Consider the following 115343-nt stretch of genomic DNA (forward strand, 5'->3'; position numbering starts at 1 on the left):
AACCCGCGCCCGCAGGCCCCTGCGCTAAATGAAAAGCTCCGGGCCTACGCGCGCTGACCCTATGCAACCAGAGGCAGGGGTCACTTTTGGGAGCCGATAAGGGGTCCCGTTACCAAGCCGATTGACAGTCGAAAGGCGGTTCGCCCGCAATCCATAGCGCTCGGCGACCTCATTCACCATCGCGCCAGGTCTCAAGCTTTCCGAAACGATCTGCGCCTTGACCTCGTCCGGCCAATGCCGGTGAACCTCACGTCCAGACTTCCTGGTTGTGAGAAACTCCAATGAACTCTCCATGGAGAAACTCCCTTTGCTGGTCCATGGGATGGCGATCACAGATTAGGGCCAAGAGGACAACGTGGGAGTGGAACATCGGTTACGATACTGACGGCGTTCTCGTGCACCAACGTTGATCTTCGCCCGCGATCTGCTGCGTCTGGCGATATCGCCGACAGCCACCGTCGCTCTAGTTCACGACATGCACAAGATTTGCTCGGATCGCTGGCTCGATCAGCTTACTCGGCCCTCGCGCTTTTTCACCAATGAATTCCAGGCGGTATTTCGCCCTGGATATGGCAACGTAAAGCCGGTTGTGAGAAGAGTATGACAAGAAGTTTTTGCTGCTCTCTGACGTTTGATCGCCTGCGGGTGGAACTCGGCCATGATCTAGACCGGCGACGACCACAGCCAAAAACTCCAGCCCTCCGACATAATCGGCATGCCCCAGAACCAACTGGCCGGACTTCTTTGCCGCTTCAATTGCTTTGATATCGCCGCGCTTCTTAAGCAGCAATACGGGCTTGTTCTTGTCCAAAGCATACTTCTCAAGTCGAGTAAGCAATTCCCCATCAAGAGAAACAATTAAGATGTCACTTTTCCTACAACCAAGTGACCGCTGTAATTCGTCCGCCCTCTCAAATGCACTTTCGATCAAGGCATCTTCATTGGCGGCGTTAAAGTATTGTGGCTCCTGCGAATGCTTCTCGTCAACCTCTGTGAAAGCCGACGAGAACTTCTCCATCGGATTGTCAAAGTTCGTAAAAAGCGTCGCCCCGGAGGAAACCACGGAGAACGCGACACTTGCAATCTGCGGAGAGGAACGGAAGATAGTATTCAATCGATTTTGAAGAGCGTGATCAGTGTCGGAGATTGATTGCTCAATATCTTGCGAGTTCCAGCCCTGGTCACCAACGGCTTGCGCCCTATCCACCGAATAGACAATTGGGTAGGGCCCCTCCTGCTTTGTAAAGTAATGAAAAATATGAAGCTCATTCATGTTAAACAGGTGGGTCTCATCGATGAATAGGGCGTCGAAGCCCTCTTTGGCCCGTCTACGACGCCAAATGGGCGTATCTAACTGTCCAATGGCGGTTAGCACCACGTCATCCGTATCGAACTGCCCGGACTCGCCCAAGCGGCGTTGATATTCCTTGAAGACGGTGAATACAAAGCCCTTGTCCGCATCTGAAGCTATGGGAAGACCGTATGCAAGGTAGGGAATTTTCTTGTATTTATCAAAATCCTCCGACGCGCGTCCTTTGAGAACAACGCTAATCTCGTGCTGAAGCATTTCAGCAACTTTCCAGCTGTCCTCCGAAGACAGGAATTCATTGAACCCCGAGGACAGAAAGCGCTTATGGGAGGCATAGTCGTTTTTCATCACCTTTTCAAAGGCTTCAGCGATATAAAGCAGCTGGAGCCCCTTCGACTCCATCGCGTCTCTGTCGATGAATTCCGAAGCGCTGATGTGCTGGCGAAGCTGCTCGGCGCAAAGCTCGCTCAGAGTGCAGACCTTCAAAAACCGTGATTCGATTGAATCGTTACGTTCAGCGAATTTCTGTGGATCGATAACCGATAAAAACTCCTTTACGGATTTTTTGGTCGCATCGCTATGGGAAATGAAAACCGCTCGGTATGGCTCATTGTTCTTTTCCCTCTCCCTCAGAGCGCTGACCGCTTTCAACATGAGGCACAGAGTCTTGCCGGTACCAGCCGCGCCTTCGATGCGGTGAGGCCCTACGATTTTCGCTTCAATGAAGCTTTTTTGCTGCGATGTCAGCATAGGCAGCCATTCATCGAACCCTCTAAAGATCGAAGAATTTCCATCGCTGGCATTATCAAGAAACGAAACCTGGAGTTCTTTGACGCCGACTGCGGCTGCGGAATCGTCGGTCGCCTTACGGACGGTCTCCCTAAATCGCGGCAGTGCCTCGAAGGCCTTTCTAAAGTTTGTAAGTTCGGCGGTCTCTTTTGCCGCCTCCCCCGATTCATAGCCTGCCTTATAGACTAGCAGGAAGTTGCCAGCGACGCCGCGTTTCTCCAGCCGATTAGTCATCGGCTCTCGCTCAATTACGATGCGGAAGGGTGTGGGGCGATACTGAAAAGGGAATAAGACCGACTTCGAAGTACCGGAGATCATTTTCTCCGAATGCGTCAGGCTCAGACCGTTCCAAATCTTCTTGATGAACCTCAAGAGTTTTTGAGTGGCAAAAAGCGCCTCCGACTCGTTTAAGCTGTCAAAGACCCTCGCCTGCTCGATGTCGATAACTACGAACTTGGAGTCCTTTGACACTTTCGGGCTGAATAAGGCAATTCCATCAGCGTCTGTGATCATCGAAAGTGTAGCCGATAACGTCGCCGACCGGACTTGGCCGCGCAGAATTGCGGCAAATGTCTTTCCTTGCTCAAACTCGGTAGACTGCAACGTCCTACTGGAAACAATTTCGTCGACTGCAGCATCGTCAATGATCAAAAACTTCATTTTGTAACCCCTGCACGGTTTGGAATTCGCTGGCGTAGAACGCTCACCAGCTCGGGATCAGGATCGTCTAGACCAATGCGTCCAAACATCAGGGAGAAGCTCTGCAAGAGGTGTTCGATTTCGGGCGACGGAATTTGGCTGATCGGCATGGCGAAGTCGTCGCGGGAGAAGCTGAGACAATTAGTGGTGGATAGTGCTGCGTCCTTCTCAAACCGGCTTTGCTCAAGCCCCTCTGCAATTAGCATTGCAAGATTTCGCGGGACGAATGTCGCTTCTCGAAGCAGCGCTACGTAACCGTCCCTCGCCTCGCCAGGATACACACTAGGTAGAAAATAGTACCCTCCGACCTTATGCTTGATAAGTTCATCAATCACGCCGGATTTCAGACTTTCAAATCGAGCGAAGAAACCAGCGTGGTCCATCGAAAAACCGGACGACGCAAGGTCGTAGTCGCCAATCAAATCTTCAAATTTTTCTCGCTCTTTCTTTTTTAAATCCGCGAATGTGGTTGATAGCAATTCGCGCAACGTCTGCGAAATCAACACACTCTCTGCGACTGACTGCGCCTTCAGAAAGTTCCTGATCTTACCCAAAGCCTCCTTCTCAGCGCGATCCCTGATGATGTCCAAGCCATCAACCATCAGCCAATCATCCAGGGTCACAACTGGAATATAGTTCAAAACTGGGAACTTTGCCTGATCGATATCACAACGAGCCGTTATAACGAGACCATAAACGTGTTGGTTACGGTACCGCTCGGCCCTCGCGCAGGTGAAGATGGTGCCTTGGTCGAGCTTGCCAATGCGTGCGTCAGTAAGTTTCATCGGGTTCAATAAGGAAGGATGCGAAATTTCTTACGCATGTTGTGGATCATAAGTTGAAAAAGGACTAGCGCTTTCCGCGAAATCAATCAATCACCGGCTTTACTGCACGCAGCTTGCCCTCCAGATAGCCGATGCAACTTTCCACATCGCTTGCGTTTGTCATCCACTCTGGGTAGGACCAGCAACCGCTCGCAGTCAACTTCACATGATCAGATTGGCGTCGCCTAATGGCGCATCCCGGCAGCTATTACTGTTCGCCACGACCCCCAGCCATAGCAGGCCGCCATCTCATTCACCGTCACGCCCGGCCGCAGGCACTCCGAAGCGATCCTGACCCCAATGTCATCAAGGTATGGCCGATGTCCATCTCGCTCCGACGGCCACGGTCTCCCGTTCGTCGGCCCATAAACTATTTGCCGTCGTCGGGGTTCCAAAACCGTTGCCTATAAGAGGTCGAGGCGATAGCAATTATCTGATGTTATGGGGATGTGCATGCCAATCCACTATCCATCATGACGTGAATTGCTTGATGGAGCCAACCCTTGAGAATCGATATACCTACGCCCACTTTCCCTGAAGACGACAGACCGCGAGCCCTTTACGCCCGTCTGTCCCGCATCGACTTTTTGAGCGCATCTCCATACCGACGAGCCTCCATAGAATTTGATGGTGTAGATGCCGATCAAGTCGATGATTCCAGGAACCCGGAAGGTGAGCTTTTCGACGAGAAGGAGTTCAAGTCTTTCGCGTTGACCCGTATCGTCACGACGCCGCGTCGGTTTGAAGAGGTCATGGGGGCTCCACCGGTTGTAGGATCATGGTTTCGCCTGAAGATTGAGCCGAGCGGAGATGGATTGATGACTTGGCAAGCGCAACTGGGACCTCTTGGATATTACGCCCAAACGCGCGTCGTCACCGTTGGCGGCAGCCCTCTTGTTGACCCGTTGTCGCCGCCTTCAGGCCCCTCACCCAAATCACTGGGCGCAGCCTCTGCGAAAGAACCGCTGCCGACGAGCATTGCGGAGCTTTCGAACCGCTTCACGGTAGGCAGGAAATGGAGCGATATCGAGCCAATCTTCAAGTCAATCGCTGCTCCTACGGAGATCGTAGTTCGCGACGTCGGACAAGCCAGTTTCGTGTCATTTGTCGACAAGGAGGGCCGATCCTACCTCCATTTCGATACTGGCCTTCCTGTCTCATGGAACGGATATACAGCTCCCAAGAAGCTTGACGTTGACCTTGCGAAAGACCAGATCGTGATACTGTCTCACTGGGACTGGGACCATTTGCACGCCCCCTGCACCATCAAAAGTCTCTACGATGCCAAATGGATAGTCCCCAGTCAGCGACTTGGTCCTGGCGCAGCCCGAATAGCGATTGCTATTGCGAAACGCGGAAACCTATTCGTGTGGCCAAGCGGTGCCTGCTTTACAAGTCCCGATCTGTCGATTGTTGAATGTAGCGGGAAGTCTGGAAACGCCAATAATACCGGGCTCGCGTTGAGAGTGAAATTGTCTGCAGGACGAGAGGCACTGCTGACAGGCGATGCTGACTATTCAAATCTTCCGGCCCCTGTGAGAGCACCCGTCGACTATTTGCTCGTCAGCCATCACGGAGCAGCAATGTCCTCTGGCAGCATCCCAATAGCGCGGGCCGGTAACGTAGGTTTCGCGGCGGTGTCGTTTGGAGCAGGCAATACTTATCGCCATCCAAACCCAACAACCGAAACGGCCCACTTCAAATCTGGATGGGGTGATTGGCGTCCGACGGCGCGAAGCCCTGGGATTGGGCCTCGCGGGGATCGCAAATTTGTTTAGATTTAACCCACTTGGACTGCCGCCAGATGTACAAAGCTGTCCGCTATCGCCGTTCTCAAGTTGCACGAAGGGCGGTATCCGCCGACTTCGGTTGCAACCCTTATTGTTTTCGAGCAGATTGCCGCTCGCTATACGGGGGGAACTTTTTATGAGGACTATCGCTTGTTTCGCACTCTTTATGAGTGCCGCGTTTTCAGCGCATGGCGAAGACCAATATCGATGCAAGAATTTCGTGGCCGACTTCATGTCGATCTCCTCAACTGACAAAATGAAATCGAGCAGTAATGTAAACCTCGCCCAGGCGGCCGGTTTCCTGATGGGTTCCTACTTCGCAAAGACCGGCGCTGATTTCGAAAGCGCCAACACTTCGGGTCTTGGCGAGTTTGAAAAGAAGGTGGTCGGAGAATGCTCGGCGCATCCAAACGACGGCGTGTCTGCGACCGTGTTGCGCTTGGCAGCTTCATTGAAAACCGTGGATGCTGTCGCGGCGAAACCCGCTGATGTAAAGCCTGGCGGATACGAGGCTATGTCACTCACGGACGTCAAGCTCGATGCGAAACAGATGCAAGGCAAGAAGGTGGAAGTTTCCGGCGTCCTTATCACGATGGGCGACATGGCAATGCTTGGGGACAGTGCGTTCAGCACCAATAGGCTCTTCGTCGACAACAAAAAGCTGTCGCGGAAAGAGCGGAAATACATCCTGGAAAACTGCGATGGCGGCTGCTCTATCACCGTGAGGGGCAAGATCGGCAGCGTAATGCTCAACGATGGCATCATCGCTGACGCCATTGCGACCCAATAACGGGCTGGCATCGGTTTAGATTCCTGTACACCCGGTGGTGGATCAGATGCGGCTTTCGGTCTTTGACTTCAGCAAAAAAAGAGATCGCGGTGCGATCAGCAGACATCTCTTTCCGACACACGTTACCGTCTACAGTGACGGCTACACAACTGTATCTCGTGCGGCTTGCGATCCTGCCTTCCAGACTGAGTTCAGAGACATCGCGCTTGAGCTGGAAAACACGCACTTGCGCCCTTTCTCGGTAACCTGCCGTCGCTGCCTCAAAACGGAAACTTATCGCGAGGCCGTGGCGGCCTACGAGACAAATAGGCTTCCGGCCTATGTGGTGAACCAAGTTTCTCGGATGAGGCATGAAGTCTACCGGCAGCAGGGAGTCTATGACGTTGAAGAGAATAATTCGATCCGGCAATGGCTTGGATTTGAGCCAGTCTTCCCGACGAGAACGTATCTAGACGCTCTCATGGAGGAGGAAGAACGCATACACGAGGATTATCGACAAGACAGGGAAAGATCAAAAGAGCTGGATAGGCAGCTGGCAGAAATCGGCATTGAAGGTGAAGTTCAAATTTTCCGCCGCCAAGACCTGCTGACGGGTAAGAACGAAGAGGAAATCGTCGTCGATGCGGATGACGTGCCGCTACTCCCTACCACTCCGGAGAGAAATGAGGCCTGATCGGTGCTTGGCATGATGGCGCATCTTCAGAAGCAGAACCTGCGATTCTATGTCTTTGAACGGAGATTTATCGTTGCGGAATGCGTTTAGAGTCAGAATTCATGGCGACCAGTGCGTTTACTGTGGTGAGCGTGCAGACTCTGAGGAGCATTTCCCTCCAGCGAGTTATGGAAACCTTGGGTTTCTTCTTCCGGCTTGCCGAGAATGCAACAGCTTCGCGGGAACCGCTCACCCTGTAAATTTTCTCAAACGTATCGCCTACGTGAAGGAGCAAATCAAATCGCACGCGCCTCGCTTCACATTTACGAGCGACGTGACCCTGCAGGACATCCTCGCGCGTCCTGAGAGTGTCTGGCTTACCGAAATGCGATTCGAGAAGCGTAAAGCAATTTATCGAAACCGGTTCAATTGGGATGCGATGGCTTATATCGCCACGATCCAGGCCCGCAGATACAAGTTCGTCGCCGACTTCTCGCAGGAGATCGAGGAAGATTTTGAGGAGACCGACGGCCCAGACACTTCGGTTGTTCTGCCACAGGAAGATGAAACTTCAGGCAATCTGGCGTCGCAAGCTGCGCGTCAGTCAATGACGGACGCTCACCGAGAAGAGCTTTTGCAATCGCTCCTCGAAAACTTGCCAAAGCTCCCGGCCAAGGACAAAGAAGAACATATGCTCGATGAGGATTTAGAGTTCATGGCCAGTGAGTCTTATTTCGGCAGACATCTCACGCAAAAACAATTTGAAATCCTGTTGGTCTGCGCAAGGAGGGTCGCGAATTTTATCGAGCCGGACGAAATTCGACACTTTAACGATGCGGAGCTAATCGAATTTATCAAGGATGTCCGGTGACGAGTGCGAAACGAGGGTAAACCTTCACAGGAAGTGCCGCACTCTGCTATCGCAGAAATCTAATATCGACAATGGACGCCAGATTTGAAGCTGCGGCACGCTGCTTATAAAGGGCTGCGAGACCGCCAGGACAACGCGGACGTTTTCCGGCTGGACGATATCAAAGAGTTGCCCGATTGCGATCAGCGCCAGCGATACAGGAAAGCTAAACCGGGCAGTTGCCCTTGACAGCAGCTAGCGGCTGCCCCGCTTGCAAAGCTGGTTAGGAACTGTCAGGCGGCGAGAAGAAGCAGTTCACGTCGTTTTCCGTTGGATGAAGGCAGATATGATATCGGCCATCTCCGGAGGGGATTTCGTCCCCATACGGGATGAAGAACAGGTGTGGTTGTGTCGCGAGGTGGTGGTCGCCCGCATGCAGGAAGACGGAAAAGCCGCGAGGCCCTCGACTGATGTCCTGAGAGGGAATGGCCTCACAATCTCCAAGCAAACCCTGAGCTTTGCAGCACGCCGGAGGATAGGTCCAGCCGCTCTTCGCTTCATGGGCGTCGGTTCGAACGATGGTGCAGACGGAGATCGCCCCAAGTGTGATCAGTGATATTGTTGATGTGGCGAGTGTCATTGCATACCTCCTTAGAGGCAGCCCCTCGAAAAACGCCGGGAGGTTGCGATACCTCGTTCAGTTGTTTTTGCTACAAGAGGGTCAGGTAGGTCTCTTGCGCTACAAGGGCCCTCGCATGATGTGTATGGAAGCGGGTCGAACATCGGCGCTATCGCCGACCGCGCGGATGGGACCTCCGTGCTCCGCCACGTGGCAAAATCCATCCTGCTGTGCTCATCGAGAGGCAACCCATCGGTGTGGGTAGGCGTCGAAACTCCCAGAACTCTCCGAGTAACAAGATACTCCCATAACCTACGTTTGCAAAACGAAGCTTTGAAGCCAGGTTCGATATTCAACATAGCTTGGTTTCAACCCGGTCTTCTAAGTCGGTAATTTCCCGTTGCTGCACGCCGACCGGCGAAATCACCACGGGATAATTCTGCAATACTGCTGTTAGCTGCTTGCGTCGATCTGCACAATTTGGGCAATGTGGAATCACGCGATTTGCAGATATGGCGGCTTCCACCCCCGTCGCTTGGATAGGTCCAAACTATCCGTGAAAGAACCGCAACTGGCGAAGCGGAGAGAGAAGGAAACGGCATCCAAAGCCCTTCCTTCCCCTCTGCGGTCCTTATCCCCTTGTGAGAGGATGGGGTTATCTGTGCCGCTGTTCGCCCTTCCTGGCAATAGTTGACGGTCTAAAAGGTTGTGCAAATAGTCGAAAGTTCTGACGCCAGCACAACGTGAAACCCCCTTCTTCGATCTGTCGCTTGTCGATCAACTCGAAATCGAGAATTATGATCCCAAACAGGGACAGGCGGCATGAGCGAACCAATCAGCGAACGATGGGCATTCCGATCCGGCTGGCTCGGCTTGATCCAAGAAGCCCAAGGTGAGATCGGTGCCCTCCCCGCCGCCTGGAAAGCTCGCCTTGTCGGCGGCAAGGAAAAGCTCGGATACCTGCAGCTTTCGATCAACTGGCAAGGTCACGCTCGCCGGGATCGGATCGAGGCGATAACCGAACAATTCCGTAAACGGTCCCTGACGATCTGCGAAGAATGCGGCAAGCCAGGCCGTCTCAGGATGGGGGTTTCCATCGCCGCCACCCGCTGCGACGATCACGCGGCGTTCGCTGCCCCGTTCCGCGACGACGACGGGCGCATTGTCGATCTGCCGCCCATGGGTGGGCCGATCTATGCCGACGGGTCGCAAGGAAGGTATGGACAGCAAAAAGCGTCCTCCTCGTGATTGGCGCACGCAGTGGCTTCGGCATGCCGTTTTCCGCTTGAAATAGCCTTGCACAGTTTCGTTTCGCGTTTAACAACGACGGTGTATCGATCTAATAGACCGAATCCTGAGAGTATGTTGATGCGCGACCTTATCATATATGAAGATCACGTCGTGATAGCTCCGCATTACAAAGCCAAGAGCCCCTCGATAGCGGGGGTTTCTTTGAAAGATTTGGCTAGAATTGCTTATTTAGGCACCAAGTATTGGTCTTATTTGCTTACTCGACATCAAATTTACGTTTATTCTTACTCTAATTACGATGGATATCCGCTAGAGGATTTTGTTCAATTTTTTTACGAGGCGCAAAGCGTCTCTCTGCATCGCAAAGAAGCCTCTTTGGCTGTTGTTTTCGAGGCCACAAGCGGCGACTACGATTATGTCGCTATGGCATCCCGCGATACTTCCACCGGGTATAAACGGGGCAAGAGGTCACCTCCGCAAGAGACAAGATTTAAAGCGGATAGGGCTTCGGTCGCTATTCCACCCGGGGAAACCGAATCTTGGATTCCCCGTGAAATTGTCAGACTCGCTGCTATCGTTGATAACTTAGAGGCCTCGACGCAAAGTTTGCGCAGCTGGGCCGATAGCAGTGTGGATATGCGCGTTGGCTGTTCAACGGTAGGGTGTAAAAACCAGGCCGGTGTGATCTTTCCCCCCGCCCGTCTGAAACCGTATGCGGATAAAGGGCTGTCGTTAGAGACGTTTCGAGGAAAATTGAAGTGCAGCCACTGCGGCAAGCCCTCCTCTCGTCTTGGTGTAGCATAAGGCTATGCGATCTATGTCGACGGCTCGCAAGGGCCACTACGGACAAACGAACGCCCCGCTGAAAATTTGACTGCAAGTTGTCGGGTGGATTGAAATTTCCCGTATTCGATGACACGATTTGCCCTGGCTCGCGATCCTACGGGATGACCTTACGACGTTCTTGAAGCGTGATCGCAATACCCGGCTCATAGGCGCTCCGGGGGGAGAGATGGGCGGCAGACAAACAACGAATATTCTCCTGGCGATTATCGCGGGCGTTTTGCTGTTCGGCAGTGCAGCGGTAACGGGCGCAATCAAATGGATCGCGATAATCGGCGGTGCGCTTCTCTTCCTCTACGCCGTCATAGTTTTTGCGCTGTATCTGCTCCGGGAAAGCGTGAAGGCGCTACAAGAAGCCAAGGCGCTAGGCCGTGATGCTTTCCTGGTAACGCTCATGGGGCTGACGGTCGTAGGTTTCCTTCCTATCGTCGCCGGTTACGCACTGCTGCTCTGGCTGCAAAGCGTTCCAAAGCCATTCGATGTCGTGACACATTCGTGGGTCGGAACGATTTGGCTAGGAATTTTTGTCGTCGGCTGTTCAACGTTGGCGATCTCAGCCCTCATCACGCGTCGCGATCTGATAATCCCAGCGCTGCAATATGGGTTTTCGCTTCTGATCCGGTCGCCCCTGGCTCCGGTGTTCCTGACAATGCACGGCTGGCGGAAAGCTCGCATGGCTGGCGACGGCATTATTTCAAGCACGGCTTCGGCTTTCGTCGGCCTCTTCTTCGGCCTCATGTTCTGGGCTTTCGCATTCGGGATGATTATGGGTGCCCTCGGCAAATAAAGACAAGAAGCCCCTGCCTCGTGACAGGGGCCTCTTCGATGGGCCTGCGCATTGGGGGTATCAGGTTCACCGCGACGGGCGTTAGAATCCATTCGGGCTGATCGATCAACCCCAAAATTCAGTATCAGCGCGGGAACTGGCCCAATCTCTATCTCTATTCCCGCAACCATGGCAACGGGGAGAAAACCTACAAGGTGATCGCCATCGCTATAGGCTTACACCAACTTCGGCTTGAAAATACCGCTTCATAGCGATCAGAACATCTGGCCCGCCGATGTCTTCGTAGCGGAACGGTTGATCTCGCTCGATGTTCGAAAGGTCCACTTCAATGCCGCCGAAACTGTATGACCGTCGATACCGATCCCGGCGCATATCCCATTTCGGTTCCGATATATCGTGCGCAAAGGCGCACCTTATCGAGTAGGCGAGCCCTGCAAACTGATCGATTTCAGTTTCGATCACTGGTGCTAAACGAATGCCAATCTCTTCGCGGGATCTGTTCAAGGTGATCGCTGCTGCACCAAAAGCAACTGATAAGTTGTTTGTGCAGGCCTGAATCAGATCGTCATAGCTGTGAAATATTTTGTCAGGCAGGACGTAGACCATCGATCCATCTTCGAACGACAATGGCTTGTCCAACTCTTCCAGATTGATTTTGCCCTCAAGAGCGTAGTCATACATCTTCCAAGCGAAATCCAGCATTCCAAAGGCCGTATCGATATATCGCATCGTCTATTCCCTCAAATCGCCGCCACTATCCGATTGACCTATCAGCGCGGAAGCTGGACCGTAATCCATTTATTGCCCTGCCGGTTCCCGCAACCAAGGCAACGCAAACGAGGCTGCAACGAATTGAGCATGGCGTTTCCCCATTTGCGGCGCAGCTCGTGGCGATCAATCCAGGCTTCGCGCTCGCAAGAGGGGCACATGCCGCCTAGCGCCATGAAGCTTTGCGCGTCGTCAATCGCGGTGCTGATCGGGTCGGCGACTGGCCCGATATAGGTGATTCCGTCACGCCTTGGCCGTCCGATCTCTATTCCGCGAGGATGTTTCATTGTTCCATATTTGTTCGCGCCAGGGTCACCTGTCAAGGCGACCAAGGTGAGCTATGAACTTGCTTTGAGGGCAAGATGACAGCGGAGCTTCTCGCTATGCACGCCTCGATCATGGAAGAGCTGCGAGGTGGAAACGTCCTTCGAAGTGCAAACAACCACACGGCGACTTAGTGGAATACCTGTTTTGGGCTGCCTTCGGCTGGCAGCAGGCCGCAAACTCGGTCAAAGAATGCGATTGGCTCGACGGTGAAGGGTTGATTAGACTGACGCGCGGCCAACATGAGGAACCCGCCGCATTAATTCGACCTGGCCCCGGCTACCGACAACAAATTGTTGCGAGTTGGCTTTCGGATATTGAGCATGACGCACATGCCATTCCTGTAATAGTTAAAGCCTTGGCAGCTCTGCGTGATGACACATTGATCTTGACAGGCCGCGAGCGACGAACCGGAAAACTTAGCAAATGGTTTGCCCACTATTTCCACATTCTTGCTCGTGCGGAAATCGAGCGACGGGCCGAAGTCATGCCCGACGCGTGAGATGTCGGCCGCATCGCCCTTATAGCCAGACACGGCCCCACTGAACTGGAGCGCATCAGTCGCCATACCTTTCAGAAAGCACACATTGTGAGCCTCATTGAACGTGAACGCGTGGCACCGATCATTGCCATCGCACTCCATTTTGCAATCTTCGACAGTGAATAGCTTCAGTGGCATGTCTGGTAGGTCGTAGCCGGGGAGATCAGTGTGCTCGAATATTCGCCACGAGGGTGCTTGCGGCTGAGCGGGAGGCGTGACGGTGACAGTCGTGGGGGCATAACTGGCCGCTGCATCTCCTCCGAAAGGGACAGGAGCTGAAGCTTGTGCAGGTGCATCGCCCGCCAAAAGATCAATATCTAACCCGATCTGTTTCGCGTCGGCTGCAGTCAGCCACTGCATGGAGGCTGGCGCGGCATCGGTAACATAGACAATGACGTTTGCGCTAAGGCCGAGTTGCTGAAGATACGATCCGACGAGGGCATTCCCTGCGCTGCTGACGGTTTGTTGCCCTGACGTGTCACTGAAGACGGCGTGGAAACCGACTTTGGAGGTCGGCGTAATGAACCGGTGCTTCCCCGCCAGCCAAACCAGCCCGCACGAAGAGGCGCATATCGTGTTTTCGGCTACGGCGGTCGAGAAGCCCTTGATCGAAATTGTGCGGCCGATTTCCATTCCGACCCCTGCCAATCCACCGGGGCTGTCCAAGAAGACAACTGCCTTGTTGGTCGAAATGGCGAGGTTCTTAAAACGATTGTCATCGCCCTCCTTGAACTCGCCGACCACAGAAATAATGTAGATATCATCCTTCAGCTGGTCGATCTGGACATCTGCGGCTCTGGCTTGAAACGCACAGATCAGAACCACAATAGCAGAAAGAAATACGCGCACACTCACAACCAAACCCCTTACCACCTCACCGCGAGTAAGCGACTTCTGACTAAGAAAGTCAAAGTAGAAGTTAGACGGAGGTTAACGGCCATAGTGCCGCCACAGAATTCCGCCCAATCAGGCCTAATAACAAGCGGATGGCGAAAGAATGAGATTGCTGGTTCTCCTTGCTGCGGCCCTCTTTCTGACAGCGGTGCATGCCCAAGCCCAAGTTTACGCGCCGTATGATGGATACGATGAATACGACGGCTATTACTATAAGGACCCTTACAGCCCCTATCCCCCTCCTCCCTACTACGAGCCAGAACCTGGCTATCGGGAACCTTTGCAGGAACGTCGGGAGCCATCGACACGAAGCGCGAGAGGAACCATCGTCATCGCCACGCGTGAGCACACTCTTATTTACACGACCGCACAGGGCGAGCAGTTTGCCTACCCCATCGCAGTCGGCCGCGAAGGCAAGCGATGGTACGGATTGACTCGGGTGGTGTCGAAACGAGAGCATCCCGAATGGCGGCCGACAGCCAGCATGCGCCAGAAGAACCCAAGGCTTCCGGCAGTCGTGAAACCCGGCCCCGCAAATCCGCTTGGAACCCGCGCGATCTATCTTGCCGACGGACTGCTCCGCATACACGGCACCAATGACCCCTCCTCCATCGGCACCAATGCATCAAGCGGATGCTTTCGCATGTACCGCGAGGACGTCGAGGAGCTTTATGAGATGGTTCAGCCGGGAACACGGGTGATCGTCCGGCGGTAATCGGATCGGGTGCGGTGGCAACTCTAGGGGTTCCTCGCCAGCCGAGGGTGAGGCGTTTTACAACGAGTCTTCCAGAACCGTAGCAATGATATCCGTGGCACCCGAGGCAACGATACATATTTTGCAGCAAGCTGCTGCAAAATATGGACATGGGTCGATGCGGCTATCTGCTGCGAGGAATATCAATCAGATATGGCGTGCCCATCCGGGGACAGCTGGAAGCTAGGCGGCGAGGTACAATAGCATCCAAGGGGCATTCCCGGCGACGCGCATTGGATGCAGGATCATGCGGCAGGACTTCATCGACGGCTCTGAGACCTGGTTTACCTTCAGATGCCCGAGGCCAGGTGTTGCGCCCACGCCGAGACAGTTTCAGCCAGAGCTAAGAGATTCGCATACACTTTATCCGGGCCAGCAAGCAGCCACGCCGCTCCGAGCGTGGGGACGGCCCACTTGATCGCACTATCAATGGCAGTGTCAGCCTTGCGGCCCAACCACGCTAGAATTGAGCCTGCGACAGCTTTCAGCTTTGAGGCCTGCTCTTCAAGCTTAACAGGGTCTGGCTGGGGTTGATCAACTTCGTTCCGTATTTCAATCGTCACTCGTCCAACCAAGCGAATCTCGATTGGCGAAATCGGGTCTGGCTCAACAAGCTCCGGTGGATGGTTATGGCTCCTTGGTGGTAGGTTTTCTCGATATGTTTGAAGCGAAGCTTCAAGGCTCTCAATTCTTGACAGCACCTCCTGATGATAATCTCTCGGTACTCCGCTTGAACCAGCGCCGCTCAAAACTGACTCAGCAAACCGAAAGTTCGAAAAGTTTGAGGCCGCTGAACGCGAGATCGGGCCACCAACCAAAAGTCTGCGCCCTTGCTCATCGGTAAGAAATCGGCCAGCTCCATCGGTCAAATAAGCCTCCCCTTCTGGCGTGGGGTCTGTCCGGCGAATTACTGTCCTGGTGTAGTCGTCTCCGCTACCGGGTTGGTTCCAATCCTCGTCTTCACCTGGTAAGTTCCAGTCCTCGTCCTGCGCGTAGTCCTCTCGCCTTGCTTTGGGTGCCCAATCAAAAAGCCCGTCGCGGGTGATTTCCGCTGCAGCTTCCTCAATAGAAGGCTGATCGCTAATGTCTGAAAATTCGTCGCCTATCTGCTCGCCAGCGTCATAAGGGCCACCCCAAACCCATTGGTAGCCGCCTTCCGCACTCTCGTAGGGCATTCGAACGGCTGGGTCCTCGTAGTTCTCATGAAACCATTGAACCATCGCCTGCACTTTGCGGTGCTTGGAAAGCTTGCGAAATTGTGAGGGCGTAAAGCGTTCTTCATCTATGAAGTAGGCGCGTCGGCCATCGATTGGGCGCTCGGCGGGCTCTGCGAGGTCAAAGTCATCATCTACGAAATTCGATATGTCTGGAAGCGGCTCGTTAATTGAGGACAAGCCGTCATCCTCTTCATTCGAGGATACTTTGTCTGCCGTCGCAAAACCACGACGGGCAAAGGCTGAGCCGCCGAACGCTGCTCCTAAGCCGATCCGGTTTTCAAGCCTCGACGCACGTCGCTCACGAGGACGCGCGGTCTCTTCTTCGTCGTGCTGATCAAAGGCATTTATGCTGAGTTCGCGATAATATTCCCCGGGCCTCACGCCGAGCCGATCTAACAGCTCGCGATCTGTTTCCTCGTCAAAACGGACAAAATAGCTCACGGTGAAACCGTCATTGCTATCTATGTTCTCAATTTCCCACTGGGCTTGATCCAGCAGATCGGGATCAACGTGCCACTCTGCCGCGATAGCTTTAGCCTGCCCGCCTTCATCCAATGCCACTTGCACGCCCTACGTTTCGGCAACTTCCTATTTAGAACGATGTGTCCCCATTGTCGTTTCAGTCCCGGCTCGGTTCAGACTGGCGTATCAATGTCGCCTTCTCCCGACCGATACCTACTCGGTTGCCCGCGAGCCCACCTAAAAGAGCCATGACGCCAAGAACAATCCACCATCCAGCGAACGCTGTGCCAAAGACAGCGATGCCGAGATTCGGGATAAATGCTGTGGTGAGGAAAAGCGCGACGGCTACTCCGACTGTCGTCCAGCGTCGTTGCGAGGTCCTCCACGCAAATCGCAGGAACATCCGAAACATGAAGCGCGACGCGGCGCGATAATCGAATTGCATCATAGAGTTCCCTGCTTGCATACGATTGTGCCCGTATCTGCCAATGCAAGCAAGAGTGACCCACGACATGTGTATGAGTTTGGTTTCGGGCGTACGAGGTCGCAGAGCACGGTCAGATCGGCCAGTTGGAAGCGGAGTCATTATGAGTTGGCGAAGAGGTAGGGCTCGCTTGGAACAGCGAATAGCTACCTCCGTCCCTTACGGGATAGGTGAAGGTTGGCTTCTTTCTGAAGCCTGCTCTCCCAGGTTTTCAAACCCAGCTCCTCAAAATCTGGGAGATGCCCCATGACGTTAAAGACAGCACCTTCTACCTGTCGGGATAAAAACTTGGTGCAACGGAGCGGGTCTCCCCGTTCATCACGGAAGTCAACGCCCAATACGAGAAGGGCCAGGACAGCTTCGTCATCGGTCATCTGACCTGTGGAAAACCGGTCCTCGAACTCGTTGGCGCGAGACTGCGCGCGCCACCACTCGGGCATACCTTCAATCAAGCTTTCAAAATTATCGGGATATTTGAAGTGGGTGTCTTCTTCGGTGATGCCGAAGAGCTTCGTGGAAAGGCGGTCAATGTGTTCCGCGAGCTGGGGTGAGGCTTTGCCATTCCTCGGCGGATTCAACAGAAGCTTTCCCTCAAGTTCCGCAACCCCTTCGAGTTCTCTAATTCGAAGGAGCGAGGCACCGATCTGCGCGATTGCAGCGTCTATTTCTGAAGTTCTTAGCTTCCACTCCGCATAACTGCTGGCCATTTGTGATCACTCCAAAGGACTCAGCAATGATACATTAAAAAACCGTGCATCCTGATCCACAGGCCATTCGCATCCACAGCAAAACTGCGTTTCATCACGCATTCCACAACCCAAGTGCAGTGCATCCCACTGGTCGGGATCGCGGCGCAGATGGAAAGCGCAGCTATTTCCATTTAGCTGCCCACTGACGAAGTTCGGCCTTCGCCTTTTCAGACCATGCTTTCACGTCGGGGTTCACTTCGATCTTCTGACCAGACGGCTTCCAAGCGAGATAAACCCTCCTTGAAGCAAGATCGGCGACGACCACGGCTTCTTGATTCGTGCACATATGACGGGAGCAAGATGTGCCGACAAATAGGTCGCCCTTAAATCCACCAGACCCCACGCCAAGCAGAATATCGTTCACCAGCTCTTTGTCGGCCCCTGCCAAGCGGTTGATTTCGGCTGCGACCTCCGCATAGTCCAGCAATCCGCCGGGGTGAGTCACCGAACGCTCCCTCAGTTGGTCCCAGCCTTTAGTGGCGTCCGCAACGAAGGCTTCGCCCTCAACTTCTTGGAATCCGGCGCTGGCGGTCCACTCCCTTTCTGCCCTGCTCGGTTCGGCGTCGCCGAGGTGGAAAGGATGAGCTTTCCGTTCGAAGGCGATAGTGCCAGAAAGCAAAACCCCAGCTCAAAGCCGGGGTTTCATGTCAGCGATTTATCGAGGCCGTGCCGCGCTATTGATAGTCTGAGATTACGCGGTCATCTCTTCCGAACGTTTTTCGTTTTTATGTGCGGCCTCAACAAGATAGCGGGTCGCATATGCAACATTTCGCGGAATCGGCTTTGCCTTTCGATAGTCAGCTACTTGCCTCCTAGAGATGTCCAAGGCAGCAGCCATACCCTCCAATGTCATTCCCAAGTCATCCATGGCATCGCGAAATGACTCGTTATCGAATTCTACAGATGGAAGTTTGCTGAGCCACAGAGCCGAAAAATCTATGCCGCCGGGCCATTCGATGCCAGTGCCGTACTCGTCGACACAAAGCTTCGCGAACAAATCATCGTCGTCGCGCAGTGGGATATAAACTCTTCGGCTGAGTAGTGCCGGAGCCAAGTCGACAACAGAAGTCTTTCCAGACTTCCAGGTGATGCGGACAAGTCGCTTTTCAATCCACTCAGCCTTTGCGGCGCGAGGGAGAGGGGTGCCAACCGAGATGAGGTCATCGTTCATTGAGGCGACTCCATTCATTTTCTAGCTTCTCTCTATTCCCAGTTTCCGAAGCCCATTTGATGACCATCTCAAAGTTCTTCTTCGTAATTTGACCTTGAAGGACAGTTAGATCGGCAATCAAAATCAGCGCATCATGATCTGGAGTGGATACGTGAAAATGCGGTGGATTGTGGTCGTTCGCATACACATGAATCTTCACATTCCCAAATTTAACCACCACCGGCATTAGCCACTCCGCGAATATTAATAGTGCGCATGGTGCACTATTTCAAGGTCCAAAATGTTTTCCGTGAGAGAATCTTGCTCAATTCAGGGTAGTTGTTCGCCGGTTAACAGCCCGTTGAAAAACGCTTAATTGCATCGAAAGATAGATACGGCCAAACGCTAGGACGGCTCGTCCGGTGATGAAAATTGCGCGGCGAAGTTCGAAACCATTAGGAGGGCCTCTCTTCAGAAGCCCTCGTGGAAACTCGACAATTCTTCGAACGTTCGTCTATCCGCTATACCAGCCGGATCGCCTTCGCGACGGTGAGATTGACCTGACGCAGCCGCGAGTCGCTAGTCGCCGACTGTGACAAGATGAGCTGTGCGGACGGCACCTTGTGCTCTCCCCAATCCGCCATCCTTCGAGTTGGCCGCGATGAGGTCTTTGAGATGATCAGCCGAAGATTTGAAAAAGGCTTCGATCTTATCGATCCCTGGCAACCGCACGATGACCAACCGGTGCGCCAAGTCGGATTTCCGCTGATCCCGTTCGCGTTTATCCAAACTGTCCCAGCTGGAGAGGAAGTCGCAGTCTATCTCGATAGCCGGGGGATCAAAGGACACTTCGAGATCAGAGAAACAGCTATGCGCGAAAACGTAGTTGCTCGGATGCTTCAAGAACCCGGCCCAGCGGCGGATTGCCCGATCAGCCTCGGTTTCCGAATAGTGAGAAGATTCAGATCGTTTGATCGCTGTGCAAATGTACTCCCTGAGGACATCAAGGCGCAGCAGGAGCACTTCAGCCATCTCCTGGCAGGCAATGTTCGACCGAGGAAGACTGAGGATGCGTTCGATTGAGGTGATGACATTCGCAATGTTGCAGGCTTCCGCAACGTGAGAAAAGTCGCGCTCGCCATCACCAAAACTTAGGTTCAGCAGCCCGTGCGAGTGTGGGGCCTCGTGCAACAAGCACGACAACGGGTCGCCGGTGTCGTCGGTTAGTGTTTCGCTTAAGCTGGCTTTCAGGCGTTGAAAATCGGCTTTCTCGTAGGCCATCGATATTTCCGTCTACGGGAGGAAGCGATAGTTCGTCGAATCGGCGAGAATTCTCTCAATATCCGGGTGACTTTCATAAGACATCGAGGCTCGGAGACGGCCAAGATCATCGTAGTTCACGCTAATCGAGTCCTGCCACAGCCGCTCACTAGGCGCAATAAAAGTCCGCTGCCAGATTTTCGTTGACGCGAACTCACCTCTAAAAAAACAGGTGCTGACGACGGGTGAATTCCATGACAACTTCGGAATATCCCGGATTGGGTCGAAGGATGATGCCGGGTTTTGTCTTACCATCAGGTCCAGATCGTCAGTAGCTGGAATGTAAGATAGTGAGACGCATGCATCGTTGATGAAAGCGGTTTTGTAAATCAGAAGAAGGTCCGCAGGCCCGGATAGGTCCGAATCTGTAAAAAAGATATAGGTTGTCCGCTCTGGGGCCCATAACAGCTCCTCACCGTTACCGATAATGGCTGTCGCAACCCCTCCTATCCCCTCTGCAATGGTGTGATGATGCTCCGAGGCGACTTGCGCCATGAGGAACCGGTCACAGAAGAACGCGCACTCGCCTACCGGATTTGAGCCCGGCGGCGTTACGGAGCGAGCAAACTCGACCATTCTGCGAGCGCTACCAGCCCCACTACCAATAGCGACGTCCTCTCGACCGAGGATCATTTTTAGCTTTCCGCCGCTTACGTCCCATTCGCATCGATTGTAACTTCCGTCTCCTCGTGGAAATAATCCAATTGCCTGCAGAGGGTGGTCAGCCCCCATTCTAAGTGCCTCGTCGAAAATGGGTGGGAAGTCTGCAAGAGTAAGAGGGCGACCTTCACGCTCTGGCTCAAGGACAAGCCTCTCATTCAGGAACGCTATCGTCTTGAACGCCGCGCTCCCGTCTCCAGCAAAAGCGAAGGCCGCAGCACCAAAGTTGCACATCTTAAGCGCGGATTCGGTGTAGCTGACACTGGATTGACCGGACATTGGCAGCGGCAAGCCGGTTGTCAGCGCGGCTGGATGCCTTTCCCCTTCCTCAACGTTGATTTGTGTCGAAGTTTCGAGCGTATCTGCCACCAGATAGGTGCCGAACCTGCCGTCGAAAATTAAGCCGAACGTCATAGAGCCCTCATGAAACTGCATGCACTACCGCGTTTAGATCGTCCCGACTGAGCGATCTAATTCAAGGCGACGTCGGCAGGTGCGACGTCTTTGACGATCATGAGATGAAGACGAACGGCACCGGCCCTACCCGACGCGATATCCGGCGTTCCCGTTGTGAAGCCAAGTCGGGCACCGACGCTGGTGCAGCCTTCGACGACACCGGCCATCCATGAACCGCAAAGGTCATGGTTCGCGAAATCCCCGTAGCAGCGAGTGATAAGAGCATACTCACCGTCGAAAAGCGCGTGACCAGATGCGAGGGCATCTTCGTGTGGCCCAAAGTCGCGAGCTTGATACGACACCGAGCCGCCAGCACGACGTCCTTCTTCACGTCCAGTTGCAAACCATTCTTCAGATGACTTCAAAACCCTTACCCCCTAGTCAGCTAGCGAAGAAGTAGGGCACACGATGGTCGGTCGCAATGGTTCGGTCGTCAGCGGTCTACGCAACCTCCACCTGCCGCAGCCGATCAATGAGGCTCGAAAGGACCTCGATGGCTTCATCTGCTTTCTGAGCCAAGAGCAACTGGTTGGCCTCGGCGAGTTGAGCTGCGTTGAAAACCTGTGATGCGAATTGCTCGCTAAGCTCCGCAATGGATCGTTCACGATCCTCGACGGACCGCTGCTCAATGCGCCCGTCCTTGGTCATCCGTCGCTGCAGGATTTCGTTGAGGTACGGCCGCAATGACATCGGGTGAGAGTGTCCCATAAGCTGGACAGCCATCACGAGGACTTGCTCCTCCCAGGCCTCCGAGCGGTTGACTGTGACCCCCTGCTCCGCGAGGCGGTCCAGCTGTAGCTCGATGACAGTCGTGATATACCGGGCACGCAGGCGGTGGATGTTTGCCTTCTCGATGCCCGCTGCGCGGAATAGCTGACCAGCTATTCGAGTCACGCTGTCGGTCGTGATCCCCTCGCCGGTCTCGGACAAAAATACAAACTGATCGTTGGATAGCTTCTTACCAGCAGATTTCCGGATGATGTTCAGCCGCTGTGTATCGCCGTAGATGTAGGCAACGATCTTGAGCACAAGCTCCCGGTTTATCCGCAGTCGGCCGCTGCCCTGGTTCTTTCGAATTACTTCGACCTCAAGATAAAGTTTAGCGTTCTTGCCGACGTATGGCCCAAGCTCTTTCGGCGTCGGAAAATCACTGACCTTCAGCTGTACGATCTCGCTAACGCGAGCGCCCGATTCCAGCGCCACCACCAGCATCAGCAGGTTTCGAGCGGAATTCCGGCCTTCCTTCTTTGCTTCTGCGAAAAGACGGATGACTTCGTCTGAGGTCGGGGTGTGACGAGAGCCATAGGAACTGTGCACGCCGTCATCGAGCAGGCCCGACACCCATTTGATGTACTTTTGGCCGTTCGGAAGACGAAGCTCAACTTCTTTGGCAGAGATCGGAAATATGTAGTCTTCCGGAATCCCGCTATAGTCGTGCTTTGGTTTGGTTTGAACGTGGTATCTCAACCGGCCAACAGATTCTGCCCACTTATAGAAGTCATGGACAACCGATATGCAGTAGTTGCAGCGGCCTATCGAAACCTTCTGGCCCTTTTTCAGATTCTGCCAAGCCAGCAGAAAATCGTCACTCACCTGGTCATGCGGGACATGGTGTGCTCGCTGAAAGCGCCGAAACATGCGCAGGACTTTGACGGTTTCCTCAACGCTGGAGGTCTTTATCTTCTCTTTGACGATGAGGTAGCGGGCGAAATCGGCGACCCATTCATCAATGCCGTCCGACCAAAGAAGCGTTGGTACGGTGAACGACCCCTTCTCGATTTTCAAAGACACCGGCATGATGATTGAATCTATCCGCCGACGGAATGGTACGACATTGGTGGTGTCGTCCTCGACAGTTGTGCGCGGAATGATCGTTGGTCGCTGCTCCTTTTCCCAGTTACGGAGCGCCGTTCTCAAACGCGTACTGGTGCTCAGCGTATTGACCGAACAGCCGATCCTTTCGGCAAACCACTGCCTGGAGAAGCGGTTATTAAAACTCGGAATTTCCGCAGGATTGCAGCTATTCAGAACGTCTTCCAGGCGCTGATGAAAGACCTTGCTAAGTGCGGTCGACGAGGCCATTGCTAGCTACTCCACCAACTGGAGAACGCCGCTCTTCGACGTCAACATTCGCTTCAATCGCGCATTTTCTGCCTCAAGCGCTTCATTGCGGCGTTCCAGCTCGTCGTTCCGAACCTTCTGCGTGCCTAGATCAATCTCAACTCGTTCCATCTTGTGGCTCAGTTGATGATATTTTCTGGTCGTCGCCTCCAGCATCCCTTTGAGGTTTTCCGCTTCATCCTCGGCGGCGACGCGACGCGCTTTCTGCGTGGTGTAAACGCGGACGGTCTTTTTGCCGGTGTCCTTTGCCGCTACGGCAGCCGCCTTTTCCCGCTGAACCTCATCGAAGGGGCGAAGCTTTTCGAGGAGCTTCCCTATCTGCGCGACTATCTTCCCATGATCTTTCGACTTGGTGTTCCAGTCGCGTTTCGAAACAACCGCGAAAATGCCGTATTCGGGGCACGACCAGTTATGAGCGGCACTCAGAGACTTCTTGAAGTCGACGCCCGGCGGCACGCCCGTTTCGACCCACTCCTTGTACCTGGCCACCATTGCTTCAAGACGTTCCGTTACGCTAAGCTCCGCCACCGCTTACTCCTTACAACCTAAGTCTCTACCAAGCTCACGATGCGACCGTCAGGGTCTCGCGGAATTCGCTGAGAGTGACGATGTTCGCCGCCTGCAACTCGCCGAAGATTGTCGGACCGTCATCGTCAGTGCCCAAGTTCGGCGTGAGAGCCTGAAGCTCATCGTCGAAATAGCTGACGTTTTCTGGACCGATCAGGGCCCATGGGCACCCCGGACACACGGTAGGCCCGGCCGCCGCGTAATCGGGGCCCACGCTCCCGTCCTCGAAACCAGCCTTCTTGCGGCAAGCCGCTTTAGCGCAGCCACCGGCCGTGCGCGGGCAGCAGCAAGTCACCCACGGCTTCGGTGTCACGACCACGCTGCCCTTTTCCATCTGACGGATGACTGCCTGAGCAAGGAATTCCGGGATGATCTGCACGTCGGAGAACTTCTCGCGAAGGCGTTTGACCAGCTTGTTCAATCGCTCGCCCATAGGTCCTGTGTAGGTGCTCTCACCTGACACGAGGTCCTTTACGATCTCGACGCGGAAGTTCCAGACCTCACGCGTCCATTCCCTGGCATTCTCGGGGTCCAGCTTCACATAGTCGTTAGTCATCTCAAGGTTGAAATGGCGGAGATGGTGCGACAGGCTTTCGAACTTACCTTTGTACCGCCAGATATAGAGCACGGCAAAAAAGCGCCGAAACTGCCGAGGCTGCCAGTGCCAGATCAGACTGTCGCCATTATCGTTGGCGTGCTCGACCGCACCAACGGAGCGAGCAAAATCGTTGATCTTACCCTCGGGCGCTAAATCCGCGATCTTGCCGGAGACGGGGTCAAGGTAATCGAAAATGAGCGCATTCGGATCACCGTCGCCGTCAGCATTAAATGAAGAGAGAACTTGAACCGCACGAGCAACAATGTTCGGGATTGGTATCCAGCTCCGCGTCCTCTGCGTTTTCTCGATGTAGCATTTCATCCACCAGCCATCGACCTCGTTCCCTTCGAGGCAATCGCGTTCCAACATCTTGATCTCTTCGGTGCGCCGGGCTGTGAAGGCTGCAATCAAGATGAAGCACGCTACGGCGATCTGGCTGATGCGCGGCCTCAGAGCTTCAGCATCGGGGCGGTAAACTTCTCCGTTCTCGCGTGCATCGAGGACGGCTTCGTAGGCAGCCTGAACGGCATCGCTGTTGTTCGCGACAAAACGAACCGACTGCTCCAGTAGGCTCATGACCAGCAAGGGAGGTGCTATGGGCGTCCTAGTCGTGCGAGCGCCAAGATTGTCGGCCCGCTTCGCCGGTCCTTCCGGGAAGGGTCGAAACCTGATGGTGGGAGCCTCAATATAATGTCGAAGCGCATACAGAGCATCGAATAAAGTCGTGACCCGCTGAATGTTTTGAACGGTGATCGGGTCCTCTCTGAGGTCGGCCACCGACGTCTTCAACTCGCCATTCAATCGAGCAGTCGCAACTTCGACCTCAGAGTTGATCTCAATGGCCGCCCACTTCTGCGGAAGATTGAAGGCCAGGCGGATTGCGCCGATGTTGAATTGCTTGTTCTTGGCCAACGCATGCGGAACGCCGTCCCAAGAGGAGTATGCGCCAAGTTTTTCTTTCACGATGGCTGATGCCCGCAGCAAACTGTCGGAACCCATCGCCGCTTCTTCGCACAACATGTCGATATCAAAGGACGTCAGACTGGCAAAGGAATAGAACCCACGGACAGTCATCCCGTAGCAAATCCGCAGCAAAGTCCTTGCGTACTGCGCATGCCACGCCGCATCGTCGATGCGCGTGTAATTGCCCGCTCGGAGCCAGAACACCAGCTCTTTGAACGTGGCGTAAAGATTTGCATGTTCGATCAATGATCGACCATCTGCCATCGAGACGTCGAAATTGACAGTCTCGTCCTTACCCTCGCCTGCCCCGTCCCTGAAGGTCCATTCGTGGATTTCATAGGGGGAACCAAGCCAGCTGCGGCGACGGCTCTCGTAATCGAGATTATCAATCGTCTTATAAGACGGGGCCCTCAGTGAAACTGGCATCAGAACAACCTCATGGGCGCGAAATTCGGGTTCGCAAGCATTTTGCTGGAGATTTCGGTCGCGTCAGACCAGACATCAGAAAACGACTGGCGCATCTTCATCTCGACCGCATCGCAGAAACACAGCCATGGAAGCCATACCTTCTCCCACCGGTCCGGCTGGTCGCGTATCCAGTCACCCTCCACCAGCCGTAGGGAATGTTGCCAAAGTTGAAGGATGGCGATCTCTTTCGGGATCGCGATCAAAATGAGCTGCGGGCAGCCTTTGACGCAGTCAAGCGACTGGCAAAGCTTCCCCTCGTTGCCGGGCTTGCCGTACCGGTCGGCGCACATGGTGCCCAAGCCGGTCCGCATCACCGCCTCGACGCGGCCTGCCATCTTCTCTTCGTCCACGCCGAGAAACGCGTGAACATCCTCGATCTTCTGGATGACAACAGTTTCCATCGAATACTGGAATAGCCGAATGTCGGTGTCTCGCAGGTACATGATGGGATACTTATTGACGTATCCCTCGTGTACCTGCGCCCCGTGCTGTCCCATTGCTCGCGACAGACCGGTCTTCGCGTCTGACTCAAGCGCGGCCTTCAACAGGATGGACGGCCGCAACATATTTGGGGTCAGCGGGAGGTCAGCCAGCTCCGGAACCGACTGAGTCAGGCGCTTAAACTCAGCCCGGAAGGTCCACTCCTCGATCAGCTTCAGAGTCTCGTTGTTGCCCTTGCAGAGGAACAGCTGGTTACGGTCCTCGTCGGCAATTCTGGGGTTGGCTGCGAAGGCCTCCCGCAGCCAGTTCATTGCCTTGATTGCGGCACACCGGTCAGGGAGGGTCACGAAGATGGGCTTTCCACCTGCCCTCGCCTTGTAGCCTGTGACTTTGCTGTGATTTGGTTCTTCTGAAGGATCGATGCAGTCGCGGTAGAGCGTTCGCCCGACTGATACATTACTGCCGGATTCAAGCATGTAGAGCGTGATGGCAGCGGCCACCGCCTCTTGGGTCGGCAAAAGGTAAGATTGGAGCAGTGTGCCGCCACCGTAATCTAGCGCCCGCTTCTGAAAGAATTGTCCTTCCTCGCGGCCTGCAGCCTTGTTGCTGGGGTAAATGGAACAGTACCGCTCAGCAACTACTCGGAGCAGGTTCGCAATACCTTGCTCGCGGTTATCGTCATCGTTTGGGAAGTGATCACGGAGTAGCTGACGCCGCTGATGCTCGTTGATCCGCCCTTTCCTGAGAATGTCGTGAAAGACATCGCCTGGATCACGTCCAATAGAAAGAAGCTCTCGACCGCGATCCCAAAGCGCTCGGCCTACATTCAGTAGCTTGGTCGCGGCGGTCTTGATCAGATCGAGGCGACGGGTCAAGACATGGAGGATAACCTTCGCGGGGTCCTCCGCTGCCTTGAATTCGTGATTTTCCAGCTCTGCTCTTAAGACGCGATTGAAGTCGCCCTGGTCCAGCCCGGTGATTTCGATCTGACGAACATCAGCAGCCTGCTTTAGCATCGATGTAGCAAAGTGAAGATAATCATCTACATGAGGCTTTTTCGGCTTCCCTCGCGTCGTTTCCGTCACTTCCGTCACTTCCGCCACCGACCGCAGATGGTTCGGATTGTCTTCACGGAATGCGATGAGACCCAATTCGTGCGGTGGAAAGATGCCGTCGTTGCTGAAAACCTTGATGGCGCTGTTCGTCATCGTCAGCTTCCCATTTCGGCTGGGAATGTGCTCATACCGCTCAACCAGGCTGTCACGATACGCTTGGGTGGCGAGGGTAAATTCCTTCGCTAGGCTTCGCGCCGCCACCCCGTTTGAAAGCCCCTCCAAGAGCGCCACGCACGCTACTGACTTCTCGGTCGCAATGAAGCTCAGAAGTTCGGTAGCAGCGGAAAATGCGACCTTAGCGTTGTCTTTTGTCGCCTTGCGATAATGCCGCTCGAAGCTCTCCTTAAACCGACTGGCGAACGAATGAGACCATCCTAGCTCGACGAGCATATGACACTTGAAAATGCGTCCCCCGACAGAAGCAAGAAATTGATCGCTTTTAAGCCTTTCCTTGAACTTCAATTCCTCGCTTGCGACAACCTCGACATAGGGCGGCCGCAATAGCGCATTGTGCGGCAAATCCAGTAATTTACAAAGCTCCGTCCTATCGAAGCTATGCCCGTCTTTACCGACCGGTGGCTCCTCCAACAGTTCATGAAGCTTGCTCAGTTTTTCGACAATTTCCGTGGGCTGGTAGCCCGTCTCGGCGACACGCTTGTCGAATTCCTCGATAAGTTCTGCCACGCGAGGATAACGGAGAATAACGAGCGAGTTTTTGGGCAACTCAAAATGCGAAAACAGTTGGGTGCGGCTCACCTTACCGTCACGAACGAGAAGCGCACCCTGATCCATCTGCCGCTCCAGCCACAGACGCATGGCAGGAATCTTGGCTTCTGTGGCCGACTCTTTGCCGCCGACCTCACTTTCATAGTCTTCCAATATCTGCGCGTAGATCGTCAGTGCGGTTTGGCTGAGGCCGAGCTGCCCCGTGATCAGCTTCCGATTGATCTTGCCTCCTCTACTTCGCTCCAGGCCGCCAGAAACGATCTGAGCGTTCAGGGTCTGCACGATCTTATTCGCCGTGCTCTCCTCCGGGTAATGCTGATGTTTCGAAAGGTTCGGGTATTGCGAGACTACGTCTCGGCCCGCCTGGTTTAGGGGGCCGATTTGATCAGGCTTTGCTCCGAACTTCGGTGCCTCCGGCAACGATGCGACGGGCTGAACAATTTCCAGCGCGACCTCGTAATCCGTCAGAATGGTCCTGAGAGTGGAGGACAGAAGGGTATGACTTACATTCAGTCGGCTTGCCATCTCTCGGCGATTAATCAACCGCCGATCAACTTCGGACCGTGGGATTGTGTTAGTTTCGAGACATTCGTTCAGCATCTCCACCAACCGCGCTTTGGTCGATCCCGGTTTGTAGGACTGATGAACCGCGAGCGCAGGGAAACGGTCTACGTGAGCCGCATTAAAGGCATTGAGGTCATTCTCCGGCGGGTCGTTGCCCTCATAAGACGCCAGCGGCGGTGGACAAATCGATAGCCGATGCACTTCAGCGCCACCTCCGGTCGAGCGCCCATCTTGCCCTTTGTCGAGGTTACCGAACGCGGTCTTCACAAGATCAGAAATGACATAGTCGAGAGGATCGGATACCTCGCCGGGGCCGACATCAGCCGTTTCGAATAGCGACAGCTGCCCGTCATCGACTGGCATCCTACCGTCCCCTGATTTCGAACCTTTTCTAGGCATGGGATCACCCTTCCCCGTGAATTACCTGTCCACGGGTATTGTTGAGTTGTTGATTTTTGGTATCGAAAAAGAAGCGTTTTCAGCCGCAGGGCGACGCCGTCCAGTCCCTGACGGCTCCGTCACGGATTGCTAAATTACTAGCATCTTTACTGGCTGGTTAACGCGGCAATGAATCGTAGACCGATCAGACGGCGACCGGCGCGTCAATGGCTGGATGAGGATCGTATCCAGTCACCTCGAAGTCGTCGATGGTATATCCATCGATGGATTCCGGCCGCCTCAACAGACGCAACTTTGGGAACGGACGGGGCTCGCGGCTCAGCAACGTGTGGGCCATATCAATGTGGTTCAAATACAGATGCGTGTCGCCGCCTACCCAGACCAACTCTCCAGGCGTCATGTCAACCTGCTGCGCAATCATGTGAAGAAGCGCAGCCTCCTGTGCGATGTTGAATGGAGCGCCCAATCCTAGATCGCATGACCTTTGCCCAACTAGTAGTTGTAATTTCGGCTTAGCACCCTCAGCACCCGTTCGCTCGTCCCCAAGCCCGGTCACATGAAACTGATAAGTCATATGGCAAGGTGGGAGTGCCATCTGATCCAGCTCGGCGACGTTCCAGGCGTGAAAGAGCATCCGACGGCTCGATGGCTTCGTCTTGAGCGTTTCGATAACCGTCGCAATCTGGTCGTGCTCTTTGCCATCAGCGTCCAGCCATCGACGCCACTGCTTACCGTAAATTGGCCCCAGGTTACCCCATCGCCCCGAGAAGTCGTCATCCGAGAGAATGCGAGCCTCGAACTCCTCTTGGGAAATGTCCTCGCCGGTAGCTTGACGGTACTTTGCCAGCGGCCAGTCCGTCCAAATGCGAACGTTCTCCCGCAAAAGAGACTGCAGGTCAGTCTGCCCGGTCAGGAACCAAAGCATCTCCTTCACGGCAGTCTTCCAATAAACCCGCTTTGTCGTGAAAACTGGGAAGGCTCCGTCGGACAAATCAAAGCGCATCATTGCACCGAATGATGACAACGTACCCACGCCGGTCCGGTCGATCCGACGATCACCGTGTTGAAGAACGTGCTCGATCAGATCGAGATATTGGTACTCAGGGTGACGGGCCATATCCAAATTCCTGTGGTTATGGGAACAAGTCTGACAACGGCCGAATTTGGACGCAAGAGGCCGAAACCAACAAAGGGAGGACGAGGCTTAGGCTACCGATGGTACCGGTACCGCTCCGAGATTTCCAAAAACCCTTGCCAGCCAACGGGTACAGACCAAGGGTACATGTTTGATGACGGAAAAGAAACACACGCCGAGGAAGATGTCGGCCGAGCGCTGATAGAGCTGGCAGGAGAGCTTGCCATCGGCCACGTAGAACTGGAACAGGCAATGGCAGGGCGGCAGCGCCATCTGGTCGACCTCGGCCGGATTCCAGGCAGAGACGATATGGCGGCGCGAATTCGGATTGTCGACGATGCCTTTGACGAGATTGGCGATCTGATCGATATGGCCGCCGTCCGGTGCCGGCCAGGAGCGCCACTGGGAGCCGTAGACCGGCCCGAGATCGCCGTTTTCGTCGGCCCACTCATCCCAGATCGAAACGCCGTTCTCCTTGAGATAGCCGATATTTGTCTCGCCCTTCAGGAACCATAAAAGCTCGTGGATGATCGAGCGCAGATGCAGCTTCTTTGTCGTCGTGACGGGAAAGCCTTCCTGCAGGTCGAAGCGCATCTGGTAGCCGAAGACCGAGCGCGTGCCGGTGCCGGTGCGGTCGCCCCGGTCGGAGCCCTTTTCCATCACATGGTTGAGGAGATCGAGATATTGCTTCATGGCGCGCTGATTCCGTTTGGCTTAATTTAGGCTCCCGGCAGAAGGAAACCAATCGCCGGCGGGCATTTTCCCAATGTTTCTGATGGGTCGCATAACGCTTTTATGACGTTGGCCCCTTCCTTGGGCAGCGGAAACCCCTATACCACCCATGCTGGCTTTCGGCCGGCTATGGCGATAACCGAGCGGTGTAATAAACCTATTGGACCCGGGGGCGTTATAGCAACAACCCTTGCCATTTAGTCGATGACTCTTCGCTTCAAGCTCTGCTCTGCTCCTCGCCATCAACCTTGGGAGGGAGTTTCCCTCCCTGAAACGCCCCATTCCGATACCGCAGGGCGACCGTCAGCATCGTGAACGACCTCTAACGGGCATCGGCCTGTTACGGCGCGCGCGGGACTTGCCTGCCAGGTCGCCGGACCCTCGCGAACGCGCCGACGACAACGATGCGATCGTGCATTTATCAACGAAGAAGCAGTAACCGACATCAAAATCAACGCCTCCTCCTGCTAGGCCTATGGCATTCACGCATCTCAATTCGGCACCGAATGAAGCTCATGTATCGGAGTCTTATTCAACGAATAACGGTCGATTTTGAAGTATTGAGCCATTTTTCTGAGTCAGAATAAGGTAGCCGACGAACCTTCTTGTTCGAGCGCAAGCTATTGAAAATATTGCACCTTATCCGTCGATTGCTGAAGCGCTCGCGTTCGAGAATGCGGCAGCACTCGACCGGGTTCATTTCGGTCAGTTTGATGGTGATGGCCTCCTCTGCCTATCCAAGGTCCGATTGTACCTGTTCATCAGCAAGCCGCTTTGACCAAACGCAATGCGAAGGTCGACTCCAGATGCATCATGGCGAAGAAATAATCACAGGAGGCCAGTATGAGACCGCAATTCCATCTTCCTTTGTCGACCTATCCCGACGTGAGTTCCTTCACCATCGTTGACAACGCAATCGACCTCGCCCGCCAGATTGGCGCCGACCTCTTCGCGAGCATCCCGCAGGTACGGGTCCCGCCAATCCACCAGCCATTCCCCACCATGATCGATGTCGACCTCTGGCGCGGGCAAGCGGAGGGATACAGCCGGGACAGCGGTGCTTCGCTTCGAGGACATATTGCAGACGCAGCCTCGGAGAGCGGTGTCGACATACGCATTCATGGCTTCGACGCCAAGGAGCCGTTCATCTTCGAATGCTTCACGAAAATCGCCAGGAGCAATGACCTGTCGATAGTGGAGGCTTCGGAACTCTCTCGCCAGTTCTCGGAGACGCTGCTGTTCGAGAGCGGGCGTCCGTTGCTCCTTTTTCCCGCCACCAGCGTCTTTGGTCGCATCGATACCATTGCGATCGCCTGGGACGGCAGCGCGACCGCGGCGCGGGCAATCTGCTGCGCACGGATATTCGCCGAACAAGCAACGAAAATACAGGTCATCTCGGTGACCGACGACAAGCAGATCGACAAAGCGAACCGCTCCATCCTAATGTCCTCGTTAAAGCGCTCCGGGCTCGAGGTGGAGGACGTACCTGTTCAAGCCAAGGGGGAGTCTCCGGCTGCCGCGCTTCAGGCGGCAGCGCTCGAACGGAAGGCGGATCTTCTCGTGGCGGGCGGATTTGGCCACTCCAGGATTCGCGAATTCATCCTCGGCGGCGTTACTCGAGAACTTCTTTGCAAGGCCGAGATGCCGGTCCTTCTCGCTCATTAAAGGGCACGGAGGACGTTGAGGATCACCGCTACGTCGATGCCCTCCTGAAGAGGGGCGCGACCGACTGGCGGGAAATATCCGGCCCCCGCGAACCCACCGCGACGAGCGAGAGGCCGATGCCCGTATAGACGCTCTGCGACGTGATCCTCGGGACCAGGGCAGCAGCCGTCAGAGAAATGGCAGCGAGTACAGACAATCGCCTATGAGACCGTAACGAAGGCAACAGTCGGAACAACGGCCCCATCGCCCTTCCAGGATGCGAAGCCACCTCCTCCGGGTTAGCCCTGCCGAATGGATGGGTTAATGAGGTCTCGGTTTGGCGATCGTGTTGAGCGATCATCAATGCCGTCGTCTCCTGGTTCCTGATGACATCCTTCTCCGTTCCGAAGTCGCATCCGTCTTTGATCGCGATCAATAACGAGCCGCGATATAGGCATTGGACGCGAATTCCCGTCAATCTTGAGTTCACCAGTGGTATGCAGTCACATTCGTTGGGAGAAGAACGCGTACCACCCGCCGCATCCGTTCCGAATCCACCGTCAATCAGGCGACGTGCCTAGCCAGCGCGCAGCGCGACCAGAGCGAATGGAGCGCCTCGACCAGATGGGCGATATCGGCATCGGAATGCAGCGGCGTCGGCGTGATGCGCAGACGCTCGGTCTTCTTCGGCACGGTGGGATAGTTGATCGGCTGGACGTAGACGCCGCAATTGTCGAGCAGCAGGTCGGAGATCCACTTGCATTTGGCGGCATCGCCGACCAGCACCGGCACGATATGGCTTGGATTGGGCACATGCGGAATGCCGCTCTGATCGAGCAGCATCCGGAGCTTGCGCACCCGGTCCTGATGGCGGGCGCGCTCGAACTGGCTGACCTTCAGGTGCTGGATCGAAGCGACGGCGCCGGCGGCAAGCGCCGGCGGCAGCGCCGTGGTGAAGATGAAGCCGGACGCGAAGGAACGGATGAAGTCGCAAAGCGCTGCCGAAGCGGCGATATAACCGCCCATCACCCCGAAGGCCTTGCCGAGCGTGCCTTCGATGACGGTCAGCCGGTCCATCAGCCCTTCGCGCTCGGCAATGCCGCCGCCGCGCGGGCCGTACATGCCGACCGCATGCACTTCGTCGAGATAGGTCATCGCGCCGTATTTGTCGGCGAGGTCGCAGATTTCCTTGATCGGGGCGATATCGCCGTCCATCGAATAGACGCTCTCGAAGGCGATCAGCTTCGGCGCCTTCGGATCGGCGGCTTTGAGCTTGGCTTCGAGATCGGCGACGTCATTGTGCTTCCAGATCACCTTGTCGCACTTGGCATGACGGATGCCTTCGATCATCGAGGCATGGTTCAGCGCGTCGGAGAAGATGACCAGGCCTGGGATCCTGGCGCCGAGCGTGCCGAGGGCTGCCCAGTTGGACACATAGCCCGAGGTGAAGATCAGCGCTGATTCCTTGGCGTGCAGATCGGCAAGCTCACGCTCGAGCATGACGTGGTAGTGGTTGGTGCCAGAAATATTCCGGGTGCCTCCCGCACCCGCGCCACAGTGGTCGATGGCGTTTTTCATCGCCTCGATCACCTTCGGGTTCTGGCCCATGCCGAGATAGTCGTTGGAGCACCAGACCGTGACTTCCTTTTCGCCATCGGCCGTATGGCGCGTCGCGCGCGGGAAATTGCCGCGGTGACGCTCGAGATCGGCAAAAACGCGGTAACGGCCCTCGGCATGAAGCCCGTCCAACTCGTTTTTGAAAAACGCTTCGAAAGCCATCATCTGCTCCTGATTTGCGCCATCGATACATCGACCCGTCGAAGCCGTATTTGACGTTGGTCAAAATACCTGCAATCGCTCCGCCAGCCGAATGCACGGGCACACCGTACGGGCCGAAACCTCTGTCCTCGCCCGAAATATCGCGCCGTTGTTGATCCGCATCAATTGTCGAATGGACACGTAACGTTAAGAACGGCGCATGAGCCCCCTTTCACCTTTGGCCGATGCTGCCGCCACCCTCGCGCAACCCGCGAGATTTTTGGAACTCGCCGAGCGAGCGCTTCCCTACCTTCTGTGCCTTACAACGATCGGCTTCGCAGCAGGCCTGTATCTCAGCTTTTCTTCCGACGTCGATTATCAACAAGGCGAGACCGTCCGGATAATGTACGTGCATGTGCCTGCAGCCTGGATGGCAATGCTCTGCTACACGATGATGACGGCAAATGCGATCGGCTCCCTCGTCTGGAAGCACCCTTTGGCAGACGTTTCCGCACGGGTCGCGGCGCCACTTGGAGCAGCCTTCACATTCGTGGCCCTGGTGACTGGGGCCATCTGGGGCAAGCCCATGTGGGGGACCTGGTGGGTATGGGATGCCCGGCTGACATCCATGTTCATCCTGTTCATCATGTATCTCGGCATCCTGACAATCAACCAGTCGATCGATGAACCCATCCGCGCCGCCCGCGTCACGGCCGTGTTGATCATCGTCGGGTTCGTCAACATTCCCATCATCAAGTTTTCCGTGGATTGGTGGAACACGCTTCACCAGCCCGCCAGCGTGTTGAGACTGGGTGGAACCAGGTTGGATGTCGAATTCCTGTGTCCGCTCCTGGTCATGAGTTTTGCCTTCGGCACACTGTTTGCGACCCTCTATGTCGCGTCGATCAGAAACGAGATCTGGCGAAGGAAGCTGATCTCCTACCAGAGGCTCGCGGCAAGGGCCGCAGTTCACAGGGAACACCAGGATGGACCATGAATATTATGTGACCGCAGCCTATGCGTTGACGTTTTCAGTCATGACGATAGTGGCGCTGAAGGTGCTGTTTGCGGGGCGAGGCTATCGCCGACAGTTCGCCGCCATCTCAGCCGTCCGTCGACGGCAGCGTCGCGAAGGCGAATGAGATGCGGCGCTACGCGCTCGCCGGCGTCCCTCTCTTCGTCTTCCTTGGACTGGCCTTGGCCGTTGGAAACACGCTGTACCGGGAAGCGTCGGACGGATATTCGCCGGCGGCGCTTCCTTCGGCGCTGATCGGACTTCGGCATCCGTCCGTCAATCTTCCTCCGCTCGCCGGCCTCGGGCAGCCGGGCCTCACCGACACCGGTCTGGCAGGAAGTGTGGTCGTCGTGAATATATTCGCCTCCTGGTGCATTCCCTGCCGACAGGAACATCCGACCTTGATGAAGCTTGCCCAAGACAGGCAGGTCAGGCTTGTAGGCATCAACTACAAGGACGACCCGCAGCAATCATTGGCCTTCCTTCGTGACAATGGAAATCCGTTCGCGGCGGTTGGGACCGATCCTGATGGACGGAACTCCATAGACTGGGGCGTCTACGGCGTTCCCGAAACCTTCGTGATCGACCCGTCCGGCCGGATCGTCGCCAAGCACGTGGGTCCACTCGACGAGAGCAGTCTCGCAAACGAGATTGCGCTGGCCATCGCCGGCGCCGTGGCCTCAAAATGAGATTGGTTCCGCGACAGTCGTTCGAAGTGTTTGACGCCGGTCAAAGAGACGAGCTGCGGCTTCCCCTAAGATCCTCTGGCGAGTCGGGGGTGTCCCGTGTCAAGCGAGGAACTTGGCAGAGGCTTGCCCGGCACGAGGGCGCGACGCCGGGCAAGCCTCCTCGCTGATAGGAGGCCAGTCGGCTGCTTCTGCAAGCCAGAAAGATGTTCTTCGCCGATTACTCACGCTCCGGCATTGCGTAGCGCTTGCCTTTGAACCGGCCCCGCACTGCCTCATCAACTATCAACCTCTCGGCGACACCGAACAGCTAACCACCGTGAGCTGTCGCTGTGGGCGCACGCCTCTGTTGTCGCGAGCGGCAGGAGCAATTCATGTGGTCGTGGCACGTCAGTTTGAGGACGAGATGCACGAACCGCGGAAAATTAAGCCACGGTGACCGGCGGCCGGAAACCTTAGGTGCCGGTACGGCAATCGATAAGATTTGCGGACAATGCGCTGGCGTTGCAAAGTGGTTCTTCGATACTCGCAGGTCCGCCGGACTCGATCCCTAACTTAGATCAGTGTTGGGGAGCGGGGTCACTCGCAACCGATCTCGGTAGCCACCGGCCCCGAGGCTTTCCACCAGGATCCGGATTGCTTTGCGCTTAAGTTCCGATTCCACCTGCCCATCCAGCGTCACCTGTCCGTCCTTGACGGACACCTGGACCTTCTGCGGCGTCAGCCCCAGATCGGATCGCAGACGCGTGCGAACGGCCATCCGGACGGATTCGTCTTCTCGCGGGAGCGCGGTCGTCGGCGCATCCAGGATGATGCCCAGAATGTCCCTGCGACTAACAATTCCCACCAGACGCCCGTCCTCGACGATCGGCAACCGCTTGATCCGGTGTGCCTGGAGACTTTCTGCAATGTCGGAAACCTCGCTGTCAGGAGTCGCCACAATAACGTCCGGGGACATGACATCGGCGACCGACCAGCCATTGGTGCAAATGTAGCGCTCGAGGTCGATCTCAGAAATGATCTCGCCGGCCCGAGACGACCGAGTGGTGGCGCGGATTTCCCTCCGCAATAACAGGTCGCCTTCCGTGAGCATGCCGCAGACGCGGCCATCGTCATCGACGACTGGAAGTCCGCTGACATTGGCCTGCATCATGACGGAAACCGCGTGGCGCACGCTGACCGTGGGGCGGATCGAAACCACGCTGGTGGTCATTATGTCTTTTGCCTGCATGGCGCTGCCTCGCATCGGAGTGTATTCCGATGAAGATAACGTCAGGTCGAGGCTTCCGCGTTGATCTCCGTCAAACAGCACGGTCTCATTCGAGAAGCCGGGCGAGTCTATCATCCTCATCCGCGGTCAATTTACTTCCTGTCGGCTTGCCTGACCGCCTGCGGGCAAAGACCAGCAGTGACAGTCCGCCGGCGAGCACCAGCAGCGCCGGGGCGCCCCACAGCAGGCCGGTCTTCATGCTGAACCGCGGCTTCAGCAGCACGAATTCGCCGTAGCGCGAGACGATATAGTTCAGCACCGCCTCGTCGCTGTCGCCGTCGGTGATGCGCTCGCGCACCAGCAGGCGCAGATCCTTGGCGAGATCGGCATTGGAATCGTCGATCGACTGGTTCTGGCAGACCATGCAGCGCAGTTCCGCCGAAAGGGCGCGAGCGCGCGCTTCCAGTGCCGGGTCGGCCAGCACCTCGTCAGGATTGACGGCGAAGGCCGGCGCGGCCAACAGCATCAAGACGAAAGCCAGGAGGAGACGCCGCATCATTCCGCCGGCTCCATTGCAGGCTCTACAGGCTTTGCCGCCTTCGCCTTCCTGCGCGGGGCGCCGACGCGCAGGCGCCGGTCGCTGAGGGAGACGAGGCCGCCGACAGCCATGACAAGCGCTCCGCCCCAGATGCAGAGGATGAACGGCTTCCACCAGATGCGCACGACGATGCCGCCGTCCTTGGTGGCGTCGCCCAATGAGACGTAGAGCTGGCTGAGGCCGAAGGTCAGGATGCCCGCCTCCGTCGTCGGCATCTGGCGGGCGGTGTAGAGGCGCTTGGCCGACCAGGTATCGGCGACCGCGACACCGGCGCGGCGGATGGTGAAGTGGCCGCGCTCCTCGGTATAGTTCGGCCCGGTCGCCGGCTGCATGCCGTCGAAATGCAGGCTGTAGCCGCCAGCGTCAGTGGTTTCGCCGGGCTTCATCTCGATGACGTATTCGGTCTGGAAGGTCGTCACCGCGACGATGCCGAGCACGCTGATGCCGAGCCCGGCATGGGCAAGAGCGGTGCCGAAGGCCGAACGCGGCAGGCCGCTCAGACGCCGCCAGGCGACGTTGCCCGCAACCTTGCCGATGCCGGCGCGATACCAGAGATCGGCAACCGCGCCGAAGACCAGGAACAGCCCGGCCGCCAGCCCGAGCACGGACAGCACTGGCCCGCCATGCTGGAGATAGAAGAAGATCAGCGCAGCGGCGAAGGCGATGCCGGCGACGACATAGAGCCGCTGCAGGGCGCCGAGCAGATCGCCGCGCTTCCAGGCGAGCAGCGGCCCGAAGGGGACGATGACGATCAGCGGCGCCATCAACAGGCCGAAGGTCAGGTTGAAGAAGGGCGGCCCGACGGAAATCTTGTCGCCGGTCAGCGTTTCCAGCAGCAGCGGATAGAGCGTGCCGGTCAAGACCGTGCCGCAGGCGACCGTCAGGATCAGATTGTTGACGACGAGCGCGCCCTCGCGCGAAATCGGCGCAAACAGCCCGCCGGCCGCAAGCTTCGGCGCCCGGAAGGCAAACAGCGACAGCGCGCCGCCGATGAAGATCAGCAGGATGCAGAGAATGAAGACGCCGCGGGAGGGATCGCTGGCAAAGGCATGCACCGAGGTCAGCACGCCGGAGCGCACCAGGAAGGTGCCCATCAGCGACAGCGAGAAGGTGAGGATGGCCAGCAGCACCGTCCAGATCTTCAGCGCCTCGCGCTTTTCCATGACGAGGGCCGAATGCAACAGCGCGGTGCCGGCAAGCCAGGGCATGAAGGAGGCGTTTTCCACCGGATCCCAGAACCACCAGCCGCCCCAGCCGAGCTCGTAATAGGCCCAGTAGGAACCCATGGCGATGCCGAGCGTCAGAAAGGTCCAGGCGGCGAGCGTCCAGGGCCGCACCCAGCGGGCCCAGGCGGCGTCGATGCGGCCTTCGAGGAGGGCTGCGACCGCAAAGGAGAAGCAGACGGAAAAGCCGACATAGCCGAGATAGAGCAGCGGCGGGTGGATCGCCAGGCCGACATCCTGCAGGACCGGATTGAGATCGCGGCCCTCGGCCGGCGCCGGATCGAGCCGCAGGAAGGGATTGGAGGTCAACAGGATGAACAGCGTGAAGGCGACCGAAATCCAGGCCTGTACGGCCAGCACATTGGCCTTCAGCGTCTCCGGCAGATTGCGTCCGAAGACGGCGACCAGCGCGCTGAACAGCGTCAGGATCAACAGCCAGAGCATCATCGATCCCTCGTGATTGCCCCAGACGCCGGAATATTTGTAGATCAGCGGCACCAGCGAATGCGAATTCTCCCAGACGTTCTCGACCGAGAAGTCGGAGACGACATGGGCATAGGTCAAGACGCCGAAGGAGAAGACGACGAGCGCAAACATCGCCAGCGAACCGATGGTGGCGACATCCATCATCGCCCGGTCATGGCGGCGGGCGCCGATGACCGGCACGACGGAGAGGATAAGCGCCGTTGCCAGCGCCAGCACCAGCGCGTAATGGCCGATCTCGATGATCATTGCGTCGCTTTCGCCTCCTGGCCCTGACCCTCTTTCCACAACCCCTGCTGCTTCAGCCTGTCGGCCACGTCCTTCGGCATATAGGTCTCGTCATGCTTGGCAAGCACGGTATCGGCGGTAAAGACGTTGGTCCCCGGTGCAAACATGCCTTCGGTGACCACCCCCTGCCCCTCGCGGAAAAGATCCGGCAGGATGCCGGTATATTTGACCTTGACGGCATTGGCGCTGCCGTCGGTGACGGAAAATTCCACGGTCGAGCCGGCGCCGCGCACGACGCTGCCCTCGCCGACCAGGCCGCCGAGCCGGATGCGGGTTTCCGGCGCCACCGGGGTCTTGGCCAGATCGGCCGGCATGTAGAAATAGGCGACCGACTGGCTGAAGGCGAACATGACCAGCAGCACGGCGGCGGCAATGAAGCCCATGCCGCCTGCGATCACCGCCAGGCGCTTCTGCTTGCGGGTCATTCAGCCAATCCTTCCGTTGATATGCCGAGTTCCCTGGCCAGCGCCAGCAATTGGCTGCCTTGTTCGCCGGGCAGCGGAAAGGCGGCAAGCCCGCGCTTCAGCGCATCGGCGGCACGATCCTTATCGTTCAACACGGCATAGGAGCGGACGAGCCGCACCCATCCCTCGAAATTGTTCGGATCGGCGCTGAGCTTGGCGTCGAGGCTCGCGACCATGCCGCGGATCATCTGCTGACGGTCGCCGGCATTCATGCTCTGCGCGGCAGCGATATCTTCATGCGTGGGATTGGCAAGGAATTTGTCGGTGGCGATCACAGGAGTTCCGCCGTTCCTTGCAATGTGTTCATTGACGAGCGGCAGCCAGGGCGCATTGGCGGGAGATTTCATGGCGATCGACTCGAATGCTACCACCGCATCCGCCGTCCTGCCTTCCTGTTCGAGTCCCAGCGCCATATAAAAACGCGCACGCGGGTTTGCAGGATCGATCTTCAGCAGGCTCCGGAGCACGACGCGGACCTCCTCCCCCACAATTCCGTTTGAACGAGCCATCAGGGCCTGCGAAAGTCCTTCCAGACGCAGGACGCTCGGCCCAAGGATACGAATCGCGGAACGATATGCCTCTGCCGCGTCGTCCGCTCGACCCATTTTGAGCAGGACGGGAGCAATGACGTCCCATCCCCGGCCATCCTCCGGGTTGCCGACCAGATGGGCCTGTGTCTTCTTGACAAGGATCTGGAGATCCTGGCCGGGCTCGGAGAGCCTAGCTGGCAAAGGACGAGACTGTAGCTCCGGAGAGCCTAGCGAAACGTAGAGTCCGATGCTGAAAAGCGGTAGGAACACCGCGACCGCGAGTCGAACCCAGCCGTGGGAGCGTCGTGAACCTCCGGATACGTACGGCCGCTCGACTGCCTTGAACAGCCGTCGCGCCGCTTCCGCCTTGGCGAGTTCATACTCGTCTGCAGCGATCTGACGGGCTGTAAACTCACTTTCCAGTTCGATAAGCTGGTCCCGATAGACATGGGCATCCAGGCCGTCCTTCAAGGGACGGAGGCGACCCGACGAAAGCGGATGCATGAAAGCTGCAGTTGTGGCGGTCGTCGCCACCGCGAAAAGTATCCAGATGATCATCGGTCCAGAAGCCATTGCACGCCCGACCGTATGCACGTTCGACACACCGAACATTGACCCCGATCAATTATCTCTCATTTGATGGACGCGGTGTGAAGACGTACCCCACGCCGCGAACCGTCTGGATCATCATCGGTTCCTTTGGATCGACTTCGACCTTTTTCCGAAGGCGGACGATCTGCGCATCTATGGCTCGATCGAAGGCCTCCAGACTGCGGCTTCTCGTCAGGTCCATCAGCTTGTCACGAGACAGGACCCGCCCCGGATTACGTGCGAAAACGAGGAGCATATCGAACTCTCCGGTCGTCAAGGAAACATCCTCCCCCTGCGGAGACGAAAGTCTCCTTCGACCAACCTCGAGCCTCCAGCCGTCGAACCGGAGAACTTCCTCCTCTGGGTTCGGCGTGGGGGCCGGCTGAGGGGCAGGAGTGCGTCTCCTGAGGACAGTCCTCAGCCTTGCGAGTAGTTCCCTCAGATGAAACGGCTTTGCCACATAGTCGTCGGCACCAAACTCCAGGCCCACAACCTTGTCGGTGACGTCGTCCTGCCCAGTGAGCATCAGCACCGGAACGTCCGACGTGCTGCGCAACTCCTTCAGCAGTTCCAGCCCGTTCTCTCCGCCGGGAAGCACGAGGTCGAGAAAAACGGCGGCGTACGACGCCTTCGACAGTTCAGCGCGCATGGCAGCGCCGTTGCCAACCGCGTTCACCCTGTAACCATTGTCCTCAAAATAGCGGACGAGCATCTGTCTGATGCGAGCGTCGTCGTCGACCACCAGAATACGATCCGGTTCCATGTAACTCATTCGTCCCGCTGCGACCGTGTTTGAAATGAGATAACGCAGGATTGCGGGCAATGCCACTGTTCGGGGTAGAGATTATGTGCACATCGCACGATACGAGGCCGGCAGGAGCGGCTTCCCGCTTGCTGTCATGTTAGGTCACGCAAGAGCCTGGTCGCAGCATGTAGGCCCACGACCTTCAGTTATTCAGCACGCGTCTCTCAGCAAAGCAACGTTGCCGATGGAAACCATTCTGCCCTTTACGGCTACTCCCGCATCGGAGAGCGTGGCAAAAGCGCGCGACAGAGCCTCGGGAGCGAGTCCCAGCTTTCCGGCGAGAATCCGCTTCTGATAAGGCAGCCGGAACGTCGCCTGGGCCGTTGCCTCCGGACAACAGCTCACAAAGTAGTTGGCCACCCGCTGGGCGGCAGTGTGCAAGCGATCGCCCGCTATGCATTCCAGCGAGCCGAGCAGATGCCGGGCCATGATCCGCATGACATTGCGCTGCACCCCGCTATTTTTGGCAGCGAGTTGACGCAGGCCGGGCAGATCGAATAGTGCAAGCTCCGTGATATCCGCCGCCCATGCGCCCTGCGCGTAAACGTCGCCACCGGGAACGAGATATTCCGCAAAGGTGTCCCCCTGCTCGCAGACGCAGACGTCGGCCTCACGCCCGCCTGACTCGGCTTTCGTGAGTCGGACAAGGCCTCTTACGACATAGAAGACCTGCGAGGCGTGCTGCCCCTCGGCCGCTATTCGTTCGTTGACCGCAAATGTCCGTAGTTCCACCAACGCCAGCATACTTCGAACGGCATCGGCGTCGAGCCCTTCGAACAGCTCGGATCGTAGCAACATCTCGTTCTCTGTAAACATCACCTTCCCCCTCTATAACGGCTTACGACTTCGGCGGACCCGACTCGTCGTCGGCGAGCACGCGCCAAGCGGCCCCCTGAAGATCGTCGTACTGACCGTTCCCAAGAGACCAGAGAAATGCCGCAAGCCCTATGCCGCCCATGAAGAGCGCGATCGGGATGAGATAGATCAGCATGTTCATGCGATTCTGGCCTCCCCGCCACTCTCGGCCGGTTTCGGCGAACGTCCGGCACGGGATCGCGTGGCGGCAGCGTTGAGCCGAAGGGCGTTGGTCACCACGATGATCGATGACGTGGACATTGCCACCGCTGCGATCAGCGGCGTGGCAAGACCCGCGATCGCCACCGGCACCGCCAGCACGTTGTATCCGATCGCTAGCGCAAAATTCTGGCGTATCAGTGCAGCCGATCGCCTCGCGACTGCGATCGCTTGAGGGACCGCATCCAGACGGTCATTGAAGAACACAAGATCGGCGGCCTGTCGGCCGATGTCAGACGCCGTGGCGGGCGCCATGGACACATGGGCGGCAGCAAGCGCCGGTGCATCATTGATGCCGTCGCCTACCATCAGGACGCGGTGGCCGGATTCGCCCAGTTTTTGACACTCGCCGACCTTTTGCCGTGGCGTCAGCGCCCCCATCGCCCGGCTGATGCCGAGCACCTGTGCGACGTTGTCGACCACGCTTTGGCGATCGCCTGAGATGATCAACGTTTCAAACCTGGTTGACCCGAGTTCCTTGATCGCGTCTTGCGCACCCTGGCGAAGCGCATCCTCGAAGAAGAACCGCGCGAGCATTGCGCCGTTGTGGGAAAGCACGACTTCGGAGAGCGGGCTGTCGACCGTCGACCCCGGTAGAATTGCGCCACATGCAAACGCCTCGTTGCCCAGCCGGTAGATCTCGCTGCCGCGCGCGGCTTCGAGCCCGCCGCCGGGGATTTCGTTGACGCGCTCGAATGGCGTTCCAGCGTGCCCGACGCTTCTGGCCAGGGCTTGCGACAGCGGATGCCTCGAGTGGACGGCCAGTCCAGCCGCTTTCGCGAGATCCGCCTCGTCGGCGGCTTCGACCCGGACCAGCCTTGGGCTGCCCATGGTCAGAGTGCCCGTCTTGTCGAAGGCGACCGTGTCGACCTCCGCAAGTCTTTCGAGCGCGGAGCCGTCTTTCACCATGATCCCCCTGCGGAAAAGCTCGCCAGCCGCCACGACCTGGACGACGGGAACCGCAAGTCCGAGGGCGCATGGGCATGTAATGATAAGCACGGCGACTGCGACCAGCATCGCATGCTTCCAGTCTCCGCCAATGAGCCCCCAAGCAAGAAACGAGACAAGAGCGAGAAGGTGGACCGCCGGGGAGTACAGTGCGGCAGCGCGATCGGCGATGCGCCGGTAGCGTGCCCTCCCGCCCTCGGCAGCCTCCATGAGGCTGATGATTTCGGCCAAGAGAGAGTCCTTGGAGAGCTTGGTGGCGCGGACGACAAGCGAGCCAGTGAGGTTCATGGCACCTGAGCTGACCGCGACGCCGCTGGCGACGGCGACCGGAGTGCTTTCGCCGGTAACGATCGCAAGATCGAGATCGCTTTCGCCGACGACGACCATTCCGTCCACCGGAATCCGTTCGCCGACCGCGACGGCGATCTCATCTCCCACGACGATTTCATCAAGCGGAACGTAACGGCGCGATCCATTGGGCGCCAGGAGCAGTGCCCCACGCGGCGCAAGTCGGGCGAGCCCATTGATGGCAGCGCGGGCCTTTTCGCGCATCACATGATCCAGCGTCCTGCCGATAAGAAGGAAGAACAACAGGGACACGGTCGCGTCGAACCATGCGTGTTCCCCATGATGGGCGGTCTCCCAAAGCGAAACCGCGTAAGAAAGGCTCACGGCCAAAGAAATCGGCACGTCCATGTTCGTGCGACCATGCTTCAACGCGTTCCATGCCGACCGGAAAAAGAACCGCCCCGCGTAGACCAGCGCGGGTGCTGCGATCATCGCCGAGATCCAATGGAACAGATCCCTTGTAGCAGCGTCGGCGCCGGACCAGACCGAGACGGACAGAAGCATGATGTTGGCGGCCGCAAAGCCGGATACTCCGACGGCGAGGAGAAGCTGGTTCCTTGTCTTGTCGTTCTCCGCGGCAAATGGTGTGAAGAGATGGGCGCGGTATCCAGCGCCGTTGATCGCGGCGATGATTCCAGTCGGGTCGGCAGCACCATCTTCAGTTTTTTCGGCGTACACGCAGGTTACGCGCCGCGATGTGAGGTTCACCCTGGCCTTCCGAACGTAGGGGAGCGCCGAAAGGGCCTTCTCCAATGCCGATATGCAGCTCCCGCAGTGGGCATCGGGGACGCTCAGATCGAGCTGCCGTAGTCCCTCGCCCAAAGAATGGGCTGCGAGCGCGATTTCCTCGGCGCTGACTGATGTGGTGCTCATCGCGAGAACTCCATCCGCGTTCATCATGCAGCACGTCATTCGCCAAACCCCGCGGTATCGAGGCGGGAGGCCTCGTGCATCACGACCCTGCCTTCTTTTCGCGAAACGACCTCGACGATCCAGTCACCCGAGGCGACACGGTGCTGGGACTCAAACTGTCCTTCGCCGATTTTCGTGAATGCGACGTGGAAATCCTCGTGATCGCCCACAGGGCGTTTGAAATTTGCGGCCACCTCATCGACGAGCGTGGGAGAGCCGTCGCGATTGCGGATGTCGTAGTGGATGCGGCCGCCGGCCAGCGACAGTTTTCCGATGATACCAGACGCCGCCATCGCCTTCATCGCCGCTGCTTTGGCGTTGAACTCCTGGCTAGCGACATAAGTGTTCTCGACGACGAGACCGCTCCAGCTCGACGAGGCGAACCAGGCCATGGTCACGTTGACGCCGATCACCACCGCGAAGAACGAGCATGTGGCAAGCAGCATGTGCCGCCCTGTGAATCCTTGGGTGGAGGTAGTCATTTGGCGTCTCCCGGTGTGTTGAATGCGGCGCGATAGGTCGCTCTATCGGAATGTCCGGCGTCCTCGATGGCAAAAAGGAACTCGCTGATCGCGGCGGTCGACTGTTTGCTCGTCACGAAGACCTTGACTGTTGTCGCGACGTCCGGCGCAGCTTCGATGATAAAGGTCCGCGCGCCCTGCTTGGCTAGTTCAGGAATGCGCATGCTGGCGCCGTCGTCGAGGCCTAAAAGGCTGAGCTCGATCCTGCGTGGAGCGGGAACCATATTCAGTATTCGCAGTGTGTAGCCGTTGCGGATGGAGCCGTCGCTTTCCAAAACGTATTGCGGGTTTCGATCGTGAACCACGTTGAGCTCCAGTCGCTCGCGCATTGCGAGATGGACCACCATGGCGACGCCGATCAAAAGCCAGGTGACTGCATAAAACAGCACGCGTGGACGGAATATGATGCGCCAGTCGAAATGCCGGATGGCCTCGACGAACGAGCCGTCGGCATTCCGCACCTTCGAGGGCTGGACCGGCGTTCTTCCGTCGTCCGTCGCAATGGCCATGTTGGCCGCGTATTCGCTGAGCGTCGCATACGCTATGAGGCCACGCGGCTTTCCCAGCTTGTCCATGACGCCATCGCAGGCGTCGATGCACAAGGCGCAGGTAATACATTCCATCTGCTGTCCGTCGCGGATGTCGATACCCATGGGGCAGACGGCCACGCAGGCGTTGCAATCGACACAATCGCCGACCGATTGACCGGCAGCCAAGATCTTCTTGGAGTGGCGTGAGCGGGCCTCACCGCGCCAATCGTTGTATGTAACGACAAGAGAATTTTCATCGAGCATCGCGCCTTGGATTCGCGGCCACGGGCACATGTACGTACAGACCTGTTCGCGCATCAGCCCGCCGAGGACGTAGGTGGTCGCAGTGAGAGTAGCGACGGTCGCGTAGGCCACGACAGGTGCCTTCGCTGTGAAAAGCGAGACGACAAGCGTCGGCGCGTCGGCGAAATAGAAGATCCAAGCCCCCCCTGTCGCGACGCCGATCATCAGCCAGATTGCGTGCTTGATGACCCTTTTTCTTGCCTTGTCGAAAGTCCACGGCCCGGCATCAAGCTTCATGCGGGCGTTGCGGTCCCCCTCGATCGCCCGCTCGACGACAAGGAACAGATCGACCCAGACGGTTTGCGGGCAAGCATATCCGCACCACGCCCGCCCGACGGCAGATGTGACGAGAAAGAGACCGAACCCTGCCATGACAAGCAGGCCCGCTACGTAATAGAATTCCTGCGGCCAGATCTCGATGAAGAAGAAGAAAAAGCGCCGTGACGCCAGGTCCACCAGAATAGCCTGATCCGGCGCGTAGGGTCCTCGATCCCAGCGAATCCAAGGAGCCAGGTAGTAGATCCCAAGTGTGATCATCATCACGATCCACTTGAAACGCCGAAAGCGCCCTTCGGCGCGCTTGGGAAATACCTTCTTTCGGGCAGCATAAAGTGGTTCACGTTTGCCGCGGGCGTTCACGGGTTCCGCGTCTATCCGTTCGACCGGGCTGGGATCTGGTGCTGTGTAGATATTCATCGCGCTCTGTCCGATTTTCACCGCCTTCTTCTCAGCTCTGCGAGAGCCCGTCCTTGATCCAGGTCAAGAATGACAACTGAAAAAAATGGGCCACGCTCCGGACAGGAAGCGCGGCCCCAAGGGGTTGGTGCCCTTCGTTGTGGCGGCAAGCTGGCGTCGGCTCACCTTGACGGGCCTAAATGATGGCCACGCCTCGGAACGAAAAGGCGTGGCCTGGAGGAACTGCGGGGAACGTCCTGGGAAGGTTGTCTACCTGCTTGTCGGCTTCTGATCTTTGAGCCCGATCAAACTTACCATCGAATTCCCGATCTTTTCAGCGTCCGTCTGTTCGGACTCTGCCGCGATTGGCTTGGCGCGTACGGAAACGCGCGAGTGGACGACTGCGCGCGGTACGCCGTAAAGAGCGAGCAAGGGATTATGGTCGTGTGTCGTCATGTTGGTATCCTTCAGGTCCCGCCGCCAAGAGAGTGGACGAACACAGTCAGTTCCTTCACGGTGCTGTCGCCCAAACGGGCAGCCCACGACGGCATCACTCCATGCTTGGGCGCCGTGACCTGGCGGGCGATCGCGTCCTCCCCTCGTCCCTTGAGCCAGATCGCGTCGGCAAGGTCAGGAGCACCCATGTCAACCTTGCCTTTGGCGTTCTCGGCGTGGCACGCCGCGCAATTGTCGAGGAATATCTGCTTGCCAGCTTCCGCAGCCGCTGGGTTAGAGGGCGTGTTAGTCAGGCCCCAGACATAGGCCGCGACCTGTTTCGTCTGATCTGGACTCAACATGTCGGCGAAGGCCGGCATCTCAGAGACGTGCGTGTCTGCATCCCCGTCGAAGCGAATACCGTGCGCGATCGTCGTGTTGATGGAATCGAGGTCGCCTCCCCATAGCCAGTCGTCGTCGTTCAAATTGGGAAACCCCGGCCCGCCGCTGGCTCCCGAGCCATGACACGGCGCGCAATTCACCTTGAAGGCCGAAGCCCCGCCGGCGATCGCGAACTCGCGCAGGGCTGGATCGGCGTCGATCTCCTGCACCGTCCTGGTGGCGATCATATCGTGAAACTTCATCTGCCCCGCCTTGGCGACGTCGACATCCTGTTGGAGCTCGGCGCGGCTGGAGAACCCTAGATAGCCCTTGGTGGCAGAAGTGATCATGGGGATCGCGGGATAAGCGAAGGCGTAGCCGATGGCCCACAGGATGCAGACGTAGAACGTCCAGACCCACCATCTGGGCATCGGATTGTTAAGCTCGCGGATCCCGTCCCATTCATGGCCCGTAGTTTCGACGCCGCTGATTTCATCGACATGCTTTTCCGACATCTCAGTCATCCTTCAGGGGAATATCGGCGGCTTCGGCGGCCGTCTGCTTGCTGCCGGGGCGAAGGGTGTAGAGGACGGCGCCCACGAAGAAGGCGGCCATTGCCAGCAGACCCCAACTGTCGGCGAAGTGTCTCATTGCAGTATAGGTTTCCATGGATCACCTCATCGGTAGCCGGTCGCGTCGTCGTAGGTCGAGAAATCGACCAACGTTCCGAGCATCTGCAGGTAGGACACCAGGGCGTCCATTTCGGTCAGCCTGGCGGGATCGCCGTCGAAGTCGCCGACTTTCGCCTTTGGATAGCGCTCGAGCAGCGCCGTGGTGTCGGCGTTCGGATCAGCCTGCGTCTTCATGTCGGCCTGAGCATTGGCCAGCATGTCGTCCGTGTAAGGAACGCCGACGTCTTCATTGGCCTTGAGGTCCATGCCGATGTCCTTGACCGAAATCTCGTTCGTCTTCAGGAACGCGTATTTTGGCATGATCGATTCAGGCACAACCGCCCGCGGATCGGAAAGATGTTGGACGTGCCATTCGTTCGAATAGCGGCCTCCGACACGAGCCAGGTCCGGGCCGGTGCGCTTGGAACCCCACTGGAACGGGTGGTCATACATGGACTCGGCCGCCAGCGAGTAATGGCCGTAGCGTTCCACCTCATCTCGGAACGGCCGTATCATCTGGCTGTGGCAGAGATAGCAGCCTTCGCGAATGTAGATGTTTCGTCCGGCCAGCTCGAGAGGAGTGTAGGGACGCATCCCCTCCACCTTCTCGATGGTGTTCTGGAGATAGAACAGAGGAGCGATTTCGACGATGCCGCCGATGCTCACGACGAGGAGCGAACCGACAAGAAGGAGGGTGGCGTTCTTCTCGAGGATCTTATGCTTGTCTAATATCGATGCCATTTTTCACCTCACTCGGCAGGCTGTGCCTGGGGCACGTAAGCGGTCGGAATAGCTAGCTCATCGCGCAGGTGGCCGCGGATCGTCATGACGACGTTCCAAGCCATCACGATCCCACCGGCCAGATAGAGGCCGCCTCCGACGACGCGCAGCACGTAGTATGGGAACATGGCGGCCACGGTCTCCGCGAACGAGTAGACAAGGAAGCCCTGCGAATTATACTCGCGCCACATCAGACCCTGCTGGATCCCGGCCACCCAGAGCACGGCGGCGTAAATGACGATGCCGAGGGTGGCGAGCCAGAAGTGCCAGTTGACCATTCGCAGGCTGTAGAGACGCTCGCGTCCCCAAAGCTTGGGCGTCAGATAGTAGATCGCCCCGAAGGTGATCATGCCGACCCAGCCAAGGGCTCCCGAATGCACATGGCCGATCGTCCACTCGGTGTAGTGGCTGAGCGAGTTGACCGTCTTTATCGACATCATCGGACCCTCGAAGGTCGACATGCCGTAGAAGGCGATGGCAATGATCATCATCCGGATGATCGGATCGGTGCGCACTTTGTCCCAAGCCCCCGAAAGGGTCATGAGGCCATTGATCATGCCGCCCCAGGACGGCATCCAGAGCATGACCGAGAAGACCATGCCGAGAGTCTGGGCCCAATCGGGCAGCGCTGTGTAGTGCAGGTGATGCGGGCCGGCCCAGATATACATGAAGATCAATGCCCAGAAGTGGATGATCGACAGCCGATAGGAATAGACGGGTCGGTTGGCCTGCTTCGGCACGAAGTAGTACATCATGCCAAGGAAGCCAGCGGTGAGGAAAAAGCCGACGGCGTTGTGGCCGTACCACCATTGTGTCAGAGCGTCCTGGACCCCGGAGAAGACGGAGTAGCTCTTCGAGCCCAGAAAGGACGCGGGAACGGCAAGGTTGTTGACCACGTGCAGCATCGCAATCGTCACGATGAAGCCAAGATAGAACCAATTCGCGACGTAGATATGAGGTTCCCGACGCTTTAGGATCGTCCCAAGATAGACGGCTAGGTAGGCCACCCAAACGAGCGTAAGCCAGACGTCGACGTACCATTCCGGTTCCGCATATTCTCGGGCTTGATTGATGCCAAGGACGTAGCCAGTCGCCGCCATCACGATGAAGAGCTGGTATCCCCAGAAGACAAACCAGGCGAGGCTGCCGCCGAACAGGCGCGCATGACAGGTCCGCTGGACGACGTAGAAGGAGGTCATGATGAGCGCGTTGCCGCCGAAGGCGAAGATGACGGCCGAGGTGTGCACGGGACGGAGACGGCCGAAGTTGAGATACGGCGCTAGATTGAGGTCCGGGAACGCCAACTGTGCAGCGACGACCACGCCGACGAGAAAGCCGACGACGCCCCAGAAGACCGTAGCGATCAGTCCGTAGCGGATGACCTCGTCGAAATAACCCGACGTATCGGCCTTCGGCTGATTTCCAGCCGGCGAAAAGTCGACCTTCCTCAGCAGTAATATGGTGCCTGCGCATAGACAGACGCATAGTATGCCCATATGGACCGCAAATAGGTGATCGTGCGCGAAGGCGGCTCCTAGCAGGGCCAGGAAAGCAGCGACCGCGACCACTACTGTTTCCGTTGTGTAGTTCATGATGTCGTCCCCAGTGCGCAGACGACCGCGTCGCGGCCGGCTCTCTCGTACTTTGAGGCAGGACTGTCATGGGTGCGGCCCGGCCTCCTTGATCTAGGTCAAAGAGCGAGGACTTTGGCGCCCAGGCATGGCGCAGTTACATGCTGTTACACAGTCTCACCATTTGCAACGGGCCAATCATTCCGGTGTGACGCGGGTGCTGTCTATTTCAGGCATCGAAAACGCGGGGACACCAAGATGCTGATGCAGAATCGCCAAGCTTTCCAACCAGTCGAAGCCGCCTCGGACATTGCGCGCGGCGGGCGTTCGCTTGGTTCGTTATTCCAGATGTCGACGGTTGAACTCGTTCCGGCTGGAAAGGCTATCTGCTGGGAAGGCGACGCTGCGAAGCATCTCTTCCAAGTCGTGGAGGGCGTCGTCCGCCTCCAGCGCATCATCGGCGAAGGACGCCGCGTGATTACCGCTTTCCACTTCGCAGGCGACGTTATCGGCGCCTTTTTGCAGAGCGACTTCCTGTTCACGGCCGAAGCCGTCACCGACTGCAAGATCCGCCGCGTTTCGCGCAAAAGCTTCAATGAGGAGGTTGGCCGGTGCGACTTGCTGCGTCCGGAATATATTTCCCTGCTCTGCAAGGAAACCGTCGCGGCTCATGACCAGATGGTGCTTCTCTCCAAGAAGAATGCCGAAGAGCGGTTGTGCACATTCATCGCCAGACTGGTGTCCCGTCGCAACGCCGAGGTCCACAAGGGCCTACTGCGGATTCCCATGAACCGACAGGATATCGCGGACTACCTCGGCCTGACCATCGAAACGGTCTCCCGAACGATCACCAAGCTTGCGTCCCGCAACGTCCTCCTTCCGGAAGGGCGCCACGACCTGAGGATCGTGAACCTGCGCCGGCTGCAGGAGCTGTCGGGCAACCCGGATGATTTTTCAGAGAAAACCTGCCATAGCGTCAGTCTCCACTAATCGAACGCTGGATAAGCCATGCCGCATCGTCTCGTATCGCCACGCACCGCCTCCTATCAGGAGCTTGATGTAATGGTTCATGTGCTGGACGGCGCGGACATTCTGATCCATCGGTTCGAGGGCACCATCACCCATTGGTCGATCGGCTGCGAAAACATGTACGGGTGGACCAGGGAAGAGGCTGTCGGCGAAAAAGTATACGAGCTTCTCGCAACCCGGTTTCCGGAGCCGGTAGACGAGATACGAAACCAGCTCAAGCAAAGAGGGTCCTGGCAGGGCGAAATCGTACACCGCCACAAAAGCGGGCATGAGATCCACACGGCGTCGCGCTGCGTGCTTGTGAACCTTCCCGATGGCGACCTCGCCATCATTCAGACCAACAGCGACGTCAGCGCCCTGAAGCAGGCTCAGGACGCGGTCAAATCGCGCGAGGCCCACCTGAGTTCAATTCTGGACACCGTGCCGGACGCCATGGTGGTCATAGACCACAAGGGAACGGTGCTTTCGTTCAGCAAGGCGGCCGAAAAGCTGTTTGGCATGCCGTCCGAACAGATTTGCGGGCGCAATGTCAGCACCCTGATGCCGAACCCCTACCGCGACGCCCACGACGGCTACATCGATCACTATCTCGAGACCGGCGAGAAACGCATTATCGGCTATGGGCGTGTCGTCACCGGGCAGCGGGCCGACGGCACCCAGTTCCCAATGGAACTCCACGTCGGGGAAGCTACTGCGGACGGCCAGCGCATCTTTACGGGTTTCGTCCGCGATCTGACAGGTCGCTTCAAGATCGAGGAAGACCTCCGCCAGGCGCAAAAAATGGAAGCCGTCGGACAATTGACGGGAGGCCTGGCGCACGACTTCAACAACCTTCTGACCGTGATCAGCGGTAATCTGGAGATGATCGAGGACAAGCTGCCTCCCGGCAAACTTAGAGACATCCTCCGGGAGGCCCAGGACGCGGCAGCCGACGGCGCTAAGCTTACAGGCCAGTTGCTTGCTTTCGGCCGGCGTCAGCCTCTTAACCCGAAGCATGCCGACCTCGGCCAGCTTGTGACAGGATTCTCGGACTTGCTTGGCAGAACTCTCGGAGAGGACATCAAGCTCACTACGACGATCGCGGGATCCGATCTGAACGTCGTGGTTGACAGCTCGCAGCTTCAGAACGCAATTCTCAATATCGCTCTCAACGCGCGCGACGCCATGCCGAAAGGCGGCAGCCTGACCACCGAAATCTCGCGCGTGCACCTCGATGCCGACTACGCAAAGATGTATCCCGAGGTTCGCAGCGGCAATTTCGTGCTCATTTCCATGACCGACACGGGAATTGGGATGACGGAAGAAGTGAGGAAGCATGCCATTGAGCCCTTCTTCACCACAAAGGAAGTAGGATCGGGAACGGGACTCGGGCTGAGCATGGTCTATGGCTTCGTCAAGCAGTCCGGCGGCCACCTTCAAATCTATAGCGAAGCTGGTCGAGGCACGACGATACGGATCTACCTCCCCGCCGTGACCGGATCCAAGCTACAGGAATCTGGTCTGCAGGCAGAGAAAAAGGAGAGCCCGCTTCCTCGAGGAAACGAGCTGATCCTGGTTGTGGAGGACGACGCTCGTGTCCGCCGGGTAGCTGTCGCGCGGCTCGGCGATATGGGATACGCGGTGCTTGAAGCGGACAACGGCCGTGGAGCACTCGAAATCCTGCGCAAAAACGAGGAAATCGCGCTTCTGTTCACCGACATCGTCATGCCCGGCGGCATGACCGGCGACGAGGTGGCGAGGGAGGCTCGGACCCTTCGGCCGGACATCGCCGTTCTCTTCACGTCGGGCTACTCAGAGCCGGCCCTTGCAACGACGGACGTCATTTCCGGTGCTCAATGGCTTCGCAAGCCCTATACCGCGCGAGAACTGGCTTCCATGATTCGCGAGCTTCTCGATCGGCGCTGATAGGCGCGGTTGCCCATTGTTGATCGACACACCTATGCTTCGTAACATTTTGGCAACCCGGATGCGGCAGCCGGTGCCGGGAGCGCGGCTTCACGTTGACTGGTGAAATTACCGGACTGCTTGATCCAATTTCGCCGGTGCCGATCTCCAACCGACAAGTCACGGAACCCGTCACCTCTTCAAAGAACACTGGCCCGTTCTCGACGCCAGGCCGCGACCCTCGCCCTGCCGAAATGGTCGAAGTGCCTCCGATTGATCGTCAGACGCACTATTCCGCTGCTGCGCCCAATGACGCCATAATCAAAAGGCCGAGCAAGCGTCGGCGGAGCACTGTTCTTTCAGGCAAATCCGATCGATGACGTTGTCCGTTCGAAGTCGGGCTCAGTCTTGAAAAATTGATTTTATCCAGGTTTGACGAGCATCAAAGAGCGCTGCGCTGCCATGTCCTAGAAGTGTCCCCGAGGCCAAATCCGGCCCCGCAAACAGGAGACATGAAAATGCGTTTGAAATTCGGTCTGATCGCTGTGGCTGCAGTTCTTGTTACCTCGGCGGCGCCGATGATGGCTGCCGATCACCAAGTTCAGTTGCTCAACAAGGGCGCCGACGGAGTAATGGTATTCGAGCCGGGCTTCGTCAAAGTCGCTCCAGGAGACACTGTCACTTTCGTCCCGACCGACAAGAGCCATAACGTTGAAACGTATAAGGGTCTCATTCCCGAGGGCGCAACCGAGTTCAAGTCCAAGCCCAACGAGCAGTTCCAGGCCACGTTCGACGAGCCGGGTGCATATGTCGTCAAGTGCACGCCGCATGCCGGCATGGGCATGGTCGCGCTCATCCAGGTGGGTGAGAAGCCGGCGAACCTCGACGCCATCAAGACTGCCAAGGTACCGAACCCGGTGCGTAAGCGCCTCGATGCCGATCTCGCGCAGGTTACCCAGTAACGCAGCTTGAAACAGCGGGTGGCGGCAGAACCGCCGTCGACCCGCCGACTGGACCTATGACAATGATCAAGCATCTCATGCTGGCTGCCATCGTTGCTGTCTGAGGCGCAAGCTTCGCCAACGCGCACATAACGCTGGAGCAATCCCAGGCAACCTCCGGAAAGGCCTACCGGGTAGGTCACGGTTGCGAGGGCAAGGCAACCATCAAGATCCGGGTAAAGGTACCCGAGGGACAGCTCTCCGCGAAGCCCATGCCGAAGTCCGGCTAAACCATCGAAAAAGTCCACGCCGCTTACAAGAAGAGCTACGACCTCTACGGAAAGCCGGTGAAGGAAGGCGTCAGCGAAATCGTCTGGAGTGGCGGGAGTCTCGCGGACGACGAATATGACGAGTTCGTTTTCCGGGCAACCGTGGCCAAGGAGCTGCCGCTCGGAACCCGCATCTACTTGCCGGTTGTCCAGGAATGCACCGATGGCGCCGTGGAGCGCTGGATCGAAATTCCAGCGGCAGGGAAGAATACCGACGACTACGAGACCCCCGCGCCGTACTTCGACGTCGTCGAGCAGCCGCGTTCGTGATCGGATTGTCGCTCATGTGGTCAAGGATTCCGAATTGGGCGACGTTCATCCTTTCTGTCCGAGCAGCAGCCCTGCTGCTCGTCCTGGCGGCACTCGGCGGCCTCCTGCTGGCGAGCGCGCAAGCTCACGCCGTTTTGAGGAGTTCCTCCCCTGCCAACAACGAAATTCTGGATCGGTCGCCCAGCCGGGTCGATTTCATTTCAACGAGGTGGTCAGACTCGTCAGCGCGAGTGCCACCGACGCTTCGGGCGACCGGATAGATCTGCAAGGAGATATCGCCGGCTCGGTGGTCCTATTGAATCTGCCGGGCTCGATCTCTCGCGGCACTACGATCGTAAGCTACCGGGTGGCGTCGGAGGACGGTCATCCGATCGGAGGATCCGTCGTGTTCCACGTCGGTACCCCGACGGCCACGTCCACCGAAGGTGTCCGTTTCGCCTCTGGCGATCGCGATCTGGGTCGTGCACGCCTCATCCATCATCTTTCTTGCTGTGGTCGTCGGGAGAGCATTGTTCGACCGATGGTTCGGCATTGGGAACCCCTCCCCGTCGCGACAAGATCTCGCTGCCTTCCTCGGCGTCCTGCTGTTCTCCACAAACATCTACCTTCAGGGGCTCGACGAAATTGGCGGCGATCTGAGACTAGCCGGCGTTACGGCCGCTCTCTACGGGCGAAGCGATGCCTCATGGCTGAAGACATCCAGCAGGCGAAAGCAAAGCCGCCGTTGCGAGATTACGGATACCTCGGGCAAAATCCTTGCCGTGGTTCCAGCCTATCGGTGAGCCTGCCGAGACTTCGTTTCGGACAAACATTCTCTAGCTGAGTGCTCTGACCGCCAACTTCTCCGAATGATCTTTGGCGAATCCTTGCATCGCCTCAGCCATGCGCGAGCCGAAACGCGACCCGATCACCGCAAGCGTCGCCGCCTCCTCAGCGACTTCACCAATCGTATTTTGAACGTAGTCCGACGTCACCTCGAGAGCATCGTTATGATCGACGCTTTTAGCCAGATCTCCAAGAAAGCTCATCCACGACTTGCCCCAGCAGGTCGCGAACATCATCGCTTCGGATTGACAACGCAGCGCTGCGGCAATCGACTCGAGTTGGAGTTGAGTGCATAGCTTTGCGAAGCTCTCATTTCCCGAGGGGGGATCGAACGACGAATTTCCGAAATGCTCTAAGATCACGGGGAACCTCCTGGTTTGAGGGAATTTCGGTAAGCCTTGGAACGTTAATCTTTTATTCCGCTACGGCCCGACAGCGATCTCACTGAAATCCCGTAGAAGACGTGCGGTGGCGCCGAGAGCACTGGCAGTTCGGCGAGCTTTAGAGACCCCGTTTCCCACCAGTCGGAATGCTGCCTCAGCAGCGACCAGGCATGAACTCTTTCGTCATGCCTGAAACTATCGTCTGGAAACTCTTCGAATTGGCCCTCGATGACGACGCTTGTCCATCCGCCCCCGCTCGCCAGACGCTCGACGTGCAGACACACTTTGTCGTTCGCCCGCATCCAGTCAAGCGTCCTGCCTGGCATCGAAAAACTGTAGGCCACGTTTCCCGCAAAGGCGAAGTAGATTGCCGCAATATAAGGCTGGCCATCCCTGCAGCACGCCAGGTGTCCGAAGCGCGCGTGTTCAAGGATTTCGTAGCATTCCGCGTGGCTCAACTCCCGTAGCGCAAATGCCATGAAAGGATCCTCCTCATTATGGTCACGGGAGGGATGCTAACGCTCCGGTGGCGTCGCGTCTTTGATCGAGCGCAACGGACATCCGGAAATCGGCTCGACCATTCCGCATCGACGAAAGCTGGATTGTCGTGAAAAACCGCGATCGGGCTGCGACTGCCACCAAACGACAGGCATTCTAGGCTGCCTCGATGACGGCCACAGACACTGGCTGCGCGTCCTGTCTTTCCAATGCTTTCAGGATCTGGCGAACGATTTCCCGTTCCGCTTTAATATGCCGACGCATGGAACAGAAGAACGAGCGTAAAAGATAACCAATCGCATCCCAGGAGAGATGGCATCGTCCCGCCTTCAGCGCGCAAATCGCGTCGACGACTTCCTGCGCGGCGTCGGCATCGAACAGTCTGCTCGTCCTGCGGCGCTCGACAGCCTCCGTCAGCTCGTCATCGATCATGATCAAACCCAGGTGCGATGAAACGACTCGCGCCTCCAGCAGATGCGTTGTGCTGAGAAGGGGAACGAGACCGTGGATGATGGTCTCGCATAGTCTGTCTTCGATATGGCAAGGCAGGAAGTCGGCGATGGCTTCGAGTAGATCGCACCAGCCCATGAGCTGCCCGTAGCAGGCCTCGAGCTCGGGAAAATTTTCCGTAAGAATGTTCGTCATGTCCTATCTCTGCAGAAAAGGCTGGTGGCGATCGCAATGGCCAGGACGGCGGTCACAACGCCGCAGGACGCCCATACGAAAGAGCGCTATCGCAAACGTCACGATGACAGGGGTCGCTATCGACAGTCCGATTTGAGCATCAGTCATCCGGCTCTCCTTTTCGGCGACAATAGGAGGTCCCCGGAAGACCTTCTTTGAGATCGATCAAAGATGGATTGAGTTAAGCCCCGACCTCTCATCTGGGGCTGCGAACCTGGTCATCATCGGAAAGGGCTGGCAGACGACAGACCGCTCGGCAGCCGAATTTTAAGAGCTGCGTCATCGGGAAGACGCTCCCAGGTCCAATCGACCTCCGTGATAATACGCAGCCGTATGACACGACGCCGACCTGTCGCATCGCTCTCCGCCGGGATTGGATGAGGTCCTGTTTGCGTTCCCGCAAACACACGATGCCATCGCGGCCCCAAGCTCACATCATGACTTCGACCGACGTTAACCAGGATGTGCACGGCCGAACCGCGTCGGACGGCGGCGACCTTCTTGTGTGGATACTTGCGTGGAGCGAACTAGCGGCATTCGGTGCGCTGCTGACGGCCTATGTCATCGCCTCGTGGATACACCCCGATGAATTCGCCAAGGGAGCGGCGAGGCTTCATCAGACGCTCGCCCTCGCCAACACCATTATCCTCCTGACCAGCGGGTGGTTTGCGGTAAAGGCCGCAAGCTGCTGGCATCAGCGGAGCCAGTGCCTGATGTTGCTCGGAGCGGCGGGTGGCGGCTTTTTATTTGTAGCGCTGAAGCTTTATGAATATCGGCTGGAAGGAGTCTCGCTGCTTGCCGCAGACACTTTCTCGCAACTATATCTTCTGATCACCGGCTTCCATATAGCGCATGTCCTGTTCGGGGCGTTGCTGCTCGTGCTCGTCGCCCGCTTCCCGTCACCTCAGAATGTACATTTGTTGACGACGCTCTGGCACGTGATCGATATCGACTGGCTGGTGATGCTTCCTGTGGTCTGTCTTCTATGAATACAGGGCGTGCCAGTACCCGTCCTTCGAGGGCGTTTGCCAGCTTCTGGCGCTTACATCGTATGTTTCAGCCGCCGGGCACGTTCAGGCGGCGATGCCGAAATTTGCGTTCGCGGTCATCGTCACAGTTATCGGAGTGTGGAAAGTGCGCTTCGTCGTCCTCGACTTCCTGGGAGAGCGACAACACCACTCTCCAATTGGGCGGGCGCTTGTCGCCTGGGCAAGTGCCGTGCTCGCCATCGCGCTGACGAAGGCTCTAATGGCTTAACCTGACATCGCGTTCTCGCGGTTTCACATCGAACACATGCCACAGGACGTGGCACTCGCCGACATTGCCCGAATAGAACTGAGCCGAGCCACCGCGGCTTGCGTCATTGAAGCTTTTCCAGGCATGAAAGAGCGGTACGTCCGTCTGAGCCTGGCTATCCTGGCATGTAGACGAAGAGGGAAGCTTCCATTCGTCGAAAGCGAAATTGAGCGGCTGGTCCAGGCAGTCCTCTCGTCGCCCTTGGATCAGCCACTCGCCGACAGCGTGCGGCCCGCGTTCAGGGCCGCCCCCGTGGGCTAGCGATCTGGCCAGACTTCAAACAGTTGGACGACCCCGGCGCGTCGGACCGCGAAAACCTGCCGTCCGAAGGCGGCGATCAGCAGACTGCCAGCCGACCATCTCAAGAGGCCCGACGGGCAAAGGACGCCGACGACCGCAAGCGCAACCCCTTAGTTATCAACCGCTTCTAAAAGATCCTCGCCATGGCGATATGGTCAACGTCGACCGGCCAACGGACGATCGTGAGGACGAGGACGCGAGCGCATCCGACGAACTTGATGAGATCACTCGCCCCGCTGCGCACGAGCTTGCGACCTCCATCCTGGTCGACGTCTCCCTATCCACCGATTCCTGGATCGACAATAGGCGGGTTCTCGACGTTGAAATGCAGGCCCTCGACATCTTTGCCCGCGGCCTTGACGCCTGCGGCCATAGCTTCGCGATCCACACGTTCACCTCAAGGCGACGCAACTGGGTTCGGGTCGAAACGATCAAAGGATTCAGCGAAAAATTCTCCGCCGCCACCGCACACCGCATCGCAAGCCTCAAGCCCGGCTACTACACGCGCATGGGCGCCGCCATCCGGCACGTTTCCACGCAGCTCGACCGGCACGGAACGCGGAAGAGACTGCTGCTCATCCTGACGGACGGAAAGCCCAACGACGTCGACAACTACGAGAGCCGGTTCGCGCTTGAAGATTGCCGGAAGGCAGTCATGGAAGCGCGTGGCAGAGGCCGGGCAGTGTTCGCGGTGACGGTCGATCAGAACGCCGGCGACTATCTGCCGGTCATCTTTGGGCGCGAAGGGTTCTCCCTGGTCTCCAACATCGCTAAGCTTCCGAGCGCGCTGCCATCGATTTACCGCAACCTGACGACCTAGGTCAGGACGTCCCACCGGCTACGCCAGGGCACAGATCGACGTACCCGGCGGTGCCAGGGCGCCGGGAGAAACAGCGTGTCGATGGACGGTGAGGAAATTGCCATTCAGGCTCTGCGCGGAAAGCCCCCGAAGCCGGGAGCCGTCGATGGGAGGGTCGGGCGCTTTCGCCCGCGCTCCAGGACGACCCGTCGCATCAAGCGGCCTTGCTGTGACTACGCCCCAAAGAACCGAAGTAGGCGTCAAACGCAGCAGCCACGGCCCGAACCATGAACCGGGCATTCTTGCTAACGAGCACGCGGCTTCCGTCGACGGTCACCACGCCATCGGAAACCAGAGCGTCCAGCCGATCGTTCCGTTCGAGCAGAAGGCGCGGGTCATACCCGGCCGTATTGCTCAACGCTCCGAAGTCAACTTCGAAATCGCACATGAGCCGTTCGATAACAGCCGCCCGGAGCTTGTCCTCCGCGGTAAGGACGTATCCTTTCGCGGTGGGAAGAACTCCGGAGGAAACCATCTCGGCGTAGCGGCCGATCGCGACATGATTCTGGAAATATCCAGCAGGCAGGCGACCAATCGCCGAAGCGCCGAAACCGATGAGGGTATCGCAGTCGTCGGTCGTATAGCCCTGGAAGTTGCGGTGCAGCGTACCTGAAGCGGAAGCGACGGCGAGTTGGTCGTCCGGCAATGCAAAGTGGTCGAGGCCGACGCGGACATATCCGGCGGAGACAAGTTCAGACGCGATCGCTTCTGCCTGCTCGTTACGTTGCCGGGCGTCGGGACGTGCTGATTCGTCGATCAGACGCTGATGCTTTTTGAAAGTAGGAACGTGTGCGTAGCCGAACACGGCGAACCGTTCGGGGCGAAGCTTCACCGCAAGCCTCACCGTATCCACGCACGACTGGACAGTCTGATGAGGCAGGCCGTAAATCAGGTCGAAGTTCGTGCTCGTCACGCCATGGGCGCGCAGTCCGACGATTGCCGCCTGTGTCTGGCCGAACGTCTGGATGCGATTGATGGCTTTCTGAACAACCGGATCAAAGCTCTGGACGCCAAGGCTTGCCCGGTTCACCCCATTTTCTCCGAGCGCTAGGATCATCTCGCTGGTCAACGTTCGTGGATCGATCTCGACCGCGACAGTGCAGTCGTTTTCGAAGGCGAAACTATTCGTAAGCGTCATCATAAGCGCTTTGAACTCGTGCGGCTTCATGATCGTTGGGGTCCCTCCGCCAAAATGCACGTTCTTGACGGGCAAATTGTTTCCGGCAGCCGAAGAAACCATTCCAATCTCTTTGGTCATCACCTCAAGGTAGTCGAGGATCGGGGCGTCCTGCTTGGTGATGGTCGTGTGGCAACCGCAGTACCAGCACATGGATCGGCAGAAGGGGATGTGCAGGTACAGCGAGGCCGGCCCCGTGCCCCTCAAGCCAGCCAGGCCGTTCGAATATTCCTGCGATCCGACGGCATCAGAAAAGGCGGGCGCTGTTGGATAGCTGGTGTAGCGGGGTAGTCGGGCGTCGCCGTATTTGTCGACAAGGGCGTCGGACATTTTCGCATCCTCAAAAAAGCGTGTGATGCGTTATGCGCCTTGGCGAGCGCCTACTCGTTGTCATGGATCAATCACGCCGCGAACAATTTGCCGAAACGCCCAGCCCGCGCTGTGCCAACCGTATGCGATAGAGCGCTAAAATCTTGGGAACTCGCACTCGCCAACTCTCCTGCGAACGTGGATCCCAATACAAAGAGGCACGCATTTCAACAGCCGGCGTTCTTCTTCGCCGCCAACAAGAAAGGTCATGCCAATGGTCCAGCTTCGTGAGCTTGACGTAGGACAGATCCTGCGAAATGGCGGGATGCCCTTCCAAACGGGACGCCGCAGATGCCGGCAACTGATGTGACGAAGGAGCAAGTTTTCGCCGCGTTGCGGGAGATTGAGGGTCCGGAAGTCGGAACGAACCTTGTCGACCTTGGGCTGATCTACGAGGTCGATACGACAGAAGCCGGCGTCGTCAAGATCGAGATGACCACGACTACCCGCTTCTGTCCGGCGTCAGCCTTCATCATCGAGGCAGTCAAGACCCGCGTTGGGACGATCGCCGGCGTCGGCGAAGTAGTCATCGATCTAGTCTACGAGCCTCCATGGTCGGCCGAAATGGCGACGCTATTTTCCTTCAAGCAACCAAGCGTAAAAATTACGGTCGGACGCAAGCCATGAACATCGATCTCAAAGGCCTGGTGCTTGACGCAACCGACCTGGCCGGACGTTTCGGATTGTCGCCCGACGCGCTTCGTAGCCAAATGCGGCGAGGTCTGGTTCGCGGAGTGGTCGAGGCCGGCGTTGGCGAAGACGCCGGGAGGACTCGCTTTTCCGTGCGCTTCGGAAATCGGGTCTGGATTGCGGTCGTTGGCATTGGCGGTGAGAGTCTGAGCGAGGAAATGAAATTCGTCGCCTCCGCTGTGCCTCGGGTTTCAAGCGTTTCGTGCAAAACGGGCGGATAATCACAGCTAAATAACGATCAAGTCCAGCGCCTGCTGCCAGATCCATATTCCACACGTACTTCGTCGCGGGAGGCATGGCAGCAATAGAGGATGCCTGGTTCATCCTCGGTTTCGTTCCAAGGTCGACAGGGTGTTCGGCAAGGTGCCGGAGGCCGGCGGACCCTCACTCGTCTATCGGGTATCTTCGAGCATGAGTGCCGTAATCAGATACCCAACGCCCAGCATGCTGGCGAACAGGTACACGAACAAACCCTGCGCGACGTAATAATCCGTCGGACTCGCTGAGTACATTCCGGCAAACCTGTTGTTCCAAACAACGAACCCGACCGCACACCCCAGCCCAGCACCGGCTGCGAGGCGGGTGAGCATGAATGAAATCAACCGAGGCATCTCGCGTCTCCATGGTCTCCGCGCTCAACGTATGAGCGCTGATCAAGTTCCGGTGGCAAAAGGCGCCTTCGATCAATTGGGGTGGCGTGTGCCGGACGGCGTTCTTGATCAAATTGCGGAGCGCGTCTCTCAACAAGGCTGGGGCACCCCGCAGCAGAGCGGACTCGACCTGCGAAGAGAACTCCAGTGAATGGTTGTTCTCATAGACCATGGAGCGAGTTGAGCCACGATAGACGAGCCTAGCTCGATGAGGTCGATGTCTTCGAAAGTGCTATGGTCAAAACCGTCCAACCGCGCGAGAGCGGTGAGCGGACCGACGAAGCGAACGAGATCGTCGAGATTGGCCTCCGCCTGCCTGGCGCGGGGATGGTCTATACGGCCGAGTTCCAGCTTCAAAACCGCAAGCGGCGTGCAGATCTCATGTGCAATCCCGGATGTTAGGATCTTCTGTGATTTCATTAGCTCTCCGACCCGCTCGAAGGCGCGGTTGACCGCGATCACAACATGGGCGACACATTTTGAAGCGAAGCGCCCGGACTCGTGACCGTCAAGTACCACGAGGAACACTCTTTAGCCGTTTCCCCTTGATATTCGATCGGTACAATTCTATGTAGTTAGTGCTTCGCAAGAAGACATGGTGCTAAACCTTTTGTGCAATAGATGTGCAGGACGCGGCTTCGACGCCGCCGCCTCCACCAACAACCGCCGGCGCGACGGCTGTTGATGGGGGCGACATGGGATCGACTGGCATTGAAAGACAAAAGCTGTGCTCGGCATGATACCACCGTTATCGGGTCAAAATAGTAGTTGCAAACGACAACTATGCGGAAGCTCGTCTCGCTGCTTAATCGCAGTGTGACACTTCAAATCAAGCCCTTGGGGTTCGCACCTTAAGGCGGGGTTCGGAGGTACCTGGCAACAGAAACCTCCACCTTTCCCCTCTCTGTCCTGCTGCCTTTGATTGAATGACGCTATGGTGATGTGGACTAAAATTAGTCAACGAGTAGCTATCTTTTTTCCTATTTTCAGACACTTATCTTGAACTAACAATCGTCATGTTCTCATAAGCGTTGGTACCCGGCGCCTCCACCAAAAACCGGCGGCCGCGAAGGCCGGCTTTTGATGGGGGCGAAACAGGATCGACAAGGGTGCGTGACACTTCAATCAAAGTCCTAGTGGTTCGCACCTCTAGGCGGGGTCCGAAGGCACGTGGCAACAGAAGCCTTCACCTTCTCCCTGCCGCCGAAATCATGTATGCTGCTGAAAAACGTGACTCGGCTCCGGTCTTTCCCAAGGCGCCCGGACGTGGCATATAACCTTGTGAAAAGACTTCCGAACCGACGAAAGACAGGAAAAGCATGGGGCAGGATCATATCCGCTACGACATTCTGGCACAGGATGCACTTCGCGGCGTCATCCGCAAGGTTTTGGCGGAAGTCGGAGCGACGGGCCGCCTGCCCGGCGACCATCACTTCTTCATCACCTTCCTCACAGGTGCTGCCGGCGTACGCATCTCCCAGCACCTGAAATCGAAATATCCCGAGCAGATGACCATCGTCATCCAGCATCAGTTTTGGGATCTGAAAATTACCGAGTCGCATTTCGAGATCGGCCTTTCCTTCTCCGACGTCCCGGAAAAGTTGGTCATCCCGTTCAATGCGATCCGCGGCTTTTACGATCCCTCCGTCAACTTCGAGCTCGAATTCGACGTGCCGCTCGCCGATGGCGAGGAATTACCGTCCGGTGAAATCACCGCGTATCCCGTCGACGCCGCAGCAAAGCCCGATGAGGCCGCGGGCGCAAAACCCGGCGATGGCGAAGAGAAGAAGCCGGGTTCGGTCGTCTCGCTCGACTCCTTCCGCAAGAAGCAGTGATTTGAAGGGAGGCCAAGCCTCCCTTTTTCATAAGGATTAAGGGGCCCGCATGAGCGCCGAAATCGTCAATCTCCGCCAATTCCGCAAGAAGCAGGCCCGCTCAGAAAAGGAGGCGCAGGCCGAGCAGAACCGCATTTCCTTCGGCCGCACCAAGGCTGAGAAGCAACTCACCCGCAGCATGAACGAGAAGGCCGACAAGACCCATCGCGACGGCCGGCTCGAGACTGATGACGACGGCGCGTGAAGCTTTCACGCAAAGCTTGAGCCGCCGGAATACAGTGTGAAGATTTTTTATGCATGTCGTCGTCCCGGAACCGCCGCACACTTCCGGGCGACATGCATTGAGATCAGCCACTTATGCAGCTTCCTTGAATCGATCTACCAGCCAATTAGACGTGAAGCCGCTTCATGATACGCAAGCATTCTGCGACGTTGCACGGCCACCGTACCAGTTTCTCGCTGGAAGACGAGTTTTGGGACGAGTTGAAGGCGATCGCCGCAAGCCGTTCGATACCGCTTGCCGCTCTCATTTCCGAAATCGATGACCATCGGCCGTCGGACAGCAACCTGTCCTCGGCGCTGCGGCTCCACGTGCTGGCCTGGGCGAAGGCCGGCGCTGGCCGCGGATTATAATCAAATTCCATGCATTATCATTGCGCCTGAACGCCCGGCACCTGGTCAAAATTGAGCGAACCGGGCTGCGGCCCGCCGCGCCGGGCCGCTTCCGCGGCGGCCCTCGCCTGTGCATCCGCCTCGTCTTTGGCCTCCGCCGCGCGTGCAGCCTCCGCTTCCGCGAGAGCCTTCTGCGCGGCCGCAGCCTGCGCCAATGCGCGCAGCCGCTCTTCCTCCGCCTGCCGTTGCTGCTCGATTTCGGCCGCCCTGACGCGCTGAGCGTCATTGAAGCGGTAGAGCGCCGCCTCGCGGCGCAGCCGCTGCTTTTCGAGCACGATCGCCTGCAACCGCTCGACGCGCCGGCGCTCGCGCTCGAAGGCGCGCAGCGACAGGTAGCTGGTGATATCGGTCACATCCATCGTCTTGCCGGGCGACGGCAGCATGCCGGAAAAATTCAGCCTGAGCGACGGCTCGGCGCCGGACAGCGCTTCCGTGCCAGGATTGAGACCGACGCCTAGCGTCGCGCTGATCCGTTCCTCCGGCAGCGCGATCTGCGCATCGGCGGTGATGCGGGCGAGATCGTTGGCGACGGTGACATTCTGCACGCGCAGTGTCCCGTCGGTGATATTGAAGGGGATGCCGAGCGGCGGCAGCTTCGCCTCTCCGTTGCTGAGCAGCGTCTCGATAATCGGATGCACCTTGCCGGCATTAATCTGCTCCTGCATCGTATCGGTCGCGGCAAGCAGCGGCGGAAGGATGGCGAGGTTCAGTCCGCGTATGCTGGTCTCGCCGAGCCTAAGTTCGCCCGAACCGTTCAGCGAACTGGCAATCTCGCCAATCGTCTTGCCCGAAGCCTCCATCGACAGCGACAATCCGAATTTGCCGTTGGCGATCGGCGCGCCGTCGCGCAGCCAGACGACGCCGGCAACATCGGAATCGGCAAGCGCAAGCTTCGTCTGCAGGAAACCGGTGCCGTCGGCATTGGTGAACAGCAGATTGCCGGAGAGCTTTCCGCCATCCCAGTTGCCGGCCATGTCGTTAAGCTGCAACTCATCGCCCTTGTAGGCAACGTTGCTGGTAAAGTCGGTGACCGCCGTCTCCGGCAGACCGGGCCAGAACTGCTTGGCGGTCAGCTTCACGTTGACGTCGAGATCCTTGAAGACGGGCAGCCCGAGCGGCGCCGTCGTCAGCGCGCCGTTGGCGGGATCAACGATCTGGCCGAACACTGCCTCGCCAAGCCAGCCGGCATCCGCCTTGGAGAGCGTCAAGTCGCCGGTCGCGGTCGTCTTCGCAGCCCTCCGGTCGAAGCTCAGCGCGCCTGAAAACTCGTTGTCGGCCGCATGCCCCTTGAGATCGGAAAAGACGATCTTGTCGCTGTCGACGCGGGCATTGACCTGCAGGCCGAACGGCAGCCCGGCTCCCGTCTGCGGCAGGGCGATCCCGTTCATGATGAGATAGGGGTCGATATCGGCGCTGTCGAGCGAAAGCGCGATCTTGCCGTTCATGAAAGTTTCCGGCCGGACATCGACTTTGCCATTGGCTGTAAACGAGGTCCGGTCGGTCGCAAAGGTTAGCGCCGCATCGGCGGGATCGTTACCTGATGCCTTCACCTTCAGCGTTAGGCGGCCGTTGGCGCCGACATCGACCGGCAGCGGATCGAGCCCGGCCTGGCCGAACAGGATCGACGGCACGGCATTTTCGAGCGTCGCCTCAAGGCTCGTCGTACCGTTGCCGGTCAGCGCCAGCAGGTCGGACATGCGGTAATCGAGATTGACGCGGCTGCCGTTCGCCACACCGGCAAGCGTCACCGTCAGCGCGTTGCCTTCGTCGCCGCCGAGCGTCAGCGCGCCGCGCAGCGCCGTGTTGCCGTACCAGCCGGCATTGCGCACCAGCCGGTCGAGCACCGGGTGATGCGGCAGGTGCTCGCGCAGCATGGTGAAAAAGCCACCGGGATCGGCCGATTTGAAGGTGATCTCGCCGGCGCCCTTGTAATCGAGCAGCGAGCCTTCCGCCCTGCCCGTCGCCGTCAGTTCAGCGCCTGCAATATTCTTGATCGACAGCCGGTCGACGGCAAGCTCTCCGTCGGCGATCGTGAAGGTGGTCTCGACATTCTCGGCATCGACGCCGAAGGCAGTGAACTTATCGGCCTTCAGCTGGGCGGCGATCTTGTGGTCGAGCACGTTGTCGCCGGCATCCTGGCCGGTCATCAGCCCGCTCAGCGCCTGCAGCGCATCGAGATCGAGCGTGTCGCCATTCAGGGCCACCGATAGGGTCGGCGTCTGGCCGGAGATCGCCTGTCGCTCCAGCCTGCCCTTCAGCGTCGCCGGCCCCATAGCGATCTCAAGATTTTCGAAACGCTGCAATTCGGGTGTCAGGCTGACATTGGCGGAAAAGCCCGCCTGCCGCAATTGGCGGATGGCCGGATCGACCGAGCCGGCAAGCCAGGAGGCAAGCCCGGTCGGCTGGCTGGACGCCACTACGATCTGGCCATTGAACGAGGCTTCGCCCTGCAGCAGGAGTTTGCCTTTGCCTTCCACCTGTGTCCGCCCCGGCAGCGTACCGGTGGCGCTGTCGATCATCCAGCCGGTACCGGCCGGTTCGAGCTCCAACTGCACGTCGCGCAGCGTCGTATCGCCGGCGACGATCGCCGGCAGCTTGACACTTGCCTTGCCCGGCACCTGCGGGATCGGCACCTGTGCGATGACATCAATTAGCGAATTCAGCCGCTGGCGCGCCGAAACCGCCGGATCGCGGGTCGTTTTGCCGGCCTCGCCCTGATTGCCGATGCGGTTGACGTCGATCTGCTGCCCGTCGGCGGTCAACAGGAATTCCGGCGCATTGCCCGTATCCAGCGTCGCCTCCCCGGTTATGACGTAGGGATCGTCCGTCGGTCCGATCTCCATCCGATATTCGGGAATGCGGATGCGTTCATTGGTGAGCTCGAAGCGGCCCTTGACGCGCGGCGGCTGCTCCTTCTTGTTGGCGGGCTTGGCGCTGTTGCCGCTTTCGATCGCCGCTGAAAGCTGCCCCTGATAGTTCGGCTTGCTGTCGACGAGCTTCAATTCGCCATCGAGATCGATGCTGACGGGGTGCTTGTCCGGCGAAAGCTTCGTGCGCATGCGCAGCACGCCCTTTTCGTCGGGCTGGCTGCTCGAGATCAAAAAGCTGCCGTGCTCGCCGTCAAGCGCCGCATTGCCCTCGATGCGCCAGGGGCCGGCCAGCGACTTGGCCGACATTTCCGCATTGAGGCCGGTGATGCGGCGTGAGCGGCCGGACTGGTCGTCGATGAACTCGACTTCGCCGCCGTTGACATGCACGTTTTCGAGAACGACGTTTTTCGCGGGTATTTCGGCGCGGCTGCCGCGCATCCAGTCGAGCGTGCCGTCCTTGAGCAATCTCAGGCGCACCTTCGGATTGACGACGCGCATGTCGAAAATCAGCGCCTCACCCGACAGGAACGGCGCGAGCTCCGCATCCATGGAGAACTGCTCGACCTTGACGATCGGCGTGCCGTCCGCCTCCTGGCCGACGCGCACGTCATGAAGTGTGACCGACGGAAACGGCAGGAGACGCGCATCCACCGTGCCGTAGACGGTGACCTTCTTGCCGATGATGCGGCTTGCCTGATCCTCGAAATTCTTGCGGAAATCCGTCCAGTCGATGAACAGCGGCGCAAGCAGCGCCACAAACAGCACTACGACGATCACTCCCCCTAGAAAGACGAGGAACCGGCCTACCAACGCAAGGATTCTCCATTCAGCATTCTGTTGCCGACACTAGCGCTATTCATGCCGGGGGCAAGGCCCAAGTTCATGAGAATATTCCGTTTTCAGCTCTGGTGGAAAATCTTGCCGGGATTGAAGATATTGTCCGGATCGAGCGCCTTTTTCACCTGTCGCATCAGATCCACCGTGCCCCCCAGCTCTTGTTCGAGGAATGCCATCTTGCCTTGCCCGATCCCGTGTTCGCCGGTGCATGTCCCGTCCATGTCGAGCGCTCGCCGATTGAGCCGCTGCACGAAGCTCTCGGCCTTGGCGATGTCTTCGGCGCTTTTGTCATCGAACAACAGCAGCACATGAAAGTTCCCGTCGCCGGCATGGCCGACGATCGGGCCGAGCAGCCCCTGGGCCTCGATATCGGCCTGCGTTTCGGAAACACAATCGGCAAGCCGCGATATCGGAACACAAACATCCGTCGAAAGTGCGGCAAGCCCGGGCGCCAGCGCCCTTGCCGACCAGTAGGCATCGTGGCGCGCCTTCCAGAGCTTGGTCCGCTCCTCGGCATTGGCGGTCCACAGGAACTCGCCCCCGCCGCATTCCGCCGCGATCTCGCCAAAGGCTGACGATTGCAGCGGCACCGTCTCGTCGGTGCCGTGAAATTCGAGGAAGAGCGTTGGGCTTTCGGCATAGGAAAGCTTGGAATAGGCATTGCAGGCCCGCATCTGCACCGTATCGAGCAGCTCGATGCGCGCCACCGGGATGCCCATCTGGATCGTCATGATGACGGCGTCGCAAGCGGCCTTGACGCTCGGAAAGGCGCAGGCGCCGCCGGCGATCTTCTGCGGGATCGCCTGCAGGCGCAGCGTCACCGAGGTCAGGATGCCAAGCGTGCCCTCGGCGCCGACGAAGAGCCGCGTCAGGTCGTAGCCGGCGGAAGATTTGCGGGCGCGCCGGGCCGTGCGGATTTCCTCGCCATTGGCGGTGACGGCGGTGACGGCAATCACATTGTCCTTCATCGTCCCATAGCGCACGGCATTGGTGCCGGACGCCCGGGTCGAGGCCATGCCGCCGATCGAGGCATTGGCGCCGGGATCGATCGGGAAGAACAGGCCGGTATCGCGCAGATGGATGTTCAGCGCCTCGCGCGTCACACCCGGCTCCACAGTGCAGTCGAGATCCTCGGGATTGACCTCGAGCACCTGGTTCATACGGCTGAAATCGATCGAAATACCGCCATTGGCGGCATTGACCTGGCCCTCCAGCGAGGTCCCGACGCCGAAACCGATCACCGGCACCTTGTGGGCCGCACACGCCCTGACCGCCGCCTTCACGTCTTCGGCGCTCTCGGCAAAGAGCACACCATCCGGCAGCTGCGGCGGGATATAGGTGGTCGTGTGGGCATGCTGTTCGCGGAAGGACTGGCCGGTCTGGAAGCGCTCGCCGAAGCTCTGCTTGAGAATGCCGAGCACAGCTGATATCCCCGCCTCGTTGCGTGTACCGGCCTTCGCGTCCTTCAACGCCATCCCTTTGATCTCCCTGCCATTCCACGGGGCATGTCGTGTCCCATGGGGTCAGGCTGGGTATGCGGCAAGTCAAAGCGGCTGTCCAGTTAAGATTGGGAGAAGATCTCATTCCCTTTTTGTTATACGCCGGTCCGCCGCCTTAAGCGCGTCACGATCTTTCAGATTCGCTCTTGGCGCCTTAGCCCTTTGTTTTCCGCACGTCATAGTCGCAAACGCGTTGCACACTTTTGCGCGACATGCTCAGACGATCGGCGGATTGAGCCGCGCGAAACCCTCTTGCCGCCGGTAGGGAAAATAGGGATAGGGCGCTGTTACAGCGCTGACGGCGTCGAGCTTTGCGATTTGCTCCTTCGACAGGCTCCAGCCGACCGCGCCGAGGTTTTGCCTGAGCTGTTCCTCGTTGCGGGCGCCGATGATGACGCTCGATACCGTCGGTCGCCCAAGCAGCCAATTGATGGCGATCTGCGGCACCGTCTTGCCGGTTTCCGTTGCGATGGCATCCAGGACCTCGACGATGTCGAATAGCTTCTCGTCGTCGACGGGCGGGCCATATTGCGCCGTCTCGTGCAGCCGACTCTCCCTGGGCAGCGGCTGGCCGCGGCGGATCTTGCCGGTCAGCCGTCCCCAGGCGAGCGGGCTCCAGACGAGGGCGCCGACGCCCTGGTTGGCGCCAAGTGGCATCAGCTCCCATTCGTAATCGCGCCCGGCCAGCGAATAATAGACCTGATGGGCGACGTAACGCGGATGGCCGTGGCGCTCGGCAGCGGCGAGCGACTTGATCAGCTCCCAGCCGGCAAAATTCGAAACGCCGATATAGCGGATCTTGCCTGAGGAAACGAGCCCGTCGAGCGTCGACAGCACCTCCTCGACCGGCGTCGAGGCATCGAAGGCGTGCAGTTGCAGGAGGTCGATATAGTCGGTCCCGAGCCGGCTGAGCGCAGCCTCGGTGGCACGGATCAGCCGCGCCCGCGACGTTCCCCAGTCCTGCGGCCCCTCGCCCACCGGCAGCGCTGTCTTCGTCGAGATCAGCACGGCGTCGCGTCGGCCGCGGATCGCCTGGCCAAGCACCTCCTCGGAAGCGCCGGCCGAATAGACGTCGGCGGTGTCGAAGAGATTGACGCCGGCTTCGAGGCAGATGTCGACGAGCCGCCGCGCCTCGTCCGCCTCGGTATTGCCCCAGGCGCCGAACAGCGGGCCGCTGCCCCCGAATGTGCCGGCGCCAAAGCTCAACACAGGCACTCTGAGCCCGGATGCACCGAGATTTCTGTAGTCCATGGATCTGTCTCCTTTGTTTCCACTGAGATAGACCTCGGCCGCCTGGTGATATAGATTGCCTATTAGCAAATCATCTGTGACTTAAATTCATCATGAGCCGTCAGGACATCAACCGCTCCGGCGAAATGGAGGTCTTCGTCAGCGTCGTCGAGCGCGGCGGCTTTACCGCGGCCGCCCTCGCCCGGCGCATGACGCCGTCGGCCGTCAGCAAACTCGTCGCCCGGCTGGAGTCACGCCTCGGCGCCCGTCTTGTCAATCGCTCGACGCGAAAGCTGCAGCTGACGCCGGAGGGTTGTGCCTTCTACGAGCGCAGCGTCGCCATCCTTGCCGATATCGCCGAGGCCGAGCGCCAGGCATCATCAGGCGAACTGGCTTCGGGCCGCATTCGCATCAACACCAGCGGCTCCTTCGGCAATCATGTGCTGGCGCCGCTGGTGCCGGCCTTCATGGCGCTTCATCCCGCCGTGGCGCTGGATATCTCCCATACCGACAGGATCGTCGACCTGATGGAGGAGCGCGCCGATGTCGCGATCCGCGCCGGCCCCTTGAAGAGTTCAAGCCTGATCGCCCGCAAGCTCGGCGCCACAGGCAAGATCATCGTCGCCTCGCCGGATTATCTCAGGCGCCACGGCGAGCCGCGCAGGGTCGCCGATCTCCGCCGCCATTGCCGCATCGGCTTTTCCTATGCCCGCGCCGTCGAGGGCTGGCGGCTACGCGAGGACGGCGAAACGATAACAATCCCGATCACCCCCGGCGTCCAGGTGGGAGACGGCGAAGCCATGCGCCACCTCGCTTTATCGGGCGCCGGCCTCGCCCGTCTTGCCGCCTTCACCGTGCGCGCCGACATCGATGCCGGACGCTTGATGCCGGTGCTCGATGAGGCCAATCCCGGCGATCTCGAAGAATTCTACGCCCTCTACATGGGCCAGGGCGGCCCGCTGCCGGCGCGCGTGCGCGCCCTGCTCGATTTTCTCGTCGGCCATGTGCATCTTTGATAAATCCCGTCCAAACCGTTCGGCAACATCTAGCGATGATATGAAAAAACAATAACTTGAAGCGGCCGGATGAATCGGTTTGGCATCCCGGGGCGGCGAGACGCCAGATTTCGCAATTGACCGTGCGCCTCGCGCCCACCTATACCGGACCCGCGCCAGCCGGTCCTTGCAGCCGGCCTCTCTTCGTCATGCCGGAGCCTCCTCCCATCTTCAGCCTCAGGGCTTGGCACCGGCCGGGAAAGATATGGGGATCATGCCATTAAGCGACGCACGCCGCCTGCTGCGCGATGCCGGCCTGCCGAAATGGGCGCTGCTGCTGGCGCTCTCCACCGCTCTCGTCGTCTTCCTCGAACTCTTCGTCCTACCGGCCTCGCTGCTGATCGGGCCGATGGTCGCGGCCATCCTGCTGGCGCTGACGGTCGGCAAGGGAAAGCTTCGCGTGCCGCTCTGGCCGCTGCAGTTCGGCCAGGTTCTTGTCGGCCTCATGATGGCGCGCACCATCACCCCTGATATTCTCGGCGCCATGGCGAAGGACGCGCCGCTCTTCCTGCTGTTCGTCTTCTCCGTCATCGCCATCGCCACCGGCCTCGGCTGGCTTCTGACGCGCTGGCAGGTGCTGCCGGGAACAACCGCCGTCTGGGGCTCCTCGCCGGGTGCCGCCTCCGCCATGGTGATCATGTCGGAGGCCTATGGCGCCGATGCCCGCCTCGTCGCCTTCATGCAGTATCTGCGTGTCGTCTTCGTCGCCGTCGGGGCCTCGGTGATCTCGCGCCTCTGGGTGGCGGCTGACGGCGGTGAGCCGCCGCCGCTCATCCTCTTCCCCGCAGTCGATTGGCCGGCCTTTATGGCGACCATCGCCTTTGCCGGCTTTTGCGCCTATGGCGTGCGCCGCCTGCAAATCCAGGGCGGCATGATCATCGTGCCGCTCTTTCTCGGCGCCTTCCTGCAGGGTGTCGGCCTCTTGAAGATCGAGCTGCCGATGTGGCTGCTCGCCATCGCCTATGCGCTCGTCGGCTGGAGCATCGGCCTGCGTTTCACCCGCCCGATCCTTGAGCACGTAGCCCGCGCTCTGCCGCGGGTGTCGGCCTGCATTGTGCTGCTGATGGCGCTCTGCGGCTGCATGGCGGCAGCCCTTCATATCTTCGCCGGCATCGATCCGCTGACGGCTTATCTCGCCACCAGCCCCGGCGGCGCCGATTCCGTCGCCATCATCGCCGCCTCCAGCGATGTCGACGTGCCCTTCGTGATGGCGATGCAGACCGGCCGTTTCCTGGTCATTCTGCTGATCGGCCCCACGCTCGCCCGCTTCATCGCCCGCCGCTCCGGCCTTGCGGAAAATCCTACCTAGCAGGCTGCTGAAAATCGTTTTGCGTTACCGTATAGCATGGCGGTGGGTTTGATTTTTAACCGGATTGCCGGTGGATATGCGCTGATCGAGGGCAAGGCGGATGATGTTGTAGGCGGCAAGGGCGAAGGCGAAGGCACACTCTGATCCGCGTGGTCTTCTTGGGGTCGCTTCTGCATACGGACAAGCAGCTCAAGGGCATTTCCGGCTATTCACAAGCTGACAATGCCTAACATGGAGTGGTGTCCGACTTTCATGTCGGACACCACGACTCTCCAACCAGGCGGCAGCCCCTTCAGCCATCGCCGCGAGGTGGCAACGCCTGGAACCTCAGCTCCATCAGCCATCTGTTGAATATCGTTGTCGCGGTGAGTCGGCGCGCCGGCTATTTCGTAGACCCCCCACGATCGGGTTCAGATGAGGGCAGATTACGACGAGCTGTCCGACGCGCAACTCAGGGCTTGCTTGGCCGATACCGAGTCCCGAAATGCACGCGTCGAGCGGCGCCTCGTGGGTATCAAAGGTAATGCTGCACACCTTGGGTTCGAAATCGATCATCGCCGTCTCACACCATCCATGACGAGGCGTCCGCAGTGTCAGGTAAAATCGGAAGTTCGAAGGAAGCATCCGGTCGCAAGCAGATAGCCATCCTTTCTGTAGTAGCGTTTGCTACACAATTCCGGAAAAAAGCAGTATCATCCCAATGTCCGGAAATCAGAACGCAATCAGAAGGATAGCGACGATCGTCAGGAAATATTACGGCCTGCCACCACTTACGAGCTTGGCAGTCTTCGAAGCCACTGCCCGACACGCGAGCTTCAGTCGAGCTGCCGACGAGATGAATGTAACGAAGAGTGCAATCAGCCGCCAGATAAAGGCGCTTGAAGACGAATTGGGGATAAAGCTTTTCATTCGCGCCAAGGACGGTGTGCAGCTAACGGCCGCAGCTCACGATCTTTTCGCGGAAATCTCCTCGAGTTTTTCAAGATGGTCTGAGACAATCCGGACAATAACGACAGACGAACCGGAGGAAAGCGTAACATTGGCATGCACAGAAGCGTTCGCCATACTTTGGTTAATGCCAAGAATACATCAGTTTACAAGCATATTCCCTAGAATTACCATAAACTACTCTATACCGGATAGGGTTGGTGATTATCGAAATGCGGAAGTAGATTTGTTCATTCGGCCCGCTAACGGAGCTTGGCCCAACGAAAAGAGCGAGCCACTTTACGATGACATCATATATCCGGTTTGCGGAGCAGGTTTCGCCGGCCAGCACAACGACTTCGAAGTCTCCTCCATGTGGCAACTTCCCCTGCTTCACCTTGAGTGGACAAGTCCGAACTGGCCACGCTGGCAAGACTTTTTTCAAGCCAAGTCAATAACCTGCCATGGTCTCAGAGGGCCAAGGTTTGCCAAGTACACTGTCTTGTTGGCCGCCGCCGAGGCCAACCAGGGCCTCGCACTCGGGTGGGACGCCATGGTCCGACCCTTGATCGATCAGGGAAAGCTCGTTCGATTTTCGGACCTGTCGTTGACTGATCCGATCGGCTTTTGTGTAGCGTGGAGTGATCGGAAGCCGCTCTCCGATCCAGCCCGAAGGTTTAAGTCTTGGCTTTGTGATCAAGCCAAACGGTCCGTACACAGCTAGGAAATGACCCATGAGGCCCTGACGGAGTTCGTGCGGCTACGTTAACTCCCGTTGATTTTTTTGCGCGATACGAGCGGACATTCCGGTGATAGATAATTGGTCGCTAGTTATTTGAGCCCCGCAAATCAATACTTCAAGAGGGGTCAGAACGCGGTGCGGGAGAGTATTTTGACTTCCATGGCGGTGAATGTCCGCTCAACCTGTCCAAGTATTAATAGCGATAGGCTTCCGCTCAGGCTCCTTTATCAGCGTCACTTTGTCTATCCCGTGGAGGAAAAATGAATAGGTTCTTAGGTATCGCGGTGGTGAGTCTGATGGGCGTCTTCGCCTCTCAGCAAGCTCAAAGCGCGGAATGTGGCGACGTGACTATTGCCGACATGAGTTCGATGTCGGCGGAATTCCTTGCCGCGATGGACAGGTTTATTCTCAACAATGGTTTCGGCTGCAATGCCAATTTGGTGGCAGGCGACACTGTCCCAGGTATTACCTCCATGATCGAGAAAGGGCAGCCGGACATCATTCCCGAAGGCGCGGTGGATGTTGTTCCCGCGCTGTATAAGGACGGCGTGGACAACGGTAAAATCGTAGCCGTATCCGATCCCTTGTCCGACGCCGGGAATCAGGGGCTGTGGGTGCCCAAGTACATGGTAGAGAAGGACGCCGCCCTCGCCAGCCTCGCGGGCGTTCTCCAGCACCCTGAGCTTTTCGCAAGTCCGGAGAACCCCGATCACGGCGCGATTTACAATGGCGCACCGGGCTGGGGCGCGACGATCATCACCGCGCAACTGTATAAGGCCAATAAAATGGCCGAACATAAATTCGACCTGATCGATCCGGGTTCGCTCGCAGGCCTCGATAGCGCGATATCGCGTGCGTACGAGCGGAAGGAAGGCATCATCGCCTATTACTGGTCCCCGACAGGACTTCTCGGCCGTTACGACATGGTCAAAGTGGACCTGGGAGTCCAACACGATCCCTCAGAATGGAAACGTTGCACCACAAATGCGGAATGCACTGATCCAAAGCCGAACTCGTGGACTGCGTCCGACAACATCAAGACGCTCGTGGCAAAGCCGTTCTTGGATCAAAACGCCGAGGTTGTCGAATACCTGAAGAAGCGCCAACTGAGCGCTACCGCGATCAACAAGGTCTTGGCGTGGATGAACGAGAACCAGGCCAAGGGTGAGGATGCCGCGCTCCATTTCCTCAAGGAAAACCAGGGCGTTTGGACGACCTGGCTTGCGCCGGAGGTCGCCGAGAAAGTCAAGGCTGCGCTCTAGCAGCGGTTATGTAAGGAACCTGCGGGTCACCAACCACGCTCGGTGGCCCGTCTTACGCAAGCCATTGGATTTGAGGCTCCTCGAGATCGGACGCGCCAAGGCTTCGCCTCGGTTTGCCGGACGGAATCCGGCGCCACACCAACCAAAGGCCCTACTCTTTTACGCATTTCGACCTCCAATGTTGAGTTTGCCGATGTCGTTGACCACTCTGGCACGGTGGTCGGCAGCGTCTCATTTCGCCAGTTGATCGCTACCATGATCCCTACGGCGTCTGCGTAGCGATTTGCGCAGAACGATTTCCAATAAGAATTGCAGCAATCCCCGATGTCCAAGCAGTCCATCATTATCGACACTGACCCAGGGCAAGATGACGCCTTGGCAATCCTCATGGCTCTTGCCAACAATGAGTTACTGGAGGTCTTGGGCATCACCGCGGTTTGCGGAAACATTGGTGTCAGGGCAACTGCCGCAAATGCGCTGAAGGTGCTGAGGCTGGCTGGACGCGAAGACGTCCCGGTGTTTGTGGGGGCCGCTGCTCCAATTCTCGGGGGGCTGGTCACCGCAGAGGCGTTGCATGGTGCGGCGATAACCGAAGGATGGGATTTGCCCACTTCGACAACGCATCCCCGGCCGGAGTTTGCCGCTGACTGGATAATCGACACCGTGAATTCCCACCCACCGGGCACCATCACGATTTGTGCGCTCGGGCCACTGACTAACGTTGCCTTGGCGATCGCAAAATGCCCCGAAATAGCTGGCAGGTTGCATGGCCTCGTTCTTATGGCCGGAGCGTCACAGGGCGGGAATATGAACGCCGTAGCCGAGTTCAACGTTTTCGTGGACGCATATGCAGCGGCGCGGGTCTTCGCCGCGCCCGTACCGAAGACTGTGGTTTCGCTCGACATCACATCGAAGCTGCTATTGACTGAGCGGGAACTCAACCGGTTGACGTCTGCGAACAACGCGATCACCCCTCGCTTGAAGGGCTTATTGACCCTTTATGAGAATTACATAAAGCTTGGGAAGCCTCGGCCCGTCCACGATCCCGCTGTCATTGCCTGGCTTCTCGCCCCCGAGATGTTTGTCGGCAAAGACGTAAATGTCGAGATCGATACTACCCGGGGTCTGACTCATGGCCAAACGATCGTCGACATGAACGGCGTGACCGGGCGCGCGGCCAATGCGTTTTGGTTGACAGCGGCCGATAACGACACCTTCTACGGACTGTTAGCCCAAGCTCTTGAAGAAACCGGGAGGCGCTCATTGTCCCGGATTGGTGATGGTCGATGAATGTTACCCGGTGGCGCACGTTGAAGCGCCACGAACCGACTGTTCAAGAGCTGGCCCGTGCGCCTTGTAGCTTTCTAAGAGCTCTACCTCGCCCTGATAGGCTCGCCATAGACGCCCGCGATGACCTCGGGCGTCGCGGCATGATCGCCGAAGGCCTCGCGCAGCATGGCGTCCGATATTTCACCGACGGTGGCGCCGGCCCGCGCCGCTTCGATCGTGGTTTCGAGCGGGTTGCCGCGGCCGCTGCGTGCCGCCGAGCACGGCAGACTAGCGCATAAATCGCCCTCGACTTCCGGGGTTATATGCCAACGCGGCCCACTGGCCGGGCGTCATTCCGTAGGCCTTCTTGAAATGCCGGTTGAGATGGCTCTGGTCGGCAAAGCCGGTCGCTGCCGCCGTGTCGGAAATTCCCTCTCCTGCGCCGATCATCGCCCGGGCCTGCTGCAGCCGCCGCATCAGCAGATAGCGGTGCGGGCTGGTGGCAAAGGCCGCCCGGAAATGCCGCGACAGCGCGAAACGGTCGAGCCCCGTGACCGCTTCCAACTCGCCTGAGCGTACCGCTCGGGACGCATGCGCCTCGAGATAATCCCGCGCCGCTCGGGCCTGCCGCCAGGCGACGCTGCCGAGCGGCCGGCGTGGCATCAGCGCATGCTTGGACAGCCCGCCCGTCACCCTCGAGACAAAGTCGTCGACGAATAGCTCGTCCAACTCGCGGTCGAGTTCGCCGAGCGCGCCAAGCAGCACGCCAGCCAGCGCTGGATCGCCGATAACAGGTTCTCTGACGAAAGGCAGGCCGACGCCATCGGCCTCCAGGCATTCGAGCAGCAGCGACGGTTCGAGGTAAAGCATGCGATACTGCAGCCCGTCCTCGGTCCCCGCCCCGCCATCATGCTCCTCATCGGGATGCAGCACGATCACCTGGCCCGGCAGGCTGAAGCGCCGCGCGCCGCGATAGCCGAAAGTCTGCACGCCCTTCAGTGTCACGCCGAGCGCATAGGTGTCGTGTCGATGCGGCTCGAAGGCATTGCCTAAAAACTGCGCCTCGATACGCTCGATACCGGGAAAGGCAGGGGCCGCCAGGATGGCGTTGCCGGATGGTCCCGCGCACAAACGTTCAAGACCTTCGAAGGCCTGCGGATGTAGATCCTGGCTCAACGCGCCCGATACTCCATAACCCGAGGTGAAAGACTGTCCGATGTTTGATACCAAAATTGCCGTCGTCCTGCGAAACAATCTTGCTGGCTGGCAGAAGCTGAACGTTACCGCCTTCCTGATGACCGGCATCGCCGGCGGGCATCCCGAAATCATCGGCGAGCCCTACAAGGACCGCGCCGGCAATCTCTATAATCCGCTGTCGATCCAACCGATCATCGTGCTCTCCGCCGACGAGACGACGATGTCAGCCATCCATCGTCGCGCGCTGGACCGTGAGGTCACCGCCTCTCTCTTCATCGAGGAGATGTTTGCGACCGGCCATGACGCCGCCAACCGGGCCGTCTTCGCCGAATTTACGCCCGACGACGCCAAGGTGGTCGGCATCGCAGTACGGGCCGAAAAGAAGATCGTCGACAAGATCACTAAGGGCGCGACGATGCAGCAATGACAAAAACGGCCGGGCACCGCCCGGCCGCTTCAGAGATGGGAAAATCCTGCTCAGCCCTGCGTGATCGGCGCGATCTGGATCTCGACGCGGCGGTTCTGGGCGCGGCCGGCCTCGCTGGCGTTGGAGGCGACGGGCTGGGATGGGCCGAAACCAACAGCCGACACGCGGCGCTGATCGATGCCCTGGCCGCCGAGATAATCGGCGACCGAAAGAGCGCGGCGCTGCGACAGGTCCTGATTGTGCTGCAGGCTGCCGGTCGAATCCGTATGGCCGTTGACGTCGATCAGCGTGCGATTGAACTTGCGCAGCACGATCGCCACCGAATTCAGCGTCGGATAGAAGCCCGGCTTCACCGCATCCTGGTCGACGTCGAAGGTGATGTTCGACGGCATGTTGAGGATGATGTTGTCGCCGTTGCGGGTAACCGAAATGCCGGTGCCTTCGAGCTGGGCGCGAAGCTCGGATTCCTGCTGATCCATGTAATTGCCGATCGCGCCGCCGGCGAGCGCGCCGACACCGGCGCCGATCAGCGCTGCGTTGCGCTTGCCGTGGCCGCCGCCGCCGACAGCCACGCCGACAAGAGCACCGCCAAGCGCGCCAAGCGCCGCGCCACCCGCCGTATTGGAAACCTTCTGTTCACCCGTATAGGGATCGGTCGTCGTGCAGGCAGTGAGATAACTTGCTGCGACAGCCAAAAGTACGAATTTCTTGATCATGGACAGGATGGTCTCCGTTCGAAGCTGATGCGAGCAAATGGCAAGGATTGCGGCAAGAAAATGAAGATGCTCTCGTCATAGGGGAATTTCAGGCCCCGAAATAGGAGCCATGTTGCGGGAATGCGCTGATACCAACAGTTTTAATGGATCGACCAAGCCTATAGGCAGCAGGCACGACGATCAGCCCTCATGGTGAAGAGGCCCAAAGGCCGTCTTGAACCACGAGGGCGGGTGGCGGCTCACAACCTTAGAAATTCTGGAACAACTGCCTGACCGTATCATAAGTCGCATTGGCGATGTTCAGCGATTGCAGACCGAGCTGCTGCTGCGTCTGCAACGCTTTGAGCTTGCTTGACTCTTCCTCCATATCGGCATCGACGAGCCGGCCGATTCCGGCGGTGTTATTGTCGTGCAGTTTCGAGGCGAAATCGTTCTGCAGGTTGATGCGTTTCTCCAGCGCGCCGAAGGCCGAACCGACAGTCGTCAACTGCGTCAGCGCGGCATCGACGACACTGATCATTTCGCCGATCTGTCCCTGCGTCGTGGCGTCCGAAAGCGAGATCACCACTTGCCCGGTAGTGGTGCCGTTCTTGCTTTCCATCAGCACATAATTCTGCGAGGCGCCGAGCTCGGTGGCGAAATAGGCCGATGTCAGCACACCGTATTCGCCAGAACCGGTGGCGCGGTCGTCGATCAAATAGCGCGCGTCCTTGGAGCTCGTCGCTCCCACCGGCGTGTTGTCGATATGATAGCTCAGCATACCGACCGAGACCGTCCCGTCCGCATTGCGGATGAAGGAGGCCGGGATCTGGCGCGGCTGCGTCGGTGTCGCGTCATTGTTGAGGATCACCCAATTGTCGCTGTTGAAGGTCGCCGATTCCGAAACGCTGCGCAGTTGCTCCTGCAGCTGTTTGATCTCTTCGTTGACCTTGTTCTTGTCGACGCCGTCTTCGGTCGCGGCAACCAGCTTGGCCTTGATCTCGGAGACGACGTCGATGACGTTCTCGACGCCGGTATAGGCTGTGCCCATCGTCGCCGCCGCCATGCCGAGCGCATCCTGGATCGCCGAAACAGCCTTGTTGTCGGTGCGCGCGGTGGTGGCGACCGACCAATAGGCACCATTATCTGCGGCTTTTGCGACACGCATGCCGGTCGTGATGTGGTTTTGCGTGACCGTCATATTCCGATTGATATCGCGCAGCACATGAAGCGCCGCGTCCACGGAGACGCGCTGATAAATACTCACGGGAACTAAACTCCAAAACGCAAACAAAACGCAAACTGCACAAGAATGAACCGTTGCCGCGCGGACATTCATGTCCGGGGGCGCTGGAAACTCCAGCGCGATGCAGCCTTCAAGAAACGAAGAAGACCAGCCGGTTGCTGGTCACGATCATTGCCGTTTATGCTTAACAAACGGCTAAACTTCAGAAGTAATTTATCTTATTTCGCAAGGTTTCATACACCATAAGAAACGCCGCCGAATGGCGATCCGGCGGCGAGGTCAATTCGGAAATAAGTCTATTCGGCGGCCTGCAACTGCTCATCATCCGGCACGGCGCGTGGCCGCGTGGCGACCGCCATCTCCTCGTGAAGCCGCGCTTCCTCATGAGCGTGTGGCTTGCCGAAGCGGGCAAGCAGCAGATAAGCGACCGGGGTGATGAACAGCGTCACCAGCGTCGCGAAGCCGAGACCGCCGACGATCACCCAGCCGAGTGCCACGCGCGCTTCGGCGCCGGCACCATGAGCAAAAACCAGCGGCACGCCGCCGAGGATGGTGGCGATCATCGTCATCATCACAGGGCGAAGGCGCAACGCGCAGGCCTTTTCGATCGACGAGCGCACATCCTGGCCCCGGTCGCGCAGCTGATTGGCGAATTCGACGATCAGAATGCCGTTCTTCGCCATGACGCCGACCAACAGCACCAGGCCGATCTGGCTGTAGATATTGAGGCTGGAGCCGGTGATGATGAGCGCGAAGACGGCGCAGGCAAGGCCGAGCGGCACCGTCGACATGATGATCAGCGAGGACAGCACGCTTTCGAACTGCGCTGCCAGCACCAGGAAGATGATGACGATGGCGAAACCGAAGGTCAGCGCCATACCGCTTGAATTCTCCTCCAGCGTCGCGGCTTCGGCAAGCGGCAGCAGGCGTGCACCTGCCGGCAGCAGCGGCTGCGCAAGCTCGGTTACCTGCTTGACCGCGTCGCCGAGCGACATGCCATTCTTCAGGCCGGCGGTGATCGCGACGGAGGCGAGCTGCTGCTCGCGGTTGAGCTGCGGCGCAACAGAACCTTCCTTCATCGTGGCGATGACCGACATCGGCACGATCTTACCGTCGCCGGTTTTCAGGAACACGTTTTCAAGGTCAGTCGGATCGTCGATCGGCCGCGTCGTCGAAGTCAAAAGCACGGGATAAGACTCGCCGTCGACAAACACGTCGACCACCGAACGCCCTTCGAGCAGCGACTGGATCGCCGTCGAAAGCCCCGTAATGTCGATGCCGAGATCGGAGGCACGCTCGCGGTCGATCGCCACCGACACCTGCGCCTGGCTCGGTTCGTTGGTCAGGCGCGGCGTATCATATTGGCCGGTGGCGTCGAGCGCCTGCACCAGCTTGGCGGCGGCCGCCGTCAGCGCCTCGTGATCATTGCCGATCAGCGCCATCTGCACGCCGCTGCCTGCGCCGCGGATGCGCAGGCTGTTCGATGAGATAGCATTGCCGCGTAGCGCCGGCACCCTGGAGGCCGCTTGGTTGATATCGCCGACGATCTCCGCCTGCGTCCTCTGGCGCTCTCCCCAGGGGGCAAGCGTCAGCACCATGAAGCCGCTATTCAGCGAACCGCCCTGGCCGGAAATCGAGAAGACGTTGCGAATGTCGCCGCTGTCGACCAGCGGCTGCAGATATTCCTCGACGAGCTGCATCTTGTCGCGGGTATATTCGAGGCTCGATCCCTGCGGCGTCGTCAGCCGCATCATCACCATCGACCGGTCCTCTTCGGGCGTCAGCTCACTCTTGACCGTCGAGAAGGCGACGAGCGCCGCACCGGCAAAGATCACCGAAAACAGGATAACGACGAAGGGCGCGTTGAGGCAGCCGTGCAGCGCCCATTTATAGAGGCGGGCAAGCGCTCCGCCGAGACGGCCGAGCGCACCGTGATCCTCGATCATCGGCTTCGTCAGCATGCGCGAGGCCAGCATCGGGCAGAGCGTCAGCGCCACGATCGACGACAGGCCGACGGAGAAGGCGAGCACGAAGCCGAATTCACGAAAGAGGCCACCGACCTGTCCCGGCAGGAAGGAGAGCGGGATGAACACCGCTGCGAGCGTCGCGGTCGTCGCAACAACAGCGAAGAACACCTCACGCGTTCCAAGCACTGCAGCCGCCCGCGGCCCCATGCCTTCGGCTCGCCGCCGCACGATGTTTTCGAGCACCACGATCGCATCGTCGACGACGAGGCCGGTCGCCAGCACGATCGCCAGCAGCGTCAGGATGTTGATCGAGAAACCGACCATGTAGATCGCCGCCAGCGTGCCGATCAGCGCCACCGGCATGCTGACCGCCGGGATCAGCGTCGCTCGCCAGTCGCGCAGGAAGAGATAGATGACGGCGGTAACGATGACGGCGGCGAGCAGCAGCGCCAGCACCACTTCGTGGATCGCGCCCTGGATGAAGACGGCGTCGTCGCTGGTGATCGCGATCGTCGTGCCCTCGGGCAGCGTCTTCGACAATTGCTCGACGGCGGCCTTGATGCCGGTCGAGATGTTCAGCGTGTTGGATTGCGCCTGGCGGATGATGCCGAGGCCGATGCCCGGCTTGCCGTTCGATCGCAGCGCGGTTTCCCCGTCGCGCGGCCCGAGCGTCACCGTCGCGACGTCGCCGAGCCGGACGCGATCCTGCAGCATGACGCTGGAAAAATCCGCCGGCGTCTGCAGATTGGCGGTGGCGCGCACCACGATATCCTGGGTACTGCTCTTCAGCGATCCCGCCGGCACGTCGAGTGCGGCATTGTCGAGCGCTTTGGTCAAGTCGCCGATGGTCAGCCCGCGGCTCGCCAAAGCGCCCTGGTCGACATCGACGCGGAAGACCTTCTCCTGATCGCCATATTCCTCGACGTCGGCGACGCCATCAACGGAGGCAAGGCGATCGATCACCTCGTTTTCGACGAGCTGCGTCAGATCGTCCATATTGAGCTTGGTGGAGGTGACGGCAAGGCGCATGATCGCCGAGGAATCCGAATCCGCCTTGACGATCTGCGGTGCATCCGCCTCATCAGGCAGGTTCTGGGTGATGCGGCCGATCGCGTCGCGCACGTCGTTGGCAGCGACCGCAAGATCGATCGCATCCGAGAATTCGAGTGTCACCCGGCTCTGGCCGAAGGAAGAGGTGGACGAGATCGATTTCAGGCCGCTGACGCGCGCGACCGCGCCCTCGATCACCTTGGTCAGTTCTTGATCGATCGTCTGCGGCGATGCGCCGTCGAAGGTCGTGCGCACAGTGACGACGGGACGATCGACATCCGGCAGTTCGCGCACCTCGACGCCGACGTAAGCGGCAAGGCCGGCGACGACCATCAGCGTATTGAATACCAGTGCCAGGATCGGCCGGCGGACGAAAAGCGCGGTGAAGCTCTGCTTGCCCGAGGCCCTGTCCTGATGAATCTCGGTCACACTCATTGCGTGGCGACCTCACCATTCGAGGCCACGTCAGCGGAAACGCGCACCGCCCCGCCCTCACGCACGCGCTGCAGGCCTTGCGTCACGATCTTGTCGCCGTCCTTGAGATCGGCTTTGACGAGCACGAAATCCGGGTTGCGCTGCACGACGCTGACCCGCACCTTATGCGACTTGTCGTCGTTGACCAGCCACACGAACGACCCCTGCGAATCCCACTGCACGGACTGCGGATCGACCGCCGGATATTTGTCACCGGGGAATTTCATGCTGACACTGAAGGACATGCCGGCGCGCAGCTCGTCGGAAGAGTTGTCGATCCGGGCGCGCAGGCGTAGCGTGCGGCTCGCCGCATCGATGCGGTTGTCGACAGCTTCGACTTCCCCGGAAAACACCTGCCCAGGTTTTGCGACCGACATCGCCTCGACCGGCTGGCCGACCGACACCGTGTTGGCAAAGCGCTCAGGCACCCAGAAGTCGACGAGGATTTCCGAACGGTCGTCGAGTGTGACGATCGGGATGCTCGTCGTGACATTGTCGCCGATATTGACCGGCACGATGCCGACGATACCGTCGATCGGCGCAACAATGTTGCGCCGTGCGAGATTGAGCTCGGCGGCCTGCAGCTGCAGCCGGGCGCCCTGCTCGGCGATCTCGGAATCGAACACGTCCATGCGCGACACGCTGGACTTGATGTTGTGATAGAGATTGGATTTCTCGACGGCGGCCTTGACCGCAACGTCAGCCTGACCGCGGGCAATCACCTGCTCCTCGCTGTCGAGCTTGGCGAGCACCTGGCCGGCCTTCACCCTGTCGCCCGACTTGATGAGGATTTCACGGATCGTCCCCGATGCCTGCGGCGTGACCGCGACCGAGCGGATCGCGTCACCCGTCCCGATGGCGTTCAGCCGGTCGTTGACGACACCCTGGACGACCGCCTGCGTCGCGACGAGAATAGCGCCGTTGCGCCCGCCGCCATTGCGGCGGTTCTCGCCCTGTCCCTGGCTCCCCTGTCCCTGGCCTTGACCCTCGCCACGTTGCTGGCCTTGCGACCGGGCGGGAGCGTCGGCAACCGCCGTCTGCTCGGCCTTCGGCGCGATCCTGGAAACGATGCCGTCTGGAATACCCGCATCTCGCATCATATCGCCGGCGCCCGGGACAAAGAAAACCCACGCGGCAAAGCCGGCAACAATAACGATGAGCGAAAGTATAAACTGCTTCCAAAAGGCCATTCACGTCTCCGGAGGGACTCGAGGTTGGACCAGGCTCGGTCGAAAGAGGCGCTGCGGGATGACGGTCCCGTCTGATGCGACAATATCGCGCGTTTACAGCGTACCGGCAAGCATAAGCAGCCGGCATTACCGATTTGTAATATCAGCAAAGAATGGAAATAACCCGGCCGCTCACTTTTGCTTGAACGAACACTCGCCGTGTCTTCAACACCGCCGATTGGCGGCCAAGGCGCCATGCAAAATCTCTGCCGATGCGGCCTAAATGTCTACCGCCTCATCGACCATCGCAAGCCCATGACGGCCGCAATTCCCAATATCGGCCACACCGCCCAGAACTGTCCCGTCCAGGTGAAGAGGTTGATGCCGGCAATGCCGAGCGCCACGATCGCCAGCGAGGTGATCTTCCGGTTGAACAGGGTCTGATTGCGATTCCAGGCAAACGCCGCGACGACGGCGAGCGCAAGCACCGGAAAGCGCGCCCAGAAAACGCCCTGCCACGATAAAAGATTGATGCCGATCAGTACAGCCGCGATGACCCCGAGCACAGCGAACAGCCTGCGTCGCCCAGTTACCGGGCTTGCTTCGGTAATTTGAGCCGCGGGCTGCGGCCGCGGGGGGCCTGGTCGTCGAGCCGGCGGCGTCTCATCCTTGGCATCGCCGATCTTCACCGCGTAGCTCGGCACGCCTTCATCGACATTCTTCACCATCAGCGGCCCGAGAAACTCAAAACCGACCGCGACCTTGTTGCGGACTTGGTCGTAGACGGTGCTTGAGATGACGATGCCGCCGGCCGAAGCCGAAGCCTGCAGCCGTGCGGCGATATTGACGCCGTCGCCGTAGATGTCGTCGTCTTCGACGATCACATCGCCGAGATTGATACCGATGCGGAACAGCATACGTCCGTCTTCCGGGCGACGGGCGTTGAAACCAGCAAGTTCGTTCTGGGTATCGACGGCGGCGCGCACCGCCTCGACCACGCTTGGGAAATCGGCGATCAGCCCGTCGCCCCAGGTGTTGACGACACGGCCGCCATGGCTTTCGATCAGGCGTCCCATCGCTTCGCGGCAACGCTTCAGCGCCGCAAGAGTCCCTTCCTCGTCGGCCCCCATCAGCCTGGTATAGTCCTGCACGTCAGCACAGAAGATCGTCGTCAGCTTGCGCCGCGTTTCACTCATGGTCTCTCGTCTCCGCGCTGTCTGCTCCCGCAAGGTCGCTGCAAACGTGGAATGTGGGTGAGTGATGGGCGATTGCAGCGGCGGTAAGTTACTAAGCCTTTGTCTTCGTTACCATCGATAATTGCACACTATCGATGGTAACAAGCACGGCCTGGAGAAAGATCGATGATCATTGAACGATCTTGCGCGGGCTCGCCGTGTGCTCTCTCGCCACGCTGTTCGAACTATCGATTTCCTGAAGCAACACGTCGTAGCCCCAGAGATCGGCGAGGTGCTGCAGGACAGCCCTCGTGTCGGCTTCCTGGAGATAGCTGCCGCTCATCATGATATGTTGCAGCAGCAGGCGGCGGTCACCCGCGAGGTCGACATCGACGATATCGATTGCCGGATCGGTCCAGCCGATATCGTATTCGCGGGAAAGCTGGCGGCGGATGCGCAGATATCCGCGCTCATTGTGGATCGCCGAAACCAGCACACCCTCGGTCTGTTCCGGATCGTCGTAGAGGTGGAACAGCCGCAACTGGCGGATCAGGTTCGGGCTGAGGAATTGACTGATGAAACTCTCGTCCCGGTAATTGGCCCAGATGTCGCGCAGGACAGACATCGCATCGCCGCGGCCGGCGATATCGGGAAACCATGCGCGGTCTTCGTCCGCCGGCTTCGTGACGATCCTCTCGATATCCTGCATCATCGCAAAACCGAGCGCATAGGGGTTGAAGCCCGAGAACCGGCGATCATCGTAGCTCGGCTGGAACACGACGTTGGAGTGCGACTTCAAGAATTCGAGAAAGTTTCCGTCGCTGATCTGCCCCCGCTCGTGAAGCCGGTTCATGATCTGGTAATGGACGAAGGTCGCAGTCCCCTCATTCATCACCTTGGTCTGCCGCTGGGGATGGAAATATTGGGCGACATGGCGGACGATGCGAAGGATCTCACGCTGCCAAGGCTGCAGCCGCGGCGCAGTTTTCTCAAGAAAATAGAGGATGTTGTCCTGCGGAAGACCCAGTGCAGCGCGGCGCTTTTCCAAGCCGCCGTCGCTCGTCTTCTTGGCCTTGCCGACCGGAACCGTACGCCACAGATCGTTGAACATCTGCTCCTCGTGGGCACGGCGCTCCTGCTGCCGCTTCTCCTCCTGGCGAAGGTCGATGGTGGTCTTGCCCGCATAGCGATGCACCCCGTGCGACATCAGCGCATGCGCCGCATCGAGCGTCCGCTCGACGGCCGTCTCGCCGTAACGCTCTTCGCAGCGGGTGATATAACCTTTGGCGAAATCGAGGTAATCGAGGATCCCTTCCGCATCGGTCCAAAGCTTGAAGAGATAGTTGTTCTTGAAGAAATGATTGTGGCCGAAAGCCGCGTGCGCGGTGACGAGCGTTTGCATCGTCGCCGTATTCTCCTCCATCAGATAGGAGATGCAGGGAGAGCTGTTGATGACGATCTCATAGGCGAGGTCGCGCATACCGCGGCGGTAGAAGGCTTCGTGATGCGCGAAGTGTTTGCCGAACGACCAGTGGCGGTAAAACAGCGGCATGCCGGTCGAGGAGTAGGCATCGAGCATCTGCTCCGAGGTGATGACTTCGATCTGGTTCGGATAGACGTCGAGGCCGAGTTCGCCGAGCGCGATTTCCTCGCAGGCGTCGTGGATGCGCTGGAGCGTCGAAAAGTCCCAGTCGGCCCCCTCGAACAACAGCCGCTCTCTTGGCCTCATCGTCGTATTCATGGCGTCACCCTCGACTGTGCGTCACGCTTCTGGAAGAGATCGTGGAAAACCGGGAATATTTCGCTTCGCCGGCAGACCTTGCGCATCGAAAGCGGCAGCAGCTCGGAGCGGATCCCGTCATAGAGCATCCATAGCGGTGAACGCGATACCGAAGAGTCACCGCCTTCTTCGCCGACTTCGATATAGGCGAAATACTGGCACAGCGGCAAAATCTCGCGCAGCAGCTGCCCGCTCAGGTTTCCGTCCGAATGGGCGTTGTCGCCGTCCGAGGCCTGGGCGCCATAGATGTTCCACTCTGCCGGATCGAAACGCGCCGCGATGATGCCGCGCATGGCCGCAAGGGCGCTGGAAACCAGCGTGCCGCCGGTCGCCGGACCATAGAAGAAGGTTTCCTCGTCGACTTCCTCGGCCTTGTCGGTATGGCGGATGAAGACGATCTCGACCTTCTTGTAGCGCTTCGACAGGAAGAGATAGAGCAACAGGTAGAACCGTTTCGCAAGGTCCTTCATGTGTTCCGACATCGAGCCGGAGACGTCCATAAGGCAGAACATCACCGCTTTGGCCACGGGTTTCGGCTCGTTCTCGAAACGGCGGTACCGTACATCCAGCGGATCGATATAGGGAATGCGGCGGCTTTTTTCCGTGAGGGATTTGAGTTTCGCCTCGAGCGCTAGGCGGCTCTCGTCGTCTTCGCATTCTACGATCTGCCGCTGCAGCGCTTCGATCTCTTCGCGGCGCGGCCGGTGAAGCGCGACGCGGCGCATCATCGCTAGCCGCGTCGTGCGGCCAACGGCAATGTTGGACGGCGATCCGGACACGGAATAGCCGGCCCGCAGCGGCGTTTCCTCTTCGGTTTCGGCTAGACGCCGTTTGGCAAGATCGGGCAGTTCCAGGTCGTCGAGGAATACGTCGAGGAATTCCTCGCGCGTCAGCACGAAACGGAAACCGTCCTCACCATCGCCCTCGCCCGCATCTTTTGGCTTGCCACCCCTGCCGCCCGGCGGGCGCGGAATGATATCGCCTTCGACGAACGCTCTGTTTCCCGGCAGGATGTGATCGGCGGTGCCGCCCTCGCCTTTGCGAAGGCTCGGTTCGGCCATTCCGTCGATCGGCAGGCTGATCTCCCCGCCGTCGAGTACATCGCGGATGTTGCGGTTTTGCAGAGAACGTTTGACCGCCTGCTGCACGGCGCCTTTCATGCGCCGAAGAAACCGTTGCCGATTTTCCAGACTTTTACCGCGCGGATTTAGCCGACGGTCGACAATGTGCATGGTGGCTCCGCATTAACTTGCCTGTTTGACGCGCATGTACCATTCGACGAGGCGCCGAACCTGCCTCTCCGTGTAACCCCGCGCGGCCATGCGCGAGACGAATTCGCTGTGCTTCTTTTCTGTTTCCGAATCCTTCTTCGATCCGAAGGAAATGACCGGCAAAAGATCCTCGACCTGCGAGAACATACGCTTCTCGATCACTTCCCGGATCTTCTCGTAGCTCGTCCAAGACGGATTTTTTCCGCCGTTGGCTGCCCGCGACCTCAACGAGAATTTGACGATTTCGTTGCGGAAATCCTTCGGATTGGCAATTCCCGCCGGCTTTTCGATTTTCGTCAGTTCCTGGTTGAGGAGCTCGCGATCGAGAAGCTGACCGGTATCGGGATCCTTGAAGTCCACGTCTTCGATCCAGGCATCGGCATAGTCGACATAGCGGTCGAACAGGTTCTGTCCGTAGTCCGCATAGGATTCAAGATAAGCCTTCTGAATCTCATTGCCAATGAACTCTGCGTAGCGTGGCGCAAGATCGGCCTTGATGAATTCCAGATAGCGCTTCTCGACATCGTCGGAAAACTGCTCGCGGCGGATCGCCTGTTCCAGCACATACATCAGATGCACAGGGTCGGCGCCGATATCCGTGGTGTCGTGATTGAAGGTGGAGGCGAGCACCTTGAAGGCAAAGCGTGTCGATATGCCGTCCATGCCCTCGTCGATGCCGGCCGCATCCCGGTATTCCTGAACGCTGCGGGCGCGCGGATCGGTTTCTTTCAGGCTCTCGCCGTCATAAGTGCGCATCTTCGAGAAGAATGTCGAGTTCTCATGCTTGCGCAGGCGTGAAAGCACCGAAAAACGGGCCAGCATTTCGAGCGTTGCCGGAGCGCACGGCGTATCCGCGAGTTCCGACCCTTCGATCAGTTTCTCGTAGATCTTTTGCTCTTCCATCACCCGGAGGCAATAGGGCACCTTGATCACACAGATGCGGTCGATGAAGGCCTCATTGTTCTTGTTGGCCTTGAAGGTCTGCCACTCCGCTTCGTTCGAATGTGCGAGGACGATGCCGGAGAAGGGTATGGCGCCGATATTTTCGGAGCCGATGTAATTGCCCTCCTGCGTCGCCGTCAGCAGCGGATGCAGCATCTTGATCGGTGCCTTGAACATTTCGACGAATTCAAGCACGCCCTGATTGGCGCGGTTGAGCCCGCCCGAATAGCTGTAGGCATCGGGATCGTTCTGGGAGTAGGTCTCAAGCTTGCGGATGTCGACCTTGCCGACCAGCGACGAGATATCCTGATTGTTCTCGTCTCCGGGCTCGGTCTTGGCGATGGCGATCTGGCGCAATCGCGAAGGCTGAATTCTGACGACGCGGAAGCGGGAAATGTCGCCGCCGAAGTCGTCGAGCCGCTTCAGGCACCACGGGCTCATCAGCCCGTTCAGGCGCCGCAGCGGGATGCCGTATTGCTCTTGGAGCAGCGACCCCATCGTCTCCGGATCGAAGAGGTTGAGCGGGCTTTCGAAAACAGGGCTGATTTCGTCGCCCGCCTTCAGCACGTAGATCGGATGAACCTCCATCAGCAGCTTCAGCCGCTCCGCCAAGGACGACTTGCCGCCGCCGACCGGGCCGAGGAGGTAGAGGATCTGCTTGCGCTCCTCGAGCCCCTGTGCCGCGTGACGGAAGAAGGAAACGATGCGTTCGATCGTCTCTTCCATGCCGTGGAAACCGGCAAAGGCCGGGTAGATCCGGATGGTCCTGTTCATGAAGATTCGGCCAAGCCGCGCATCTCTCGCAGTGTCGACCATCTGCGGCTCGCCAATCGCGGCGAGCAGGCGCTCGGTCGCATTGGCATAGGCGATCGGGTCTTTTTTGCAGAGATCGAGATACTCAGCCACCGACATATCGGTTTCGCGGCGCGCTTCGTAACTGCGCGTAAACGCATCGAATACGGATTCGTTCAGCATGGGCCCTCCAGTAAGGTTCTGCCGCAGGCTCAAAGTCGTATAACCATCGAGATGGCTACGACGTTCCTAAGAATCAATAATTTCGTAGCTATATTCGACGCTCACCGGCTGTTTCTTGCAACGCACAAAAACGTGCATGCACCGGTTATTTTTACTCTACGAAACTGTTTCTCATTATAGTTGAAAAAAGCACCCGTGCGGTATCAGCACATTTCGCGACGTGACAGAAAGATGAAAAGGGTGTGCAATGTCGCCCGTGATTCGAGTTCCGGAAAAATCGACGATTGGCAGCCAAATCTGCACAGAGTCGGTGCTGGACAGCATGTGCCGGTTGGCGCCCGACATGGCGGAAACGGCCGCATGCCGGCCGTGAGCCAAGCGTTCGAATCATTCGCCGCCAGCACAATTCAGCCGTTGAATGCCTTCTCCAGCCCGGCGACATCGATCTTGACCATGCCGAGCATCACCTCGGTCACGCGCCTGGCCCGCTCGCGGTCGCCGTGGTCGATCATCTCGGAAAGCATGCGCGGCACGATCTGCCAGGATAGGCCCCAGCGATCTTTCAGCCAGCCGCAGGCCTCCGGCGTGCCGCCATTGGCGAGGAATGCTTCCCAGACCCGATCGATCTCGGCCTGGCTTTCCAAGAGGATCGCGATCGAGAAGGAATGGTTGAAGCTATCGAGCGGACCCGCCTTCATCGCCAGGAAGGCCTGATTGCCGAGCGTGAACTCGATCAGCTCGACGCTGCCGGGAGGCCCGCTCGGCGTTTCCGCCGGAAGAATGGTCGTGCGGCCAACCCTGGAATCCGGGATTATGGACACATAGAATTCGACGGCTTCGCGCGCTTCCTGCGCGAACCAGAGATTTGAAACGACCTTCGCCATGATGCAGCCTCCTTGTTGACGGTAGACCCGGACGATTGTCCGATGATCCAAGGACGCCCCGCCGACGCGGTTTCCGACAAGTGCGGCTGAAATTTTCCGTCGGGTTGCCTCTGTCCTATCAAGCAGCCTTGCCGCCATGCGTAAACCCCTTGGGATAGCGGCGGCTTGGGAATGAAAGCAGAACATCTTTTCTGGTCTTTCCTTCCCGAATCACTACATTACGCGCCATGAGCAATAGTTTCGACGATATTCCCTTCTTCGACGAAGAGCCGAGCGAGATGGCGCGCAAGCCGCAGCCGCCTGCCGCGCCCGCCGGAAGGGCGCCCGCCACCGGTGGCATTGCCGCCCGCGCCATGGCCGCCCGCGACGGCGGCAGCCGGCCGGATTATCTCTCCGGGCTGAACCCCGAACAGACCGAAGCCGTCGAAACCCTGGAAGGCCCGGTCCTCGTGCTTGCGGGCGCCGGCACCGGCAAGACTCGCGTGCTGACAACTCGCATCGCACATATCCTCAATACCGGCCGCGCCTTCCCCTCGCAGATCCTCGCCGTCACCTTCACCAATAAGGCGGCCCGCGAGATGAAGGAGCGCATCGCGTTGCTCGTCGGTGGCGCCGTCGAAGGCATGCCCTGGCTCGGCACCTTCCATTCTATCGGCGTCAAACTTCTGCGCCGCCACGGCGAGCTCGTCGGCCTGCGCTCCGATTTCACCATTCTCGATACCGACGACGTCGTCCGCCTGATCAAGCAGCTGATCCAGGCCGAAGGCCTCGACGACAAGCGCTGGCCGGCCAAGCAGTTCGCCGGCATGATCGACACCTGGAAGAACAAGGGTCTCGGCCCCGCCGATATCCCTGAGGGTGACGCGCGCGCCTTCGCCAACGGCCGCGGCCGCGATCTCTATTTCGCCTATCAGGCGCGCCTGACGACGCTGAACGCCTGCGACTTCGGCGACCTGCTGATGCATCCTATCGCGATCTTCCGCAAGAACCCCGATCTTCTGAAGGAATATCACGGCCGCTTCCGCTATATCCTCGTCGACGAGTACCAGGACACCAACACCGCTCAATATATGTGGCTCCGGCTCCTCGCCCAGCGCGCCAAGGGCGAGCCGCAGAACGTCTGCTGCGTCGGCGACGACGACCAGTCGATCTATGGCTGGCGCGGCGCCGAGGTCGACAACATCCTGCGCTTCGAGAAGGATTTCCCCGGCGCCAAAGTCATCAAGCTCGAGCGCAACTACCGCTCGACCGAACATATCCTCGGTGCCGCTGCCCATCTGATCGCCCATAATGAAGGGCGGCTCGGCAAGACACTGTTCACCGACCGCTCCGATCCGGACGACGTCAAGGTGCAGGTGCACGCCTCCTGGGATTCGGAGGAGGAAGCCCGCGCCATCGGCGAGGAAATCGAGCAGCTTCAGCGCGGCAAGCATCTGCTCAACGACATGGCGATTCTCGTGCGCGCCTCCTTCCAGATGCGCGAATTCGAAGACCGCTTCGTCACCCTTGGCCTCAACTATCGCGTCATCGGCGGCCCGCGCTTTTACGAGCGCCTGGAGATCCGCGACGCCATGGCCTATTTCCGCCTGGTCGCTCAAGCCTCCGATGACCTCGCCTTCGAGCGCATCATCAACACGCCGAAGCGGGGCCTCGGCGACACGACGGTGCGCGCGCTGCACGACTATGCGCGAGCCCGCGATATCCCCATGCTTGCGGCCGCCGCCGACATCATCGAAACGGATGAGCTGAAGCCGAAAGCGCGAAAAGCCCTCTTCGACGTGATTCAATCTTTCCGCCGATGGCAGGAACTGCTTGAAAACACACCGCATACCGAACTTGCCGAGCAGATCCTCGAAGAGTCCGGCTATACCGACATGTGGAAGAACGATAAGAGCGCCGAAGCGCCCGGCCGCCTAGAGAACCTCAAGGAACTGATCCGCTCGATGGAAAGCTTCGAGTCGATGCGCGGCTTTCTCGAACACGTCTCTCTCGTCATGGATGCCGAGACCAACGAGAACCTCGATGCCGTCTCGATCATGACGCTGCATTCGGCCAAGGGCCTCGAGTTCGACACCGTCTTCCTGCCCGGCTGGGAGGAAGGCCTCTTTCCGCATCAGCGCTCGCTCGATGAAAGCGGCCGCGCCGGCCTGGAGGAGGAACGCCGCCTCGCCTATGTCGGCATCACCCGTGCCAAGCACCGCTGCCACATCTGGTTCGTCTCCAACCGCCGTATCCACGGCCTCTGGCAATCAACCCTGCCCTCGCGTTTCCTCGACGAGCTGCCGGAAACCCATGTCGAGGTTGCCGAAATGGAGCAGAGCTATGGCGGTTACGCCCGCGGCGGCTACGGCCAATCCCGCTTCGACAAGGCGGAGCCCTTTGCCAATTCCTATTCCACGCCCGGCTGGAAACGCGCCCAGGCCAACAAGACCGATGCCACGCGCGACAATTGGGGCAGCCGCTCCGGCCACGCCGTCGAACGTATCGGCTATGGCGAAAGCGGCCCGAAGGGACGCACGATCGAAGGCGAGCTGGTGGCAAAATCCACCTCGTCGGAGCCTTCGCGTTTCACCCTCGGCGACCGCGTGTTCCACCTGAAATTCGGCAACGGCAACATCACCGGCATCGAAGGCAACAAGCTGACGATCGAGTTCGACCGAGCCGGGCAGAAGCGGGTGCTGGACGGGTTCGTCGAGCGCGTGTGATAATCACCTCTGCGCGACGCAAGACCCTTTACCCGAGCATCCGCATGCTGCCGAGCCCGAGAATATCGTTCATCAAGGCGATGCCCATCCCGATGGCCACGATCGACAATCCGATCAAGAAAAGTCGGCGCGACCGGTCATATTTGACGGCAAGCAGCGAGTCCCGCGCCAAGAGATCGGCAAACACCTTCACCTGAATAGCGATGCCGACGGTCAGGAACGACATCGGCAGCAGATCGACGCGGCTCCAGTTATTGGGATTGGAAACCCAGAGACTGATGAAATTGAGAGAGAAACCGAGGATGATCCCGGTCGCCGTCAGCGACCCGTTGCGGAACGTCGCATCGATCTTCTCGTTCGGCTCTGACTCGGACATGGTTTCGCTTCCGGCTTGGGTCTGAGCAAGAAAGGCAGAAATTGCGGCCGGGAGCAAGATCGGCCTCGCATCGCGCTTCCGCGCCCGGTGCAGAACTCCATCCGATCGAACCCATCTGTCTACAAAAACACAATAATTCCAAAAAGATATCTTTGGTAACCGAAAAGTTAACGTGTCAAAACGTCGCTTTGACGCTTGGCGCAAATCAGCTTAGCCCGGAACCTGCCCGTCCATGAAAGGCGGGCTTCACGACGAACTTTTCGAAGGAGGTTCAAGTGACCAGCGTTTCATCTCTCGGCAGCACATTATCCCAGTACCAGTCTCCGCTTTCCAGCCTCGACAAGAATGGTGACGGCGTCGTTTCGGCGGACGAACTCGCCGCCGCGTCGCAGTCCTCGTCATCCGGCGCGGCTGCGACATCAGCCGACGGTGACGACAGCAGCGCCGATATCGTCAAGAAGATCACCGCCGACATCCTGTCGCTGATGCTGTCCCTGCAAAAGACCGATGACAGCGACGATCAGGCTGATGGCAGCGATCAGAGCGACGACACCTCCAAGGGCGTTTTTGCCGCGATGGATAGCAATGGCGACGGCAAGTTGACCGAAGCCGAATTCCTCGCCGCTGATCCGAACAAGATCAGCACCTCAGGCGACAGCGATCCGCTGCTCACCAAAGTGCTGAGCGACATGCAGACGGCCCTCCAAGCCCATCGCAATACCTATGGCGCATCCCCTGCGGCAAGTGATTCCGTAGCCGACGCCGTGACCGCGGCATAGTTCGGCACGGGGTTCCGCCGGGGGAGCCTCGATCCGCCAGACGCAAAAGCGTCTTCCGCCTTCCCTTCCATTTCGACACGAGGGCCGTCGCAGGCTCTCGCGGTGATTGCATTAGCGTATTCTTTTTCAGCCACTTACTACCGCTAGTACCAGATTTAACACTTGCGCGTCGGCGCCTGGAAATCCACTAGTTGATGCGTTCAATATGCTTGGCGTCTTTACACTGGAATAAGCGAAGGGATTGGCCTTGATGAAAGCGCTGCTGCTCGTCGACATTCAGAATGGCTTCTGTCCGGGCGGCAATCTGCCGGTACCGGATGGCGATAAGGTGGTTCCTATCGCAAACAGTCTGATCGACAGCGGCAAATACGATCTGATCGTCGCCTCCCAGGATTGGCACCCGCCGGGCCATGGCAGTTTCGCCTCCGCCCATCCGGGTGCGGCCCCTTTCGAGATGGGCGAACTGTCGGGCAAGCCGCAGATGATGTGGCCCGATCACTGCATTCAGGGCACGCTCGATGCCGAACTGCATCCCGTGCTGAAATCCGAAGAGATCGACCTGATCCAGCAGAAGGGCGAGGATCCCGACATCGACAGCTATTCCGCCTTCCGCGACAATGACCGCGATGCCTCGACCGGCCTTGCCGAATTCCTCGAGGGCCAGGCTGTCACCGATCTCGACGTCTGCGGGCTGGCGACCGACTATTGCGTCAAGTTCTCCGCGCTCGACGCGCTGGAGATGATCCCGGGTATCCGCGTCCGCTTCATCGAGGATGCAAGCCGCGGCATCACCCCCGAAGGCGTTGCCGCCGCCATCGACGAGATGCGCGCCCATGGCATCGCGATTATCGACAGCGCCGAAGTCCTGGACGGCTAACTGACGCTATAAAAGCGCGTCGCGATCGTTCAGATTCGCCCCCGGCACTTTGGCTCTTGTCTTTATGCATGTCGTTTTACGCGACAGGCTTTAAAAACAATGCGGGGAATGTCGGATTGGCGCACGCCGACCCGTCCTTGGCTATGAACACACCGACCATGGGAGTCGAGAGATGAGAAAGCTTGTGACCGCTGCCTTTGTCAGCCTGGACGGCGTAATGCAGGCGCCCGGCGCGCCTGAGGAGGATCCGACCGGCGGCTTCACCCTTGGCGGCTGGACCGTCAATTATTGGGACGAGGCGATGGGCCAGTTCATGGATGGGATCTTCACCGACCCCTTCGCACTGCTGCTCGGCCGCAAGACCTACGAGATCTTCGCCGCCCACTGGCCTTATGTCGGTGAAGACGATCCCATCGGTAAGGCCTTTAACGCCGCGACCAAATATGTCGCGACCACCTCGGCGGAGCCGCTCAGCTGGGAAAATTCCATTGCGTTGCGCAGCGATGCTGCCGCCGAAATCGCCCGGTTGAAACGGGAGGATGGCCCCGACATTCTCACCCAGGGCAGCAGCAGCCTTCTGCAAACACTGCTGGCGCACGACCTGATCGACGAACTCCGGCTTCTGACCTTCCCGGTGATCCTCGGCCCCGGCAAGCGCCTTTTCGGCCATGGCGCCAGACCGGAAGCACTGAAACTCACCGCCAACTCGGTATCGACCACGGGCGTCATCATGAGCGTCTACGAACGCGCCGGCGAGGTCGAACCCGGCAGCTTCGCCATGTCGGAGCCCTCGCAGGCCGAAATCGCGCGCCGGGAGCGGATGAAGCGGGAGGGCTGAGGAAGAGACTGCAGTCCAGTGTCTTACTTCATGACATAGGCATCGTAGGTCTCGTCGCTCCCGGCATCTGGGCCGAAGCGTTTGACGAGTTCTGTCGCACTCTGGAAAGCAGAGATATCCTCCGGCGTCAGGGACAACCGCCAAACATAGCTTTCACGCAAGGAGACGGGGGCCGTAATCTGGTCGAGCCGCCGCGAAAGAAGAATGACGACAGGCACCTGCTCACTCTGCTGCAATCGACGTGCCGTTTGCAGCATATCGGCAAGGCTGAGCGAAAGCCGCGCGTTGCGGGTATATCGCACGATGGCGCCGAACCGCTCCTCGCGCGGAAGATAGGTGCGATTGGAAAGATAATAGGGCAGCGCTTCCACGAGATAGTCGGGATCTGCCATGATGATCGCATCCTTGAGATCGGGGCGCGATTGAATGAACGCCCCGAAATCCCTGCTCCGGCTAAAGGGTATTTCGGCCACGAAGGCGCGATTGACCTTTTCGATACCGGACACGACCTGCAGCGCCAGTAATATCAGGAAGCACAGACGCCCGAACTTTACGCCGCTGCCGGTTGCCTTCATGCCGGCAACGTCCACTCCTTCACGCTGGAAGTTCGTGCTCAAGGCGGTCATCGCGATCATGAAAACCAGCCAGAGCGCCTGATGTCTGTATCCGCCGGGATAGACAAGCGTAAAAAGCAGCGAAAGCCCCAACAGAACAAGACCCGCTGCGATCATCGCCGGCCGCCTGTTCGCCAGCGACAACAGGCTGGCATAGACGAGCACGGACATCAGCGCTGTGAAAATGCGTGACGCCAGCGGATATGCCACGACCAATTCAAGGATGCAGTTGGGATAGAATTCCATAAAATGCGAACTGGGCGCAGCAAGAGCGCCAAGGGCAAGCAAAACGAAGTTCTTGCCACTGAGATCGTTCTGCCCCGTATCATTGAAGGTCGGATAGACCGTTACGAAACACAGGACAATTCCAACCGCGGCAATGGCGGCAGCTGTTGCAAAGGCCCGGTATTCCGTCAGAGGAGACCGCGGTCGCACCAGAATTAAATCGAAAAACCAATAGGCGAGGAAGCCGCCGACAAGGACGACCGAATGGACGTTGGAATTTGCCAGCAAGGCAAACAGCAGGCCGAGCAAGATCCCGTTGCGGGCTCCTTTCTCCCAGATCAGAACGATTAGGAAAATCACCAGCATGCTGATGCCGTAGTTTCGCGACATCGCGGCGTATTCGAAAATCGAAAAGCTGCCAAACAGCGACAGCAGCATGATGGGAAGCGGCAGTTTCAGCCTGAAAACAAGAAGATAGGCCGCGGCCGCCGCAATCGTCAGCGCGACAACCTTCAGAACGACGGGGGAGCCGACAACGACATAGGCGGCGCGCAGCAGGATATACCAGAGAGCTGGATGACCCTCGCCATGCAACTGGCGAAGCATATCGGCGAAATTGTCCCCCTGAAGGGCCAGCGACAATGCGCGAACCTCGTCACGCCAAACGGTTTCGGACCAGCAAAGAGCAGACGCCAGCGCAAGCCAAACCAAAAAGATCAACGGTTTGCCGAGCTTGGCGAAACGCGGTTCATCAACAACAGAGACAATCGAGGCCAAATGACACGCAAACCCGGTGAATGACAGCGTGACGACCATATCGGCCGTGACATAATTTGGCGTTAAATGTAGGCCGCCATTTGATTATCAGGCGCCAGAGGTTTTGCTCTCCCTCTCGAGAAGATGGATGTCCTCGGCTAGATCCTCCATTCTCTTCAACAAGGCAGCCTGGGCGTCTCTCAGCCCTCGATTGTAGAAGTACGGACCGGTCTCCTCGGCGAAGAAGTCGAGCAGGAATTCAGCCGGCAAGGCGCCAATAGGATCGAGCTCCCGGTCGAAATAAGCGCGAATGCGCGAAACGATCTCAGCCTTTTCGTCCTTGGAAAATTCGATCTTCTTCATGGTTTCCTCTTTGAATGCGACCGGGGCTGCGATGGTTCAGCGAAATCGATCGGTCAATCAATGAAATTCAATTGCCGCTGCAATCCATAGACCATAAGGGAAAGCTTGGATTCCAACAGGATAAGATGATCGCATGAATCGCGCCGACTTTGTTGAAGGTTTGCGGGGCGGCTCCGCCGTTGCGCTGGCGTCGGCGCCCTTCGGCGCTCTGTTCGGGGCGCTCGCGGTCGAAAACGGCCTGTCGCTTTCCGAGGTCGCCTTTATGAGCGCCACCGTCTATGCCGGCGCCAGCCAGATGGTCGGCATCGAGCTCTTCGGTCACAATGTCCATGCCTGGCTGATCGTGCTGTCGATCCTCGCCGTCAATTTCCGCCACGTGCTCTATTCGGCGGCCTTGGCGCGCTATATCGGCCATTTCACGCCGGTGCAGAAATTCCTCACCTTCTTCCTGCTCGTCGATCCGCAATTTGCCGAAGCGGTGAAGCGCAGCGAGGCCGGCAAACCGCTGACCTTCGCCTGGTATTTCGGCTTCGGCATCATCATCTATATCCCCTGGGTACTGATCAGCGTCATTGGCGGCATGCTCGGCGGCTTCATCGGTGATCCCAAGGCCATCGGCCTCGATATCCTGCTGCCGGCCTATTTCCTCGGCATCGTTCTCGGCTTCCGCAAGCGCGACAATTTCCTGCCCGTGGCGCTCGTCAGCGCGGTGGCTTCCGTGCTCGCCTATCGCTATGTCGGCTCGCCCTGGCATGTCAGCCTCGGCGCCGCTGCCGGCATCGTCCTTGCCGCCCTGCTGCCATTGCCGCCGCAGGAGCCCGATCTCGAAGCCGACGCCCTGCAATCCGAAGTGCATGAGGTCTGAGCCATGGAATTCGATCTTCACATGGCGCTCGTCATCCTCGCCGCCGCGGTCGCCACTTTCGCCACACGCATCGGCGGCTACATCCTCATCACCCGGATGAAGAGCATCCCGCCGCGCATGGAGGCGGCGCTGAATGCGGTGCCGGCCGCCGTGCTGACGACGCTGGTCGCACCTGCCTTTTTCATCGGCGGCTGGGACTCGAAGCTGGCGCTGATCGTCGCCCTCTTCGTCGGCCTGCGTTTCACCCATACGTGGATGCTGGTCGCCGCCTGGATCGCAGTGATGATCTGGCGTCATACCGCCGGCGTCTAAGGCCGGCATTCAGACGACATTGCCTTAATATTCCACCGGCAACGTCGCGTTTTCGAGCCACGCCCGGACATCGTGATCATGGATCAGCGGCATCAGCGCCTCGCGCGTGCGGCGGTGATAGTCGTTGAACCAGTGCAGCTCGTCATGGGTCAGAAGCTCAGGAATGACGAGACTGCGGTCGATCGGGCAGAAAGTCAGTGTCTCGAAGCCGAGCATGGCCGCGTCGCCGCCGTCGATCTCCTCGGCCGCGCGCACATAGATCAGGTTTTCGATGCGGATGCCGAAGCTGCCGGGCCGGTAATAGCCCGGCTCGTTGGACAGGATCATGCCGGGCAGCAGTTCCTGCGTCGAAAGCCTGGAGATGCGCTGCGGCCCCTCATGCACCGAGAGATAGGAGCCGACACCATGGCCCGTGCCGTGCGCGAAATCGGCCCCTGCCCGCCACAGCGCGATGCGCGCCAGCGGGTCGAGGTCACAGCCGCGCGTGCCTTTCGGGAAACGCGCGGTGCTGATCTGGATCATCCCCTTCAGCACCAGTGTGAAGAAACGGCGATGTTCTTCTGAAACCGCCCCGATGCCGACGGTACGGGTGATGTCGGTCGTGCCGTTGATATATTGCGCGCCGGAATCGATCAGGAAGAGCTCGCCAGCCTCGATCATCCGGTTGGTCTCGGTCGTCACGCGGTAATGCATGATCGCCGCATGTTCGCCAGCGCCGGAAATCGTGTCGAAGGAAATATCCTTCAACGGGTTCTGCATATTTTGGCCGACCCGGGCCCGCGCCGCTTCGAGGTGCTCGGCGGCAACAATTTCGCTCACTGTGCCGGGTTTTGTCTGCGACAGCCAATAGAGGAATTCCACCATTGCCGCCCCATCCTGCAGATGCGCGGCGGCCGAGCCATTGATCTCGACGTCGTTCTTGACCGCGCGCGGCAGCTTGGCGGGATCGGCGCCCTCCACCCCTTCGCCGCCCGCCTTGCGGATAATCTCGGCCAGCGCATAGGAGGCGATATCGGGGTCGATCAGCACACGGCCGCCATCCCTGGAGACGGCGCCCAGCCTCTCCTCCAGCGCCGAGGGCGGCAGCTGCGTGCAGATCTGCGCGAGATAGGCCTCCAACTCGATGCCGGTCTTGCGTTTGTCGAGGAAGAGCTCGGCCCGCCCGTCGGCATGGACGATGGCACGCGCCAGCGGATGCGGCGTGTGCGGCACGTCGGCGCCGCGGATGTTGAAGGTCCAGGCAACCGAGGAGGGATCGGCGATTAACACTGCCGCCAAGTTCTTCTTCGAAAGGTCGGCGGCGATCGTGGCGATTTTATCCCTGGCAAGCACGCCGGCCTGCGCAACATTCTGAATGCTGACCGCGCCGAGCGGCTCGGCCGGCCGGTCGCTCCAGAGCCTGTCGAGCGGATTGTGCGGCAGGAAGGTGAGCGTGCCGCCGATCTGCGAAAGCGATCGTTCCAGACGGCGCACCTCGGCACCCGCATGCAGCCAGGGATCGATGCCCAGCCGAAGCCCCTTGGCTCCGTTTGCGGCAAGCCAGAGATGCGGCGGCTCGTTGACGAGATCGCCGCTCGAGAAGACCGAACCGTCGACCTGTTCGGCAAGCTGCGTCACATAACGCCCGTCGACGAAGACGATCGCCTGCGTGCGCAGAACCATTGCAATGCCTGCCGAGCCGGTGAAGCCCGTCAGCCAGGCCAGGCGCTCCGAACATGCGGGAACATATTCGCCGTTGAACTCGTCGGCGCGCGGCACAAGAAAGGCGTCGATCTCGAGGGAATCGAAAGCAGCGCGCAGCGCCGATACCCGATCCCTGCCGAATTGGGGCGTGGAGGTGACTTCGAAGGACTGGAACATGCTGGAAACCCGAATGGTTGAGACGAATCCGGTAAAGGGGATGCCGGCCATGTTAGCGAAATTTCAATCGATGGGGAGAAAAAGCGACGAAACGAGTCGAAACCGTAGGGGCGGCCTAGTATTTTGACAGAACTGTGACGCCAAAAGTTAATTTGGCACGCTTTATGCATTAGCCGCATGGCTCCCATGAGCCAAACCCTCTGCCTCCGCCTTTCAGAATAGCTATATAGACGGCATCGAACGGTTCGCGATGAACCTGCAACAAAGGAATTTTTGAAATGGCCGCCTCTCTCTCGCGCTTCGCATACAGCAGCCCGGTGCAGGCTGGCGAACGCCAGACCGTACGTCACGTCATCGGCGCCCGCCGGCCGCAGAACGACGACAGCCTCAAGCTGCTCGGCGCGGGCCAGCGCGCCACGCGCCACAACGGCGCTCCCAGCTACGCGTTCTGAGTCTGAAAGCCCGTCCGTCTCCTCCCTCCCGGACCGGCCTATTGGAATGCAGTAGAGCCCGCTCGAGCGCTCCTCCCCTTTGAGCTCGCGGGCATTGACCGGATAGACCGGTCCAAGGCGGTGCCATCGGCACCGCCTTTTTTGTTGTCGTCGGTAGGGTTTAGCTGGTGGACAGGTTCCTGATATAGGCGCCGGTACGGTGAATGGCTCCTTCCGTCGACCCCACGCTCCGTCATGCGGCCTTGAGCCGAGCATCCATGCGGCAATGAGGTGATGTTCTCGCCAAACTCGCCGCCGGCGCAGTGAAACACCGCGTCGGATGCGCCATCAGACAGGCACTCGCCTCCTCATCGCCCCAAAAACTCAAGGCCGATCGAAATGGATCGTCACCCAGCCGTTCCGCCAGATCGTCCTGACATGCCGAAGCCTCGCGCCGCTATAGGCGGCGATCACCTTCCAGCGCTGCGCGGCGAGAATGCCCGAAAGGATCACCGAGCCGCCGGGTGCGAGATGCGTCGCAAGCTTCGGCGCCATGCGGATCAGCGGCCGGGCGAGAATGTTGGCGATGATCAGATCGAAGGGACCATGCTCGGAAAAGGCCGTCGAATGAAAGCCCGGCGCAGTCCGGGTGACGATGCCCGAGGCGATGCCGTTGCGGCGCACGTTTTCTGCCGCCACCCGCGTCGCGATCGGGTCGATGTCGGTTGCGAGCACCGGTATGTTCTTGAGCTTGCGCACCGCAATCGCCAGCACGCCGCTACCGGTGCCGAGATCGAGCGCGTTGCAGACCGGGCGCGACCGCACCACGGCGTCGATCGCCTCGAGGCAGCCGGCGGTCGTGCCGTGATGGCCGGTTCCGAAGGCCTGGCCGGCATCGATCTCGATGGCGATATCGCCGGGGCGGACCTTGTCGCGGTCATGCGAGCCGTGCACCAGGAAGCGCCCCGCCCTGACAGGCTTCAGCCCCTCCAGCGATTTCACGACCCAGTCGACATCGGGGATGACTTCCCGCTCCAGCCGGGCATCGGGGAAAGAGGCCTTCAATGCGGCCTCGACGCGGGAATGCACTTCGGCCTCGTCTTCGGCCATCATATAGATCGAGGCTTCCCAGATATCTTTCTTCTCGTCGATCTCGGTGGTGCCGATGGCAAAGTCTTCTTCGCCGAAGACCGCACTCAGAAGATCGAGGATCTCTTCGGCCTTGCTCTCGGTCGTCGTCACGTAAAGGCGGATTTCACTCACGATAGGCGGTCTTTCCCGTTTCCGTTGCTCGCCACCGGTCGAGGCAACGCCCCATCACGCTGAAACCATCACCCCTTATTGACGAGATTCTCCAGCTTCTTTACCGCCGTGTCCGGGTTTTCGCCATAGGCGATCGTTCCGGCAAACCGCCCGGCCGAATCGAGTAAGAAGACCGAGGCGGTGTGATCCATCGTGTAATCGCCGTTCGGATCCTTCTCGTCGACCGGCACCTTCTTGGCATAGACGCGGAAACCCTTGATGACTTCGGCAATCTTGTCCGGCGGACCCGAAATGCCGGTGATGCGCCTGGAAACGTTGGAGACGTATTCGTTCATAATCTCGGGCGTGTCGCGCTCTGGATCGACAGTCACGAAATAGGCTTGCAGCTTGTCACCCTTGGGGTCGACCTTCTCCATCCAGCCGTTTAGCTCGAAGAGCGTCGTCGGGCAAACCTCTGGGCAGTGGGTAAAGCCGAAAAACAGCGCCGTCGGCTTGCCGCGCAACGCTTCTTCGGTGATCGGCTGCCCGCTCTGCGAGACCAGGGTAAATGGAACACCGAAGGGCGCCTCCGCCGCCACATCCCCCGATTTCAAAGGATACCATCTGACGAAGCCGAGAACCCCGGCAAGTATCAGGACACCGACCCAGACGGCGATGCGGAATGTCTTCATTGGCGAGATCCTCGATCCAGGCGGATGCGCCGCCCGCCTCTTCCGGCGTGATTATAGTCTCGACCGAAGGGGCGCAACTCAACAATATGTTTTCTGACCCGTGATTAATTGTCTCATCGGCCGCAGCCGTTCCCCGACCGGAAATCGCCCCCCAGAAATCAGCACGATAAAAAAATCGATGTTTGTGAATAGCTTGCCTTCAGAGCGACGGACAATCCCAAAATACATATCGTTAGGAAAGACTTAAGCCGTCACATCTATATTTAACGGCAGTTCTGCATCGCTACTCCGCCGGGGATAACTGGGAAGAATTCTGACCATGAACAACAACAACGCCATCAAGCAGTCGGGCGCTTATCTCGAAATCGTCTCGTTCCACCTGGGCGACCAGGAGTTCTGCATCGACATCATGGCCATCCGCGAAATCCGCGGCTGGGCGCCGGTGACGCCGATGCCGCACACCCCGCCCTACGTGCTCGGCCTCATCAATCTGCGCGGCGCGGTGATCCCCGTCATCGACATGGCCTGCCGCCTCGGCATGAAGATGACTGAGCCCTCCGAGCGCTCGGCGATCATCGTCACCGACATCGCCGGCAAGCTGGTCGGCCTGCTGGTCGAGCAGGTTTCCGACATGATGACTATCAAGAGCGAAGACCTGCAGCCGCCGCCGGAAATCATCCCGGAAGCCCAGCGCGCCTTCTGCCGCGGCATCGTCGCACTGGAAAAGACCATGGTCTGCTTCCTGAACCTCGATACGGTTATCGCCGACGAGCTGACTCAGGCCGCTTGATACTTTTCCATTCTGGCATTGGAAGGCCCGGCTCGTCCGGGCTTTTTTATTAGGTGTCGAGAGTGCGGCAGGCATGATTTCCGTGTGCAAAACCCCTCCCCCAAGGGGGAGGGACTAACCGGGGCTACGCCTCATTCCCCCGAAACGTCGAGAATCTGGAAAGCGGGTGCGCCAAATTAAGCCCCTCCCTCTTGTGGGGCGGGGTCTTCATCACCGAGGACAGTAGTCCCTGAGCTTTACGGCTTCCCATTCTTCCACGTGACAGTCTGCCCATAGAGCGGAATCGTCGAGATCGACATCTTCGCAGAGCCATCCGTCAGTTCCCTGGAATGGGCGAGATAGATCAGCGTGTCGTTGGCCTTGTCGTAGATGCGATTGACGACCAGCGTCTTCCAGATCAGCGACATGCCCTGCCGGAACACTTCGCTGCCATCCTTGGACAGGTCGATATTGCCGATCTCGATCGGCCCCGTCTGCCGGCAGGCGATGGAATTGTTGGAGGGATCTTCGAACCAGTTGCCGTTCTTGAACCGGTCGATCAGGCTGCGGTCGAAATAGGTGACGTGGCAGGTGACGCCCTTGACCTCCGGATCGGAGAGCGCCTCGACGATGATGTCGTTGCCGATCCAGTCGACCCCGACCTTGCCGACGACCTCGGCCGAGGCGGCGCCTGCGGAAAGGGTGGCGAAGGAGAAGGCGGCGAAAAGAAGATTGCGCAGGTTGGACATGGCGGCTCCTTAGAGCGCCGCGCGTCCGACCGGACGCGCTAAGGACGCTCTATCACTTTGAATCTGCGCATAATCCTTTACGAAAATCGATTCCGATTACTGGGGTTATGCGCTGAATAATCCGCCTTCTAGATAAGTGCGTCCACATGCTTCGCAAGAAAGGCCGACTGCGGGAAAGGATCAGCCTTTCCGGCAGGTGCAGGGCTCATAGGCCCGCGCCGTCAGCCGGCCAGGCTTCATGCCGATCAGCGCCGGTATGGCGTGAACGGCATTGGCCTTGACCGCCTTCGCCATCTCGATGGCCGCAGCCGCGCAAACGATGGCGTCCTCGGCCGCATTGTGGTGCACAAAACGCAAGCCGAGATGCTCGGCGATCAGGTTCAGCCGATGCGAAAGGAAGTGCGGCCAGATCCGCTGCGCCATCTTCAGGCTGCAGAGATAGGTCAGCTCCGGATAGGATTGCCGGTAGAGATCGAGGCACGCCCGCCAGACGCTGAAATCGAAGGCGGCATTATGCGCGATCATCGTTGCGCCGCTGATATCCTCGTGGAACTCGTCCATCACCTCGGGAAATTCGGGCGCATCCTCGACGTGCTCCGGCCGGATGCCGTGAATCGCGATGTTCATCCCGGAAAAACGCATGTCGCGCGGCCGGATCAGCCGCTCCTCGACACGCGTGACCCTGCCCTCCTCGATCCAGGCAAGGCCGACGGAACAGGCGCTGCCGCGCTGTTCGTTCGCCGTCTCGAAGTCAATCGCAATGGTCTTCAAATCAGTACCCGAATCATTTCCTCGGGAACAGAAATACCGCCCCGCTCCCGGCCGCGCAAATTCGGCACGACGTACGGTTGACTTTTCACCCGGCATATCCAAACTTGCCGCCATGATCGGCTCCGTGACCGTGGCAGCGCTTATTCATCACACCACGACCCTTGAAGGGTACGCGGGAGCGATGGCGCGTTAGCAGCGATCCGATCACCCCCGAAAACCCTGCCGAGGCGAGCAGGGTTTTCCAAAACCCGGGCTCTCCTCCTGAAACGAACGGAGAGCAGCCAATGTCTGAAAACGAAGAGACTGAGCCTGGCCGCCGGCCGCGCCTGCCGGAAGGCGTCCTCGTGCGCGCCGTCCGCCTCGCCGATGCGGAGGAGATCACCGATCTCATAAATCTGCCAGGCTATCGGGCCGGCACCCTGCGGCCGCCGTACCAAAGGGTCGAAGAGGTCCGCAAATACATGGAAAACCCATCGCCGGGCGCGCTCAACCTCGTTGTTACCTTGGATGGCAAGATCGTCGGCAATTGCGGCCTCCACCGTCTCTCCGGCCGCAGGCAGCACGTCGCCAGCCTCGGCATGGGGATACATGACGATTTCACCGGCCGCGGTTTCGGCCGCATCCTGCTCGGCGCCATGGTCGAGGCCGCCGACGATTGGCTGGATGTCAAACGGCTGGAACTGACCGTCTACACCGACAACGACGCCGCCATCGGCCTCTATAAGACGTTCGGCTTCGAGCGGGAGGGCCTGCTGAAAGCCTTCGGCTTTCGAGCGGGAAAGTATGTCGACGCCTATACGATGGCCCGGCTCAGGCTGTGAGTGGACGAGGCTGGCGGCTTGCCGTCATCAGCCTCTCACCCGCTGATCAGCGCCAGCCACTCGTCCTCGTCCATCGTCTGCACGCCGAGTTCGCGCGCCTTGTCGAGCTTCGAGCCGGCGCCGGGTCCGGCGACGACGATGTCGGTCTTCTTGGAGACCGATCCCGCCACCTTGGCGCCGAGGCTTTCCGCCCTCGCCTTCGCCTCGTCGCGAGTGAACTTTTCCAGCGAGCCGGTAAAAACCACGGTCTTGCCGGCGACTGGACTGCCGGTCGTTACCGGCTGTTCGGCCTGCTGGGGCGTCACTTCCTCGAGCAGCCGGGTAATCACCTCGACATTACGCGGTTCCTTGTAGAATTCGACCATGGCGCGCGCCACCACCTCGCCGATGCCCTCGATGGCGTTGAGATCGTTCCAGGCGTCGCCGGAAAGCGGTGCCGCCTCCTTCATCGCAGTCGCAAAGGCTTCGTAAGTTCCGTAGGAGCGCGCCAGCAGCTTTGCCGTGGTCTCGCCGACATGACGGATTCCGAGCGCATAGATGAAGCGGTGGAGTGCAATGCTGCGCCGTTCGTTAATCGCCGTATAAAGCTTGCCGACGCTGACCTTGCCGAAGCCGTCGATATTCTCCAGCTTGGTCAGCGATTGCTGCTGGCGCTTCTCCAGCGTGAAGATTTCGGGCGCGGTGCGGATCTGCAGCGACGCATCCTCGTGTTCGAAGAAGAAGTCGATCTGCTTCGAACCGAGCCCCTCGATGTCGAAGGCGTTGCGCGAGACGAAGTGCTTCAGATGCTCGGTCGCCTGCGCCCGGCAGATGAAACCGCCGGTGCAGCGACGCACCGAATCCATCTTGCCGGTCTTCTCGTTGACCTCGCGCACCGCATGCGAGCCGCAGACCGGGCAGGTTTTCGGAAATTCGTACGACCGGGCGTCGGCCAGGCGCTTTTCCATCACCACGTCGAGGATCTGCGGAATGACGTCACCAGCGCGCTGGACGATGACGGTATCTCCTTCGCGGATATCGTGATCTTCAGGCCGAATGCGCTCGCCGCTATTGCCGATACCCTTGATATAGTCCTCGTTGTGCAGCGTCGCATTGGTGACGACCACGCCGCCGACGGTGATCGGCTTCAGCCGCGCCACCGGCGTCAGCGCGCCGGTGCGGCCGACCTGGATCTCGATTTTCTCGACCTCGGTGAAGGCCTGTTCGGCCGGAAATTTATGCGCCGTCGCCCAGCGCGGTGAACGCGAACGAAAGCCGAGACGGGCCTGCAGTTCGAGACTGTCGACTTTATAGACGACGCCGTCGATGTCGTAGTCGAGATCCGGGCGCTCGAGGCCGATCTCGTCGTAATGCGCGAGGATGTCGGCGACCGAATTCAGCCGCTTCATCAGCGGGTTCACAGGAAAACCCCAGTCCTTGAAGGTCTGCACCATGCCGAATTGCGTGTCGGCTGGCATTTCCGAAATCTCGCCCCAGGCATAGGCGAAGAATTTCAGCTTGCGGCTCGCCGTCACCTTGGCGTCGAGCTGGCGCAGCGACCCGGCGGCTGTATTGCGCGGATTGACATAGGTCTGCTTGCCCTCTGCTTCCATCTGCCGGTTCAGGGCCAGGAAGTCGCTCTTGGCCATATAGACCTCGCCACGAATCTCCACCACCGCGGGTACCCCCTTTGGCAGCTCGTTGGGGATTTCGGCAATGGTGCGAATATTGGCGGTGACGTTCTCGCCCGTCGTGCCGTCACCACGTGTGGCAGCCGTCACCAGCCTACCGTTCTCGTAACGGATCGACATCGACAGACCGTCGATCTTCGGCTCGGCGGTAAAGGCGATCGACTGGTCCGGCAGACGGCCGAGGAAGCGATAAACGCTGGCGACGAAATCCTGCACGTCCTCCTGCGAAAACGTGTTGTCGAGCGACAGCATCGGCCGCGCATGGACGACGGGCGAGAAGGTGACGGAGGGCGCAGCACCCACCCGCCGCGACGGGCTATCCTCGCGGATCAGCTCGGGAAACCGTACCTCCAGCGCATCGTTGCGGCGCTTCAACGCGTCGTAATCCGCATCCGAAATCTCTGGCCGGTCCCTGCCATGGTAGAGCGCGTCGTGATGCGCGATCTCCTTTGCCAGCCGCTCAAGCTCGGCGGCAGCCTCTTCGATCGTCAACGTGTCGACGGCGGAACCTTCGGTGGACATGGAATATCACTCCAGAGAATCTGGCCAGAAATCTGCATTGTTTTTAGAGCAAAATTGCCGGATGAAAAGAGAGGCAATATCTGTCGCGTTGCGAAGATAGCTCTACCCCAGTCCGCAGCAGTACGCAGCCGGACACCGCTGACGTACAGACGGACCGCTGACCTTTCCACCCTCATTCCTGTGCCTGTCACAGGAATCCAGCCACCGCGCGTCTGCGCGGAGATTGACTCTCTTGCACCGAAGAAGAGTCTTCTGCGCCCAAGGACTTGGGCGCACTGGATTCCTGTGACGGGCACAGGAATGAGGGAGGTTGGGGCCGGCTTTCTCGCCAAAATTCGACACGCGGAGCATCGCACAGACGGATAGCATTTGAATACCCTCCCCGCCCTATTCCCAATCCCTCGCATTGCGCAACCGGATACCGCTGACATGCAGGCTGGTGGTCCAGAGGCCCTTCAGCGGCCGCAGACTGTCGAGCACTCGAAGCTCCACCCGGCGCGGCGCAAACTCCCGATCGAGCCGCGATATGGCAACCCGTTCCGTGGGAATGACGCGTCTGCGCGATACCCACATGCCCGCATCGTCAAGATCTTCGAACTCCTCCGCCGGCATCTCGTAACGATGGATCGTCTCTGCCTCGAGCCTTTCCAGCCAATGACGCTCGACAAAGGCGACGGCGCGCCAATCGCCGAGCCAGCGCCGCCGTTCGGCCTCCGGCGTATCCGACGTTGCCCATGCCAGAATGCGCGGGCAGTCGCGCGGAAAGAGATACATGAAGTCATGATCGCCATCGATCGCCCAGACGAGCGGACCATTCAGCCATTCCCGGCCGAGCGGGCGAATGGAGGGAATGCGGACGGGGCGCGGTTCGAATATGGCAATATCGGGATCGTCGCTGAAATGGAAAAGCCGCATGGCGAGGGATCACCGCTGAACGAGCGATTGGCATAATGTGAATCGAACGCATGTCACAGCGGCCGTCTGGCGATCAGCCGTTGCCGGCCAGCAGCCGCTTCGCCGCCGCCCTCGCCTCTTCGGTCACCGAAGCTCCGGCCAGCATCCGGGCGATCTCTTCGGTGCGGTCCTTCTGCTCCATCGTTGCCACGCGCGTGGCGATCTTTTCCGACCCTTCGGCGACCGGCCCTTTGGAGATCAGAAGATGCGTCGCCGCTCTCGCGGCGACCTGCGGCGCATGCGTGACAGACAGCACCTGCACCCGCTCCGACAGCCGCTTCAGCCGCAGGCCGATCGCATCGGCCACCGCACCGCCGACGCCGGTATCGATTTCGTCGAAGACGAGCGTCGGAGCCGATCCGCGATCGGCAAGCGCCACCTTCAGCGCCAGCAGGAAACGCGACAGCTCGCCACCGGAGGCGACCTTCATGATCGAGCCCGGCCGCGTGCCCGGATTGGTCTGGACATGGAACTCGACGACGTCGATGCCTTCGGCAAGCGCCTCCTGCGCATCCGTGGTGATCTCGACCATGAAACGGGCGCGTTCGAGCTTCAGCGCCGGCAGCTCCGTCATGACGGCCGTAGCCAGTGCGGTGCCGGCATGATGGCGCTTGTCGGAGAGCGAGCGCGCCGCCGTATCGTAATTCTCGTGCGCCAGGCCGACTTCGGCTTCGAGCCTGGCAAGCCTTTCCTCGCCCGCATCGAGGTCGGCAAGATCGGCGATCATGCGGACGGCAAGAGCCGGCAGCTCGGTGACGGGCACCGAGTATTTTCGCGAAGCAGCCCTGAGCGCGAAAAGCCGCTCCTCCACCCGCTCCAGCTCTCTCGGATCGTATTCTGTCTTGCGCAATGCCGCCTCGACTTCCATCTGGGCGTTGGAAAGCTGGTCGAGCGCGGCATCGAGCAGCGTCACGGTGTCTTCAAGCAGGCCCGGCGCCTCATGGCTCTTGCGCTCCAGCCGTCGCACCAGCGAAGCGATATGAGGCACGGGCGAGGCATTGCCGTTCAGGAACTCGGAGGCCTCGGCGATATCGCCGGCGATTCGCTCCGCCTTCATCATCTTCTGCCGGCGGTCGGCGAGTTCGTCCTCCTCGCCATCTTGCGGCGAGAGCTTCTCAAGCTCTTCGACGGAAGATCGGAGATAGTCGGCTTCGCGCGCCGCACCTTCCACCTTCTCGCGGTGCTTCTTTAGCATCCGCTCGCTGTCGCGCCACAGACGATAAAGCCGGGAAACCTCCGAAACCTCATCGGTGAGACCGGCGAAGGCATCGAGCAGAGTGCGGTGGGCATTGGTGTCGACAAGGGCGCGATCGTCGTGCTGGCCGTGGATTTCGACCAGCATCTGGCCGGCCTGACGCATCAGCTGCACGCTGACCGGCTGATCGTTGACATAGGCCTTGGTGCGCCCGTCCGCCGATTGCTGGCGACGGAAGATCAGGTCGCCCTCGTCGTCGATGCCGTTTTCACGCAGCAACTTGCGGGCGCCGTGGTCCATGCCGACATCGAACACCGCCGTCACCTGGCCCCTGTCCTCGCCGTGGCGCACCAGATCGCCATCGCCGCGTCCACCGAGCGCCAGCGACAGGCTATCGAGCAGGATGGATTTGCCTGCTCCGGTCTCGCCCGTCAGCACGGAGAGGCCGGTCTCGAAGGCAAGATCCAGCCGCTCGATCAGGACGATATCGCGGATCGAAAGCTGGATCAGCATTGGCCTCAGGAACCGAGCAGGAGTTTCTTGCCTGCCGCAGCGATCCACGAGCCCTTGTTTTCACGCGGCTCGGCACCGCCGGTCTGCAGCAGCTTGTAGGAATCGGCGTACCACTGGCTGTCGGGATAATTGTGGCCGAGGACGGCAGCCGCCGTCTGCGCCTCGTCGACAATGCCCATGGCGTAATAAGCCTCGACGAGACGCGCCAAGGCCTCTTCGATCTGGTTCGTATTCGGATATTTCTCG

The 115343-nt window shown here is 58.9% G+C and carries 104 protein-coding genes, 1 other RNA gene and 5 pseudogenes (1 of these 110 running past the window's edge); 42 read left to right on the plus strand and 68 right to left on the minus strand.

Features of this window, described 5'->3' with window-relative positions; translation table 11 throughout:
• Window positions 1-24: 24 nt before the first annotated feature.
• From K6N12_RS18325 to K6N12_RS18335, 3 genes are all read right to left on the minus strand, one after another.
• On the minus strand, window positions 25-294 hold the full coding sequence (locus tag K6N12_RS18325; protein ID WP_222148921.1) for a transposase: 270 nt from the start codon (window positions 292-294) through the stop codon (window positions 25-27).
• Between the two features lie 169 nt (window positions 295-463).
• On the minus strand, window positions 464-2758 hold the full coding sequence (locus tag K6N12_RS18330) for a UvrD-helicase domain-containing protein (protein WP_130748029.1): 2295 nt from the start codon (window positions 2756-2758) through the stop codon (window positions 464-466).
• The gene (locus K6N12_RS18335; RefSeq protein ID WP_222148922.1) at window positions 2755-3582 is read right to left on the minus strand and encodes a hypothetical protein; all 828 of its coding nucleotides are present in this window, start codon (window positions 3580-3582) and stop codon (window positions 2755-2757) included. Before K6N12_RS18335 ends, K6N12_RS18330 begins: the two co-directional genes overlap by 4 nt.
• Window positions 3583-4124: 542 nt before the next feature.
• Between K6N12_RS18335 and K6N12_RS18340 the strand changes: the two genes are divergently transcribed.
• The 4 genes from K6N12_RS18340 (at window position 4125) to K6N12_RS18355 (ending at window position 7724) form a co-directional block, all read left to right on the plus strand.
• Entirely contained in the window at window positions 4125-5399 is a 1275-nt protein-coding gene (locus tag K6N12_RS18340) for a ComEC/Rec2 family competence protein (protein WP_222148923.1), read from the plus strand.
• Between the two features lie 148 nt (window positions 5400-5547).
• Window positions 5548-6201: a hypothetical protein gene (locus K6N12_RS18345; protein ID WP_222148924.1), complete on the plus strand. Its 654-nt coding sequence runs from the start codon at window positions 5548-5550 to the stop codon at window positions 6199-6201.
• Window positions 6202-6247: 46 nt separating this feature from the next.
• Window positions 6248-6874, plus strand: coding sequence for a hypothetical protein (locus K6N12_RS18350; RefSeq protein WP_222148925.1), 627 nt, complete (start codon window positions 6248-6250; stop codon window positions 6872-6874).
• A gap of 313 nt (window positions 6875-7187) precedes the next feature.
• Window positions 7188-7724, plus strand: a complete 537-nt coding sequence (locus K6N12_RS18355) for a hypothetical protein (RefSeq protein WP_222148926.1) — start codon at window positions 7188-7190, stop codon at window positions 7722-7724.
• 262 nt (window positions 7725-7986) lie between these two features.
• Here the strand turns inward: K6N12_RS18355 and K6N12_RS18360 are convergent, their stop codons facing one another.
• Window positions 7987-8343 (minus strand): hypothetical protein, encoded by a 357-nt coding sequence (locus K6N12_RS18360; protein ID WP_222148927.1) that lies wholly within the window; start codon window positions 8341-8343, stop codon window positions 7987-7989.
• Window positions 8344-9144: 801 nt separating this feature from the next.
• On the opposite strand from K6N12_RS18360, the gene K6N12_RS18365 reads away from it, so the two are divergent.
• The 3 genes from K6N12_RS18365 to K6N12_RS18375 all read left to right on the plus strand — a co-directional run bounded on the left by K6N12_RS18365 (window position 9145) and on the right by K6N12_RS18375 (window position 11203).
• On the plus strand, window positions 9145-9570 hold the full coding sequence (locus K6N12_RS18365) for a hypothetical protein (protein ID WP_130748035.1): 426 nt from the start codon (window positions 9145-9147) through the stop codon (window positions 9568-9570).
• Window positions 9571-9690: 120 nt separating this feature from the next.
• Window positions 9691-10377, plus strand: coding sequence for a hypothetical protein (locus K6N12_RS18370; protein WP_130748036.1), 687 nt, complete (start codon window positions 9691-9693; stop codon window positions 10375-10377).
• A gap of 208 nt (window positions 10378-10585) precedes the next feature.
• Window positions 10586-11203, plus strand: a complete 618-nt coding sequence (locus K6N12_RS18375; protein ID WP_222148928.1) for a hypothetical protein — start codon at window positions 10586-10588, stop codon at window positions 11201-11203.
• Between the two features lie 207 nt (window positions 11204-11410).
• Here K6N12_RS18375 and K6N12_RS18380 read toward each other — a convergent pair whose 3' ends face one another.
• The gene (locus tag K6N12_RS18380; RefSeq protein ID WP_130748038.1) at window positions 11411-11932 is read right to left on the minus strand and encodes a hypothetical protein; all 522 of its coding nucleotides are present in this window, start codon (window positions 11930-11932) and stop codon (window positions 11411-11413) included.
• Window positions 11933-12554: 622 nt separating this feature from the next.
• A complete protein-coding gene (locus tag K6N12_RS34805; protein ID WP_130744557.1) occupies window positions 12555-13691 on the minus strand; it encodes a PAN domain-containing protein in 1137 nt (378 codons plus the stop codon).
• Window positions 13692-13833: 142 nt separating this feature from the next.
• On the opposite strand from K6N12_RS34805, the gene K6N12_RS18390 reads away from it, so the two are divergent.
• Window positions 13834-14445, plus strand: coding sequence for a L,D-transpeptidase (locus K6N12_RS18390; RefSeq protein WP_130744558.1), 612 nt, complete (start codon window positions 13834-13836; stop codon window positions 14443-14445).
• A gap of 329 nt (window positions 14446-14774) precedes the next feature.
• Here K6N12_RS18390 and K6N12_RS18395 read toward each other — a convergent pair whose 3' ends face one another.
• The 15 genes and pseudogenes from K6N12_RS18395 to K6N12_RS18465 form a co-directional block, all read right to left on the minus strand.
• Complete coding sequence (locus K6N12_RS18395) at window positions 14775-16262, minus strand: hypothetical protein (RefSeq protein WP_130744559.1); 1488 nt, start codon at window positions 16260-16262, stop codon at window positions 14775-14777.
• A 58-nt stretch (window positions 16263-16320) separates the two neighbouring features.
• The gene (locus tag K6N12_RS18400; RefSeq protein ID WP_222148929.1) at window positions 16321-16611 is read right to left on the minus strand and encodes a hypothetical protein; all 291 of its coding nucleotides are present in this window, start codon (window positions 16609-16611) and stop codon (window positions 16321-16323) included.
• A 182-nt stretch (window positions 16612-16793) separates the two neighbouring features.
• A complete protein-coding gene (locus tag K6N12_RS18405; protein WP_222148930.1) occupies window positions 16794-17354 on the minus strand; it encodes a hypothetical protein in 561 nt (186 codons plus the stop codon).
• A 163-nt stretch (window positions 17355-17517) separates the two neighbouring features.
• Window positions 17518-18015, minus strand: coding sequence for a hypothetical protein (locus K6N12_RS18410; protein WP_222148931.1), 498 nt, complete (start codon window positions 18013-18015; stop codon window positions 17518-17520).
• 72 nt (window positions 18016-18087) lie between these two features.
• Window positions 18088-18567, minus strand: coding sequence for a DUF2442 domain-containing protein (locus K6N12_RS18415; RefSeq protein WP_165423985.1), 480 nt, complete (start codon window positions 18565-18567; stop codon window positions 18088-18090).
• Window positions 18557-18793 (minus strand): DUF4160 domain-containing protein, encoded by a 237-nt coding sequence (locus K6N12_RS18420; protein WP_130744564.1) that lies wholly within the window; start codon window positions 18791-18793, stop codon window positions 18557-18559. Before K6N12_RS18420 ends, K6N12_RS18415 begins: the two co-directional genes overlap by 11 nt.
• A gap of 332 nt (window positions 18794-19125) precedes the next feature.
• A complete protein-coding gene (locus K6N12_RS18425; protein WP_130744565.1) occupies window positions 19126-19827 on the minus strand; it encodes a hypothetical protein in 702 nt (233 codons plus the stop codon).
• Window positions 19828-19839: 12 nt separating this feature from the next.
• A complete protein-coding gene (locus tag K6N12_RS18430; protein WP_130744566.1) occupies window positions 19840-20940 on the minus strand; it encodes a hypothetical protein in 1101 nt (366 codons plus the stop codon).
• Between the two features lie 56 nt (window positions 20941-20996).
• Window positions 20997-21347, minus strand: coding sequence for a hypothetical protein (locus K6N12_RS18435; protein WP_130744567.1), 351 nt, complete (start codon window positions 21345-21347; stop codon window positions 20997-20999).
• Window positions 21348-21423: 76 nt separating this feature from the next.
• Window positions 21424-23064: a tyrosine-type recombinase/integrase gene (locus K6N12_RS18440; RefSeq protein WP_222148932.1), complete on the minus strand. Its 1641-nt coding sequence runs from the start codon at window positions 23062-23064 to the stop codon at window positions 21424-21426.
• Window positions 23065-23070: 6 nt separating this feature from the next.
• On the minus strand, window positions 23071-23631 hold the full coding sequence (locus K6N12_RS18445) for a hypothetical protein (protein ID WP_130744569.1): 561 nt from the start codon (window positions 23629-23631) through the stop codon (window positions 23071-23073).
• A gap of 34 nt (window positions 23632-23665) precedes the next feature.
• Window positions 23666-25657, minus strand: a complete 1992-nt coding sequence (locus K6N12_RS18450; RefSeq protein WP_222148933.1) for a hypothetical protein — start codon at window positions 25655-25657, stop codon at window positions 23666-23668.
• Entirely contained in the window at window positions 25657-28908 is a 3252-nt protein-coding gene (locus K6N12_RS18455) for a hypothetical protein (protein WP_222148934.1), read from the minus strand. Before K6N12_RS18455 ends, K6N12_RS18450 begins: the two co-directional genes overlap by 1 nt.
• Window positions 28909-29128: 220 nt before the next feature.
• Complete coding sequence (gene thyA, locus K6N12_RS18460) at window positions 29129-30061, minus strand: thymidylate synthase (protein WP_222148935.1); 933 nt, start codon at window positions 30059-30061, stop codon at window positions 29129-29131.
• Window positions 30062-30244: 183 nt separating this feature from the next.
• A pseudogene (locus K6N12_RS18465) lies at window positions 30245-30772 on the minus strand (thymidylate synthase); the annotation flags it as partial.
• Between the two features lie 882 nt (window positions 30773-31654).
• On the opposite strand from K6N12_RS18465, the gene K6N12_RS18470 reads away from it, so the two are divergent.
• Complete coding sequence (locus tag K6N12_RS18470) at window positions 31655-32476, plus strand: universal stress protein (protein ID WP_097629297.1); 822 nt, start codon at window positions 31655-31657, stop codon at window positions 32474-32476.
• A 543-nt stretch (window positions 32477-33019) separates the two neighbouring features.
• On the opposite strand, the gene hemA is transcribed toward K6N12_RS18470, so the two are convergent.
• On the minus strand, window positions 33020-34234 hold the full coding sequence (gene hemA, locus K6N12_RS18475; protein ID WP_222135174.1) for a 5-aminolevulinate synthase: 1215 nt from the start codon (window positions 34232-34234) through the stop codon (window positions 33020-33022).
• A gap of 199 nt (window positions 34235-34433) precedes the next feature.
• On the opposite strand from hemA, the gene K6N12_RS18480 reads away from it, so the two are divergent.
• Genes K6N12_RS18480 through K6N12_RS18490 form a run of 3 tightly spaced genes read left to right on the plus strand, consistent with a single transcriptional unit; the run spans window position 34434 to window position 35917 of the window.
• Window positions 34434-35210: a heme ABC transporter permease gene (locus K6N12_RS18480; protein WP_097630108.1), complete on the plus strand. Its 777-nt coding sequence runs from the start codon at window positions 34434-34436 to the stop codon at window positions 35208-35210.
• Window positions 35200-35355 carry a heme exporter protein CcmD gene (locus tag K6N12_RS18485; RefSeq protein WP_097630109.1) on the plus strand — a complete coding sequence of 52 codons (156 nt, stop codon included), beginning with the start codon at window positions 35200-35202 and terminating at the stop codon, window positions 35353-35355. Before K6N12_RS18480 ends, K6N12_RS18485 begins: the two co-directional genes overlap by 11 nt.
• 1 nt (window position 35356) lies before the next feature.
• Window positions 35357-35917, plus strand: a complete 561-nt coding sequence (locus K6N12_RS18490; RefSeq protein ID WP_097630110.1) for a DsbE family thiol:disulfide interchange protein — start codon at window positions 35357-35359, stop codon at window positions 35915-35917.
• A 547-nt stretch (window positions 35918-36464) separates the two neighbouring features.
• On the opposite strand, the gene K6N12_RS18495 is transcribed toward K6N12_RS18490, so the two are convergent.
• The 15 genes from K6N12_RS18495 to ccoN all read right to left on the minus strand — a co-directional run bounded on the left by K6N12_RS18495 (window position 36465) and on the right by ccoN (window position 51276).
• Window positions 36465-37145 carry a CBS domain-containing protein gene (locus tag K6N12_RS18495; RefSeq protein ID WP_097630111.1) on the minus strand — a complete coding sequence of 227 codons (681 nt, stop codon included), beginning with the start codon at window positions 37143-37145 and terminating at the stop codon, window positions 36465-36467.
• 85 nt (window positions 37146-37230) lie between these two features.
• On the minus strand, window positions 37231-37683 hold the full coding sequence (locus tag K6N12_RS18500; RefSeq protein ID WP_222148936.1) for a cytochrome c-type biogenesis protein: 453 nt from the start codon (window positions 37681-37683) through the stop codon (window positions 37231-37233).
• On the minus strand, window positions 37680-39677 hold the full coding sequence (locus K6N12_RS18505) for a heme lyase CcmF/NrfE family subunit (protein WP_097630106.1): 1998 nt from the start codon (window positions 39675-39677) through the stop codon (window positions 37680-37682). Before K6N12_RS18505 ends, K6N12_RS18500 begins: the two co-directional genes overlap by 4 nt.
• The gene (ccmE, locus tag K6N12_RS18510; RefSeq protein ID WP_097630107.1) at window positions 39674-40141 is read right to left on the minus strand and encodes a cytochrome c maturation protein CcmE; all 468 of its coding nucleotides are present in this window, start codon (window positions 40139-40141) and stop codon (window positions 39674-39676) included. Before ccmE ends, K6N12_RS18505 begins: the two co-directional genes overlap by 4 nt.
• Window positions 40138-41268, minus strand: a complete 1131-nt coding sequence (ccmI, locus tag K6N12_RS18515) for a c-type cytochrome biogenesis protein CcmI (protein ID WP_131711346.1) — start codon at window positions 41266-41268, stop codon at window positions 40138-40140. The genes ccmE and ccmI overlap by 4 nt, the downstream gene beginning before the upstream one ends.
• 67 nt (window positions 41269-41335) lie before the next feature.
• Window positions 41336-42064, minus strand: coding sequence for a response regulator (locus K6N12_RS18520; protein ID WP_375166084.1), 729 nt, complete (start codon window positions 42062-42064; stop codon window positions 41336-41338).
• 192 nt (window positions 42065-42256) lie between these two features.
• Complete coding sequence (locus K6N12_RS18525) at window positions 42257-42922, minus strand: Crp/Fnr family transcriptional regulator (RefSeq protein ID WP_097628306.1); 666 nt, start codon at window positions 42920-42922, stop codon at window positions 42257-42259.
• Between the two features lie 22 nt (window positions 42923-42944).
• Window positions 42945-43103 carry a cbb3-type cytochrome oxidase assembly protein CcoS gene (gene ccoS / locus K6N12_RS18530; RefSeq protein WP_003592781.1) on the minus strand — a complete coding sequence of 53 codons (159 nt, stop codon included), beginning with the start codon at window positions 43101-43103 and terminating at the stop codon, window positions 42945-42947.
• Complete coding sequence (locus tag K6N12_RS18535) at window positions 43100-45388, minus strand: cation-translocating P-type ATPase (protein ID WP_097628305.1); 2289 nt, start codon at window positions 45386-45388, stop codon at window positions 43100-43102. The genes ccoS and K6N12_RS18535 overlap by 4 nt, the downstream gene beginning before the upstream one ends.
• The gene (locus K6N12_RS18540; protein WP_003592778.1) at window positions 45385-45870 is read right to left on the minus strand and encodes a FixH family protein; all 486 of its coding nucleotides are present in this window, start codon (window positions 45868-45870) and stop codon (window positions 45385-45387) included. The genes K6N12_RS18535 and K6N12_RS18540 overlap by 4 nt, the downstream gene beginning before the upstream one ends.
• Window positions 45867-47438, minus strand: a complete 1572-nt coding sequence (gene ccoG / locus K6N12_RS18545) for a cytochrome c oxidase accessory protein CcoG (protein WP_097628304.1) — start codon at window positions 47436-47438, stop codon at window positions 45867-45869. Before ccoG ends, K6N12_RS18540 begins: the two co-directional genes overlap by 4 nt.
• A 446-nt stretch (window positions 47439-47884) precedes the next feature.
• The gene (ccoP, locus tag K6N12_RS18550; RefSeq protein WP_097628302.1) at window positions 47885-48748 is read right to left on the minus strand and encodes a cytochrome-c oxidase, cbb3-type subunit III; all 864 of its coding nucleotides are present in this window, start codon (window positions 48746-48748) and stop codon (window positions 47885-47887) included.
• A 1-nt stretch (window position 48749) separates the two neighbouring features.
• Complete coding sequence (locus K6N12_RS18555) at window positions 48750-48902, minus strand: CcoQ/FixQ family Cbb3-type cytochrome c oxidase assembly chaperone (RefSeq protein WP_003592769.1); 153 nt, start codon at window positions 48900-48902, stop codon at window positions 48750-48752.
• Between the two features lie 8 nt (window positions 48903-48910).
• On the minus strand, window positions 48911-49645 hold the full coding sequence (gene ccoO / locus K6N12_RS18560) for a cytochrome-c oxidase, cbb3-type subunit II (RefSeq protein ID WP_097628301.1): 735 nt from the start codon (window positions 49643-49645) through the stop codon (window positions 48911-48913).
• Between the two features lie 8 nt (window positions 49646-49653).
• Entirely contained in the window at window positions 49654-51276 is a 1623-nt protein-coding gene (gene ccoN / locus K6N12_RS18565) for a cytochrome-c oxidase, cbb3-type subunit I (RefSeq protein WP_097628300.1), read from the minus strand.
• A 237-nt stretch (window positions 51277-51513) separates the two neighbouring features.
• Here ccoN and K6N12_RS18570 point away from each other — a divergent pair, with 237 nt between their 5' ends.
• The 6 genes and pseudogenes from K6N12_RS18570 to K6N12_RS34815 all read left to right on the plus strand — a co-directional run bounded on the left by K6N12_RS18570 (window position 51514) and on the right by K6N12_RS34815 (window position 56490).
• A complete protein-coding gene (locus K6N12_RS18570) occupies window positions 51514-52245 on the plus strand; it encodes a Crp/Fnr family transcriptional regulator (protein ID WP_097628299.1) in 732 nt (243 codons plus the stop codon).
• Window positions 52246-52263: 18 nt separating this feature from the next.
• Entirely contained in the window at window positions 52264-54189 is a 1926-nt protein-coding gene (locus tag K6N12_RS18575) for a hybrid sensor histidine kinase/response regulator (RefSeq protein ID WP_097628298.1), read from the plus strand.
• Between the two features lie 497 nt (window positions 54190-54686).
• Window positions 54687-55130, plus strand: coding sequence for a pseudoazurin (locus tag K6N12_RS18580; RefSeq protein WP_097628297.1), 444 nt, complete (start codon window positions 54687-54689; stop codon window positions 55128-55130).
• A 128-nt stretch (window positions 55131-55258) separates the two neighbouring features.
• Window positions 55259-55708, plus strand: a pseudogene (locus tag K6N12_RS18585) (YcnI family copper-binding membrane protein).
• A pseudogene (locus K6N12_RS34810) lies at window positions 55602-56045 on the plus strand (hypothetical protein); the annotation flags it as partial. The pseudogenes K6N12_RS18585 and K6N12_RS34810, both read left to right, overlap by 107 nt.
• 88 nt (window positions 56046-56133) lie before the next feature.
• Window positions 56134-56490: a hypothetical protein gene (locus K6N12_RS34815; RefSeq protein ID WP_239620452.1), complete on the plus strand. Its 357-nt coding sequence runs from the start codon at window positions 56134-56136 to the stop codon at window positions 56488-56490.
• 33 nt (window positions 56491-56523) lie between these two features.
• Here the strand turns inward: K6N12_RS34815 and K6N12_RS18595 are convergent, their stop codons facing one another.
• From K6N12_RS18595 to K6N12_RS18605, 3 genes are all read right to left on the minus strand, one after another.
• Window positions 56524-56895 carry a hypothetical protein gene (locus tag K6N12_RS18595; protein WP_097628295.1) on the minus strand — a complete coding sequence of 124 codons (372 nt, stop codon included), beginning with the start codon at window positions 56893-56895 and terminating at the stop codon, window positions 56524-56526.
• Between the two features lie 44 nt (window positions 56896-56939).
• Window positions 56940-57395, minus strand: coding sequence for a pyridoxamine 5'-phosphate oxidase family protein (locus K6N12_RS18600; RefSeq protein WP_222148937.1), 456 nt, complete (start codon window positions 57393-57395; stop codon window positions 56940-56942).
• Window positions 57396-57570: 175 nt separating this feature from the next.
• Entirely contained in the window at window positions 57571-58059 is a 489-nt protein-coding gene (locus K6N12_RS18605; RefSeq protein WP_097628293.1) for a hypothetical protein, read from the minus strand.
• 476 nt (window positions 58060-58535) lie between these two features.
• Here K6N12_RS18605 and K6N12_RS18610 point away from each other — a divergent pair, with 476 nt between their 5' ends.
• The 3 genes and pseudogenes from K6N12_RS18610 to K6N12_RS35000 all read left to right on the plus strand — a co-directional run.
• The gene (locus tag K6N12_RS18610; protein WP_097628319.1) at window positions 58536-59087 is read left to right on the plus strand and encodes a cytochrome c oxidase subunit 3 family protein; all 552 of its coding nucleotides are present in this window, start codon (window positions 58536-58538) and stop codon (window positions 59085-59087) included.
• A 94-nt stretch (window positions 59088-59181) separates the two neighbouring features.
• Window positions 59182-59355 (plus strand): hypothetical protein, encoded by a 174-nt coding sequence (locus K6N12_RS18615; RefSeq protein ID WP_179867158.1) that lies wholly within the window; start codon window positions 59182-59184, stop codon window positions 59353-59355.
• Between the two features lie 544 nt (window positions 59356-59899).
• Window positions 59900-60514, plus strand: a pseudogene (locus K6N12_RS35000) (nitric oxide reductase activation protein NorD); the annotation flags it as partial.
• A 193-nt stretch (window positions 60515-60707) separates the two neighbouring features.
• On the opposite strand, the gene hemN reads toward K6N12_RS35000, so the two are convergent.
• Window positions 60708-62060, minus strand: coding sequence for an oxygen-independent coproporphyrinogen III oxidase (gene hemN / locus K6N12_RS18625; RefSeq protein WP_222148938.1), 1353 nt, complete (start codon window positions 62058-62060; stop codon window positions 60708-60710).
• Window positions 62061-62390: 330 nt separating this feature from the next.
• Between hemN and K6N12_RS18630 the strand changes: the two genes are divergently transcribed.
• Window positions 62391-62726 carry a metal-sulfur cluster assembly factor gene (locus K6N12_RS18630; RefSeq protein WP_131711344.1) on the plus strand — a complete coding sequence of 112 codons (336 nt, stop codon included), beginning with the start codon at window positions 62391-62393 and terminating at the stop codon, window positions 62724-62726.
• Window positions 62723-63010, plus strand: coding sequence for a DUF6522 family protein (locus K6N12_RS18635; RefSeq protein ID WP_097628289.1), 288 nt, complete (start codon window positions 62723-62725; stop codon window positions 63008-63010). The genes K6N12_RS18630 and K6N12_RS18635 overlap by 4 nt, the downstream gene beginning before the upstream one ends.
• Window positions 63011-63181: 171 nt before the next feature.
• Here K6N12_RS18635 and K6N12_RS34140 read toward each other — a convergent pair whose 3' ends face one another.
• A complete protein-coding gene (locus K6N12_RS34140) occupies window positions 63182-63400 on the minus strand; it encodes a hypothetical protein (RefSeq protein WP_097628288.1) in 219 nt (72 codons plus the stop codon).
• An 82-nt stretch (window positions 63401-63482) separates the two neighbouring features.
• A pseudogene (locus tag K6N12_RS34145) lies at window positions 63483-63913 on the minus strand (sensor histidine kinase family protein); the annotation flags it as partial.
• A 67-nt stretch (window positions 63914-63980) separates the two neighbouring features.
• Between K6N12_RS34145 and ssrA the strand changes: the two are divergent.
• The 4 genes from ssrA to K6N12_RS18665 all read left to right on the plus strand — a co-directional run bounded on the left by ssrA (window position 63981) and on the right by K6N12_RS18665 (window position 65907).
• Window positions 63981-64333, plus strand: a transfer-messenger RNA (tmRNA) gene (gene ssrA, locus K6N12_RS18650).
• A 425-nt stretch (window positions 64334-64758) separates the two neighbouring features.
• Window positions 64759-65274: an SspB family protein gene (locus K6N12_RS18655; protein ID WP_097628287.1), complete on the plus strand. Its 516-nt coding sequence runs from the start codon at window positions 64759-64761 to the stop codon at window positions 65272-65274.
• A 49-nt stretch (window positions 65275-65323) separates the two neighbouring features.
• On the plus strand, window positions 65324-65518 hold the full coding sequence (locus K6N12_RS18660) for a DUF4169 family protein (protein WP_097628286.1): 195 nt from the start codon (window positions 65324-65326) through the stop codon (window positions 65516-65518).
• 164 nt (window positions 65519-65682) lie between these two features.
• A complete protein-coding gene (locus tag K6N12_RS18665) occupies window positions 65683-65907 on the plus strand; it encodes a ribbon-helix-helix domain-containing protein (protein ID WP_097628285.1) in 225 nt (74 codons plus the stop codon).
• A gap of 17 nt (window positions 65908-65924) precedes the next feature.
• On the opposite strand, the gene K6N12_RS18670 is transcribed toward K6N12_RS18665, so the two are convergent.
• The 3 genes from K6N12_RS18670 to K6N12_RS18680 all read right to left on the minus strand — a co-directional run bounded on the left by K6N12_RS18670 (window position 65925) and on the right by K6N12_RS18680 (window position 72403).
• A complete protein-coding gene (locus K6N12_RS18670; protein ID WP_097628284.1) occupies window positions 65925-69626 on the minus strand; it encodes an AsmA family protein in 3702 nt (1233 codons plus the stop codon).
• A gap of 89 nt (window positions 69627-69715) precedes the next feature.
• A complete protein-coding gene (locus tag K6N12_RS18675) occupies window positions 69716-71128 on the minus strand; it encodes an FAD-binding oxidoreductase (RefSeq protein WP_097628283.1) in 1413 nt (470 codons plus the stop codon).
• A gap of 240 nt (window positions 71129-71368) precedes the next feature.
• Window positions 71369-72403, minus strand: coding sequence for an aldo/keto reductase (locus K6N12_RS18680; RefSeq protein WP_097628282.1), 1035 nt, complete (start codon window positions 72401-72403; stop codon window positions 71369-71371).
• A gap of 92 nt (window positions 72404-72495) precedes the next feature.
• Between K6N12_RS18680 and K6N12_RS18685 the strand changes: the two genes are divergently transcribed.
• The 5 genes from K6N12_RS18685 (at window position 72496) to K6N12_RS18705 (ending at window position 78967) form a co-directional block, all read left to right on the plus strand.
• Window positions 72496-73398, plus strand: coding sequence for a LysR family transcriptional regulator (locus K6N12_RS18685; RefSeq protein ID WP_097628281.1), 903 nt, complete (start codon window positions 72496-72498; stop codon window positions 73396-73398).
• Window positions 73399-73651: 253 nt separating this feature from the next.
• Entirely contained in the window at window positions 73652-74746 is a 1095-nt protein-coding gene (locus K6N12_RS18690) for an AbrB family transcriptional regulator (protein ID WP_097628318.1), read from the plus strand.
• Between the two features lie 700 nt (window positions 74747-75446).
• A complete protein-coding gene (locus K6N12_RS35005; protein WP_097628280.1) occupies window positions 75447-76397 on the plus strand; it encodes a LysR substrate-binding domain-containing protein in 951 nt (316 codons plus the stop codon).
• A 278-nt stretch (window positions 76398-76675) separates the two neighbouring features.
• Window positions 76676-77677 carry a glycine betaine ABC transporter substrate-binding protein gene (locus K6N12_RS18700; protein WP_097628279.1) on the plus strand — a complete coding sequence of 334 codons (1002 nt, stop codon included), beginning with the start codon at window positions 76676-76678 and terminating at the stop codon, window positions 77675-77677.
• A gap of 324 nt (window positions 77678-78001) precedes the next feature.
• Window positions 78002-78967 carry a nucleoside hydrolase gene (locus tag K6N12_RS18705; protein WP_183777642.1) on the plus strand — a complete coding sequence of 322 codons (966 nt, stop codon included), beginning with the start codon at window positions 78002-78004 and terminating at the stop codon, window positions 78965-78967.
• A gap of 267 nt (window positions 78968-79234) precedes the next feature.
• Here K6N12_RS18705 and K6N12_RS18710 read toward each other — a convergent pair whose 3' ends face one another.
• On the minus strand, window positions 79235-80122 hold the full coding sequence (locus K6N12_RS18710) for an AraC family transcriptional regulator (protein ID WP_097628277.1): 888 nt from the start codon (window positions 80120-80122) through the stop codon (window positions 79235-79237).
• A 40-nt stretch (window positions 80123-80162) separates the two neighbouring features.
• On the opposite strand from K6N12_RS18710, the gene K6N12_RS18715 reads away from it, so the two are divergent.
• Window positions 80163-80570 carry a DUF2000 family protein gene (locus K6N12_RS18715; protein ID WP_097628276.1) on the plus strand — a complete coding sequence of 136 codons (408 nt, stop codon included), beginning with the start codon at window positions 80163-80165 and terminating at the stop codon, window positions 80568-80570.
• Window positions 80571-80620: 50 nt separating this feature from the next.
• Here the strand turns inward: K6N12_RS18715 and K6N12_RS18720 are convergent, their stop codons facing one another.
• From K6N12_RS18720 to K6N12_RS18760, 9 genes are all read right to left on the minus strand, one after another.
• A complete protein-coding gene (locus K6N12_RS18720) occupies window positions 80621-81286 on the minus strand; it encodes a YiaD family glycine zipper/OmpA-like lipoprotein (protein WP_003593423.1) in 666 nt (221 codons plus the stop codon).
• A 247-nt stretch (window positions 81287-81533) separates the two neighbouring features.
• Window positions 81534-82532, minus strand: a complete 999-nt coding sequence (locus tag K6N12_RS18725; RefSeq protein WP_097628275.1) for a flagellin N-terminal helical domain-containing protein — start codon at window positions 82530-82532, stop codon at window positions 81534-81536.
• A gap of 275 nt (window positions 82533-82807) precedes the next feature.
• The gene (locus K6N12_RS18730; RefSeq protein WP_097628274.1) at window positions 82808-85963 is read right to left on the minus strand and encodes an efflux RND transporter permease subunit; all 3156 of its coding nucleotides are present in this window, start codon (window positions 85961-85963) and stop codon (window positions 82808-82810) included.
• Window positions 85960-87192 carry an efflux RND transporter periplasmic adaptor subunit gene (locus K6N12_RS18735; protein WP_097628273.1) on the minus strand — a complete coding sequence of 411 codons (1233 nt, stop codon included), beginning with the start codon at window positions 87190-87192 and terminating at the stop codon, window positions 85960-85962. Before K6N12_RS18735 ends, K6N12_RS18730 begins: the two co-directional genes overlap by 4 nt.
• Window positions 87193-87458: 266 nt before the next feature.
• On the minus strand, window positions 87459-88367 hold the full coding sequence (locus tag K6N12_RS18740; protein WP_097628272.1) for an adenylate/guanylate cyclase domain-containing protein: 909 nt from the start codon (window positions 88365-88367) through the stop codon (window positions 87459-87461).
• 169 nt (window positions 88368-88536) lie between these two features.
• Window positions 88537-90087 carry a SpoVR family protein gene (locus K6N12_RS18745; protein ID WP_097628271.1) on the minus strand — a complete coding sequence of 517 codons (1551 nt, stop codon included), beginning with the start codon at window positions 90085-90087 and terminating at the stop codon, window positions 88537-88539.
• Window positions 90084-91358 (minus strand): YeaH/YhbH family protein, encoded by a 1275-nt coding sequence (locus K6N12_RS18750; RefSeq protein ID WP_097628270.1) that lies wholly within the window; start codon window positions 91356-91358, stop codon window positions 90084-90086. Before K6N12_RS18750 ends, K6N12_RS18745 begins: the two co-directional genes overlap by 4 nt.
• A gap of 12 nt (window positions 91359-91370) precedes the next feature.
• Window positions 91371-93314: a PrkA family serine protein kinase gene (locus K6N12_RS18755; RefSeq protein ID WP_003593409.1), complete on the minus strand. Its 1944-nt coding sequence runs from the start codon at window positions 93312-93314 to the stop codon at window positions 91371-91373.
• Between the two features lie 407 nt (window positions 93315-93721).
• Entirely contained in the window at window positions 93722-94198 is a 477-nt protein-coding gene (locus K6N12_RS18760) for a VOC family protein (protein ID WP_097628269.1), read from the minus strand.
• Window positions 94199-94425: 227 nt separating this feature from the next.
• Between K6N12_RS18760 and K6N12_RS18765 the strand changes: the two genes are divergently transcribed.
• Window positions 94426-96903, plus strand: coding sequence for an ATP-dependent helicase (locus K6N12_RS18765; protein ID WP_097628268.1), 2478 nt, complete (start codon window positions 94426-94428; stop codon window positions 96901-96903).
• 28 nt (window positions 96904-96931) lie between these two features.
• Here K6N12_RS18765 and K6N12_RS18770 read toward each other — a convergent pair whose 3' ends face one another.
• Window positions 96932-97279 carry a hypothetical protein gene (locus K6N12_RS18770; RefSeq protein WP_097628267.1) on the minus strand — a complete coding sequence of 116 codons (348 nt, stop codon included), beginning with the start codon at window positions 97277-97279 and terminating at the stop codon, window positions 96932-96934.
• Between the two features lie 275 nt (window positions 97280-97554).
• Between K6N12_RS18770 and K6N12_RS18775 the strand changes: the two genes are divergently transcribed.
• The 3 genes from K6N12_RS18775 to K6N12_RS18785 all read left to right on the plus strand — a co-directional run bounded on the left by K6N12_RS18775 (window position 97555) and on the right by K6N12_RS18785 (window position 99773).
• Complete coding sequence (locus K6N12_RS18775; protein WP_097628266.1) at window positions 97555-98058, plus strand: EF-hand domain-containing protein; 504 nt, start codon at window positions 97555-97557, stop codon at window positions 98056-98058.
• A gap of 250 nt (window positions 98059-98308) precedes the next feature.
• Window positions 98309-98935, plus strand: coding sequence for a bifunctional nicotinamidase/pyrazinamidase (gene pncA / locus K6N12_RS18780; protein WP_097628265.1), 627 nt, complete (start codon window positions 98309-98311; stop codon window positions 98933-98935).
• Between the two features lie 172 nt (window positions 98936-99107).
• Window positions 99108-99773: a dihydrofolate reductase family protein gene (locus tag K6N12_RS18785; protein ID WP_097628264.1), complete on the plus strand. Its 666-nt coding sequence runs from the start codon at window positions 99108-99110 to the stop codon at window positions 99771-99773.
• Window positions 99774-99796: 23 nt separating this feature from the next.
• On the opposite strand, the gene K6N12_RS18790 is transcribed toward K6N12_RS18785, so the two are convergent.
• Window positions 99797-101389, minus strand: a complete 1593-nt coding sequence (locus K6N12_RS18790; RefSeq protein ID WP_097628317.1) for a hypothetical protein — start codon at window positions 101387-101389, stop codon at window positions 99797-99799.
• 87 nt (window positions 101390-101476) lie between these two features.
• The gene (locus tag K6N12_RS18795; RefSeq protein WP_097628263.1) at window positions 101477-101731 is read right to left on the minus strand and encodes a DUF2164 domain-containing protein; all 255 of its coding nucleotides are present in this window, start codon (window positions 101729-101731) and stop codon (window positions 101477-101479) included.
• Window positions 101732-101864: 133 nt separating this feature from the next.
• On the opposite strand from K6N12_RS18795, the gene K6N12_RS18800 reads away from it, so the two are divergent.
• Together K6N12_RS18800 and K6N12_RS18805 are read left to right on the plus strand one after the other, a co-directional pair.
• Window positions 101865-102596, plus strand: a complete 732-nt coding sequence (locus K6N12_RS18800) for an AzlC family ABC transporter permease (protein WP_097628262.1) — start codon at window positions 101865-101867, stop codon at window positions 102594-102596.
• Between the two features lie 3 nt (window positions 102597-102599).
• On the plus strand, window positions 102600-102908 hold the full coding sequence (locus K6N12_RS18805; protein ID WP_097628261.1) for an AzlD family protein: 309 nt from the start codon (window positions 102600-102602) through the stop codon (window positions 102906-102908).
• A gap of 24 nt (window positions 102909-102932) precedes the next feature.
• Here K6N12_RS18805 and K6N12_RS18810 read toward each other — a convergent pair whose 3' ends face one another.
• The gene (locus tag K6N12_RS18810; protein WP_097628316.1) at window positions 102933-104768 is read right to left on the minus strand and encodes an aminopeptidase P family protein; all 1836 of its coding nucleotides are present in this window, start codon (window positions 104766-104768) and stop codon (window positions 102933-102935) included.
• A gap of 278 nt (window positions 104769-105046) precedes the next feature.
• On the opposite strand from K6N12_RS18810, the gene K6N12_RS18815 reads away from it, so the two are divergent.
• The gene (locus K6N12_RS18815) at window positions 105047-105220 is read left to right on the plus strand and encodes a hypothetical protein (protein ID WP_165503931.1); all 174 of its coding nucleotides are present in this window, start codon (window positions 105047-105049) and stop codon (window positions 105218-105220) included.
• A gap of 363 nt (window positions 105221-105583) precedes the next feature.
• Here the strand turns inward: K6N12_RS18815 and K6N12_RS18820 are convergent, their stop codons facing one another.
• The gene (locus K6N12_RS18820; RefSeq protein WP_097628260.1) at window positions 105584-106462 is read right to left on the minus strand and encodes a 50S ribosomal protein L11 methyltransferase; all 879 of its coding nucleotides are present in this window, start codon (window positions 106460-106462) and stop codon (window positions 105584-105586) included.
• 68 nt (window positions 106463-106530) lie between these two features.
• Window positions 106531-107133, minus strand: coding sequence for an SCO family protein (locus K6N12_RS18825; RefSeq protein WP_097628259.1), 603 nt, complete (start codon window positions 107131-107133; stop codon window positions 106531-106533).
• A 319-nt stretch (window positions 107134-107452) separates the two neighbouring features.
• On the opposite strand from K6N12_RS18825, the gene K6N12_RS18830 reads away from it, so the two are divergent.
• Complete coding sequence (locus K6N12_RS18830) at window positions 107453-107923, plus strand: chemotaxis protein CheW (RefSeq protein WP_003541378.1); 471 nt, start codon at window positions 107453-107455, stop codon at window positions 107921-107923.
• 236 nt (window positions 107924-108159) lie between these two features.
• Here K6N12_RS18830 and K6N12_RS18835 read toward each other — a convergent pair whose 3' ends face one another.
• Window positions 108160-108651: a CreA family protein gene (locus K6N12_RS18835; protein ID WP_097628258.1), complete on the minus strand. Its 492-nt coding sequence runs from the start codon at window positions 108649-108651 to the stop codon at window positions 108160-108162.
• Between the two features lie 180 nt (window positions 108652-108831).
• Complete coding sequence (locus K6N12_RS18840; RefSeq protein WP_097628257.1) at window positions 108832-109422, minus strand: 3'-5' exonuclease; 591 nt, start codon at window positions 109420-109422, stop codon at window positions 108832-108834.
• 284 nt (window positions 109423-109706) lie between these two features.
• Between K6N12_RS18840 and K6N12_RS18845 the strand changes: the two genes are divergently transcribed.
• Window positions 109707-110243 (plus strand): GNAT family N-acetyltransferase, encoded by a 537-nt coding sequence (locus K6N12_RS18845; RefSeq protein WP_097628256.1) that lies wholly within the window; start codon window positions 109707-109709, stop codon window positions 110241-110243.
• A 35-nt stretch (window positions 110244-110278) separates the two neighbouring features.
• Here K6N12_RS18845 and ligA read toward each other — a convergent pair whose 3' ends face one another.
• From ligA to K6N12_RS18865, 4 genes are all read right to left on the minus strand, one after another.
• Window positions 110279-112435, minus strand: coding sequence for an NAD-dependent DNA ligase LigA (gene ligA, locus K6N12_RS18850; RefSeq protein ID WP_097628255.1), 2157 nt, complete (start codon window positions 112433-112435; stop codon window positions 110279-110281).
• A 387-nt stretch (window positions 112436-112822) separates the two neighbouring features.
• Window positions 112823-113350 carry a DUF6886 family protein gene (locus tag K6N12_RS18855; protein WP_097628254.1) on the minus strand — a complete coding sequence of 176 codons (528 nt, stop codon included), beginning with the start codon at window positions 113348-113350 and terminating at the stop codon, window positions 112823-112825.
• 73 nt (window positions 113351-113423) lie between these two features.
• Complete coding sequence (gene recN, locus K6N12_RS18860; RefSeq protein ID WP_097628253.1) at window positions 113424-115097, minus strand: DNA repair protein RecN; 1674 nt, start codon at window positions 115095-115097, stop codon at window positions 113424-113426.
• Window positions 115098-115102: 5 nt separating this feature from the next.
• Window positions 115103-115343, minus strand: the final stretch of a protein-coding gene (locus K6N12_RS18865; protein WP_172643284.1) for an outer membrane protein assembly factor BamD. 629 nt of this gene lie beyond the right edge of the window; 241 of the gene's 870 nt are visible here — the last part of the coding sequence; its start codon lies off the right edge, out of view; it ends in the stop codon at window positions 115103-115105.

The organism is Rhizobium redzepovicii (assembly GCF_019793435.1).
GTDB classification, from domain to species: Bacteria; Pseudomonadota; Alphaproteobacteria; order Rhizobiales; family Rhizobiaceae; genus Rhizobium; species Rhizobium redzepovicii.

What these genes read in the sequence shown, in the direction of transcription:
- K6N12_RS18325 (WP_222148921.1), bottom strand. Translation starts at nt 294, where the DNA reads ATGGAGAGTTCATTGGAGTTTCTCACAACCAGGAAGTCTGGACGTGAG.
- K6N12_RS18330 (WP_130748029.1), bottom strand. Translation starts at nt 2,758, where the DNA reads ATGAAGTTTTTGATCATTGACGATGCTGCAGTCGACGAAATTGTTTCC.
- K6N12_RS18335 (WP_222148922.1), bottom strand. Translation starts at nt 3,582, where the DNA reads ATGAAACTTACTGACGCACGCATTGGCAAGCTCGACCAAGGCACCATC.
- K6N12_RS18345 (WP_222148924.1), top strand. Translation starts at nt 5,548, where the DNA reads ATGAGGACTATCGCTTGTTTCGCACTCTTTATGAGTGCCGCGTTTTCA.
- K6N12_RS18350 (WP_222148925.1), top strand. Translation starts at nt 6,248, where the DNA reads ATGCGGCTTTCGGTCTTTGACTTCAGCAAAAAAAGAGATCGCGGTGCG.
- K6N12_RS18360 (WP_222148927.1), bottom strand. Translation starts at nt 8,343, where the DNA reads ATGACACTCGCCACATCAACAATATCACTGATCACACTTGGGGCGATC.
- K6N12_RS18365 (WP_130748035.1), top strand. Translation starts at nt 9,145, where the DNA reads ATGAGCGAACCAATCAGCGAACGATGGGCATTCCGATCCGGCTGGCTC.
- K6N12_RS18370 (WP_130748036.1), top strand. Translation starts at nt 9,691, where the DNA reads ATGCGCGACCTTATCATATATGAAGATCACGTCGTGATAGCTCCGCAT.
- K6N12_RS18375 (WP_222148928.1), top strand. Translation starts at nt 10,586, where the DNA reads ATGGGCGGCAGACAAACAACGAATATTCTCCTGGCGATTATCGCGGGC.
- K6N12_RS18380 (WP_130748038.1), bottom strand. Translation starts at nt 11,932, where the DNA reads ATGCGATATATCGATACGGCCTTTGGAATGCTGGATTTCGCTTGGAAG.
- K6N12_RS18390 (WP_130744558.1), top strand. Translation starts at nt 13,834, where the DNA reads ATGAGATTGCTGGTTCTCCTTGCTGCGGCCCTCTTTCTGACAGCGGTG.
- K6N12_RS18400 (WP_222148929.1), bottom strand. Translation starts at nt 16,611, where the DNA reads ATGATGCAATTCGATTATCGCGCCGCGTCGCGCTTCATGTTTCGGATG.
- K6N12_RS18405 (WP_222148930.1), bottom strand. Translation starts at nt 17,354, where the DNA reads ATGGCCAGCAGTTATGCGGAGTGGAAGCTAAGAACTTCAGAAATAGAC.
- K6N12_RS18415 (WP_165423985.1), bottom strand. Translation starts at nt 18,567, where the DNA reads ATGAACGATGACCTCATCTCGGTTGGCACCCCTCTCCCTCGCGCCGCA.
- K6N12_RS18420 (WP_130744564.1), bottom strand. Translation starts at nt 18,793, where the DNA reads ATGCCGGTGGTGGTTAAATTTGGGAATGTGAAGATTCATGTGTATGCG.
- K6N12_RS18425 (WP_130744565.1), bottom strand. Translation starts at nt 19,827, where the DNA reads ATGGCCTACGAGAAAGCCGATTTTCAACGCCTGAAAGCCAGCTTAAGC.
- K6N12_RS18430 (WP_130744566.1), bottom strand. Translation starts at nt 20,940, where the DNA reads ATGACGTTCGGCTTAATTTTCGACGGCAGGTTCGGCACCTATCTGGTG.
- K6N12_RS18440 (WP_222148932.1), bottom strand. Translation starts at nt 23,064, where the DNA reads ATGGCCTCGTCGACCGCACTTAGCAAGGTCTTTCATCAGCGCCTGGAA.
- K6N12_RS18450 (WP_222148933.1), bottom strand. Translation starts at nt 25,657, where the DNA reads ATGCCAGTTTCACTGAGGGCCCCGTCTTATAAGACGATTGATAATCTC.
- K6N12_RS18455 (WP_222148934.1), bottom strand. Translation starts at nt 28,908, where the DNA reads ATGCCAGTCGATGACGGGCAGCTGTCGCTATTCGAAACGGCTGATGTC.
- thyA (WP_222148935.1), bottom strand. Translation starts at nt 30,061, where the DNA reads ATGGCCCGTCACCCTGAGTACCAATATCTCGATCTGATCGAGCACGTT.
- K6N12_RS18470 (WP_097629297.1), top strand. Translation starts at nt 31,655, where the DNA reads ATGAGACCGCAATTCCATCTTCCTTTGTCGACCTATCCCGACGTGAGT.
- hemA (WP_222135174.1), bottom strand. Translation starts at nt 34,234, where the DNA reads ATGGCTTTCGAAGCGTTTTTCAAAAACGAGTTGGACGGGCTTCATGCC.
- K6N12_RS18480 (WP_097630108.1), top strand. Translation starts at nt 34,434, where the DNA reads ATGAGCCCCCTTTCACCTTTGGCCGATGCTGCCGCCACCCTCGCGCAA.
- K6N12_RS18485 (WP_097630109.1), top strand. Translation starts at nt 35,200, where the DNA reads ATGGACCATGAATATTATGTGACCGCAGCCTATGCGTTGACGTTTTCA.
- K6N12_RS18490 (WP_097630110.1), top strand. Translation starts at nt 35,357, where the DNA reads ATGCGGCGCTACGCGCTCGCCGGCGTCCCTCTCTTCGTCTTCCTTGGA.
- K6N12_RS18495 (WP_097630111.1), bottom strand. Translation starts at nt 37,145, where the DNA reads ATGCAGGCAAAAGACATAATGACCACCAGCGTGGTTTCGATCCGCCCC.
- K6N12_RS18500 (WP_222148936.1), bottom strand. Translation starts at nt 37,683, where the DNA reads ATGATGCGGCGTCTCCTCCTGGCTTTCGTCTTGATGCTGTTGGCCGCG.
- K6N12_RS18505 (WP_097630106.1), bottom strand. Translation starts at nt 39,677, where the DNA reads ATGATCATCGAGATCGGCCATTACGCGCTGGTGCTGGCGCTGGCAACG.
- ccmE (WP_097630107.1), bottom strand. Translation starts at nt 40,141, where the DNA reads ATGACCCGCAAGCAGAAGCGCCTGGCGGTGATCGCAGGCGGCATGGGC.
- ccmI (WP_131711346.1), bottom strand. Translation starts at nt 41,268, where the DNA reads ATGATCATCTGGATACTTTTCGCGGTGGCGACGACCGCCACAACTGCA.
- K6N12_RS18520 (WP_375166084.1), bottom strand. Translation starts at nt 42,064, where the DNA reads ATGGAACCGGATCGTATTCTGGTGGTCGACGACGACGCTCGCATCAGA.
- K6N12_RS18525 (WP_097628306.1), bottom strand. Translation starts at nt 42,922, where the DNA reads ATGTTTACAGAGAACGAGATGTTGCTACGATCCGAGCTGTTCGAAGGG.
- ccoS (WP_003592781.1), bottom strand. Translation starts at nt 43,103, where the DNA reads ATGAACATGCTGATCTATCTCATCCCGATCGCGCTCTTCATGGGCGGC.
- K6N12_RS18535 (WP_097628305.1), bottom strand. Translation starts at nt 45,388, where the DNA reads ATGACGTGCTGCATGATGAACGCGGATGGAGTTCTCGCGATGAGCACC.
- K6N12_RS18540 (WP_003592778.1), bottom strand. Translation starts at nt 45,870, where the DNA reads ATGACTACCTCCACCCAAGGATTCACAGGGCGGCACATGCTGCTTGCC.
- ccoG (WP_097628304.1), bottom strand. Translation starts at nt 47,438, where the DNA reads ATGAATATCTACACAGCACCAGATCCCAGCCCGGTCGAACGGATAGAC.
- ccoP (WP_097628302.1), bottom strand. Translation starts at nt 48,748, where the DNA reads ATGTCGGAAAAGCATGTCGATGAAATCAGCGGCGTCGAAACTACGGGC.
- K6N12_RS18555 (WP_003592769.1), bottom strand. Translation starts at nt 48,902, where the DNA reads ATGGAAACCTATACTGCAATGAGACACTTCGCCGACAGTTGGGGTCTG.
- ccoO (WP_097628301.1), bottom strand. Translation starts at nt 49,645, where the DNA reads ATGGCATCGATATTAGACAAGCATAAGATCCTCGAGAAGAACGCCACC.
- ccoN (WP_097628300.1), bottom strand. Translation starts at nt 51,276, where the DNA reads ATGAACTACACAACGGAAACAGTAGTGGTCGCGGTCGCTGCTTTCCTG.
- K6N12_RS18570 (WP_097628299.1), top strand. Translation starts at nt 51,514, where the DNA reads ATGCTGATGCAGAATCGCCAAGCTTTCCAACCAGTCGAAGCCGCCTCG.
- K6N12_RS18575 (WP_097628298.1), top strand. Translation starts at nt 52,264, where the DNA reads ATGCCGCATCGTCTCGTATCGCCACGCACCGCCTCCTATCAGGAGCTT.
- K6N12_RS18580 (WP_097628297.1), top strand. Translation starts at nt 54,687, where the DNA reads ATGCGTTTGAAATTCGGTCTGATCGCTGTGGCTGCAGTTCTTGTTACC.
- K6N12_RS18600 (WP_222148937.1), bottom strand. Translation starts at nt 57,395, where the DNA reads ATGGCATTTGCGCTACGGGAGTTGAGCCACGCGGAATGCTACGAAATC.
- K6N12_RS18605 (WP_097628293.1), bottom strand. Translation starts at nt 58,059, where the DNA reads ATGACGAACATTCTTACGGAAAATTTTCCCGAGCTCGAGGCCTGCTAC.
- K6N12_RS18610 (WP_097628319.1), top strand. Translation starts at nt 58,536, where the DNA reads ATGACTTCGACCGACGTTAACCAGGATGTGCACGGCCGAACCGCGTCG.
- K6N12_RS18615 (WP_179867158.1), top strand. Translation starts at nt 59,182, where the DNA reads ATGCCGAAATTTGCGTTCGCGGTCATCGTCACAGTTATCGGAGTGTGG.
- hemN (WP_222148938.1), bottom strand. Translation starts at nt 62,060, where the DNA reads ATGTCCGACGCCCTTGTCGACAAATACGGCGACGCCCGACTACCCCGC.
- K6N12_RS18630 (WP_131711344.1), top strand. Translation starts at nt 62,391, where the DNA reads ATGCCGGCAACTGATGTGACGAAGGAGCAAGTTTTCGCCGCGTTGCGG.
- K6N12_RS18635 (WP_097628289.1), top strand. Translation starts at nt 62,723, where the DNA reads ATGAACATCGATCTCAAAGGCCTGGTGCTTGACGCAACCGACCTGGCC.
- K6N12_RS34140 (WP_097628288.1), bottom strand. Translation starts at nt 63,400, where the DNA reads ATGCCTCGGTTGATTTCATTCATGCTCACCCGCCTCGCAGCCGGTGCT.
- K6N12_RS18655 (WP_097628287.1), top strand. Translation starts at nt 64,759, where the DNA reads ATGGGGCAGGATCATATCCGCTACGACATTCTGGCACAGGATGCACTT.
- K6N12_RS18660 (WP_097628286.1), top strand. Translation starts at nt 65,324, where the DNA reads ATGAGCGCCGAAATCGTCAATCTCCGCCAATTCCGCAAGAAGCAGGCC.
- K6N12_RS18665 (WP_097628285.1), top strand. Translation starts at nt 65,683, where the DNA reads ATGATACGCAAGCATTCTGCGACGTTGCACGGCCACCGTACCAGTTTC.
- K6N12_RS18675 (WP_097628283.1), bottom strand. Translation starts at nt 71,128, where the DNA reads ATGGCGTTGAAGGACGCGAAGGCCGGTACACGCAACGAGGCGGGGATA.
- K6N12_RS18680 (WP_097628282.1), bottom strand. Translation starts at nt 72,403, where the DNA reads ATGGACTACAGAAATCTCGGTGCATCCGGGCTCAGAGTGCCTGTGTTG.
- K6N12_RS18685 (WP_097628281.1), top strand. Translation starts at nt 72,496, where the DNA reads ATGAGCCGTCAGGACATCAACCGCTCCGGCGAAATGGAGGTCTTCGTC.
- K6N12_RS18690 (WP_097628318.1), top strand. Translation starts at nt 73,652, where the DNA reads ATGCCATTAAGCGACGCACGCCGCCTGCTGCGCGATGCCGGCCTGCCG.
- K6N12_RS35005 (WP_097628280.1), top strand. Translation starts at nt 75,447, where the DNA reads ATGTCCGGAAATCAGAACGCAATCAGAAGGATAGCGACGATCGTCAGG.
- K6N12_RS18700 (WP_097628279.1), top strand. Translation starts at nt 76,676, where the DNA reads ATGAATAGGTTCTTAGGTATCGCGGTGGTGAGTCTGATGGGCGTCTTC.
- K6N12_RS18705 (WP_183777642.1), top strand. Translation starts at nt 78,002, where the DNA reads ATGTCCAAGCAGTCCATCATTATCGACACTGACCCAGGGCAAGATGAC.
- K6N12_RS18715 (WP_097628276.1), top strand. Translation starts at nt 80,163, where the DNA reads ATGTTTGATACCAAAATTGCCGTCGTCCTGCGAAACAATCTTGCTGGC.
- K6N12_RS18720 (WP_003593423.1), bottom strand. Translation starts at nt 81,286, where the DNA reads ATGATCAAGAAATTCGTACTTTTGGCTGTCGCAGCAAGTTATCTCACT.
- K6N12_RS18730 (WP_097628274.1), bottom strand. Translation starts at nt 85,963, where the DNA reads ATGAGTGTGACCGAGATTCATCAGGACAGGGCCTCGGGCAAGCAGAGC.
- K6N12_RS18735 (WP_097628273.1), bottom strand. Translation starts at nt 87,192, where the DNA reads ATGGCCTTTTGGAAGCAGTTTATACTTTCGCTCATCGTTATTGTTGCC.
- K6N12_RS18740 (WP_097628272.1), bottom strand. Translation starts at nt 88,367, where the DNA reads ATGAGTGAAACGCGGCGCAAGCTGACGACGATCTTCTGTGCTGACGTG.
- K6N12_RS18745 (WP_097628271.1), bottom strand. Translation starts at nt 90,087, where the DNA reads ATGAATACGACGATGAGGCCAAGAGAGCGGCTGTTGTTCGAGGGGGCC.
- K6N12_RS18750 (WP_097628270.1), bottom strand. Translation starts at nt 91,358, where the DNA reads ATGCACATTGTCGACCGTCGGCTAAATCCGCGCGGTAAAAGTCTGGAA.
- K6N12_RS18755 (WP_003593409.1), bottom strand. Translation starts at nt 93,314, where the DNA reads ATGCTGAACGAATCCGTATTCGATGCGTTTACGCGCAGTTACGAAGCG.
- K6N12_RS18760 (WP_097628269.1), bottom strand. Translation starts at nt 94,198, where the DNA reads ATGGCGAAGGTCGTTTCAAATCTCTGGTTCGCGCAGGAAGCGCGCGAA.
- K6N12_RS18765 (WP_097628268.1), top strand. Translation starts at nt 94,426, where the DNA reads ATGAGCAATAGTTTCGACGATATTCCCTTCTTCGACGAAGAGCCGAGC.
- K6N12_RS18770 (WP_097628267.1), bottom strand. Translation starts at nt 97,279, where the DNA reads ATGTCCGAGTCAGAGCCGAACGAGAAGATCGATGCGACGTTCCGCAAC.
- pncA (WP_097628265.1), top strand. Translation starts at nt 98,309, where the DNA reads ATGAAAGCGCTGCTGCTCGTCGACATTCAGAATGGCTTCTGTCCGGGC.
- K6N12_RS18785 (WP_097628264.1), top strand. Translation starts at nt 99,108, where the DNA reads ATGAGAAAGCTTGTGACCGCTGCCTTTGTCAGCCTGGACGGCGTAATG.
- K6N12_RS18795 (WP_097628263.1), bottom strand. Translation starts at nt 101,731, where the DNA reads ATGAAGAAGATCGAATTTTCCAAGGACGAAAAGGCTGAGATCGTTTCG.
- K6N12_RS18800 (WP_097628262.1), top strand. Translation starts at nt 101,865, where the DNA reads ATGAATCGCGCCGACTTTGTTGAAGGTTTGCGGGGCGGCTCCGCCGTT.
- K6N12_RS18805 (WP_097628261.1), top strand. Translation starts at nt 102,600, where the DNA reads ATGGAATTCGATCTTCACATGGCGCTCGTCATCCTCGCCGCCGCGGTC.
- K6N12_RS18810 (WP_097628316.1), bottom strand. Translation starts at nt 104,768, where the DNA reads ATGTTCCAGTCCTTCGAAGTCACCTCCACGCCCCAATTCGGCAGGGAT.
- K6N12_RS18815 (WP_165503931.1), top strand. Translation starts at nt 105,047, where the DNA reads ATGGCCGCCTCTCTCTCGCGCTTCGCATACAGCAGCCCGGTGCAGGCT.
- K6N12_RS18825 (WP_097628259.1), bottom strand. Translation starts at nt 107,133, where the DNA reads ATGAAGACATTCCGCATCGCCGTCTGGGTCGGTGTCCTGATACTTGCC.
- K6N12_RS18830 (WP_003541378.1), top strand. Translation starts at nt 107,453, where the DNA reads ATGAACAACAACAACGCCATCAAGCAGTCGGGCGCTTATCTCGAAATC.
- K6N12_RS18835 (WP_097628258.1), bottom strand. Translation starts at nt 108,651, where the DNA reads ATGTCCAACCTGCGCAATCTTCTTTTCGCCGCCTTCTCCTTCGCCACC.
- K6N12_RS18845 (WP_097628256.1), top strand. Translation starts at nt 109,707, where the DNA reads ATGTCTGAAAACGAAGAGACTGAGCCTGGCCGCCGGCCGCGCCTGCCG.
- ligA (WP_097628255.1), bottom strand. Translation starts at nt 112,435, where the DNA reads ATGTCCACCGAAGGTTCCGCCGTCGACACGTTGACGATCGAAGAGGCT.
- K6N12_RS18855 (WP_097628254.1), bottom strand. Translation starts at nt 113,350, where the DNA reads ATGCGGCTTTTCCATTTCAGCGACGATCCCGATATTGCCATATTCGAA.
- recN (WP_097628253.1), bottom strand. Translation starts at nt 115,097, where the DNA reads ATGCTGATCCAGCTTTCGATCCGCGATATCGTCCTGATCGAGCGGCTG.